98 protein-coding genes and 1 tRNA gene (2 of these 99 running past the window's edge) are annotated in these 115,343 nt (G+C 63.6%); 43 read left to right on the forward strand and 56 right to left on the reverse strand.

All coding sequences use genetic code 11. The features are described from left to right. Nucleotides 1-336, forward strand: partial view of a nucleobase:cation symporter-2 family protein gene (locus O0879_RS01020; RefSeq protein WP_289914263.1) — the 3' portion only. Its footprint begins 1,164 nt before the window's first position; the window shows 336 of its 1,500 coding nt (coding positions 1,165-1,500); the start codon falls outside the window, past its left edge; it ends in the stop codon at nt 334-336. 44 nt (nt 337-380) lie between these two features. On the opposite strand, the gene O0879_RS01025 is transcribed toward O0879_RS01020, so the two are convergent. The 6 genes from O0879_RS01025 to O0879_RS01050 form a co-directional block, all read right to left on the reverse strand. Then, nucleotides 381-5,423: a diguanylate cyclase gene (locus O0879_RS01025; protein WP_289914264.1), complete on the reverse strand. Its 5,043-nt coding sequence runs from the start codon at nt 5,421-5,423 to the stop codon at nt 381-383. Nucleotides 5,424-5,749: 326 nt separating this feature from the next. Beyond that, nucleotides 5,750-6,361, reverse strand: a complete 612-nt coding sequence (locus tag O0879_RS01030) for a hypothetical protein (protein ID WP_289914265.1) — start codon at nt 6,359-6,361, stop codon at nt 5,750-5,752. A 396-nt stretch (nt 6,362-6,757) separates the two neighbouring features. Further along, complete coding sequence (locus O0879_RS01035) at nt 6,758-6,964, reverse strand: ogr/Delta-like zinc finger family protein (protein WP_289914266.1); 207 nt, start codon at nt 6,962-6,964, stop codon at nt 6,758-6,760. Next, nucleotides 6,961-7,149, reverse strand: coding sequence for a hypothetical protein (locus O0879_RS01040; RefSeq protein WP_035820911.1), 189 nt, complete (start codon nt 7,147-7,149; stop codon nt 6,961-6,963). Before O0879_RS01040 ends, O0879_RS01035 begins: the two co-directional genes overlap by 4 nt. Nucleotides 7,150-7,186: 37 nt before the next feature. Further along, complete coding sequence (locus O0879_RS01045) at nt 7,187-7,390, reverse strand: hypothetical protein (protein ID WP_289914267.1); 204 nt, start codon at nt 7,388-7,390, stop codon at nt 7,187-7,189. A gap of 10 nt (nt 7,391-7,400) precedes the next feature. Then, the gene (locus O0879_RS01050) at nt 7,401-7,604 is read right to left on the reverse strand and encodes a ribbon-helix-helix protein, CopG family (RefSeq protein ID WP_289914269.1); all 204 of its coding nucleotides are present in this window, start codon (nt 7,602-7,604) and stop codon (nt 7,401-7,403) included. Nucleotides 7,605-7,684: 80 nt separating this feature from the next. Here O0879_RS01050 and O0879_RS01055 point away from each other — a divergent pair, with 80 nt between their 5' ends. The 4 genes from O0879_RS01055 to O0879_RS01070 all read left to right on the forward strand — a co-directional run bounded on the left by O0879_RS01055 (nt 7,685) and on the right by O0879_RS01070 (nt 11,614). After that, nucleotides 7,685-8,122, forward strand: coding sequence for a helix-turn-helix transcriptional regulator (locus tag O0879_RS01055; RefSeq protein ID WP_289914270.1), 438 nt, complete (start codon nt 7,685-7,687; stop codon nt 8,120-8,122). 506 nt (nt 8,123-8,628) lie between these two features. Beyond that, nucleotides 8,629-9,249, forward strand: a complete 621-nt coding sequence (locus O0879_RS01060) for a hypothetical protein (RefSeq protein WP_289914271.1) — start codon at nt 8,629-8,631, stop codon at nt 9,247-9,249. Then, nucleotides 9,249-10,352, forward strand: coding sequence for a DUF262 domain-containing protein (locus tag O0879_RS01065; RefSeq protein ID WP_289914272.1), 1,104 nt, complete (start codon nt 9,249-9,251; stop codon nt 10,350-10,352). The genes O0879_RS01060 and O0879_RS01065 overlap by 1 nt, the downstream gene beginning before the upstream one ends. A gap of 452 nt (nt 10,353-10,804) precedes the next feature. Then, a complete protein-coding gene (locus O0879_RS01070) occupies nt 10,805-11,614 on the forward strand; it encodes a hypothetical protein (protein ID WP_289914273.1) in 810 nt (269 codons plus the stop codon). A 31-nt stretch (nt 11,615-11,645) separates the two neighbouring features. On the opposite strand, the gene O0879_RS01075 is transcribed toward O0879_RS01070, so the two are convergent. Continuing rightward, the gene (locus O0879_RS01075) at nt 11,646-12,860 is read right to left on the reverse strand and encodes a contractile injection system protein, VgrG/Pvc8 family (protein ID WP_289914274.1); all 1,215 of its coding nucleotides are present in this window, start codon (nt 12,858-12,860) and stop codon (nt 11,646-11,648) included. Between O0879_RS01075 and O0879_RS01080 the strand changes: the two genes are divergently transcribed. Then, nucleotides 12,850-13,485, forward strand: coding sequence for a hypothetical protein (locus O0879_RS01080; protein ID WP_289914275.1), 636 nt, complete (start codon nt 12,850-12,852; stop codon nt 13,483-13,485). The genes O0879_RS01075 and O0879_RS01080 overlap by 11 nt on opposite strands. Before the next feature lie 174 nt (nt 13,486-13,659). On the opposite strand, the gene O0879_RS01085 is transcribed toward O0879_RS01080, so the two are convergent. The 4 genes from O0879_RS01085 to O0879_RS01100 all read right to left on the reverse strand — a co-directional run bounded on the left by O0879_RS01085 (nt 13,660) and on the right by O0879_RS01100 (nt 17,166). After that, nucleotides 13,660-13,746, reverse strand: a tRNA-Leu gene (locus O0879_RS01085). Nucleotides 13,747-13,848: 102 nt separating this feature from the next. Continuing rightward, nucleotides 13,849-16,146: a TonB-dependent receptor gene (locus tag O0879_RS01090; protein ID WP_289916126.1), complete on the reverse strand. Its 2,298-nt coding sequence runs from the start codon at nt 16,144-16,146 to the stop codon at nt 13,849-13,851. A 400-nt stretch (nt 16,147-16,546) separates the two neighbouring features. Further along, complete coding sequence (locus O0879_RS01095; RefSeq protein WP_289910535.1) at nt 16,547-16,942, reverse strand: nuclear transport factor 2 family protein; 396 nt, start codon at nt 16,940-16,942, stop codon at nt 16,547-16,549. A gap of 11 nt (nt 16,943-16,953) precedes the next feature. Further along, nucleotides 16,954-17,166: a hypothetical protein gene (locus O0879_RS01100; RefSeq protein WP_010399127.1), complete on the reverse strand. Its 213-nt coding sequence runs from the start codon at nt 17,164-17,166 to the stop codon at nt 16,954-16,956. A 267-nt stretch (nt 17,167-17,433) separates the two neighbouring features. Here O0879_RS01100 and O0879_RS01105 point away from each other — a divergent pair, with 267 nt between their 5' ends. Further along, complete coding sequence (locus O0879_RS01105) at nt 17,434-18,771, forward strand: polysaccharide deacetylase family protein (RefSeq protein ID WP_289914276.1); 1,338 nt, start codon at nt 17,434-17,436, stop codon at nt 18,769-18,771. Nucleotides 18,772-18,801: 30 nt separating this feature from the next. Here the strand turns inward: O0879_RS01105 and O0879_RS01110 are convergent, their stop codons facing one another. The 3 genes from O0879_RS01110 to O0879_RS01120 all read right to left on the reverse strand — a co-directional run bounded on the left by O0879_RS01110 (nt 18,802) and on the right by O0879_RS01120 (nt 20,606). Continuing rightward, the gene (locus O0879_RS01110) at nt 18,802-19,305 is read right to left on the reverse strand and encodes a DUF2939 domain-containing protein (RefSeq protein WP_180278753.1); all 504 of its coding nucleotides are present in this window, start codon (nt 19,303-19,305) and stop codon (nt 18,802-18,804) included. Nucleotides 19,306-19,430: 125 nt separating this feature from the next. Beyond that, nucleotides 19,431-19,877 carry a DUF2939 domain-containing protein gene (locus O0879_RS01115; RefSeq protein WP_289914277.1) on the reverse strand — a complete coding sequence of 149 codons (447 nt, stop codon included), beginning with the start codon at nt 19,875-19,877 and terminating at the stop codon, nt 19,431-19,433. A 36-nt stretch (nt 19,878-19,913) separates the two neighbouring features. After that, nucleotides 19,914-20,606: a hypothetical protein gene (locus O0879_RS01120; RefSeq protein WP_251348258.1), complete on the reverse strand. Its 693-nt coding sequence runs from the start codon at nt 20,604-20,606 to the stop codon at nt 19,914-19,916. Between the two features lie 227 nt (nt 20,607-20,833). Between O0879_RS01120 and O0879_RS01125 the strand changes: the two genes are divergently transcribed. Next, nucleotides 20,834-21,670: a hypothetical protein gene (locus O0879_RS01125; protein WP_251348259.1), complete on the forward strand. Its 837-nt coding sequence runs from the start codon at nt 20,834-20,836 to the stop codon at nt 21,668-21,670. Between the two features lie 14 nt (nt 21,671-21,684). Next, nucleotides 21,685-23,883 (forward strand): acylase, encoded by a 2,199-nt coding sequence (locus O0879_RS01130; RefSeq protein ID WP_289914278.1) that lies wholly within the window; start codon nt 21,685-21,687, stop codon nt 23,881-23,883. A gap of 12 nt (nt 23,884-23,895) precedes the next feature. On the opposite strand, the gene O0879_RS01135 is transcribed toward O0879_RS01130, so the two are convergent. Together O0879_RS01135 and O0879_RS01140 are read right to left on the reverse strand one after the other, a co-directional pair. After that, nucleotides 23,896-25,077 carry a PLP-dependent aspartate aminotransferase family protein gene (locus O0879_RS01135; protein WP_289914279.1) on the reverse strand — a complete coding sequence of 394 codons (1,182 nt, stop codon included), beginning with the start codon at nt 25,075-25,077 and terminating at the stop codon, nt 23,896-23,898. Further along, a complete protein-coding gene (locus O0879_RS01140; protein ID WP_289916127.1) occupies nt 25,074-26,453 on the reverse strand; it encodes a cystathionine beta-synthase in 1,380 nt (459 codons plus the stop codon). The genes O0879_RS01135 and O0879_RS01140 overlap by 4 nt, the downstream gene beginning before the upstream one ends. A 305-nt stretch (nt 26,454-26,758) precedes the next feature. On the opposite strand from O0879_RS01140, the gene O0879_RS01145 reads away from it, so the two are divergent. Then, nucleotides 26,759-27,307: a thymidine kinase gene (locus tag O0879_RS01145; RefSeq protein WP_099667472.1), complete on the forward strand. Its 549-nt coding sequence runs from the start codon at nt 26,759-26,761 to the stop codon at nt 27,305-27,307. A gap of 126 nt (nt 27,308-27,433) precedes the next feature. Here the strand turns inward: O0879_RS01145 and O0879_RS01150 are convergent, their stop codons facing one another. Next, on the reverse strand, nt 27,434-27,706 hold the full coding sequence (locus O0879_RS01150; RefSeq protein WP_070256715.1) for a DUF2007 domain-containing protein: 273 nt from the start codon (nt 27,704-27,706) through the stop codon (nt 27,434-27,436). 51 nt (nt 27,707-27,757) lie between these two features. Next, a complete protein-coding gene (locus O0879_RS01155; RefSeq protein WP_289914280.1) occupies nt 27,758-29,728 on the reverse strand; it encodes a methyl-accepting chemotaxis protein in 1,971 nt (656 codons plus the stop codon). A gap of 521 nt (nt 29,729-30,249) precedes the next feature. Here O0879_RS01155 and O0879_RS01160 point away from each other — a divergent pair. From O0879_RS01160 to O0879_RS01170, 3 genes are all read left to right on the forward strand, one after another. After that, nucleotides 30,250-32,517 (forward strand): carboxy terminal-processing peptidase, encoded by a 2,268-nt coding sequence (locus tag O0879_RS01160; protein WP_289914281.1) that lies wholly within the window; start codon nt 30,250-30,252, stop codon nt 32,515-32,517. Nucleotides 32,518-33,043: 526 nt separating this feature from the next. Further along, nucleotides 33,044-34,711, forward strand: a complete 1,668-nt coding sequence (locus O0879_RS01165; protein ID WP_289914282.1) for a ShlB/FhaC/HecB family hemolysin secretion/activation protein — start codon at nt 33,044-33,046, stop codon at nt 34,709-34,711. A gap of 34 nt (nt 34,712-34,745) precedes the next feature. After that, nucleotides 34,746-40,832: a YDG domain-containing protein gene (locus O0879_RS01170; protein WP_289914283.1), complete on the forward strand. Its 6,087-nt coding sequence runs from the start codon at nt 34,746-34,748 to the stop codon at nt 40,830-40,832. A gap of 24 nt (nt 40,833-40,856) precedes the next feature. Here O0879_RS01170 and O0879_RS01175 read toward each other — a convergent pair whose 3' ends face one another. Then, nucleotides 40,857-41,798, reverse strand: coding sequence for a LysR family transcriptional regulator (locus O0879_RS01175; RefSeq protein WP_289914284.1), 942 nt, complete (start codon nt 41,796-41,798; stop codon nt 40,857-40,859). Between the two features lie 120 nt (nt 41,799-41,918). Between O0879_RS01175 and O0879_RS01180 the strand changes: the two genes are divergently transcribed. Beyond that, nucleotides 41,919-43,133, forward strand: a complete 1,215-nt coding sequence (locus O0879_RS01180) for an MFS transporter (RefSeq protein WP_251348267.1) — start codon at nt 41,919-41,921, stop codon at nt 43,131-43,133. A 164-nt stretch (nt 43,134-43,297) separates the two neighbouring features. On the opposite strand, the gene O0879_RS01185 is transcribed toward O0879_RS01180, so the two are convergent. Further along, a complete protein-coding gene (locus O0879_RS01185; RefSeq protein WP_289914285.1) occupies nt 43,298-43,981 on the reverse strand; it encodes a pentapeptide repeat-containing protein in 684 nt (227 codons plus the stop codon). Nucleotides 43,982-44,289: 308 nt separating this feature from the next. Here O0879_RS01185 and alaC point away from each other — a divergent pair, with 308 nt between their 5' ends. Then, nucleotides 44,290-45,507, forward strand: a complete 1,218-nt coding sequence (alaC, locus tag O0879_RS01190; protein ID WP_289914286.1) for an alanine transaminase — start codon at nt 44,290-44,292, stop codon at nt 45,505-45,507. A 185-nt stretch (nt 45,508-45,692) separates the two neighbouring features. On the opposite strand, the gene glpK is transcribed toward alaC, so the two are convergent. The 15 genes from glpK to araD all read right to left on the reverse strand — a co-directional run bounded on the left by glpK (nt 45,693) and on the right by araD (nt 64,114). Next, nucleotides 45,693-47,183, reverse strand: coding sequence for a glycerol kinase GlpK (gene glpK, locus O0879_RS01195; RefSeq protein ID WP_289914288.1), 1,491 nt, complete (start codon nt 47,181-47,183; stop codon nt 45,693-45,695). Continuing rightward, complete coding sequence (gene glpD / locus O0879_RS01200; RefSeq protein ID WP_289914289.1) at nt 47,180-48,739, reverse strand: glycerol-3-phosphate dehydrogenase; 1,560 nt, start codon at nt 48,737-48,739, stop codon at nt 47,180-47,182. The genes glpK and glpD overlap by 4 nt, the downstream gene beginning before the upstream one ends. A gap of 47 nt (nt 48,740-48,786) precedes the next feature. Continuing rightward, nucleotides 48,787-49,548, reverse strand: coding sequence for a TSUP family transporter (locus tag O0879_RS01205; protein ID WP_289914290.1), 762 nt, complete (start codon nt 49,546-49,548; stop codon nt 48,787-48,789). Between the two features lie 7 nt (nt 49,549-49,555). Beyond that, nucleotides 49,556-51,577 (reverse strand): alpha-glucosidase, encoded by a 2,022-nt coding sequence (locus O0879_RS01210; protein ID WP_289914291.1) that lies wholly within the window; start codon nt 51,575-51,577, stop codon nt 49,556-49,558. 82 nt (nt 51,578-51,659) lie between these two features. After that, nucleotides 51,660-53,060: a porin gene (locus O0879_RS01215; protein ID WP_289914292.1), complete on the reverse strand. Its 1,401-nt coding sequence runs from the start codon at nt 53,058-53,060 to the stop codon at nt 51,660-51,662. 65 nt (nt 53,061-53,125) lie between these two features. Continuing rightward, the gene (locus O0879_RS01220) at nt 53,126-54,580 is read right to left on the reverse strand and encodes an NAD-dependent succinate-semialdehyde dehydrogenase (protein WP_289910515.1); all 1,455 of its coding nucleotides are present in this window, start codon (nt 54,578-54,580) and stop codon (nt 53,126-53,128) included. 23 nt (nt 54,581-54,603) lie between these two features. Further along, on the reverse strand, nt 54,604-55,392 hold the full coding sequence (locus tag O0879_RS01225; RefSeq protein ID WP_289914293.1) for an SDR family oxidoreductase: 789 nt from the start codon (nt 55,390-55,392) through the stop codon (nt 54,604-54,606). 27 nt (nt 55,393-55,419) lie between these two features. Then, nucleotides 55,420-56,328, reverse strand: a complete 909-nt coding sequence (locus O0879_RS01230) for an SMP-30/gluconolactonase/LRE family protein (RefSeq protein WP_289914294.1) — start codon at nt 56,326-56,328, stop codon at nt 55,420-55,422. After that, a complete protein-coding gene (locus tag O0879_RS01235; RefSeq protein WP_289914295.1) occupies nt 56,321-57,217 on the reverse strand; it encodes an aldose 1-epimerase in 897 nt (298 codons plus the stop codon). Before O0879_RS01235 ends, O0879_RS01230 begins: the two co-directional genes overlap by 8 nt. A gap of 2 nt (nt 57,218-57,219) precedes the next feature. After that, nucleotides 57,220-58,050, reverse strand: a complete 831-nt coding sequence (locus tag O0879_RS01240) for a carbohydrate ABC transporter permease (protein WP_034755232.1) — start codon at nt 58,048-58,050, stop codon at nt 57,220-57,222. Next, a complete protein-coding gene (locus O0879_RS01245) occupies nt 58,047-58,961 on the reverse strand; it encodes a sugar ABC transporter permease (RefSeq protein ID WP_289914296.1) in 915 nt (304 codons plus the stop codon). The genes O0879_RS01240 and O0879_RS01245 overlap by 4 nt, the downstream gene beginning before the upstream one ends. A 76-nt stretch (nt 58,962-59,037) precedes the next feature. Continuing rightward, nucleotides 59,038-60,300, reverse strand: a complete 1,263-nt coding sequence (locus tag O0879_RS01250; RefSeq protein ID WP_289914297.1) for an ABC transporter substrate-binding protein — start codon at nt 60,298-60,300, stop codon at nt 59,038-59,040. A 48-nt stretch (nt 60,301-60,348) separates the two neighbouring features. Then, nucleotides 60,349-61,452 carry a sn-glycerol-3-phosphate ABC transporter ATP-binding protein UgpC gene (gene ugpC / locus O0879_RS01255; protein WP_289914298.1) on the reverse strand — a complete coding sequence of 368 codons (1,104 nt, stop codon included), beginning with the start codon at nt 61,450-61,452 and terminating at the stop codon, nt 60,349-60,351. Between the two features lie 75 nt (nt 61,453-61,527). Next, nucleotides 61,528-62,340, reverse strand: a complete 813-nt coding sequence (locus O0879_RS01260; RefSeq protein WP_289914299.1) for an aldolase/citrate lyase family protein — start codon at nt 62,338-62,340, stop codon at nt 61,528-61,530. A gap of 37 nt (nt 62,341-62,377) precedes the next feature. After that, nucleotides 62,378-64,114 carry an L-arabinonate dehydratase gene (gene araD / locus O0879_RS01265; protein WP_099667491.1) on the reverse strand — a complete coding sequence of 579 codons (1,737 nt, stop codon included), beginning with the start codon at nt 64,112-64,114 and terminating at the stop codon, nt 62,378-62,380. Nucleotides 64,115-64,463: 349 nt separating this feature from the next. On the opposite strand from araD, the gene O0879_RS01270 reads away from it, so the two are divergent. The 4 genes from O0879_RS01270 to O0879_RS01285 all read left to right on the forward strand — a co-directional run bounded on the left by O0879_RS01270 (nt 64,464) and on the right by O0879_RS01285 (nt 70,624). Beyond that, the gene (locus tag O0879_RS01270; protein WP_099667492.1) at nt 64,464-65,498 is read left to right on the forward strand and encodes a LacI family DNA-binding transcriptional regulator; all 1,035 of its coding nucleotides are present in this window, start codon (nt 64,464-64,466) and stop codon (nt 65,496-65,498) included. Nucleotides 65,499-65,777: 279 nt separating this feature from the next. Further along, nucleotides 65,778-68,063: a 5-methyltetrahydropteroyltriglutamate--homocysteine S-methyltransferase gene (metE, locus tag O0879_RS01275; RefSeq protein ID WP_289914300.1), complete on the forward strand. Its 2,286-nt coding sequence runs from the start codon at nt 65,778-65,780 to the stop codon at nt 68,061-68,063. A gap of 232 nt (nt 68,064-68,295) precedes the next feature. Then, nucleotides 68,296-68,790, forward strand: coding sequence for a hypothetical protein (locus O0879_RS01280; RefSeq protein ID WP_289914301.1), 495 nt, complete (start codon nt 68,296-68,298; stop codon nt 68,788-68,790). Nucleotides 68,791-69,034: 244 nt separating this feature from the next. Further along, nucleotides 69,035-70,624 carry a TrkA C-terminal domain-containing protein gene (locus O0879_RS01285; RefSeq protein WP_289904642.1) on the forward strand — a complete coding sequence of 530 codons (1,590 nt, stop codon included), beginning with the start codon at nt 69,035-69,037 and terminating at the stop codon, nt 70,622-70,624. Nucleotides 70,625-70,636: 12 nt separating this feature from the next. Here the strand turns inward: O0879_RS01285 and O0879_RS01290 are convergent, their stop codons facing one another. After that, entirely contained in the window at nt 70,637-71,845 is a 1,209-nt protein-coding gene (locus O0879_RS01290) for an MFS transporter (RefSeq protein ID WP_289914302.1), read from the reverse strand. A 156-nt stretch (nt 71,846-72,001) separates the two neighbouring features. On the opposite strand from O0879_RS01290, the gene O0879_RS01295 reads away from it, so the two are divergent. The 6 genes from O0879_RS01295 to O0879_RS01320 all read left to right on the forward strand — a co-directional run bounded on the left by O0879_RS01295 (nt 72,002) and on the right by O0879_RS01320 (nt 76,514). Further along, complete coding sequence (locus O0879_RS01295; RefSeq protein ID WP_289914303.1) at nt 72,002-72,589, forward strand: TetR/AcrR family transcriptional regulator; 588 nt, start codon at nt 72,002-72,004, stop codon at nt 72,587-72,589. A gap of 97 nt (nt 72,590-72,686) precedes the next feature. After that, nucleotides 72,687-73,037: a VOC family protein gene (locus O0879_RS01300; RefSeq protein WP_289914304.1), complete on the forward strand. Its 351-nt coding sequence runs from the start codon at nt 72,687-72,689 to the stop codon at nt 73,035-73,037. Nucleotides 73,038-73,219: 182 nt separating this feature from the next. After that, the gene (locus O0879_RS01305) at nt 73,220-74,410 is read left to right on the forward strand and encodes an acyl-CoA dehydrogenase family protein (protein ID WP_289914305.1); all 1,191 of its coding nucleotides are present in this window, start codon (nt 73,220-73,222) and stop codon (nt 74,408-74,410) included. Nucleotides 74,411-74,426: 16 nt separating this feature from the next. Beyond that, nucleotides 74,427-75,572, forward strand: a complete 1,146-nt coding sequence (locus tag O0879_RS01310; protein ID WP_289914306.1) for an acyl-CoA dehydrogenase family protein — start codon at nt 74,427-74,429, stop codon at nt 75,570-75,572. After that, nucleotides 75,569-76,066, forward strand: a complete 498-nt coding sequence (locus tag O0879_RS01315; RefSeq protein ID WP_099667501.1) for a MaoC family dehydratase — start codon at nt 75,569-75,571, stop codon at nt 76,064-76,066. The genes O0879_RS01310 and O0879_RS01315 overlap by 4 nt, the downstream gene beginning before the upstream one ends. After that, nucleotides 76,059-76,514, forward strand: coding sequence for a MaoC family dehydratase (locus O0879_RS01320; protein ID WP_251348291.1), 456 nt, complete (start codon nt 76,059-76,061; stop codon nt 76,512-76,514). The genes O0879_RS01315 and O0879_RS01320 overlap by 8 nt, the downstream gene beginning before the upstream one ends. On the opposite strand, the gene O0879_RS01325 is transcribed toward O0879_RS01320, so the two are convergent. The 18 genes from O0879_RS01325 to O0879_RS01410 all read right to left on the reverse strand — a co-directional run bounded on the left by O0879_RS01325 (nt 76,505) and on the right by O0879_RS01410 (nt 97,730). Further along, on the reverse strand, nt 76,505-76,789 hold the full coding sequence (locus tag O0879_RS01325; RefSeq protein ID WP_289914307.1) for a hypothetical protein: 285 nt from the start codon (nt 76,787-76,789) through the stop codon (nt 76,505-76,507). The genes O0879_RS01320 and O0879_RS01325 overlap by 10 nt on opposite strands. Nucleotides 76,790-76,833: 44 nt before the next feature. Further along, the gene (locus O0879_RS01330; protein WP_099667505.1) at nt 76,834-77,757 is read right to left on the reverse strand and encodes a diguanylate cyclase; all 924 of its coding nucleotides are present in this window, start codon (nt 77,755-77,757) and stop codon (nt 76,834-76,836) included. Next, complete coding sequence (locus tag O0879_RS01335) at nt 77,754-82,223, reverse strand: PAS domain-containing protein (RefSeq protein ID WP_289914308.1); 4,470 nt, start codon at nt 82,221-82,223, stop codon at nt 77,754-77,756. Before O0879_RS01335 ends, O0879_RS01330 begins: the two co-directional genes overlap by 4 nt. Before the next feature lie 234 nt (nt 82,224-82,457). Continuing rightward, the gene (locus O0879_RS01340) at nt 82,458-82,820 is read right to left on the reverse strand and encodes a NirD/YgiW/YdeI family stress tolerance protein (protein ID WP_099667507.1); all 363 of its coding nucleotides are present in this window, start codon (nt 82,818-82,820) and stop codon (nt 82,458-82,460) included. 27 nt (nt 82,821-82,847) lie between these two features. Then, nucleotides 82,848-83,420, reverse strand: a complete 573-nt coding sequence (locus O0879_RS01345) for a prepilin-type N-terminal cleavage/methylation domain-containing protein (protein ID WP_099667508.1) — start codon at nt 83,418-83,420, stop codon at nt 82,848-82,850. A 77-nt stretch (nt 83,421-83,497) separates the two neighbouring features. Continuing rightward, a complete protein-coding gene (locus tag O0879_RS01350) occupies nt 83,498-84,220 on the reverse strand; it encodes a hypothetical protein (RefSeq protein ID WP_289914309.1) in 723 nt (240 codons plus the stop codon). Further along, nucleotides 84,220-84,993 (reverse strand): ABC transporter permease subunit, encoded by a 774-nt coding sequence (locus O0879_RS01355; protein ID WP_180278756.1) that lies wholly within the window; start codon nt 84,991-84,993, stop codon nt 84,220-84,222. The genes O0879_RS01350 and O0879_RS01355 overlap by 1 nt, the downstream gene beginning before the upstream one ends. Further along, nucleotides 84,993-85,709, reverse strand: coding sequence for a type II secretion system protein (locus O0879_RS01360; protein ID WP_289910495.1), 717 nt, complete (start codon nt 85,707-85,709; stop codon nt 84,993-84,995). Before O0879_RS01360 ends, O0879_RS01355 begins: the two co-directional genes overlap by 1 nt. Then, entirely contained in the window at nt 85,706-86,452 is a 747-nt protein-coding gene (locus tag O0879_RS01365) for a hypothetical protein (RefSeq protein ID WP_289914310.1), read from the reverse strand. The genes O0879_RS01360 and O0879_RS01365 overlap by 4 nt, the downstream gene beginning before the upstream one ends. Next, the gene (locus O0879_RS01370) at nt 86,449-86,856 is read right to left on the reverse strand and encodes a hypothetical protein (protein WP_289914311.1); all 408 of its coding nucleotides are present in this window, start codon (nt 86,854-86,856) and stop codon (nt 86,449-86,451) included. Before O0879_RS01370 ends, O0879_RS01365 begins: the two co-directional genes overlap by 4 nt. Further along, nucleotides 86,853-87,524, reverse strand: coding sequence for a hypothetical protein (locus O0879_RS01375; protein ID WP_289914312.1), 672 nt, complete (start codon nt 87,522-87,524; stop codon nt 86,853-86,855). The genes O0879_RS01370 and O0879_RS01375 overlap by 4 nt, the downstream gene beginning before the upstream one ends. Then, nucleotides 87,521-89,077 (reverse strand): hypothetical protein, encoded by a 1,557-nt coding sequence (locus O0879_RS01380; protein ID WP_289914313.1) that lies wholly within the window; start codon nt 89,075-89,077, stop codon nt 87,521-87,523. The genes O0879_RS01375 and O0879_RS01380 overlap by 4 nt, the downstream gene beginning before the upstream one ends. A 7-nt stretch (nt 89,078-89,084) precedes the next feature. Further along, the gene (locus O0879_RS01385; RefSeq protein ID WP_251348303.1) at nt 89,085-90,290 is read right to left on the reverse strand and encodes a type II secretion system F family protein; all 1,206 of its coding nucleotides are present in this window, start codon (nt 90,288-90,290) and stop codon (nt 89,085-89,087) included. Further along, on the reverse strand, nt 90,290-91,993 hold the full coding sequence (locus O0879_RS01390; RefSeq protein ID WP_251348304.1) for an ATPase, T2SS/T4P/T4SS family: 1,704 nt from the start codon (nt 91,991-91,993) through the stop codon (nt 90,290-90,292). The genes O0879_RS01385 and O0879_RS01390 overlap by 1 nt, the downstream gene beginning before the upstream one ends. A gap of 7 nt (nt 91,994-92,000) precedes the next feature. Continuing rightward, on the reverse strand, nt 92,001-93,410 hold the full coding sequence (locus O0879_RS01395) for a tetratricopeptide repeat protein (RefSeq protein WP_289914314.1): 1,410 nt from the start codon (nt 93,408-93,410) through the stop codon (nt 92,001-92,003). Beyond that, nucleotides 93,407-95,365 (reverse strand): pilus (MSHA type) biogenesis protein MshL, encoded by a 1,959-nt coding sequence (gene mshL, locus O0879_RS01400; RefSeq protein ID WP_289914315.1) that lies wholly within the window; start codon nt 95,363-95,365, stop codon nt 93,407-93,409. Before mshL (O0879_RS01400) ends, O0879_RS01395 begins: the two co-directional genes overlap by 4 nt. A gap of 107 nt (nt 95,366-95,472) precedes the next feature. Then, nucleotides 95,473-97,005: an AAA family ATPase gene (locus O0879_RS01405; RefSeq protein WP_289914316.1), complete on the reverse strand. Its 1,533-nt coding sequence runs from the start codon at nt 97,003-97,005 to the stop codon at nt 95,473-95,475. After that, a complete protein-coding gene (locus O0879_RS01410) occupies nt 97,002-97,730 on the reverse strand; it encodes an ABC transporter ATP-binding protein (RefSeq protein ID WP_289914317.1) in 729 nt (242 codons plus the stop codon). Before O0879_RS01410 ends, O0879_RS01405 begins: the two co-directional genes overlap by 4 nt. A 208-nt stretch (nt 97,731-97,938) precedes the next feature. Here O0879_RS01410 and O0879_RS01415 point away from each other — a divergent pair, with 208 nt between their 5' ends. From O0879_RS01415 to O0879_RS01490, 16 genes are all read left to right on the forward strand, one after another. Next, a complete protein-coding gene (locus O0879_RS01415; RefSeq protein WP_034781098.1) occupies nt 97,939-99,642 on the forward strand; it encodes a GspE/PulE family protein in 1,704 nt (567 codons plus the stop codon). A 1-nt stretch (nt 99,643) separates the two neighbouring features. Next, complete coding sequence (locus O0879_RS01420) at nt 99,644-100,879, forward strand: type II secretion system F family protein (RefSeq protein ID WP_289904674.1); 1,236 nt, start codon at nt 99,644-99,646, stop codon at nt 100,877-100,879. Beyond that, on the forward strand, nt 100,879-101,385 hold the full coding sequence (locus O0879_RS01425; protein WP_289914318.1) for a type II secretion system protein: 507 nt from the start codon (nt 100,879-100,881) through the stop codon (nt 101,383-101,385). Before O0879_RS01420 ends, O0879_RS01425 begins: the two co-directional genes overlap by 1 nt. Nucleotides 101,386-101,417: 32 nt before the next feature. Then, entirely contained in the window at nt 101,418-101,972 is a 555-nt protein-coding gene (locus tag O0879_RS01430; RefSeq protein ID WP_289914319.1) for a type II secretion system protein, read from the forward strand. 110 nt (nt 101,973-102,082) lie between these two features. Beyond that, nucleotides 102,083-102,667, forward strand: a complete 585-nt coding sequence (locus tag O0879_RS01435) for a type II secretion system protein (protein ID WP_289904678.1) — start codon at nt 102,083-102,085, stop codon at nt 102,665-102,667. Beyond that, nucleotides 102,657-103,214 (forward strand): type II secretion system protein, encoded by a 558-nt coding sequence (locus O0879_RS01440; RefSeq protein WP_289914320.1) that lies wholly within the window; start codon nt 102,657-102,659, stop codon nt 103,212-103,214. Before O0879_RS01435 ends, O0879_RS01440 begins: the two co-directional genes overlap by 11 nt. A 7-nt stretch (nt 103,215-103,221) precedes the next feature. After that, complete coding sequence (locus O0879_RS01445; RefSeq protein WP_289914321.1) at nt 103,222-104,124, forward strand: prepilin-type N-terminal cleavage/methylation domain-containing protein; 903 nt, start codon at nt 103,222-103,224, stop codon at nt 104,122-104,124. Further along, a complete protein-coding gene (locus O0879_RS01450) occupies nt 104,121-104,579 on the forward strand; it encodes an agglutinin biogenesis protein MshP (RefSeq protein ID WP_099667525.1) in 459 nt (152 codons plus the stop codon). The genes O0879_RS01445 and O0879_RS01450 overlap by 4 nt, the downstream gene beginning before the upstream one ends. Before the next feature lie 131 nt (nt 104,580-104,710). After that, nucleotides 104,711-105,670 (forward strand): agglutinin biogenesis protein MshI, encoded by a 960-nt coding sequence (locus O0879_RS01455; RefSeq protein ID WP_289914322.1) that lies wholly within the window; start codon nt 104,711-104,713, stop codon nt 105,668-105,670. After that, entirely contained in the window at nt 105,667-106,347 is a 681-nt protein-coding gene (locus O0879_RS01460; protein ID WP_289914323.1) for an MSHA biogenesis protein MshA, read from the forward strand. Before O0879_RS01455 ends, O0879_RS01460 begins: the two co-directional genes overlap by 4 nt. After that, the gene (gene gspM / locus O0879_RS01465) at nt 106,347-107,030 is read left to right on the forward strand and encodes a type II secretion system protein GspM (RefSeq protein WP_289914324.1); all 684 of its coding nucleotides are present in this window, start codon (nt 106,347-106,349) and stop codon (nt 107,028-107,030) included. Before O0879_RS01460 ends, gspM begins: the two co-directional genes overlap by 1 nt. Beyond that, entirely contained in the window at nt 107,015-107,416 is a 402-nt protein-coding gene (locus O0879_RS01470; protein WP_257218982.1) for an MSHA biogenesis protein MshK, read from the forward strand. The genes gspM and O0879_RS01470 overlap by 16 nt, the downstream gene beginning before the upstream one ends. A gap of 38 nt (nt 107,417-107,454) precedes the next feature. Continuing rightward, nucleotides 107,455-109,242, forward strand: a complete 1,788-nt coding sequence (mshL, locus tag O0879_RS01475) for a pilus (MSHA type) biogenesis protein MshL (RefSeq protein WP_289897537.1) — start codon at nt 107,455-107,457, stop codon at nt 109,240-109,242. Beyond that, entirely contained in the window at nt 109,243-110,148 is a 906-nt protein-coding gene (locus O0879_RS01480; protein WP_289910476.1) for an AAA family ATPase, read from the forward strand. It abuts the gene before it with no gap. 17 nt (nt 110,149-110,165) lie between these two features. Beyond that, a complete protein-coding gene (locus O0879_RS01485; protein ID WP_289914326.1) occupies nt 110,166-111,227 on the forward strand; it encodes a tetratricopeptide repeat protein in 1,062 nt (353 codons plus the stop codon). A gap of 35 nt (nt 111,228-111,262) precedes the next feature. After that, entirely contained in the window at nt 111,263-112,156 is an 894-nt protein-coding gene (locus O0879_RS01490) for an alpha/beta hydrolase-fold protein (protein WP_289916128.1), read from the forward strand. A 7-nt stretch (nt 112,157-112,163) separates the two neighbouring features. Here the strand turns inward: O0879_RS01490 and O0879_RS01495 are convergent, their stop codons facing one another. Together O0879_RS01495 and O0879_RS01500 are read right to left on the reverse strand one after the other, a co-directional pair. Next, nucleotides 112,164-113,198, reverse strand: a complete 1,035-nt coding sequence (locus tag O0879_RS01495) for a serine hydrolase (RefSeq protein WP_289914327.1) — start codon at nt 113,196-113,198, stop codon at nt 112,164-112,166. Between the two features lie 29 nt (nt 113,199-113,227). Further along, nucleotides 113,228-114,079 carry a helix-turn-helix transcriptional regulator gene (locus tag O0879_RS01500; RefSeq protein WP_099667531.1) on the reverse strand — a complete coding sequence of 284 codons (852 nt, stop codon included), beginning with the start codon at nt 114,077-114,079 and terminating at the stop codon, nt 113,228-113,230. Nucleotides 114,080-114,398: 319 nt separating this feature from the next. Here O0879_RS01500 and O0879_RS01505 point away from each other — a divergent pair, with 319 nt between their 5' ends. Both O0879_RS01505 and O0879_RS01510 read left to right on the forward strand, forming a co-directional pair. Continuing rightward, on the forward strand, nt 114,399-115,070 hold the full coding sequence (locus O0879_RS01505) for a DUF2625 family protein (protein ID WP_289914328.1): 672 nt from the start codon (nt 114,399-114,401) through the stop codon (nt 115,068-115,070). Between the two features lie 229 nt (nt 115,071-115,299). After that, nucleotides 115,300-115,343, forward strand: the beginning of a protein-coding gene (locus tag O0879_RS01510) for a nuclear transport factor 2 family protein (RefSeq protein WP_289914329.1). The gene runs 415 nt beyond the window's last position; only the first 44 of its 459 coding nucleotides appear in the window; its start codon is at nt 115,300-115,302; its stop codon lies off the right edge, out of view.

A 115,343-nucleotide genomic window follows, 5' to 3' on the forward strand; every position in this document is an offset into this window, starting at 1 on the left:
ACGGCCGAAGCCGTGCCGGCGTTCGTGCTGGGCGGGGCAGGGCTGGTGATGTTCGGCATGGTCGCCGCCACCGGCATCCGCATCCTAGCCGGCGTCGATTACAAGAGCAACCGCAACAACCTGTTCATCGTGGCCCTGGCTATCGGCTTCGGCATGCTGCCGCTGGTGGCGGAACAGTACGCGCAGCACATGCCGAAGGCCCTGTCACCGCTGCTGCACAGCGGCATCCTGCTGGCCGCCATCGTCGCCGTGCTGCTCAATCTGTTCTTCAACGGCTTGGCATCGCAGGAAAAGGCGCGGGAGCAGGCGCGCGAGCACACCCATGGCAGCGAGTGAATCGCCGCCCCGCGCCATGAAAAAAGGCGGGTGCCGCATACGGCTCAGCCAGGCGGCAGAATCCTCAGCACCATGCAATTGCGCCCCGCATCCTTGGCCTGGTACAGCGCGGCATCGGCCAGCCGCAACAGGGCGTCCGGATCGGCGGCGCCCGGCGCGGACTGGACAGCGATGCCGACGCTGATCGTCACCTGCTGCGCTTCCGTACTCGCGTGGACGATGCCCAGGTCTTCGATGGCGCGCCGCAGCGCTTCGCCGATCTGGCGCGCTTCGTCCGCGCCCGTGTTCGGCAACACGATCGAAAACTCTTCGCCGCCGTAACGCGCCGTCAGGTCGCCTGCGCGCCGCATGCCGGCCGCCAGCGCCTGCGCGATCCGGATCAGGCATGCGTCACCGGCCTGGTGGCCGTGGCGGTCGTTAAAGAGCTTGAAGTAGTCGACATCGAGCATGACGACGGCAAGCGGCTGGCCGACGCGCGTGGCACGCGCACATTCGGTGCGCAGCACGTCGTCGAAATGGCGCCGGTTCGACAGGCCCGTCAGGCCGTCGGTGATGGACAGGGTCGCCAGCTTGCGGTTGGCGTCTTCCAGTTGCCCGGTGCGCTCGGCAACGCGCCGTTCCAGGCTGTCATGCAGCCGGGCGCTGGAGATCGAGATCATTGCCTGCGCGCCGAGCATGCGCAGGAATGCGACGCGTTCTTCCGTAAACGAGGCGTCGGCCAGCCGGTTCTCGAAGTATAGGATGCCGTCGATCCGGCCGCCGTGGCGGATCGGCAGGCACATGACGGCGCGCGGCAGGTGCAGCTGCACGTACGGGTCGGCGGCAAAGCGAGAACCGCCCGTGATGCAGTCTTCGATCACCTCCGCGCCAGTGCGGATGACGTAGCGCAGCAGCGACAGCGGGAATTGCGGGTCGCTGGCGGCGTTCAGGTCCAGCGGGCGCGCTTGCAGGACGGTGACGCCATCGCCGTCTATATTGGCCTCCAGCTGGTAGCTGCCTTCGGACAGCAGCAGCAGGCGCGCTACCTGCCCGCCGGCGTTTTCGCACACGATGGCAATGAGGCGTGTCAGCACGTTGCGCAGGCCGACTTCGTTCGACAGGATTTGTGCCGCCTTCAGCAGCGACACCAGGTCGAGCGCGGAACTGCCGTGCGTGTGGGAGACGGAATGCCGCTGCGTGCCGCGGCCATCCATCCTTGACAGCAGCGCGGCATGGCGCTCCCGCAGCTGCGCCACCTTGCCCTCCGCGCCCCACTGGCCGTAATGCGCGATGGCGTCCCCAATGAAGACGGCTGCCACGCGCGGCTGCCCCTGGTCGCACCAGCATTCGCCGCACAGTTCATTGCCCAGCGCTTGCATGTTGACGTAACCTGCCAGGCCAGCCGCGTCGATCGCCTGCTGGTAAAGGCGCGTGGCAAGCTGCAGATTGTCCCGGTAGCGTGCCATCTCGGCCATCACCAGCAGGTGCTTGGCAGCGCTATTGTCCGAGCCTTGCCTGGCCCACTCGGCGAGACTCGCTTGCAGCGTGCCGATCACGGCGCACAGATCGCCCGCATCGGTGCGCGCGGGAGCGCGCCGCAAGGCGCGGATCAGGATCAGCGCGGCGTAGAAGCTGCACTCGGCCACCTTGGCCTGGCCGCGCATGATCTGCGTGACGATGCCGAGCTGGCCGGCCAGCGGTTCGGCGTCGGCGTTGTCGAACAGGTAGGCGTTGCGGATCTTCCCTTGCAAGAAATAGGCGCGGTACAGGTGCGAGTCGCCATACCGTGCAAGGAAGCCTGCCTCGCTGAACGCCGCATCGTCGTAGCTGTCATGGCGCGGCAAGAGGCCCGTCAGGCACTTGATCGGCTGGACCGCGGCGGCGACGCAGCAATCGGCCATCGCCTGCTGGCCGTTGGCGCGCATCAGCGCCAGGTCGTGCTCGATGTCGTGTATCAGGTGCGGCAGGTAGTCGCCGAGGATGATCCGGTCGGTGGCGCGCACGGCGGCCACCACGCCGACCTGCACGAAATCGGCGATTTCCAGCGCCCAGCCAAACGCTTCCTCGTACAGGGCGTCGGAGCTGCGCAGCGGCTGCGTCCAGTGGTTGCTGAGCGCGCCGAACATTAGGCCCGTAAGCGTGCGCGTCTGCAGGTTGGTACGGCGCCTGGCCAGCTCCATCGCCATCGCGCCGAAGTGGTAGCCGCGCGCGATGTCGCCGCTGTACAGCGCCAGCATCATCGCGTAACCGACATACGCGACAGCGCTGAAATCGCTGGTCCCCCGCTGCATGGACAGGCGCGTCATCGACACCACCATCAGCGCGCTGAGATCCTGCTGGCCGGCGTAGTAGCTGGCCATCCACAGGCCCTGCATCATCTGCATCGCGGCCACCGCGTCCGACTCGCACATGTCGGCCGCCGCCAGCAAGGTCTCGGGCGCATGCGCGCCGGGCTGCCGCCCGATGTCGGCGAGAATGTCGGTGAAGCGCGCCTTCATGTGCGCCACATCGTGCGGAATGTCGATGTCCAGCTGCGCCAGGCCGTCGCGCTGCACGGCGATGGCGTCGAGCAGGCGGCCCTGCAACTGATACTGGTGCGCCTGGATGGCTATGCAGCGTACCTGCTGCAAGGGGCTCAAGGCACGGGCGCGCACCAGTGGATAGATCGCCTCGGCAGCTTCGAACTGGCCGCACAGGTAGGCCGCTTCGGCGGCGCCCAGCTGCAGCTCGAGCCAGAGGCCGGCGTGGGCGTTCCATGCGTCCGCCGGCAGCAGGCCGAGACCGATGCGCATGTGCTCCAGGGTGGACTGGAACGCGGCGGAGCGCCGCGCCTTGACGCCGGCCTGGAGATTGAGCGTCGCCAGATGCACGCGCTCACCCGTCTCGTCGATCAGCGCGCGGCCGGCGTTGAGCTGCTCGACGATGTCGAACAGCGTCTCGTCCTGGCGCTCCGGCGGCGTATGCCGCAGGAGCAGGCGGCCGATGAGAAGATGGTTGGCCGCGCGCGCGCCGGCATCGGCGACCAGGTAGGCTGCCTGCTGCACCCGGTCGTGCAGGAAGCGGTAACTGACGCCGCTGTTGCCCGCGGCGGTGTCGCCATTGACGTATTTGTAGCGTTCGTCGAGCGGCTGGATCAAGCCTGCCCTGAGCGCCGGCCACAGGTCCTGCTGCGTTTGCCGGGGAGCGCGGTCCACTGCCAGAGTGAGCGTGTCGAGCGTGAAGCGGTTGCCGCTGGAGGCGGCCAGTTGCAGCAGGTGCTGCGTCACGCCGGGCAGGCGGCGGATTTTCTCCAGCAGCACCTCGACCACGTTGTCGGCGTATCCGGCCTGTTCTATCGCGGGCAGGTTCCAGTCCCAGCAATCGTCGGCGGGCCGGTAGCGCAGGTGACCCGCCTCGTTGAGCGCGGCGAGGAACTGGTTGAGGAAGAAGGGATTGCCGGCCGTCTTGCGGTAGCAAATGCTGGTCAATGGCGCGCAGTAAGGCGCCGTCACGCGCACGGTGGCCGAGACCATTTGCGCCACCTGCGGCTCGGTCAGTGCGCTCAGTAACAGCGTCGACAGGCGCACGTCACGGGCGAGCAGCTTGTCGCGCAGCGCGCTGAGCGGATGCGCGGGGCCCACTTCATTATCGCGGTACGCGCCGATGAACAGCATGCAGCTCTTGTCGCAGGAGACCATCAGCAGCTCGATCATCCGCAGCGTGGCCGCATCGGCCCATTGCAGGTCGTCGAGGAACAGCACCAGCGGATGCCCGGCGCAGGCGAAGACTTCGACGAAGCGGGGGAAGAGGCGGTCCAGGCGCAGCTGGGCCTGTGCCGGCGGCGCCGCGGGCAGCGGGTCGGTGGGGCCGACGATCAAGGCCAGTTGGGGAATCAGCTCGACGATCACGCCCACGCCGCTGCCCAGGGCTTCGTGCAGTTTTTCGGACCATTGCCGCAGGGTTTCTTCTGGCTGGTCCAGCAACTGGCGCACCAGCCCCTGGAAGGCCTGGATCAGCGAGGCATACGGCACGTCGCGCTGGAGCTGGTCAAATTTGCCGGACAGGAAGCGGCCGCGCCGGGCGATGATGGGCTTTTGCACTTCGTTGACGACCGCCGACTTGCCGATTCCCGAATGGCCGGCCACCAGCAGCATCTCGCAGGTGCCGGCGGCACTGCGCTCAAACGCCGCCAGCAGCGTGGCGATGGCATTCTCGCGCCCGTGCAGCGTTTGTGGCACGAGGAAGCGGCCGTCGTGGTCGGACAGCTTGAGCGCCTGCGCTGGCTTGTTCGCGCGGCAGGCTGCGAGGTCGCTGCGCAAGCCTTGCAGGCTCTGGTAGCGCTGATCGGCATTTTTTTCCAGCAGCCGCTGGATGATCGGCAGCAGCTGGCCGGGCAAGCTGGCCAGCGCCGGGTGCGACCAGTCCGGGCTGCGCGCAATGTGGCAATGCACGAGTTCCATCTCGTCGCCCGTCTCGAACGGCGCCTGGCCGGTCAGCATTTCGTACAAGGTGGCGCCGAGCGCATAGAAATCGGCGCGCCAATCGACCCGCCGGTTCATGCGCCCCGTCTGCTCCGGCGCCATGTAGCGCAGCGTGCCTTCCAGGGTCTGGAGATTGACGATGCCATGGCTTTCGTAGGGCAGTTCACAGGCGATGCCGAAATCGATCAGCTGCAGCAGGCGCCGTTCGGCATTCCACACCAGATTGGAGGGATTGATGTCCTTGTGGATCACGCCTTGACGATGGACCTCGTCCAGCGCCGCGCACAATTGCAGGGCGATGTCGAAAAAATCGTCCAGCGTCAATGCGGGCTGCGACGGAGTACTGCGCCCCGCCACCTGCGCGCGCAACACTTGGTCGAGCGCCAGGCCGCCGGTATCTTCCAGGATCATCGTCCAGCGCCCGCCGTGCAGCTGCAGCGCCAGCGGATGCGCCACGCCCGGATGGCGGCAGCGGCGCGCAATCGCAAATTCCCGCTTGAATTGTCCCAGCTGCTGAAAGGAGGGGAACGGCTGATTCGGCATCTTGACGATCAGCGCAGTGCCATCGGCGGCCCGGGCGCGGTAAACCCGCGAGCGCGTACCGCTGTGCAGCTGTTTGATGATCTCGTGGTCGAAAAGGGAGCGCATGGGCTGGGCTTAGCGGTACACAGACGGTTGCGGGAGCCTTGAGGCGCACATTTCGGAGTACTAGTTGATTGTTAGTATTATATCAGTAGGGAGTCGCGGGGGAGGGCGCGGGGCGATGGGGGCTGTTGTAAAAACGTCAGCGGCGGCAGGCACTGAGGGGGAGCGATGAGGGGATGCGGCACCAGCGCAACGTGGAAACTGGATAACGAGCATGATGGCGCACTTTGTACGCCATCGGAAAAAGAATGTGCAGGCTAATTCGTACAAGCAAATGGTTCGGTTTCCTTTTTTCATGCGTGTTCTGGCTCAGCGTGCTCGCGCCCCGCTTACCGGTAAATAGTCAGGTATTTCGCTGGAATGTCGAGCGGGTGGAGCATGCCAGCTAGCGCCAGGTTGATCAGCAGGGCGACCACCAGGCCGACTCCTGCCGGAACGCCAACGGCGAGCCTGCGCACCATCGGCGAGTGCGCTTCGACTTGCCAATATGCGGCACAGCCCAGGTGCGTGAATAGGGCATACACTGCGAAGAAATAATACGGTGCAAAGAACAATTCATATGGCATCAGCACAAAACCGGCTGCGGCATAGTAAAAATTGGTGTCGAGCTTGAGCGCGGCGCGGCCAAACAGGACCGCACCGACATGAAAAAGCAGGAACAGGGCCAGATAGATCCCTGAGCCGGCCTGCAGCCACGCTACGAACCCGCAGCGTTTTTTCCATCCCCGCAGCACCATCCATATTCCGCTGCCACATTGAAACAGTACGCACGCCAACAGCACCGGCTCGACGACGGCATTTCGATAGAGTGGCCGTGTCGCCTCCATGAAGGCGATGTGCGCATGGGCGCCGGCAATGGCCATCAGGTGATTGACAATATGCAGCAATATATAGGCCGCCAGGACGCATGCCGACAGGCGGTGAAATTTACGAATTGACATATGAATCCATGAGTGAGTGTGATTTTCCCTGTGTTGCGCTGGAGCTCCATACCTCATCGAGGGCTACAGATACTGCACCGAAAATTTCATTTATTAATAAATCGTCAATTTCGCACAAGGCGGACATGGCAGCGGTATTCATCAGACTCCCTCGGTTGGCATGAGATGGAGGTAGTATCGTTTGGTTGCCTAAGCAGGTCTTGAACGTTTGCGACACGCAACAATATTTTTATGACGCTATCGGATGCTGTCCGCCTTGTTGCCTGCGCGTGGCGCTAGCCTCTTGTGTTCGAGCCTCGTTGGTGCGCAGCACCGTTTACTTTCCACCGTTGCCGCCAGCCACCGGTGAAAAAGCGGGGCCTTTGACGCGCACTATTTGACAAAAGGACTTGCCGTTCAAGACGGTATCTGACGGATATCCGGCTTGGGCATGGCGGACAGCGAGAGGGTGCGCAGCACTTCCAGGCCTGCCACGAAGGAGTGCCCGCATTCGGGGTTCTGGCACATGTAGGTGATTTCCTTGAACATGGCGGACATCATGCGGCTTTTGACGGCGCGGACGGTGTTTTCGCAATGCGGGCAGGGCATGCCGATGACTCTCATTTCAGCTTTCTTTCCACTTGGTACAGGGCGCGACCGCGACCCGTCATGTTTTTTGACTGCTTGCGTAAGCGCGACTTGACGAGCCATTCGGCCGCCTGATCGATACTTGCCAGCCCCTGGCGCTGGCGCACGAGTTCCAGTACCGCGCGCTCTTCGTCATTGAGGTTAATTTGATGGTCTGGCATTTTCTGTAACTTTAGAGTTGCTCAAAAGTGACTCGGTTTAGATGCTGCGACGTTGTACGCTGTCGATGGTGGCGTCATCCAAGGCGATCACGGCCAAGGCTTCACGCATCACGATCTGGCGCACCAGCACCGCAAGCTCTTCGCCCTGGTAGTTGGCGATCGAGGAAACAAGCTGGTGCTCATAGTCATCGAGGCGCAGCATGACGCGGTGGCTGCGGATACGTTTTGCATCGGGGTACATGACGTTGTCCTTAGTGGGTGAGGTTAGAAGCGAGTTCGCGCTTGAAGTCGGCGAGGCCGCGCAGGATCAGGAAACGTAGAAACCAGGCGCGGGACCGGTCAAGTTTCTCTGCGTAGGCCTCGACTTCGGCTACCTCATCAGGCGTCAGGCGGACGCCGAGTGGCCGAGAAGTGACGCCCTTCGCCAGACGTCCGACTTTTGACAAATTATTCATAATGTTATGATCTGTAATCGCTACGGAATGGCGTAAATATATCACTCATTTGAGTGATTTTGAAAGGTATTTGTACTCAAATGAAGTATTTTTTTAATCGTCTCAAGGAAGAACGGAAGCGCCTCGGCCTTAATCAGGACGAGTTTGCTGCCCTAGGCGGAGTAAAAAAGGGTGCCCAGTTCAACTATGAAAATGGCTCCCGCACGCCTGATTCTGACTATTTGGCGGCCGTTGCTGCAGCTGGGGTAGACGTGTTGTATTTGCTGACTGGAGAACATGCGCTCTCTGCGTTACCTGCGGACGAGCATGAACTGTTGACTGGCTATCGCAAACTGGATATTCGTGCGAAAGCAAGGGTTCTCGGGGTTGTGGAGGGAATAGTCGAGACACCATATGACTCAGCCACCGCTGGTGGAAAACCTCATGTTAAGACAATCATTCATGGTGAAGTAGGTCAGCAAGTGCATGGGGATATAGTGGCTCCCCAAACAATTAACGTTGGAAGTAAAAAAAAATAACCAGCGGAAATTGTGGCGGAAGAGGTGCTTTCTACCTCTGAGGTGGGGTACTCAATTGATAATTGCAGCATTTTTAATGTTTGCTTTTGCTTGCAGTTGGTCGCTGTGCAAACGCGAAGTCATGGCCACGGCGGTAACAGGATTCAGCCGAAATTCCTGCTATTACGATGGGAAAGCTTTTACAGTTGGCATCGTTATCGAAACGGCAGAAGGTATCAGATGTGAATGTATTTCTAATGCTTCTAATGTTTTTTCCACTTGGATTGTAGGGAGTGGAAATAAGTTGCAACCATCTTAGCGGCTTCTTGATAGATTTCATTGATGACTTAAGTGGTATTTTGGCTCGTTAGATATTTATAATTTTGTTTATAAGTCACTCACTTTTTGTATTGTTATTTTATTAATATATTTCTGGTGATTTTTTGAGTTTTTCTGTAATGGGTAAGGTATTCAGGTAGGGATTAATTGATTTCTTTTTGGGTAAAGCCGGGAAAAGGGAGAGTTTGGTGAAGGGACTTGAAGGTATTGCGCTGACGATTAAAAAAAGTTCTCTTGATAAGGCAATTAGTCATGCGCAGGGACTCGGTGAGTCTGATGAGCAAATTGTAAGGAGAATATTTTTCTATCGTCCGTCACCGATTTCTGAAGTGGCGAATGATCCGATTTTCTCAATTTTTGATGCTGTTTCTGCTAAATTTGGAGTTCCATTTAAATCACTTTGCATTTCTGGATCGGCTCAAACAGGACATAGCCTATACAAGCATACTGACTTTGACCCTAGTTCGTCTGATTTGGATTTGGCAATAGTTGATGCTGGAGTTTTCCAGGAATACTCTGAAGCATCACTCATTGCAACTAATGGATATCTGAATAATACAAATTTCCCTGATAGGAGATATTGCGATAACGTTCAGGAATTATTTTTTCAAGGATTGGCTAAAGGGTATTTTCGTCCAGATTTGATGCCTATTTGCAAGAAGCAAATTGAATGGGAAGAATTTTTTCGACGGCTTACAAATAAGTATCGAGGAAATTTTAAATCTATTAACTGCGCAATTTACTTTTCACAAATATTTTTTGAGAAAAAATTGATGCCAGTTTATTCTAAATATATCGAAAGGAAATAATGAGTAAGTATAAAGTAAGATCGAGAGATTTGGTAGACATGGCATCGGATATCAAAGCCGGGACTATTATTTTATCGCCGCACTTTCAGAGGAAATTGGTTTGGAGGTTGGCCCATAAAGTTGATTTCATTAAAACTATTTTATTGGGTTTCCCATTTCCTGAGATTTTCCTATCTCGTGGAACTCTGGATGTTGTTACGATGAAATCCACTAGTTGTATTGTGGATGGTCAACAACGTATGAATACAATCGTAGAATATCTGGCGGATAAGTTTGAGGTTGATGAAAGGAAATATTCTGATCTTACTCAGACGGAAAAAGAAGATTTTCTGAAATTTGAAATTGCAATTATTGACCTGGATCTGCCACAAAATGATCCGAAAATTAAAGAAATTTTTCAACGCCTAAATCGGACTTTTTATGCTCTTTCTCAGATAGAAAAAATTTCTTCTGAATATGCATCTTCAGAGTATATGTTGGTAGCAAAAATGATGTGTGGAGAACTACGCGATTTAGAAGATGGCTCTAGTGATAAAAATATTGATCCGGATCTCTATAAGAGTGACCCGAACATTTCAAAGAATTTTATTAAGTGGGGGAACTTGGTAAAGGCCGATAAATTTATTAAGTTTATTGTCGAGGGGCCAATCTTTTCTGTTTACGAGATTCAACGTCAGGTGCATCTGGCCTATACTCTAAATTTAATTTCAACTATAGAAAGCGATTTCTATAATAGGAATGAACAGCTTCAACCAAATTTATTCAATTATGCTGATGAGTATCAAAATAAAGATGAGGTGGTGAATAAACTTAATTGGGCCGCAAAAATTATTTCTGATTTGAAATTGCCGGAGTCTTCGCCTTGGTATTCAAAGTCGAATGCTTTTACTCTATTGATTGCACTGGTAAGAAACTTCGAAAGCATCGATGGTATTAGTAAAGTTAAGCTGCGATCATTGTCAACGGCTCTAAAGACATTCCTGGAAACACCTCCAGACGATTACGCGCTAGCAGCACGAGAAGCTGTAAATAATAAGCGACAGCGTATGGACCGTAATGACGCAGTTGAAGATATAATTAATGAAGCGCTGGAATTGGTTTGATTGTATTTTAATTGATGTTTACTATGTATTTATATTGTAGAGATTTATTTACTATGGTTGCTGGGATTGGGATTTGATTAGGCATTGGTTTTTATTCTGGAAGCCGTGGCCATATTTTATTAAAACACTGATCCTTGGCAGCTGTGGGCATCAGATCGATTTATTAATACGGCTGCGGATCCGACTTTTTTCGACTCTACGGTTTCCCAGCTTCCATCAGCATGCGTTCGTTCATGTAAGTTCCAAATGTGCAGGCTTGGAGGGCGGTGTCAGGTCTGCCATTCGGACACGAACTCAACCTTGGCGTGTAGACTCACAGCAACCTCTGATGTACTTCTTAGTGTGAATACGACACGACTAGCTATGCTGCATATGCGTTTTGACGCTGAGTTTTAAATTTAATAATAGAAATTTTTATTTATATTATTTTTATTTTGGGGGGGTGGGAGTAGATGAAAAGAGATTATATTGGATATGTTATTGCATTATTAAGTATATTGATTGCTGCATATATATCTTGGTATTTTTACGATAAGAGTATTCAGTTTAAGCAGCCAACTTTTTCTGCGGACTTTGTTCCGCAAACTATTTACGACGTAAAGGAGGAAGTTCGTATTCCGCTTAAAGTTACTCGCGAAGATGGTACGCCATTGAATAAAAGTGTTCGGCTTGCATCACATACCTTTTGGAATGCTGGAAATTTACCAATTTCCGCACAAGACGTACTTACGCCGATTCGCGTTACAATAAAAGATGATTCTGCAAATATTTTATCTGTATCAACTGAAAGGGAAAGTCGAAAAGTGGTCGGCTGCTCGGTAAAACTTGATGGGAAAAATTCATTTATTATAAATTTTCGAATCCTGGAGCAAGACGATGGTTGCTTGGTTAGAATGTTTTACACGGGAAGTTCGTCAGTTAAGTATGCTATTTCTGGCGATATCGTTGGTGTGAAAAAAATTGCCCTTCAAGACGAAACAGCTTGGGATGTAATCGAGAGGGGTAACAGTAAAACAGAGATTTTTGAGAGGTTTGCCAGTAAGGCATCGGCGATAATTTCTGTTTTGGTAATTGGAGTTTTTGCCATGATTTTTGTTCATGATAATCATGGGAATAGTCGTCGAATGTGGAAAGCTAACTTGGGATTTGTCGTTGCTTTACTTTTGATTGTTGGGGCAGATAAATTGAGTTCGCGCATTAAAGAAATTAATTCGCCAGTAACTGTTAATAAGGCAAATTGGGTATCAATTGATGCACCATAGAGCAGAGCTCGGGACTTCTTTTTTGCATTGTTCAAACCTTGGGAATTGTTGATTTTGATTTCTGACGTTCGTCGCTGTTTTCCTGAATGATGTCCCGCACTTCTTCAATATGCCTCCACGCATGCAGCGCCGCCCGCTTGGCGGCCTGCTTGCTCTTGTAAAGATGCTCCAGCGTCTTGAGCTTGGCCTTGCTCCCGGCCATTTCTTGCCCCGCCTTTTTCTTCTTCGCAGCCACGTCCTTCCACTTGGCCACCACACCCGTTATGCCCTCGTCCGGGTCTTTCTCGTCCTCGCGTTCTGCCTCGACCGCTTCCGTTTTCGTCTCAAATTCCACCCGCGTGGTAAAGCCGCTGCCGCCCAGGCTGTGCGTGACCTTGACCGATAGCCATTCGGTGGCGTCGGTCTCGGGCTTGAAGCCTGTCACGGTCACTGGCGATTGCGGGAACACGGCCGGGTTGCCCAGGGCCAGGCTCATTTCAAAGGTGGCCAGGCCGCGCAGGATGCGCTGCCATTCGGCGACAGCCGCCGCGCGCGCGTCCGTCTCGTTGGCGAAGGTGGTACGCAGGCGCTTGCTGTTGCCCGGCACGCCGGCCACCACGCTGCGGCGGCGCGCGTAGAGCTCGTCGTGCCAGAAGGCGCGCACGCCCGTGTAGGCATCGCTTTCGGCGCTGTGATAGCGGTGGCCATCGCTCAGGGCGCGCGTGATGGGAATGACGGGCAACGCCTTGCCGCTGGCGGTGCGGCTCTGGTTGATGGGGATGAAGAGCAGGGTATCGTTTTTGACGGTGGCCACCGCGTGGTATTTCCTGCCCAGCCGGCGCAGGAAGGCCGCATCGCTTTCGTGGGTCTGGTCGATGTGCTCGATGGAGGTGTCGCGAAGGCGCGCCGATACGCCCGACGCCAGCTCGTTGCGGAAGGCAATCGCCTCAATGATGGCGCCCAGGGTAGTCTTGTGAAAGCTGTGTTCCTGCTGCTGTTTAAACGTGTCGATCAGGTTGGCCGACCTTGCGCGCAGGGTGATGGTATCGGGCGCACCGCTGTGCTCCACCTCGTCTACGGTGAACTTGCCCATATCCACCAGGCCGGTGGCTTGCCAGCCCAGCGCCAGGGCGATCTGCGCGCCGCGCGGCGGCAGGGCCAGCTTGCCGTCGCTGTCATCAAGCGAGATATCGAGCTGGTCGCTCTCGTCGCCACGGCACAGGGTCAACGTCAAATTGATCAGCCGCGGCGAGACGATGGCCGTCAAATCCTTGTCCTCGATGCTGACCTTGAAGGCGGGGATAGGCGGCCGCCACGGCCTGGCTCTTGGTCGTCACAGGCTCGTCGGCAAAGCCAAGTGCGTTGCACAGGCGCTCGATTTCATCCTCGGTAGGAATGCGTCCGCGCGAGGAGGCAGGCTTGGGACGGCGCACGTCGCTGGTCGGACTGGCCGCAAACCATTTCCATTCCCTGCGCACAGTCGTAAAAACGTGGGAAAGCAAGTTCAGCTCGCGATTCACGGTGGCGCCACTGACCTTGCTTTCCCCGGTCATGCGCTGATCGTGCCGGGCGCCGAGCAGTTCATGTGTCACGTTGGCCAGTTTGATGTCTTTGATTTTCTGGCCGCCAATGAGCACTTCGCCGATGGCGTTGAGGCGCAGCCTTTCCCAGCGCTCGCCGCGCTTGTGGATGGAGACTTCTTCCAGGTATCGGTCGAATGCGTCGCCGCAGCTTTTCCCGGCGACAATGCCACTGTCGGCGCCGCGCCGGATTTCGGTTTTGCGTTCCGACGCCCAGGCCGCAGCTTCGGCCTAGGTGCTGAATGTTTTAGATTCCCATGTGCCGAGGATGGCGATCTCCGCCCGCCAGCCGCCAACCCGTTTCCTGAGTGAAGCCATGCATCCCTCTCGTTGAGGCGCGATCAAGGCGTAAATCTGGCGTAATCGCTACTGGTTTTTGTCGGGTTTAATCTGTATCAAGGGAAATGTCGGGACGTAAAAAAAGCCACTAACCCGTTGATTGTATTGGGTTTAATGGCTTTTTTGATGTTTCTGAATTCTGTGCGCTGGTGCCCGGAGCCGGAATCGAACCGGCACGCCCTTACAGGCGGGAGATTTTAAGTCTCCAGTGTCTACCAGTTTCACCATCCGGGCAGCGCGGCGAGATTCTAGCACAGGTGATGCCCATAATGCCATCTTGTGCCTGAGCCAGGCTGTCCGGTTTGCGCCGGACAGCATGGTTTTATCTGCCTGCCGTCAGAACGTCGCCTTGAACTGCACCCCATACGTGCGCGGTTCGTTGATGATGCCCGTCAGGTTGTCAAAATCGATGGCGCCCAGCGACTGGATCTGGTTGGTGATGTTGCGGCCGTACGCGGAGATTTCGTATTTGTCCCATTTGTAGCCGACGCGCAAGCCGCCTTCCAGCAGTTCCTTGGCCTTGTATTCCTTCGCTTCATACAGGAAGAAGTTGTAGCTGGTGCGGTAAGCCCAATCCGTGTAGGCGTAGAACTCGCCATTGGCGAGGGGTATGCTGTATTTCAGGGTGAAGTTGGTCTGCCACTCCGGCGCGCGGGGCAGCGGGTTGCCGTCGATGTAGGCCGTGCCCTTGAACGGACCGACGGGATCGGTGACGGTGCAGCCGCTGGCCGGGTTGTTTTGCGCATTGCCGCAACTGAGGACGAACAGTTTCTTGTCCTGGATTTCCGTGTGGTTGTAGCTGCCGCCCAGGGTCATGCTGAGCGAATCGCTGAGATTCGCCTGGAAATCCAGTTCCACGCCGCGGCCGGTGGCCTTGTCGGCGTTGATCAGCTGGTTCATGTTGACGGCGCCGCTGCCGGCCGTCAGTTGCTTGTCCTTGACGCGGTACTGGAACACGGCCACGCTCAGGCGTGCGCGCTTGTCGAACAGGTCCTGCTTGATGCCCGCCTCGACGGACAGCGCTTTCTCGGCGCCCGCAAACGAAGGGCGGTCGGCCAGGCCGTTCAGGCGGCCCTGCATCGACGGCGCGCGGTAGCCGGTGGCGATACGCGCGTAGGCATTGGTTTCCGGCGTGAGCACATAGGTGCCGCTCAAGTCCCAGCTGACGTTGTGCGAGGTGTCGTGCAAGTTGAAGGGGCCGGCCGTGGTCGCTTCCACGCGCTTGGCCGAGAAATCCTTCTTGTCGCTCGTGTAGCGCAGGCCGGCGCGCAGCTTCAGGGCGTCCGAGACCGTGTAGTTGAGCGAGCCGAAGGCCGCGTACGACTTCGAACTCTGGTTTTGCGTGGCGTAGGCGCTGTTTTGCGGATTGCCGGGTGCCAGGCTGTCAAAGCTGATGCTGTCGATCTGGATATCTTCCTTGAAGTAGAACAAGCCGCCTATCCATTGCAGCGGGCCGCGGGCAGACGATTCGGCGCGGAATTCCTGCGAAATCTGCTTGTGGTTGGGGATCACGTCGGCCGTTTCCACGACGAAGGGGATGAAGCCGGGGCCCATCGGCGGGGCGTACACGGCGCCATAGCCGCCGTCGACGTCGGCGCGGCTGAAGAAATCGAGTTTTTCGTAGCCGGTGATCGAATGCAGGGTGACGCCGGGCAAGTCCCATTTCAGGCGCATGCTGCCGCCCTTGGTTTTCAGGTGCTGGCGGTTGATGCCGTCGGTCGGGTAGGAGTTGTAATCGAAGTTGTCGACCAGGTCGTTGGTGCCCTGTTTCAGGATGTTGGCGCGGAACAAAGTGGCTGTGCCGTCGAGGTTACGCGCATGCACGTTGAACAGGGCGGTGAAGTCGCGCGTGGGCTTGACCAGTACCTGCAGGCGGGCGGCGCTGTCTTCATAGCCTTCGAAGTCGCGCGTGCCGGTGGGGCGCGGGTTGTGCACGCGGTCGTCGCGGCGCTGCGTCTGGCCGGAAAAGCGCAGGGCCACCGTGTCGCTGACGGGCACGTTGAAGGCGCCTTCCAGGTTCTTCATGCCATCCTTGCCGAAACCGCCGCTCAGGTAGCCTTCCGTCTTGAAGACGGGCTTGGCGGAATCGAACTTGATCACGCCGGCCGGCGAGTTGCGGCCGAACAAGGTGCCTTGCGGGCCGCGCAGTACCTCGACCTGATCCACGTCAAACACGGGAAAACCTTTCAACATGGCGTTTTCCTGCACCACGTCGTCCATCACCAGGCCCACCGGTTGCGAGGCATTCAGGTCGAAGTCGGTATTGCCCAGGCCGCGAATGTAGAAACGGGGAAAGGTGCGGCCGTAATCCGATTCGACGGAGACGCTGGGCGAACGGCTGTTGAGGAAGCGGATGTCGGCGCCGCCGGCCGTCAGGGTGTCGAGCTTGTCGCCCTTCAGGGTAGCGATGGACATGGGTACGTCCTTGATGTTTTCCGCGCGCCGCTGCGCCGTCACGATCACCGTTTCCAGCTGGCCAGGACCGGCTTGCGCCACCGGAGCGGCAGGCGCGTCGGTGGCTGGCGGCGGGACGCTGTCCTGCGCCATCGCCTGCAGGGGGAAGGCGGCAGTGATTGCCAGGGCAATCAGGGTGTGGCGTATTGTGCTGGCGCGTGTGCTGGCATGCGGTGTCATCATGAAACGGCTCCTGTCGGTGAAGGTTGTTGGGGCGCTGCAAGCTGGCGCTGGCCAGTTGGACGAAAAATCATGCTAGCACGGAAAGTTTTGGTATTCATGCCATTTTTCAGGCCTGCTCATTCATATGTTTTTCGACTGAATACGCGAATAAAATCGTATTTGTCGTCAATATTGGGCGGGTGCATAGTGGAGTGCCGGCAGGCTTGCGCGAGCGCAAAGTGGCCTGGCGTGGCGATGGTGGTTTCCTGCGGAAACGCAAACAGAGGGAGGGCTGTGGCCGCGCGGCCCGCGCCCGGACACTGGAAATACAACAGCTGCCGCGGATTTTTTTCGGCAGGGGCGTGTTGTTGCTGCGCGACAGGGGATAGTGGCGGTGGGGGCCATCCCCGTGTGCGGATCAGCCGGGAATGGGCGTGCCCTGGTGAAAAATCATTTGCCAGCGGCCATCGCGCCACTTCCACAGCGAACTGCGCAAGCTGGCGCTGGCGGGCAGGGCGCCGCTGGCGTGGCGTTGCGAGCGGTAGGTCACCAAGGCCACATCGTCGGCCAGCAGGCGGGCTTGAAAATCGCTGATGCTGCGCGGACAAAAATCTTCTGCCGGCAAGTCCGCCAGGGTCGCGGCGCGTGTCCAGAGCTTGCCCGAGCTGCCGAATTCGACGAACTCGTCGGCTAGCAGCGCTGCCAGCCTGGCGCTGTCGGCGCGCACGGCCCGGCTTTGCAGCGCCGCTTCCAGCGCCTGCAGCTGCGCCGCCAGGCGTGCGCCGTCCTGCGTCTGATCCTGCGCGTGGTCCATTGCCAAGGTCTTCAGATGGGAAACGCGCCCGCGCCCGACACATTCAGGCAGGCGACCTTATCGCTGGAAAAATACTTGATTTGCCCCAGACCGATGGCGTAGCAGCCGTCGCTGAGCGGGGAAATGGGGCCGGTGAGTTTTTCACCGCTGATCAGGGTCACCACCCAGGGCGTGGTGGCCGGTTTGCCCGCGTGGGCCAGTGCGTGTTGTACCAGGTCTGACATGGAGCCTCCGATGGAAATCAAAGCTCGATGATAGCAGTGCCGCGCAGGCTTGGGCGATGCCGTGCCGGCCTGGCGCGCGGGCTGCGCCATGGCCGCCGCGGAAGGCATGACCGGGCGTCATTATTTATTTGCATAATGGCAATCAAGTGATATAGTTGACAAGCACTCCTGGCGAAAAAGCTTGGCAAGGCAATGTTGATTGATCCTTTTCTGCCGTGCTGCGTTTGTTCCGCCGGCGCCGCGCGCACTACTTTTGAAAGCCGCACCATGTCCAGCCAGTACCCTGACGCCCCGCCCCGCTTTTCCATGCCCCCGCCGCCAGTCACCAATACGCCGCTGGAATTCATGCCCACGCACGATCTGTCCTTTTGGGACAGCGATGTGACGTCGGGTTGCATGGTGTCGCTCGATGCCGCCGTGTCGTTCAAGGATGGCTACCCCTCCTTGCGCATCGACCTGCCAGCCGGCTTGCCTGCAGGTACCGTCGTGAAAGTGGGCACGACAGGCGCTGCCGGCAAGGGCCAGCCGCGCATCCCGTTCAACTGGGACTTGCAACGCTTTTCCTTCGCGCTGCGCTCGACGAATGCCGCCATCATGCAGACGGGGGGCATGATTTACCTGGGCAACAGCGATTACAGCAGTTTCTGGTCCGGCTTCCTGAATGCCTTGCATTACGGCGGTTCCGCCGCCGCCGACACCTTGATGTTCGTCAACAATGAGTGGTGGGTGCCCAAGCTGGCCACGCCGCTCGATAGCGAGGGCACGCCCACGGCACAAAACCTGTCGCGCGGGAAATTTACCGTGCAGCTGACCGCCGCCACGACGCAGCCGGAAACCATCTGGCTGGGCATGCTTGCGGCGTTGCCGAAGCGTAAATTGCCCACCGTCATCTTGTCCTTTGACGATGGTTATGCCTCCTGGGATACGTATCTGATGGAGCGGCTGAAATACTATGATTTGCCGGCCTCGTTTGCCATCGTCACCTCCCTGCTGGGGCAGCCCGATTACATGTCGGCTGAGCGCATGAAGGCGCGCTTCGACGATCCGTCGCGCCTGTTCGACTTTACCTTGCACCAGAGCGTGCACGACAATGTGGCGGTACAGGGTTCGGCCCAGTACGTCACTGCGCTGCAGGTGGGGCGGGACAAGATGCGCGCCGCCGGTATCGGCGGCGATGGGCCATCGCACCATGCGTGGGTCGAATCGCTGTGGACGAATACGGCCATCAACGCCATGCGCGCCGCCGGTTTCCTGTCGGCGCGCGGCGCCGGCTATACGGCCGAGCGCGGCTTTGACCAGATGTTTTTCACTGGCAACGACAAGGATGCCTACATCCTCAACACTTCCACGGTCAACCTGACAAACGACGCCAGCTTTGCGCAAGTCCAGGCGGCGATCCAGACGGCGGTGGGCGACGACAGCTTTGTGTTTGTCAACGGCCACGATATCGTCAGGACGCCAACGTCCGACTACCAGACCTCGTATGCGGTCATCGATGAATTGCTGGCATGGCTGGCGGGGCAAGTGGCTGCCGGCGCGCTGCAAGTGGTGTCGCATAGCCGCTGGTTTGCCGATACGACGGGCAGGGTGACGGACCGGCGCTGATCGCCTCGGGAGCAGAATTGCGCCGGCGCCTCAGGCGTCGGCCAGCAAGTTCTTCGGCAGGGCCACCGACACCAGCTTCCAGTGCCACAGGCCGTCGCGCGCCAGGGTCAGTTCGCCGATATGGCTTTTGCTGTGGGCGCGCTGCACCACGACGCTGTCCCAGGAGGTGTAGCGCAGTTTGTAGTCGGGCTTGGTATTGCGCTTGCGGCCGCTGATGTCGCTGACCTTGGCGAGCGGTTTTTCGTAGCGGTCATTGAGCTTCATCAAGGCGACGATGCCTTCGGGCATCAGCATGGTATCGAGCAAGGGGTCGATGACGTCGGGACTGATGTCGTCGGCCACTTCGGGCGCCGAAAACAGGGTGTGCAGTTGTTGCCCGAGGCTGCCGCGCAGCTGGGGCAGGTCGATATGCGCAGCGAGGGCCTGGGTATCCTCGTCCATCGTTGCCGTGCGAATCTTATTCATGGTGAAATACGGGCTGCCATAGAAGACGCCGGCCAGCGCGACCAGTGCCACTACAGCGAGAAGCATCATTCTTTTCATCGTGCGATCTCTCGGATGCCTGGCGACCCGGTGCGCCTGAAGTGTTGGCATTCTACATAATATTTCCCAAAATCAATATAGAGGTTTAAGTAAGTGTTGTTTTAGATCAAGTTTCTTTAAAGTAATTCCGGCGGCAAGGTGATGTCCGTCAGTTTCCAGTCCCAGATGCCATGGCGGCGCAGCAAAAACTGGCTGGCGGCGGGCCCGGCGCCGCTGCGCCGCAGCACCACTTCGTTCCACGAACGGTACGCCATGCCGAAGTCGTGGCGCTTGCCGTCCGCTCCGTGCTTGCCATGCAGGATCAATACCGTGATGCCGGGCGGCGAGACGATGGCGTCGAGCATTTCCTTGAAATCGTCCTCATTGGCTGTTTCGCCGGCTGCCCGCAGCTGGCGCGCCACGCTGGCGCGCACGGCGGGCAGGTCGGCCTGCTGCGCCAGGTTTTCCAGGCGCACGGATTTCGCCGCGATGCTGATGCGGTACATGGCGATATAGGGGCTGACCCAGGTGAAGCCGATGGCGGCGACGGCAAAAATGAGTGCGGTGGCGTACTTTCTTTTCATGCTATGGCTCGTTGGGTCGCAGCTTGCACGCGGGGGTCAATAGCCGCCAAGGATCTGGTATTCCAAACCTTGATTTCCTGCGCTGCGTATCTGGATCCGGATTTTCCGGAAGGTGACTTCCGCGGGAAAACTGGTGATCTCAAACGACAAGTCTTGCGAAAACGACGGCCGTGCCAGGTCGCCTGCATATTCTCTGTAGGCAATGCGCAAGGTGTGATTGCTGTAGCCCTGATATAGCAACTGCGAATTGATGGACCTGTCGATAGGCGCGGTTTCCACTCCCGGGCCGAATTTGATGCCGGGGTTGACATCTTCGTGCCACCACATCAGATCGCTGGCGACCATCACCTGGTCCAGCAGGCCATCATTGTTGCGGTCGGCAAAACAGGCATTCCTGGTCATCCCGGGCAGCAGCATGTTGAAGACCTGGCGTTCGGTGCAGTAAGCGGGCTTGCCTTCAATATCGGCGCGGTACAGGAAGTCGCCCTCGATGACGGCAACGCGGCCGCCGCCGATGGACACGGCGCGTCCATCGTAGATCTGATAGCCCGTTTTGCTTGTGTATTGGAATGTGGACAATAGCGCTTCACCAGCAGTGACCTTTGAAACGATGTTCAGTTGCGGATCATGGCCGATGCGCTCCATCGTGCGGGTCGTCTCGCGGACTTCCATGGTGGCACATCCGCTGAGTAGCAGCGCAGCGATGGCGACGCGGTATAACTTTTTCATTGATTTCCTTGTTTGTCTTGGGCACGCTCATGCACAAGCCGGCGCGATTAAGGGGAAGGGTAGCTAAATATTGCCAAATGATAAGTTCAGTTGCCTATGAAAGAAAGGGAAAATGCGCTTTTTTCCATTGTGACGGACGATGGCGGACCTCGATCAGCTGCATGGGCGGCGGATGGTGTAGCATTCGTGCCGGCGCGGACCATCGCGCCGCAATATTGAGGACAACCATGAATATCACTATCAATCAGGTGCTGCAGTCGTATATCGACCCGCTCACCGCCAGCGAGTACGCGGCACTCGAGCGCAGCCTGCTGGCCGAAGGCTGCCGCGATGCGCTGGTGCTGTGGAACGACGTGCTGATCGACGGGCATAACCGCTACGCCATCTGCCGCCAGCACGGCATCGAATTCAAGACCATCCAGAACACCAGCTTTACTTCGCTCGACGACGTCATGCTGTGGATGATCGACAATCACCTGGCGCGCCGCAGTGTATCGGACTTCCAGCGCGGCGTGCTGGCCCTGCGCAAGAAGGAAATCGTCGCCGCGCGCAGCCCGGCACCCGTCAGCGCCCAGGATGCGCCGGAAGGCGAAAACGCGCCGAAGGCACCCATGAGCACGCGCGAAGAGGTGGCCAAGGCGGCGAGATTGAGCAGCAACCAGATCAGCCAGATCGAGAAGATCCAGAAGGCGGCGTCGCCGGAACTGGTGGAAGCCGTCCGTTCGGGCACGATCTCGATCAATGCGGCGGCCACCGTGGCATCCCTGCCGCCGGAAGAACAGGTGGCGGCCGTCGCCGGCGGTAAAAAACTGCTGCGCCAGGCGGCCAAGGAAATCCGCGAACAGCGCGCCGCCACGCGCACGCCGCGCGAGCCGAAGGTGCATGTATCGCAGGACACGCCGGAAACGGGCAACGAGCCGTGGGCGGAGAACGCGGCCCAGGCGCCGTCCGAAACGGAACGCCTGCGCGGCGAGATCGCCAGCCTGAAACAGAAGGTGGCGCAGCTGCAGGCGGAAAATGTGGAGTTGAACCAGCGCATCGCGGCCCTGATTGACGCATCCTGATCTGGAGTTTTGGCATGTTACATAGCAGTGCCCTGTTTGCCTCAGTTGCTGTCGCCAGTATTCCCGTGCTGGCCGCACCCGCTGTTTCTGTCAAGGACATGGCCCGCTGGCAGGCGCAGGCGGCCAATGTCAGCATCGCGCGCGACACCTGGGGCGTGCCCCATGTGACGGGCAAGACGGATGCGGATGCCGTGTTTGGCCTGATGTATGCGCAGGCCGAGGACGATTTCCCCCGCGTGGAACTCAATTACATCAACGCCATGGGGCGCCTGGCGGAAGTGGAGGGCGAACGGGAGCTGTACCGCGACCTGCGCATGAAGCTCTTCATCGACCCGCTTGAGCTGCAGGCGCAGTACCGCGCCAGCCCGGCGTGGCTGCGCAAGTTGATGGACGCCTTTGCCGATGGCCTGAATTTTTACCTGGCCACGCATCCGCAGGTCAAACCGCGGCTGATCGCGCATTTCGAGCCATGGATGGCCTTGAGCTTCAGCGAGGGCAGCATCGGCGGCGATATCGAATCGATCAACCTGGCGCAGCTCGAAGCGTTTTACGGCCAGCAGGCCAGTCCTGCCGCCGTGGCGCTGGCCAGCATCGAGACCGGGTTGGACCCCGAGCCCAGCGGCTCGAACGGTTTCGCCATCGCGCCGGCCATCACCAAAAATGGCCATGCGCTCTTGATGATCAACCCGCACACCTCGTTCTACTTCCGTCCCGAGGTGCAGGTCACCAGCGGCGAAGGTTTGAACGCGTATGGCGCCGTCACCTGGGGCCAGTTCTTCGTCTACCAGGGTTTTAACGAGCGCCTGGGCTGGATGCATACCTCGGGCGGCGGCGACGTCATCGACGAATACCTGGAAAGCATCGTCGACAAGGACGGCGCCTGGTGCTACCGCTATGACGGCGGCTTGCGCCCCTTGAAAACCGTGCCCATCACCTTGCCCTACAAACTGGCCGACGGCGGCATGGCATCGAAAACCATCACCGTCCACTACAGCCACCACGGCCCCATCGTGCGCGCGCAGGATGGTAAATGGGTGGCCGTGCGCCTGATGCATGAACCGTTGAAGGCTTTGATGCAGTCGTACACGCGCACCAAGGCGCGCGATTATGCTGCGTTTTATCAAACGATGGAATTGCGCACGAATTCGTCGAACAATACGGTGTATGCGGATGCGGATGGCAATATCGCCTACTTTCACGGCAATTTCATCCCCGTGCGCGACCCGCGCTTCAACTGGAAGCAGCCCGTTGACGGCAGCGACCCGGCCACGGAATGGAAAGGGCTGCACACGGTGGCGCAAACCATCACCCTGTTCAATCCGAAGAATGGCTGGATCCAGAATACGAACAACTGGCCGTATTCGGCGGCTGGCGCCCACAGCCCGCGCCAGAGCGACTATCCCGCCTACATGTCCGTGTACGGCGAAAACGCGCGCGGCCTGCATGCCGTCAAGGTTTTCCAGAACCGGAAGGATTTCACGCTCGACAAGCTGATCGCCGCCTCCTACGACAGCGAACTGACGGCCTTCGAAGCGCTGTTGCCGCCCCTGTTCGCGGCATACGATGCGCTGCCGGCGGGCGACGCGCACAAGCTGGCGCTGGCCGACAAGGTGGCCTTGCTGCGGGCCTGGGACTGGCGCTATGCGCTGGACTCCACTGCCACCTCGCTGGCCGTGTTCTGGGGCCAGGAGCTGGCCGAGCTGGCAGGAAAACAGGCGCGCGAGCAGGGCGTGCCCGTTGTCGATTTTCTGGCGACGGACAAGGTCACGGCGGCGCAGCGCCTGGCTGCACTGGCGACGGCGGCCGATAAACTGCAGCGCGATTTCGGCAACTGGCAAACGCCGTGGGGCGAGATCAACCGCTTCCAGCGCCTGACGGGCGATATCGTGCAGCCGTTTGACGATGCGCAAGCCAGCCTGCCCGTGCCTTACGCGTCGGGCAACTGGGGTGCGCTGGCCGCGTATGGACAGAGCAGCAAGAGCACCACGCGCAGGATCTACGGCGAGCGTGGCAACAGCTTTGTGGCGGCCGTGGAATTCGGTCCCCGCATCAAGGCGAAAAGCATCCTCGCCGGTGGCCAGAGCGGCGACCCGAAGTCGCCGCACTTCCGGGACCAGGCGGCCATGTATGCGCGCGGCGAATTCAAGGATGTGCTGTTTTATCCCGAGGACGTGGCGAAGCACCTGGAGCGCAGGTACCACCCCGGAAAATAGCCGCCGGGCGTATCAAATCGCGTCGAGCGCCGTGCGCAGGTCATGGCGCAAATCCTCGATATCCTCGATCCCCACCGACAGGCGGATCAAGCCATCGCCGATGCCCAGCCTGGCCCGCTGCCCGGCCGGGATGCTGGCATGCGTCATCAGGGCAGGGTGCTCGATCAGGCTTTCCACACCGCCCAGGCTTTCGGCCAGGGCGAATACCTCGCAGCGTTCGAGGAAGCGCCGCGCGCCCGCCAGATCCGTATCGAGGTCGATCGAGATGATGCCGCCGAAGCCATCCATCTGGCGCTGCGCCAGCGCATGCTGCGGGTGCGAGGCCAGGCCCGGATAAAACACCTTGCGCACTTCCTTTTGCTGTTCCAGCCACTGCGCCAGGGCCAGGGCGCTTTCGCAATGGCGCTGCATGCGGATGGCCAGGGTTTTCACGCCGCGCAGGGCCAAAAAGCTGTCGAACGGCCCGGCAATCGCCCCCACGGAGTTTTGCAAAAAGCCCAGCTGCTCGCGCCATTCCGCCTGGCGTTCTTCCGCGCCGACGATGGCGATGCCGCCGATGATGTCCGAGTGGCCGTTCAAATACTTGGTGGTCGAGTGCACGACGATGTCGAAGCCGTGTTCCAGGGGGCGTTGCACCAGCGGGCTGGCAAACGTGTTGTCGGCCACGGCGATGATGCCCCGTTCGCGGCAGATATCGGCAATGGCGCGCAAATCCGCCAGTTTCAGCATCGGGTTGGTGGGCGTTTCCACCCATACCATCTTCGTTTCCGGGCGCAGCGCGGCCAGCAGGTTCTCGGGATTCGTCAGGTCGACATACGTGAATTCATGACCGGCCGAGCGGCGGCGCACGCGCTCGAATAAACGGTAGGTGCCGCCGTACATGTCGTCGCCGGCGACGATGTGGCTGCCCGCGTCCAGCAATTCCAGCACGGACGAGATGGCGGCCAGGCCCGAGGCGAAGGCGAAAGCTGCGCTGCCGCCTTCCAGGTCGGCCACGCAGCGCTCCAGCGCCCAGCGCGTGGGGTTGTGCGAGCGGCCGTAGTCCAGGCCCTTGTGCACGCCGGGGCTGTCCTGCACGAAGGTGGAGGTGGCGTAAATGGGTGGCATGATGGCGCCCGTCGACGGGTCGGGCGACTGGCCGGCGTGGATGACGCGGGTGGCGAGGCGGCTCTTGCGGGGCGTTTGTTGGCTCAAGATAGTGTCCTGCGTAAGTGGTTGAGAAGGTCGAAGCGGGTGATCAGGCCATAGAAGGCGCTGTCGTCGGCGACGACGGCCGTCAAGCCCCGGTCCAGGGTGGCGCGCAGGGCGGGCAAGCCGCTTGACGGCGCCAGGGTTTCGATCTGCGTCGTCATGGTGGCGCCCACCAGACCCGCAAAATGCGCGGCGTCACTGGAAACGTGCAGCAGCAAGTCCGATTCGTCGATAATGCCGACCAGCTGGCCGCCGTCGATGACGGGCAGCTGCGCCAGGTCGCTGGCGCGCATGCGGTTGAAGGCCGTGAGCAGGGTGTCGCCCGGCGCCACGCTGACCACGTCGCCCTCGTCGTAGCGGCGTCCGATCAGGTCGCGCAAGTCGCCGGACAAGGCGCGCTGCAACAGGCCCTGGTCGCGCATCCAGCCGTCGTTGTAGACCTTCGACAGGTAGCGCGTCCCCGTGTCGCACACGAAGGTGACGACGCGTTTGGGCGTGGTCTGTTCGCGGCAGTACTTGAGCGCGGCGGCCAGCAGGGTGCCCGTCGACGAGCCCCCTAAAATGCCTTCGGCCAGCAGCAGGGCGCGCGCGGAATCAAAGCTTTCCTGGTCGCTGATGGTGTAGGCCTTGGTGACGCTGTCCATGTCGGCAATCGAGGGAATGAAATCTTCGCCGATGCCTTCGACGGCCCACGAGCCGCTCGTGTCCGATACCTTGCCCGTGTCGATGTATTCGGTGAGGATGGAGCCTTGCGGGTCGGCCAGCACGAATTCCAGCTTCGGCTGCGCCTTGCGGAAGTAGCGCGTCAGGCCCGTCAGGGTGCCGGAGGAGCCGACGCCGACGACGATGGCGTCCACGTCATGGCCGCTTTGCTCCCAGATTTCGGGCGCCGTCGTCGTTTCGTGGGCCAGCGGATTGGCGGGATTGTTGAACTGGTCGGCAAAGAAGGCGCCCGGCAGTTCGCGCGCCAGGCGCGCCGCGTAATCCTGGTAGTACTCGGGATGGCCCTTGCCCACGTCCGAGCGCGTGGTGTGCACTTCGGCGCCCAAGGCTTTCAGGTGCAGTACTTTTTCCGTCGACATCTTGTCGGGCACGACGAGAATCACGCGGTAGCCCTTGATGCGGCCCACCAGCGCCAGGCCGATGCCGGTATTGCCGGCCGTCGCCTCGACGATGGTGCCGCCCGGCTGCAGGAGGCCGTCGGCTTCGGCCGCTTCGATGATGGACAGGCCGATGCGGTCCTTGATGGAACCGCCGGGATTTTGCGATTCCAGTTTCAGGAACAGCTGGCACAGGCCCGTGTCGAGCCTGGTCACTTCGACCAGTGGGGTGTTGCCGATCAGCTTGTATAGCGCTGGCGGCTGGGATGGGGATGGCATTCGATCATTCATGGTGGCTCCTGTCAGAGAAACAGCCGCTCCGGATTGTGTCCCGAGCCGCCTTCCGTGCCGCGCAGTGTAGGCGGGTGCACGGGTGCGGCGAACGAATGTTTGCATGCTTGCATATGCGGCTTTCGCATATCGCTTGTGGCGTGCGCGCTTCGAGTATGCGCCGTTTTTAGCCCGCTTGCCGCGCCAACGGCACGACTATTAAGCTGCCGCAAGCCCGCCATTGCGATTTATAATCACGCCTCGAAAAGGAACTAAACAGTATCCTGAAAACCAGACGAACAGGGCAGGCGGCAGTGGCAAAACTTTATTTCCGGTATTCCGCGATGAACGCGGGCAAGTCGACGGCCTTGTTGCAGGTCGCGCACAACTATGAAGAGCAGGGCCAGCAGGTGCGCCTGTACACGGCCGCCATCGACAGCCGCTACGGCGTGGGAAGGGTCACTTCGCGCCTGGGCCCGCAGCGCCAGGTCGATATCTTCCATGCCGACACGAATTTCCTCGACGCAATTCCCCAGGTCGCTTGTCTGCTGGTTGACGAAGCGCAATTTCTCAGCACGGCACAAGTGCAACAATTGCACCAGTTGGCGCAAGTGAAGGGCGTGCCCGTCATCTGCTATGGCTTGCGCACGGATTTCAAGGGCGAACCGTTCCCCGGCTCGGCCTATCTGCTGGCGCTGGCCGACGATATCGAGGAATTGAAGAATATCTGCACTTGCGGCAAGAAAGCCACGATGAACATCCGCGTGGATGAGCAGGGCCGTCGCATCAAGGAAGGCGAGCAGATCAGTATTGGCGGCAACGAGAGTTACCGCCAGGCGTGCGGGCGCTGTTTCTATGCCTGATTTACAACGCCTAGCAAAACCGTAGCGAGCGGAAGGAAGTTGTGGTTGAGAAGCGCAACTGTACGAAGGTACAGTGAGCATCGCAGACCGCAAATTACGACGCGCAGTAGGTTTTGACAGGTGTTCTTATTCGGCGACAGGCGCGCCTACATCGGCATCGTCCGCCAGCGCCAGGTCGCCCCGCTCGAAGGCGGCAAGGATGTCATTCGCGCGCGCCACGTCGTGTTCGCGCACCAGCACGCGGGCGCCGCCGATGGCGGCCGCCAGCAGCATGTCGGCCTGCATGTGCTGGTCATCCGTCAGCAGCACGTCGATGCCGGCGGCGGCCAGGCAGCCGCGGATGACGTGCGCATCCGTGGGGATCATCAGCCGGGCAATTAAAACGTAGTCGTCATGCATTGTGCCTCCTGGCAAGGTAGATTCATCCCCATCTTAGCACCGGGCTAGTCCTTACAGCTTGAACACGCCCACCACCTGGTTCAGTTCCTGCGCCTGCTCCTGCAAGGCGTCGGCCGCCGCGGCCGCTTCTTCCACCAGGGCCGCGTTCTGCTGGGTCACCTGGTCCATCTGGGCGATGGCCTGGTTGACTTGCTCGATGCCGCTGCGCTGCTCTTCGCTCGCCTGGGCGATTTCGGCCATGATGGTGCTCACTTGCTGCACGCTGGCCACCACCGTGTCCATGGTGGCGCTGGCCTGGCTCACTTGCGCATGGCCCAGGTCCACCGTGCTGGCGGACGCCTGGATCAAATCCTTGATGTCTTTCGCCGCTGCCGTCGAGCGCTGCGCCAGGGTGCGCACTTCCGTGGCGACGACGGCAAAGCCCCGTCCCTGTTCACCGGCGCGCGCCGCTTCCACGGCCGCGTTCAAGGCCAGGATATTCGTCTGGAAGGCGATGCCGTCGATGACGCCGATGATGTCGGCGATCTTGCCCGACGAGCTGCGGATGGCGTCCATGGTGCTGGCCACCTGCGCCACGGCCGCGCCGCCTTCCGCTGCCAGGCTGGACGAGTCATGCGCCAGTCGGCTTGCCTGTTGTGCGTGATCAACGTTCTGGCGCACGGTGGAGCTCAGTTCTTCCATCGAGGCGGCCGTTTCTTCCAGCGAGCTGGCTTGCTGTTCCGTGCGGCTCGACAAATCCAGGTTGCCGCTGGCGATTTCACCGGACGCCGTGGCGATTTGCCCGGCGCTGCCGCGTACATTGCTGACCACTTGCGACAGGTTGTCGCTGATGCGGTTCATGGCGAGCAGCAGGCGGCCGATTTCGTCCAGGCTGCTGGTATCGAGGTGCACCGTCAGGTCGCCGGCGGCGATTTGCGCGGCGGCCGTTTCGGCGGCGGCCAGCGGGCGCGACACGAGGGTGCGCACCAGCCAGTACAGCAGCAGGGCGAAGACGAGCAGGGCGACGAAGCCGGAAATGGCCAGCTGGTTGCGCATCTGGCGTGCTTCCAGGGTGATTTCGTCCGTGAACGTGCCGCCCGCGATGATCCATTGCCAATCCTTGAATTGACGGTAAAACAGCTGCTTTTCGCGCGCGCTGGCACTCGTTTCGCCCGGCGCCGTCCACGTGTAGCGCATGGCGCCATCCTTTTGCGCCAGCATTTCCTGGATGAACAATCGGCCGTCGCTGGCCTTGAACTCGAGCGCGCTCTTGCCTTCACTGTTCGGGTGCAGCACCAGGTGGCCGTAATTGGCGCCTGGCGCCGTGTCGACGATATAGATATAGCCCGTCTGGCCGATCTTGACCTGGCGAATCTTTTCTTTCAGCATGGCCAGATTCTTGCTGATATCGAGGCCGATGAACAGCACGCCCACCACCTTGCCGCCCGCATCGCGCACGGGGTCATATTGGGTGATGTATTGCTTGCCAAACAGGGTTGCCATGCCAACGAAGCGCTGGCCGGCGCGCAGCGGCGCATAGCTGGGATGGTTGTGGTCGAGCTGGGTGCCGACGGCCCGTTCGCCATCCTGTTTTTTCAGCGAAGTGCTGATGCGCACGAATTCATCGCCGTTGGCGGCGAAGATGGTGGCGATCACGCCCGTCTGGGCCGTGTAGCGGTCGACCAGGGACGTGTCGAGGTTGAGCACCCTGTTGCCGTTGGCCAGGGCCGGCGTGGCCTTGCCGGCCACGGCCACCATGGCGCCCGTATCGACCGAGAACGGGCCGGGAAATTCGGCCGCGAACAGGCGGGCAAAGCTGGCCGCCTCGTTGACCATGGCGGTATGAAATACTTCCGTGGTCGTCATGACGCTATTGAGTTCGCTGGTGACGGCCGCTTCGGCGCGCTGTTCCAGGGCATTGGAGGTGCGGATGCTGATCAGGGTCGTCAGGCTGGCGAGGATCAGGCTGACCAGCGCAAACGTGAAGACGGTAATCTTGCCGCCGACACTCCAGTGGCGGGGGGAGAAGGAAATTGTAGGCATAGTGTGAGTCTGGCAAAGGGTAATCAGCTCGGCCATTCCTGGTCATGACATGACACGCGGGGAGGGGATCTGGTGGGGAATGCGCTTGAAACGGAGGCGCGCCGGCTGTCGGGCCGCGCACAGGCAAGCTGAATTTCAGGGCGCGATGATAGCATGTTGCTTGTGTTTTGTTACTAAGTGTTTCCCGCAGGAATCATTCCTTTTGCGTAAAAACATCATCTGCATCAAGGATTGCAAAGACTGGCTATTGACTTTTTTGGTTTCAGTAATGAATGTTTCTGTTAGTCACTGGCGGATGATGCGATTTTTGTCACGAATGTTTCACTTTGTAATGAATGACACGCTGCCTTTAATCCGCGTTTAAGCTTCCAGGAAGAAACTGATATTCCATGGGAGACTGCCAGGCCGTATCCTGTAGAATAATATGCAGACCAGTCGTGTATTCCCCTTACTGTCTTGCTGGCTGGCGCATGCCTATCTGCGCCGCCTGGAATTGATTCAACTAATTTTCGGAGAAGCCGATGAAGAAGCAAATGATGCTGGTCACCCTGGTGCTTGCCCTGTCAGCCCACGCTGGCGCAGCCCAGACGGACAAGAGCGCCGCTCCTCCGCCACCCATGAAGCCGCTGGCCCAGCAAACGCAGGCCGCCTTGTGGGCATCGCGCGTATTGACACGCGTCCATTACAAGGCCATGCCGCTCGACGACGCCATGTCGGAGAAAATCTTCGATCGCTACTTCAAGTCCCTGGACGCGGAAAAACTGTTTTTCGTGCAAGCCGACGTCGACCGTTTCGCACCGCTACGCACCAAGCTCGATGACGCCATCATCAATGAAGACTTGACGGCGCCGTTTGCCATCTACAACCTGTACCAGCAGCGTTTCGACGAGCGCATGGCGTATGCGCGTGAATTGCTGAAAACCAAGTTCGACTTCACGGCCGACGAGAGCTACCAGCTCGATCGCGAAAAGGCTGCCTGGCCGAAGAATGACGAGGAAGTGCGCGACCTGTGGCGCAAGCGCGTCAAGAACGACTGGCTGCGCCTGAAACTGGCGGGCAAGGAAGACAAGGCCATCCGCGAGACCCTGGACAAGCGCTATGAAAGCTACACGACCCGTTCGCGCAAGCTCAACAGCGAAGACGTGTTCCAGATTTTCATGAATTCGTACGCCATGTCGATCGAGCCGCATACCAATTACCTGGGCCCGCGCGCGTCGGACAACTTCGACATCGCCATGCGGCTGTCGCTCGAAGGCATCGGCGCCGTGCTGCAGACGCGCGACGAATACACGGTGGTGCGCGAAGTCGTGCCGGGCAGCCCGGCCGGCCTATCGGGCAAGCTGAAAGTGGGCGACCGCATCGTCGGCGTGGGGCAGGGCGAAAGCGGCCCCATCACCGAAGTGCTGGGCATGCGCATCGACGACGTGGTGCAGCTGATCCGCGGCGCCAAGGATTCCGTGGTGCGCCTCGACATCCTGCCGGCCGACGCCGGCCCGGACGCCAAGCACGTGGTCTTGCCGCTGGTGCGCAAGAAAATCAGCATGGAAGAGCAGGCGGCGAAGAAATCGATCATCGAAGTGCGCGACAACGGCGTCAAGCGCCGCATCGGCGTCATTTCCCTGCCGACGTTCTACCAGGACTTCGAAGCGCGCCGCCGCGGCGACAAGGACTTCAAAAGCGCCACACGCGACGTCAGCCGCTTGCTGGCCGAGTTGAAGAAAGACAAGGTCGACAACGTCCTGATCGACTTGCGCAACAACGGCGGCGGTTCGCTGAACGAAGCCGTCGAACTGACGGGCCTGTTCATCGACAAGGGCCCTGTCGTGATGCAGCGCAATGCCGAAGGCAAGGTCGAAGTGGAAAGCGATACGAATGCGGGCCTGGCCTGGGACGGCCCGATGGGCGTGCTCATCAACCGCGGCTCGGCTTCCGCTTCCGAGATTTTCGCCGCCGCCGTGCAGGACTATGGCCGTGGCGTCATCATCGGCGAAGGCAGCTTCGGCAAGGGCACGGTGCAGACCTTGTTCAACCTCGACCGTTTCGGCGGCAGCGAGAAAGCCCGTTTCGGCGAACTGAAAATGACCATCGCCCAGTTCTTCCGCATCAATGGCGGCACCACGCAGTTGCGCGGCGTCACGCCAGACATCAAGCTGCCAGCCATGTCGGACGCGGAAAACTTTGGCGAGTCGAGCTATGACAATGCCCTGCCATGGGTCGCGATCAAGCCGGCGCCCTACATACCGACGGGCGACCTGAAGGAGATCGTGCCGCTGCTGGACAAGAAGCATGATGCGCGCGTGGCCAAGGACAAGGATTTCCAGTACTTGCTCGATGACATAGCTCTCGTCGTCAAGCAGCGCAAGGAAAATCAGATTTCGCTCAATGAAACCGTGCGCCGCAAGGAGCGCGATGCCCAGGAAGCGCGCGCCAAGGCCCGTGAAAAACGCCTGATCGCGCAGATTTCGAACCCTGCCGACGACCTGGTGGTGATTCCGGATCCGAAAGACGTGCTGAAGGGCGCGAAAGCGGCCAACAAGACGGCCAAGCAGATCGCCGCCGTGAAGGGCGCCTTGCGCACGGACGACGGCTTGCAGGGTGACGAACGGGCGCTGAGTGCCGAACTGGACGCTGAAACGGCCGCGAAGAGCGCCAAGGACGTGCTGCTGAACGAAGCAGCGCGCATCCTGGCCGACGAAGTGGCGCTGATCAAGGCCGATAGCCGCATGGCGTCGAAGGTCTTGCCATATGGCGCGGACGGCAAGGCGACGCCGGTGACGGCAGCGAAATAAGGCTTGTGGTCGCGGAAGAGGCCGGTTCCTTGCGGAGCCGGCTTTTTTTGTGCCATCAGTTATCTGTCTGGCGTATTTCTATCATTCCAACAATCAATTGGATTGATATGCCGCGACGCAGCATAATGCACTCGTCTCCTCTATTCTCCTCCAAGAAAATAGATTCAGCCCGCTCCCGCAGCGGGCTTTTTTTTGCCTTGCTTTTTGCGTGGCGCCCGCCGCGTTCCCTCAAGTCCGCCCTTCGCATGCCGCTGCAAGCGTTTAATCCCGACTGAATTTGTCGGGAATCGCTCAGATTTGCTCCGTTATACATTTTCCATTCTTGTTATATTCCCACAAAGAAATTTTCTTTGGCTTTCTGTAATGGCAGCGCGGTCTAGCGCGGCAGCAAAGCGCGTTATCCGCCACGCAGTGCGCCGTCCCATGGCTGCCTGCGCCTGATGCATAGCGCCCGATGCCGGCACCGCATGCTTTTTCCTTCTTTATTCATTCCGTCATGCCGCCAGCGGCGACCGAGAGGCTTATCTTGCGTTGTAAACTTCTTCCCCTGACCCTGCTGCCCTTGCTGGCGCTGATACAGACCGCCTGGGCCGTTGATCCCCCCGGTGCGGGCAGCCAGCTGCAGCAGATTCCCGTGGCGCCCTCGCTGCCGAAAGCGCCGCCCGCCATCCGCGTGCAGCAGGGCAATGTACCCGCCACTACGGTGGGCGACACGACGCGCATCGCCGTGCAGCGCCTGCAGATCGCGGCGCCGCCAGTCTTCACCGAGAGCGAACTGGTGGCCGCCTCGGGATTTACTCCGGGCAGCGAGCTGACCCTGGGCGAGCTGCGCGCCATGGCGTCCAACATTGCCAGCTATTACCAGAACCGCGGCTATTTCCTCGCGCAAGCCTATCTGCCCGCGCAAGATATCAAGGATGGCGTCGTCACGATCAGCGTGTTGCCAGGCCAGTATGGCCAGGTGCAACTGCGCAACCAGAGCAATCTGTCCGACGGCCTGGCCGGCACCGTGCTGGCGGGCCTGGACGGGCAGGCGATCGCCACGGCGCCGCTGGAGCGCCGCTTGCTGTTGCTGTCGGATTTGCCGGGCGTGCAGGTCAGCTCGACGCTGGCGCCGGGCGCCTCGCTGGGGGCGTCCGACCTGATCGTCGACGTGCAGCCGGGCTCGCGCTTCAACGGCAGCATCGACCTGGACAACCAGGGCAACCGCTACACGGGCCGCAACCGCATCGGCGCCACCCTGAACATCAATGAACTGGCCGGCATCGGCGACGTGGCCACCGTGCGCGCGTTCACCTCGGCCGACGGCCTGAACTATGGCCGCCTGGCCTACCAGGGGCAGGCGGGCTTGCTGCGCCTGGGCGGCGCCTACACCTATATGGACTACAAGCTGGGCAAGGAATTTGCCGTGCTCGACGCCAAGGGCACGGCGAAGATCGCCAGCGCCTACGGCAGTTATCCGTTGATCCGTTCGCGCAGCAACAACCTGTATGCACAGGTCAGCTATGACGACAAGACCTTCCAGGACCGCACGGAGTCGACGGGCAGCGTCAACGACAAGAAGGCCAAGGTGTGGATGCTGAATCTGAATGGCGACAGCAAGGATGGCTGGGGCGGTGGCGGCGCCAGTACGTATTCGCTGACCTTTACCACGGGCAAGATCGATATCGGGACGCCGGCAACCTTGGCGCTCGACCGCGCGACGGTGAACAGCAACGGCCACTTCAACAAGCTGGCCTTTAATGGCGCGCGCGTGCAAAGCCTGGGCGGCGAGACGAGCCTGTTCGGCACCGTCAGCGGCCAGGCGGCGTCGAAAAACCTCGATGTGTCGGAAAAGATGGGCATCGGCGGCGTGGGCGGCGTGCGCGCCTATCCGGGCGGCGAGGCGTATGGCGACCAGGGCTATGTGCTGAATGTGGAACTGCGTCAGAACGTGACGGCGTTCACGGCCTTTCCCGGCCAGCTGCAAGTGCTGGCGTTTGCCGACACGGGTACCGTCAAGCTGAACCGCGATGCCTGGAGCGCCGGCGAGAACCGCCGCACCCTGAGCGGCGCGGGCGTGGGCGTGACGTGGACGGGCGCCAACGCGCTCGTGCTGAAGGCGTATTACGCGCACAAGCTGGGCAATGCCAAGGCGACCTCGGCACCGGATGCGGCAGGCCGCTTCTGGTTGCAAGCCGTCAAGTACTTTTAAATATTAATACAAGCTAAAACATCAGGACACTGCCATGAACCGCATCTACCGCTCCATCTGGAACCAGGCCACCGGCGCCTACGCCGCCGTTTCCGAAAACGTCAAATCCGCCGGCAAGCGCTCGATGCCGGGCAGCAGCGGGGGCGGCGCGCATTTCGCCCTGACCGGCATGGCGGCGGCGCTGATGCTCGGTTATGGCTCCCTGGCCCTGGCGGGGCCGGCGGGCGGCACGGTGGCGGCGGGCCAGGCGACGATCAACGGCGCGCCGGGCAATACCGTGATCCAACAGGGCAGCCAGAACGCCGTCATCAACTGGGCCAGTTTCAATATCGGCAAGGGCGAATCGGTGCAGTTCCAGCAGCCCAACAGCAATGCGGTGGCCCTGAACCGCGTGCTGGGCAGCGACGGCACGACCATCCTGGGCAAGCTGTCGGCCAACGGCAAGGTGTTTATCGTCAATCCGAACGGCGTGCTGTTCGGCCACGGCGCGTCCGTGAACACGGCCGGCCTGGTGGCTTCCACGCTGGATATCAGCAATGCCGACTTCATGGCGGGCAAGTACCAGTTTTCCGGCAATGGCAGCGGTAAAGTCTTAAACCAGGGCAACATCAGCGCGCCGGGCGGCTATGTGGCCTTGCTGGGCGCGAACGTATCGAACGAAGGCACGATCCAGGCGCGCCTGGGCTCGGTGGCCCTGGCGGCGGGCCGCGCCATCACGCTGGACGTGGCGGGCGACGGCTTGCTGAACGTGGCGGTGGACCGGGGCGCCGTGGGCGCTCTCGTGAATAACGGCGGCTTGATCCAGGCCGATGGCGGCAGCGTCATCCTGACGGCGCAAGCGGCGGGCGACTTGCTGAAAACCGTCGTCAACAACACGGGCGTGATCGAGGCGCACAGCATCGACACGCGCGGCGGCACGATCAAATTGCTGGGCGACATGCAAAGCGGCACGGTGAACGCGGCCGGCACGCTGGACGCCAGCGCGCCTGCGGGCGGCAATGGCGGCTTCATCGACACCTCGGCCGCGCACGTGAAGATCGACGATGCGCTGAAGGTGAACACGGCCGCGACGAAGGGCGCGACGGGCATGTGGCTGATCGATCCGACCGATTTCACGATCGCGGCATCGGGCGGCAACCAGACCGGCGCGTTTTACAGCAATGCGCTCAAGTCCAGTAATGTCACCATTGCAACGGTCGCCAGCGGCGGAGCCGCAGGCGATATCCATGTCAACGACACGATCAGCTGGTCGGCCAACAAGCTGACTTTGACGGCGCACAATAATATCAATATCAATGCGCCGCTGCGCGGTGCCGGCACGGCCAGCCTGGCGCTCGAGTATGGCCAGCGCGGCGTCGCCGCCGGCAACCTGTCCACCTACAACGTGAAGGCGGAAGTGGACTTGCCATCGGGTAATAACTTCAGCACCAGGCAGGGCACGGATGGCGCAGTGATCAGCTATACGGTGATCAACAGCGCAGGTGCGGCTGGCAGCCTGAGCGCAGCCGATTTGCAGGGCATGAATGCCAACCTGGGAGGCAACTATGCGCTGGGCCGCCATATCGACGCCAGTGCCACGCTCGACTGGGACGGCGGCAAGGGCTTCGTGCCCATCGGCAACACAGGGACGCCATTCCTGGGCAGGGTTGACGGCCTGGGCCATGACGTCACGGGATTGTCCCTCACCCGGCTGACGGACTATGCCGATGTCGGCATGTTTGGCGCCATCGGCGCGTCGGGCGTGGTGCGCAACCTCAATCTGGTCAACACCCGGATACAGGCGCCGGAAGGCAAGTACGGGCAGATCCGGATGGGTATGCTGGCGGCAAGAAACGCGGGCTTGATCGATAACGTCAGTGCGTACGGCGAACTGAAGCTGACGGGGTATATTTACGCGGGCGGCCTGGTGGGCGTGAATGGCGGCGTGATCAACAACAGCCGCAGCAGCGGCAGTATCGAACACACTCCCAATTACGGTGGCGGAGCTGCCGGGCTGGTTGCTGAAAATGAACGTGGCGGCAGCGTCAGCAACAGTAGCAGCAGCATGAAGGTGACCGTAGTCAAGGGCACGGCCGGGGGTCTGGTGCTTGAAAACGCTGGCGCCATCGCGAAGAGCTTTGCCACGGGCGACGTCGCGGGCGATATCTTTGCGGGCGGCCTGGCAGCATTCACGTCAGGCAATATCAGCGACAGCCATGCGACGGGCAGCGTGACGGGCAGTTCCATCGCCGGCGGATTGGCTGGCCGGCTGGGCGGGACGATCAGCAACAGCTATGCGACCGGCAATGTCTACTCTTCCGGCGATGTGCAGTCCGAGCAGGGTTTTGGCGGCCTCGTCGGTGATGTTTATGCGGGCAGGATCAGCAACAGCTATGCCACTGGCAGCGTCAATGCGGGCAACTATGCGGGCGGCATCGTCGGCCGGAACCGGGGGACTGTGGACAATGTCTATTCCTTCGGCGCGGTCAATGCGCAGCACGATAACCGGGGCGGCATCGTTGGCTACAATGATTTCGGTGGCAACGTGAGCAATGCATATTACAACAGCAGCGCCAACCACGGCCTGACGGGCCTGGGCCAAGGCAATGGCAGAACGAACAATATCGTCGGCTTGACGGACCTTGCAATGGGTGATCCTGCAAGTTATCCAACATTCAATTTCACGACGGCGGCTGGCGCCACGGGCAACAATTGGGTGACGGTGGGATCGAACGGCGGCATGAACGGCAAGGGCGGCACCTTGCCGATGTTCAGCGGCGAGTACTCGACCACCATCAATTCCGCGCACCAGCTGCAACTGATGGCGATGGACAAGACGGCAGCCTATACCCTGGGCAGCAGCTTCAGCGCGGGGGCGACGGCCGGCGGCGATATCTGGCTCGGCAAAGGCTTCGTGCCTGTCGGTGACGCCGCGTCGCCGTTCACGGGCAGCCTCAATGGCGCCGGCCACATCATTTCCGACTTGCGCATTTTCCGGCAGGGGAGCGCTGCAATCGGCCTGATCGGCAGTCTCGGCAAAAATGGCAGTATCTCGGACCTGGGCTTGAGCGACGCCCGGATCACCGGCGGCAGCGATGTGGGCGCGCTCGCCGGCGCGAACGCGGGCAAAATCAGCGGCAGTTTCGTTACCGGCAATGTCACGGGCGATGCGCAGGTCGGCGCCCTCGTGGGCAGCAATACGGGTGAAATTGTCGACAGTTACGCGCTGGGCAGCGCGACGGGCGGCGTGAATGTGGGCGGCCTGGCTGGCGACAGCCGCGGCGGCAGCATCCGTAACAGCTATGCGGCCGTTGCCGTCAGCGGCGCAGCGGGGCTGGGCGGGCTGGCAGGCGGCGCCTCCGCCGCCGATGCCACGGGCAGTTACTGGGATACGCAGATCAGCGGGCAGGCGGGCAGCCAGGGCGGCACGGGCTTGAGTTCGGCCGATTTGAAAAAACTGGCCAACTACAACGGCAGCAACGGCGCGGGCAGCCCGGCGTGGGACTTGAGCAATACCTGGGTGATTTACGAAGGACAGAGCACGCCATTGCTGCGTTCCTTCCTGACGCCCCTGGTGGTGACGGTGTCACATAGCAGCAAGGTCTATGATGGCCTCGCCAGCGATCCGGTCACCGTAAGCTATTCCAGGGTGGTCGATCCTTCCCTGCTGCAAGGCTCGTTGACATATGACAATGCGTCCGGCAGCCCGGTCAATGCCGGCAACTATGTGGTGCGGGCCAGCGGCGTGTATTCCACGGCCCAGAATGGCTACCTGATTAGCTATGTCGATGGCGGCGTGACCATTACGCCGCGCCAGATCAGTCTGAATGGCGTTTCGGCGGGCAACAAGGTGTATGACGGCAACACCTCTGCCGTGCTGGCTGGCGGCAGCCTCAGTGGCGTGCTGGGCGATGACGTGGCCAAGCTGAGCTTTTTGCTGTCCGGCGCTTATGCCAGCAAGAATGTCGGCAACAATCTCGCCATTACGGCCAGCGCCACGCTGGGCGGCAGTGCGGCCGGCAACTACACGCTGGCGCCAATCGGCAACTTCAGCGGCGCGATCACCAAGGCCACCATCAGCAGCGTGACGGGCATCAAGGCCGATGACAAGGTGTATGACGGCGGCATGCATGCCAGCCTGAGCGGCGCTTCGGCGGTCTTGCACGGCATGGTGAGCGGCGACAGTCTTGCCGTGGTCACTGCCAGAGGCAATTTCGCGGACAAGAATGCGGGCAGCGGCAAAACGGTCTATGTCAGCGATATCATGCTGGCCGGCGCCGACAGCGGCAACTATATCCTGGCCGCCACGGACGCCGTCATCACGGGCACCATCCGGCCCAAGGCGCTGACGCTCGGCGGCGTCGCGGCGCAAGATAAAGTCTACGATGGCAATGCCGACGCGCGCGTGACGGGCGGCACATTGAGCGGTTTCGTCGGCTCGGAAAACGTGATCTTGTCTGGCCTGAGCGGCTATTTTTCGGACAAGAACGCCGGCAACGGCAAGGCCGTGACGGTGGGCGCCGTGCTGGCCAGCGATACGGGGCTGGCCAGCAACTACACGGTGGCCAACCCGGACGGCTTGACGGCCAGCATCACGCCCAAGGCCCTGACGGTGACGGGCGCGGTGGCGCTCGACAAGGTGTATGACGGCACGCGCCAGGCCAGCGTCAGCGGCGGCGTGCTGTCCGGCCTGGTCGAAGGCGAACGCCTGGATATCGCCGGCATGGCGGCCAGCTTCGGCGACAAGAACGCGGGCAAGGCCAAGGCGGTGACGGTGACGGGCACGACCCTGGCCGACACGGCCAGCGGCTTGGCCAGCAACTACACGGTGGCCAACCCGGACGGCTTGACGGCCAGCATCACGCCGAAGGCCCTGACGGTGACGGGCGCGGTGGCGCTCGACAAGGTCTACGATGGCACGCGCCTGGCCAGCGTCAGCGGCGGCGTGCTGTCCGGCCTGGTGGACGGCGAACGCCTGGATATCGCCGGCATGACGGCCAGTTTCGGCGACCAGAACGCGGGCAAGGCCAAGGCGGTGACGGTGACGGGCACGGCCCTGGCTGACACGGCCAGCGGTTTGGCCGGCAATTACACGGTGGCCGACCCGAATGGCTTGACGGCCAGCATCACGCCCAAGGCCTTGACGGTGACGGGGGTGGTGGCGGGCGACAAGGTCTACGACGGCACGCGCCAAGCCAGCGTCAGCGGCGGTGTGCTGTCGGGCCTGATCGAAGGCGAACGCCTGGACATCGCCGGGATGATGGCCAGCTTCGGCGACAAGAACGCGGGCAAGGGCAAGGTAGTGACGGTGACGGGCACGACCCTGGCCGACACGGCCAGCGGCTTGGCCAGCAATTATACGGTGGCCGACCCGAACGGCTTGACGGCCAGCATCACGCCGGCGGCGCTGACGGTGGGTATCACGGGTGTCAACAAGGTCTACGATGCGAGCGTCGCTGCCAGCGTGAACTGGCGCGACGACCGTCTTGCCGGCGACCAGCTGAGCATCAGCAGCAATGCTGCCCAGTTTGCCGACAAGAATGCGGGACAGGGCAAGACGGTGCGCGTGGATGGCATACGCTTGAGCGGGCTGGACGCCGGCAATTATGTGGTCAACACGGCGGCGTCGGCGCGGGCCGATATTACGCAGGCGAAATTGACCGTGACGGTGAACAATGCCGAGAAGGACCAGGGGCGCCCTAATCCCGTCTTTGACGTCGGCTATGCGGGCTTGCTGGGGGGCGACAGCGTGGCATCGGAACTGCGCGGCGAATTGCTGTTCAGTACGGAGGCTGGCGCGGGTTCGCCGGCCGGCAACTACAAGGTTGCCGCCGCAGGGCAGACGTCGAACAACTATGCGATCGGCTATGTGGCCGGCAGCTTGAAGGTGAAGCCGGCCGAAGCCTTGCGCAATGCGCTGACGGCAGCGGCCGCTTCCGTCGCCGCCGTGCCGTTGGCGGGCAATATGGTGGTTGCTGAACATGCCCATGGTGGCAAAGCGGCGGCCGCGCCAGCCGCGCCTGTCGTGGCCGGCGTGGCCGGCCCGGCATCCCGCCAGGTGCTGCCGGGCTTGCAATTGAGCGTGCTCGACGGCGGCATCCTGTTGCCGGCCGGCATGACCAGCGGCCCGGCCATGCCGTAACAGTCAGGGTCGTGCTTGCCCGGGCTAGCCGGCCCGTGCGGCAGCCTCCCTGGCAGGCGGCTGCAGATCCATATTGGCTTCGAACAGGGCCGTGATCCAGCCCGCAAACGCCTGCAGCTTGGGCGTGGCCAGCCGGCCTTGCGGCGTCAGCAGGGACATGGGCATGGGCGTCGGCGGGTGATCCGCCAGCACGGCCACCAGGGCGCCGCTGTCGAGGTGCGCGCGCACCTGGTACACGGCCGCCTGCGCCAGTCCCAGTCCCTGCAGCGCGCAAGCGACGCTGGCGTCGGCATCGTTGACGGCGATGGGGCCGGCCATCTGTACGCGCACCACTTCCTTGCCTTGCAGGAAATCCCAGTCGAAGGCGCGTCCCGTGCGGCCCGAGTAATGCATGATGCCCCGGTGCGCGGCCAGGTCCGCCAGGGTGTGCGGCGTGCCGTGCCGCGCCAGGTAGGCGGGCGAGGCGCACGTGACGAAGCGCATCAGGCCGACCTGTTTGCCGATGAAGGCGGAATCCTGCAAGGTGCCCACGCGCAAGGCGCAATCGATGCCTTCCTGCGTCAGGTCGACCAGGCGGTCAGTCAGGCTCAGCTGCAGTTGCACGTCCGGCCAGGCGGCGTGGAATTGCGCGATATGGGGCATGACGAGGCGCCTGCCCACCGTGTTGGGCAGGTTGATGCGCAGCAAGCCGCGGGGTTTTTTCGCGTCCGGGCCGCGGAACGCCAGTTCCGCCGTGTCGACGGCTTTCAAAATATCGAGGCAATGGCGGAAATACTCGGTCCCTTCCGGCGTCAGGGACAAACGGCGCGTGGTGCGCTGCAGCAGTTGCGTGCCCAGGTAGGCTTCCAGCTTTTGCAGGGTGGCCGTCAGCGCGGCGCGCGGCAAATTCAAGGTTTCGGCCGCCTTGGAAAAACTGTTGGCCTCGACGATGCGCACGAAGGTCTGCATGGCCTTGATCTTGTCCATGGGATAGCTTGTCCTTGTATTGTTCATCTTATGTGAAAAGTGTAGGGAGATTATGCCCTAATTATCTTTGCCCCGGTTTTGCCTAGAATGGCCACATCCCTACCGAACCGAGGAAACAACATGAACAAGGCCTCACCTTCTGCTCCCCACGACATTGCGCCCGCCATGGTGCTGCTGCTGGCCATCGCTTCCGGCCTGATCGTCGCCAATCTGTATTACGCGCAAACCCTCGTCGGGCCCATCAGCGCCTCCACGGGCCTGTCGGCCAAGGCGGCCGGGCTGATCGTCACCCTGACGCAAGTCGGCTATACCCTAGGCCTGCTGTTTGTCGTGCCGCTGGGCGACTTGCTGGAAAACCGCCGCCTGATCGTCACTGCCTTGCTGGTGACGGCCACGGCCCTGGTGGCGGCGGCCCTCTCCACGGGTGCCATCGTGTTCCTGGCCGCCGCGCTGGCCATCGGCCTCGGGTCCGTGGCGGCGCAAGTGATCGTGCCGTTTGCCGCCCACCTGTCGCAGGAAGCGACGCGGGGCCAGACGGTGGGCAAGGTGGTCAGCGGCTTGTTGCTGGGCATCATGCTGGCCCGTCCCGTCGCTTCGCTGGTGGCGGCCCATGCGAGCTGGCACGTGGTGTTTGGCGGCGCCGCCGTGCTGATGGTCTTGCTGGCGTTGGTGCTGCGCCGCGCCTTGCCCGTGCGTCAGCCCGTGTCGAGCATGCGCTATCCGGCCTTGATGGCCTCGCTGTGGCATTTGCTGCTGGGCACGCCCGTGCTGCGCCGCCGCGCCGCCTATCATGCGGGCCTGTTCGGCGCCTTCAGCCTGTTCTGGACCGTCACCCCGCTGGTGCTGTCCAGCCCCGCGTTCGGCCTGTCGCAAACGGGCATCGCCATCTTCGCCCTGGTGGGCATGGCGGGCGCCGTCGCTTCGCCCATCGCCGGCCGCCTGGCCGATGCGGGCCACACCTTGCCCGCCACGGCCGCCGCGCTGGCGCTGGGCGTCGTCGCCTTTGCCTTGCCGATGCTGGCGCCCGAGTCGAAACACGTGGCGCTGGGCTTGCTGGTGGTCGCTTCCATCGTGCTCGACATGGGCGTGGCGGCGAATCTGGTGCTGGGCCAGCGTGCCATCTTCAGCCTGGGCGCGGAAGTGCGGGGCCGCCTGAACGGCCTGTATTTCGCCTTGTTCTTCGCCGGCGGCGCAGCCGGCTCGGCCATCGGCGCCTGGGTGTATGCCAGCTATGGCTGGCAAGCAACTTTGCTGACCGGCATGGCGTTTCCGGGCCTGGCCCTGCTGGTATGGCTGGGAGAATTTCTGCCGCTGGCCGCGCGCCGCACGGCTTGAAACCCTGATGGCGGCTCGTTATCACTAGCGGCTATTTCTATCATCATGAAGATAAAGTGGCGTGATATGCCGCGATGCCGCAAGATGCACTTGTCTCCTCTATCTCCTCCAAGGAAATAGATTCAGCCCGCTTCCGTAGCGGGCTTTTTTTTTGTCTTTGCAGATTAAATCACCACCAGATCGAGCGCGCGCATGAAGTTCGCCGCCTGCGCATGCGTGATGACGGCGCCTTTCAGCAAGGACGCTTCGCTCAATTTGAACCCGTCGATATCGGCGCCGCGCAAGTCCGCGCCCTGGAACTTCGCCAGTTTGATGGTGGCGTTGCGCAGGCTGCCCCCTTCGAAGATGGCGTCGCGGAAGTCGCAGCCGGCCAGGTAGGCGTCGGAAAAGTCCAGCTGTTTTAATATTGCCTTGCGGAACGAGAAGCCGCGCAGGTCGGCGCCCACCAGCAGGCTGTCTTCGAAGGTGAGGCCCAGGTGGGCCACTTCCTCGAACGAGGCGCCCGTCAGCTTGCAGCCGCGGTAGGTGGCCGAGGCCAGCTTGGCGCGCCGCCATTTTGTGTTGTTCAGGTCGCAGCCTTCAAACGTGGCGTCGACGGCGTCGACGGATTCGAAATCGGCGCTGCCCGCGCGGCAGCGGCGCCAGGTGCTGCGCGCCAGTTTGCTGGCGAACAAATTGGTTTCGGCAAAGGTGCAGCGCTCGAAGGTACAGCCCTGCAAATCGAGGCGCGACAAGTCTTCGCCGTCGAATGCACAATCGATGAAGTGGCGCACGGGCAGGGCCAGCTGCTGCTCGATGCCGGCGCGGTCCAGGGTCATGTTGCTTACTGCGGTGTCGTGTGTTGCCATCCGTTTTTATTCCTAATCAGAGCAGGGGAGGGATGGCGCGGCGGGAAAATGCACGAACCAGAACACCTCCCCGGCTGGTGTAACAGCCAAGGGTCAGCGCCGTGGGTCCGCGTGAGCGGGAGCATGCCGGACGGTGCCGGGCACTTACCGGGTTACCAACCGGTGCGCTCATTTTCGATCAGCGCGTATTGTAGCTTGTCCGAATCGGCCTTGCCAGTTCTTGCGAAGCCGGGTTAGTATCGTCGCAGGCGCAGCCACTGCGCCAACGTCGCTCGGACGGATCCGGGCGCTTACGTACAGAGATAACCATGACCGATAGCCAAGCTCCGCGCAGCTTTTCGCGCATCAATCGCCTTCCCCCCTACGTTTTCAATATCACCGCCGAACTCAAGATGGCCGCGCGCCGCCGTGGCGAGGACATCATCGACATGTCGATGGGCAATCCCGATGGCGCCACGCCGGCCCACATCGTGGACAAGCTGGTCGAGACGGTGAAACGCCCCGACACGCACGGCTACTCCGCCTCCAAGGGCATTCCGCGGCTGCGCCGCGCGATTGCCCACTGGTACAAGAAGCGCTACGAGGTCGACATCGACCCGGACAGCGAAGCCATCGTCACCATCGGCTCGAAAGAGGGCCTGGCGCACCTGATGCTGGCGACCTTGGACCGTGGCGACACGGTGCTGGTGCCCAATCCCAGCTACCCGATCCACATCTGGGGCGCCGTCATCGCGGGCGCCGATATCCGCTCCGTGCGCATGGGGCCGGGCGTGGATTTCTTTGCCGAACTGGAACGGGCCATCCGCGAAAGCTACCCGAAACCGAAGATGATGGTGCTGGGCTTTCCGTCCAATCCCACGGCGCAATGCGTGGAGCTGGAATTCTTCGAAAGAGTCGTGGCGCTGGCGAAACAGCACAATATCCTGGTGGTGCATGACCTGGCGTATGCCGACATCACCTTCGACGGCTGGAAGGCGCCGTCCATCATGCAGGTGCCGGGCGCGCGCGACGTGGCCGTGGAATTCTTTACCATGTCGAAAAGCTACAACATGGCGGGCTGGCGCATCGGCTTCATGGTGGGCAATGCGGAACTGGTGGCGGCCTTGGCGCGCATCAAGAGCTACCACGACTACGGCAGTTTTACTCCAGTGCAAGTGGCGGCCATCGCCGCGCTGGAAGGTGACCAAAGTTGCGTGACGGAAATCTGCGCCCAGTACCAGCGCCGCCGCGACGTGCTGGTGAAAGGCTTGCATGAGGCGGGCTGGATGGTGGAAAAACCGAAGGCCTCGATGTATATCTGGGCGCATATCCCGCAAGCGTACCGCCACCTCGGTTCGCTGGAATTTGCCAAGCTGCTGCTGCAAAAAGCCAAGGTGAGCGTGTCGCCCGGCATCGGCTTCGGCGAATACGGCGATGAATACGTGCGCTTCGCCCTGATCGAAAACGAGGCGCGCGTCCGGCAAGCGTTGCGCGGCATCAAGAATATGTTGCGTTCCGGCGACGTAAAAACGGAAACGGCCACGTAAAAGTTGCCGCATGGAATTGTCTGTTGCCCCTAATATCACTGCCGCGTATTTCTGACATCACGAATATAAAGTGGTTTTATATGCTGCAACGCGGCATCATTCATTTGTCTCCTCTATCTCCTCCAAGGAAATAGATTCAGCCCGCTCCCGCAGCGGGCTTTTTTTTTGCCTGTCATTCCGCATGGCTATGCGTCGCCGGCACCCGTAAACCGCCGCACCGCCACCTCCCACTGCTGCATCAGGCTGGCCGCCTGGTCGCGGCCGATGGTGGGCAGGAACGTCCTGTCGGCGCGCCAGTGCGTTGCCAGCTCGTCGACGCCACGGTACTGGCCGATGGCCAGGCCCGCCAGGCAGGCCGCGCCCAGGGCCGTCGTTTCGATCACTTGCGGGCGCACGACGGGGATGCCCAGCAAGTCGGCCTGGAATTGCAGCAGCAGGTTGTTGGCGCAGGCGCCGCCGTCCACGCGCAGCTCCGTGATGGGCGCTTGCGCGTCGCGCGTCATGGCGCCCAGCAGGGCGGCGCTCTGGAAGGCGATCGCTTCGAGCGCGGCGCGGGCGATGTGGCCCACCGTGCTGCCCCGGCTCAGGCCCAGGATGGCGCCTTTCGCCGAGGGCACCCAGTACGGTGCGCCCAGGCCTGTAAACGAGGGCACGAAGACCACGCCGCCGGAATCGGGCACGGAGGCGGCCAGGCCTTCCGCTTCGCCCGCGTGGCCGATGGCACCGAGGCCGTCGCGCAGCCACTGCACCACGGCGCCGCCGATGAAGACGCTGCCTTCGAGCGCATACGCGGGCTGCGCGCCCACTTGGCAGGCGGCCGTGCTGATCAGGCCATGCTGCGATTGCGCACACTGCTCGCCCGTGTTGAGCAGCAAGAAGCAGCCGGTGCCATAGGTATTCTTGGCCATGCCCGGCGTAAAACAGGTCTGGCCGAACAGCGCCGCCTGCTGGTCGCCGGCGATGCCGCCGATGATGACGGGGCTGCCCAGCACCGCCGCATCCGTTTCGCCATACACGTGGCTCGAAGGGTGGACGGTCGGCAGCAGGCTGGCGGGGATGCCTAGCCAGTCGAGCAATTGCGCATCCCAGCAGCCTTCATGCAGGTTCCACAGCATGGTGCGCGAAGCGTTGGTGACGTCGCTCACGTGCAGGCGCCCGCCCGTCATCTGCCACGCCAGCCACGTATCGATGGTGCCGAAGGCCAGTTCGCCGCGCATGGCCCGGGCGCGGGCGCCGGGCACGGCGTCGAGTATCCAGCGCAGCTTGGTGCCGGAAAAATACGGGTCGAGCACCAGGCCCGTCTTTGCGTGGATGGCGCCGGCCAGGCCCCGCGCGCGCAAGTCCTCGCACAGCGCCTCCGTGCGGCGGTCTTGCCAGACGATGGCGTTGTAGACGGGCTCGCCCGTGGCGCGGTCCCACACCACCGTCGTTTCGCGCTGGTTGGTGATGCCCAGCGCACCGAGGGCATCGGCCTGCAAGCCCGTCTTGGCCAGCACTTCGCGGCAGGTAGCCAGCTGGCTGTGCCAGATTTCCATGGGATCGTGTTCGATCCAGCCCGGCTGCGGGAAGATCTGGCGAAATTCGCGCTGCGCCACGGCCACGATGGCGCCCGTTTCATCGAAGACCATGCTGCGCGAGCTGGAGGTGCCCTGGTCGAGGGCCAGCAAATACGTCATGCTGCCACCTCTTGCGCCAGATGGGCGGCCAGCCACTGCTGCAGGCGCGCCACGTCGGCCGGCGCGCAGCGCAAACCCAGTTTGCTGCGGCGCCACAGGATGTCGTCGCTGCTCGTGGCCCATTCCACTTCGACCAGATAGCACGCTTCGGCCTCGTACAGGCCGGGCGCCAGTTGCGCGCCCAGGTCGGCCATCGACGTGGCGCCCGTCAGCAGGCGCGCGGCGCGGCTGCCGTACGCGCGCGCATAGCGGCGCGCCAGCGCGGGCGGCAGCCAGGCGTGGTCGCGCTGGAAGCGGGCGAGGAAACCGTCGAAATCATGGCTGTCCACGAGTTGATTCATCTGCTGCAGGTCGCCGCCGGGCAGGGGCGCATGGGCCGTCCAGGCCGGGGAAGCATTGTCCAGCAGGGGCGCCAGCAGGCCCAGCGCCTCTTCGGCCAGCTTGCGGTAGGTGGTGATCTTGCCGCCCCAGATATTGAGCAGGGGCGCGCCCGTCGCCGCTGCGCCGCGCGCCACTTCCAGCAGGTAGTCGCGCGTGACGGCCGACGCGTTTTGCGCGCTGTCGTCGAGCAGGGGGCGCACGCCGGAATACGTCCACACGACGTCGGCGGGGCCGATTTCGCGCTTGAAATAGCGGTTCGCCGCCTGGCACAGGTAATCGATCTCCGCCTGGCTGATCTTCACCTGGCTCACGTCCCCCTTGTATTCCTCGTCGGTGGTGCCGATCAGGGTAAAGTCATCCTGGTAGGGGATGGCGAAGATGATGCGCTGGTCCGGGTTCTGGAAGATGTAGGCGTTCGGATGGTCGAACAGGCGCGGCACGATGATGTGGCTGCCCTTGATCAGGCGCAACCCCTGCGTCTTGCCGCCGCCGGCCGCGCCTGCAAATTGCGCCGTCCACGGTCCCGCCGCGTTGACGATGGCGCGCGCGCGCAAGGTCTTGCGCTGGCCACCCTCTGCTTGCAGGGTGGCGTGCCAGGCGTCGCCGTCGCGGCGCGCGTCGACGCAGGCCGTGCGCGTGAGGATATGCGCGCCGTGTTCCTGCGCGTCGAGCGCGTTGAGCACCACCAGGCGCGCATCGTCGACCCAGCCGTCGGAATACACGAAGCCCTTGCGGTAGCCGGCCTTCAGCGGCGCGCCCGCCGCATGGCGGTCCAGCGCGATGCCTTGCGAGGCGGGCAGGAAGGCCCGTTTGGCCAGGTGGTCGTACAGGAACAGGCCCGCGCGTATCATCCAGGCGGGGCGCTGGGCGGCGTCGTGCGGCATGACGAAGCGCATCGGCCACATGATGTGCGGCGCGGCGCGCAGCAGCACTTCGCGTTCCTGCAGCGCCTTGCGCACCAGCTTGAATTCATAGTATTCGAGGTAGCGCAGGCCGCCGTGTATCAGCTTGGTGGATGCGGACGAGGTGTGCTGCGCCAGGTCGTGTTGTTCGCACAGCACCACGCGCAAGCCGCGGCCGGCCGCGTCGCGCGCGATGCCGGCGCCATTGATTCCGCCGCCGACGACCAGCAGGTCGAAGTCGGCGGGCAGGGAGGAAAAGCGGGAAGCGGACATGGAAGGTTCGTCTCGTAAAAAAGGGTAAACAGTGAAAAGGCGCCGCCTCAGGCGGCCAGGGCCAGCACGGGCGGCAGCACCAGGGCCAGGCCGGCGACCAGCAGCAGCACGAAGACGGCGCGGCGCACGTGTTCGATGGGCAGGCGCGAAGGGTGGCGGCGCGCCAGCCACGTCAGCCCCGTCACCAGCGGCAAGGCTTCCAGGGTCAGCCACAGTGCCGTCAGGCTGAATTGGCCGTGCGCCAGCACGAGGGCCAGGCGCAGCACGGCATTCGCGGCAAACAGCACGATCAGCGAATGGCGGATCATGTCGGCCGGCCATGGCTGCCGGTACAGGTGGTACACCATGGGCGGGCCGGCGCTGGCGAACAGGCCGCCCATCACGCCGGACACGCCGCTGAAGAACAGGAAGGCGGGCAGGCCGGATTGCCGCGCACGTGCGCTGGCGCGCAGCACCAGCATGCACGCGCAGACGACGATGGCGCAACCGAGCAGGAAGCGCAGCAGGGTCACCTGTTGCGCGCTGAACCAGCCCAGCAGGGCCACGCCCGCGCCCACGCCCAGCTGGCTGACGGCCAGTGCAGGGCCGAATACGGGCCAGGCCAGTTGCGGGCGCGTGCGGCCAAAGGTGATGGCGGCATTCACCAGCACCAGCACGCTGACCACGTTGGCCACGTCGCCCAGGCTGGCCAGGTGCAGCACGGCCGTCAGGCCCAGCAGGATCAGGCCGAAAGCAAAGCCCGTCAAGTTCTGCGCGACGCTGGCCAGCGCCACGCAGGCCAGGAACAGCAAGTGCGAGGCCACGCTCATGCCATGCTCATTTCGCCAGCGACAGGAAGAAATCCTGCTGTGCGCAACCGCGCCGCACGAAGACGGGCGGCTGGCCCAGGGGGGAGTCGACTTCCACGCGCTGGCCGCCTTCGAAGACGGCGCCGCTCCACAGGTGGATCCAGGCGTCGCCCTGCGGCAGGTAGGCGCTCCAGCGCGCAGCACCCGCCGCATGCACGGGCGCCACCAGCAGGTCGGGGCCGAACAGGTACTGGTCCTGGATGGCGTAGGTGGCGCGGTCGTGTTCATAGTGCAGGAACAGGGGGCGCTGCAGCGGCAGGCCGCGCGCCACGGCATCTTCGGCCAGGGCGCGGATGGTGGGCGCCAGCGCCACGTGCAGCCGCGTCATGCGGGCGAAGTGCTGGAACACCTGTTCATCCTGGTAGAACTGGAAGTTTTCGTCCGGGCGGTTGCCTTCGTGCGTGCGCATCATCGACGTGAAGACGGCCATCTCCGTCCAGCGCTGGAACAGTTCGGCCGTGCGCAGGTTGCCGAACAGGCTGGTATAGCCGCCGATGTCGCTGTGGTGGTAGGCGTTGCCCAACAAGCCGGACGACAGGGCGCCGCAAATCACCGTCTGCAAGCCGTCGTGGCGGCTGAAGTCGACCGACTGGTCGCCGGCCCACAGCAGCGGGCAGTGCGCCTGCACGCCCGTGTAGCCGGCGCGCATGAAGAAGGTGGCGTCGCCCGTCTTGCCGGCTGCTTCGATGGCGCGCGCATTGACTTCGGCCCACAGGGTCGGCCAGGCGTTGTGCATCAGGCGCGCATCGACGCCATTGTGCAGGCGCAGGTCGATCGGCAGGTATTCGCCGAAATCGGCCATCCAGCCGGACAGGCCGAAATCGAGCATTTCCTGGCGCAGGATGCGTTCCTCGAACCACAGCGCGGCTGCCGGGTTGGTGAAGTCGACGACGCCGCAATCGAATTCGCCGAAGTCCACCAGGTAGGCGCCGCCATCGGTGGCCGTGGCCAAAAAGCCCTGCTGCAGCGCTTCCTGGTACAGGGTGCCGTCGTTGCATAAATACGGATTGACGTAGCCGAGGAAGCGGATGTCTTGCCTGGCCAGGTCCGCGATCCAGTTTTTCAGGTCCGGATAGCGCTGCGGCTGCCAGCGCCAGTCCCAGAACAGGCGCTTGCCGAACGACGTCTGGCGCAAGCCCACCCAGTCTTCGCACCACAGGGCGCTGACGGGCAAGCCGTGTTCCTGCGCCTGCGCGAGGATGGTGCGCGCATGCTCTTCGCCGCCTTTCAGGCCCAGCATGGCGCCATTTTGCAGCCAGGCGGGCAATTGCGGCTGGCGGCCGAAGCGTTGCGAGACGACGCCGACCAGGTCGACGAAGGAGTCGGCCAGCATGAATTCCAGGCGCTCGGGCATGGCCCAGAATTGCAGCTCGTGGAAGTCCGGCTGGCGGAAATCGAAGTCCGCATACGCCGTCGTCTCGGCATGCAGGCAGTAGCGCTGCGACGAGATGAAGCTCGGTTGCGGATAATTCGTGTGATAGTAGTCGCCGCCCGATTTGGACGTCACGTCCGCCTGCCACGTCAAATGGGTCGACTTGTCGCGGCCCACGCCCGGCTCCGACGTCCACAGGGGGAAGTGGCGGCCGCGCAGGTCGAAGTACGACATTTGCTCGCCGCAGCCCCATACATGCTCGTCCTGTTCCGCGGGCAGGCGCAGCCACAGCCGGTTCCAGCCCTGCGCCGCGTAGCGCACCACCAGGTGCACGCCATGCGGCGTCGCTTGCACGGCCAGCACCAGCTGCGGCGTGTCTCCCGCATGGCGCGCAAAGCTCAGGGTGGCGCCGTCGCCGTCCTGCGTGACGGCCAGCGCGCGCAGGGCGCTGCGCTCCTCGACGTAATCTTCGATGGCGAAGTTACCTCGGTACATTTCCATGCTTTCGCGGCCCTGGCCGACGAACACGCATGGCGCATCGGCGCCGTGGCGCAGCAGCAAGCGGCCGGCGCAGCGCAGGGCGACGCTGTCATTTTCCTGGTGTAGTGTGTACTGCATGACGATCAACTCCTGTGAAAACCGGCCGCCCGCATGGTGGGCGTGGGGCGGGCCGGCGGTGCATCAACAAATAAGCACTAAATTAAAAGACGAGGAACATGCCGGCGGTCAGCTCGACGGGGCTGTAGCCGAAGTAGTTATTGTCCCCCCGGAACTGCAATACGCCCAGCTTGGCATGGCTGTTGTTGGCGATGCGCGTGGCGTACGCGTAGAACGACAAGGTCGGCTGGAAGTTGTACAGGTAGCCCAGCGAGTAGGCCGTCGACGTGGGCTTGCCCACGCCATCGCCCGTGTTCGTGCCGAAAGCGCCTTTGGCGTTGGCGCCGTCATAGCTGATGTGCGCCAGGCTGCCCTCGATGCGGTGTTTGCCGAGGTCGTAGGCGCCCGAGACGCCGAAGGCGTCGGCCGCATAGCCGCCCGCGTTTGACACGCGATAGGAGGTGTAGGAGCCGCCCAAGGTAAAATCGTTCCACTTGTAGCGCGCGCCGACGATGTCCGTGACCTGGTTGCGCTTGAGGAAGTTCGGCGTGCCGCCCGTGCTGATGTCGTTGCTCTGCTGGTAATCCATGTGCGCGTAGCCGAGGAACAGGTCGCCCTTCTTGTACAGCACGTTGGCGGCCCAGCTGCGGCCATCGTTTTCCAGGTCGGTGGCGGAAGACGCCTGCTGGCCGGCCGAATACGAGACTTCCGCAGAAATGTTGTTCCAGGTGGGGCTGCGGTAGCGCAGCGCATTGCCGTAGAACAAGGCCGTGCCCGAGTTGTTGCCGGCCAAACTCGTCGTCTTGCTGGCGTTGTTTGTCACGGGGTCTTTCAGGTAGCGGCCCAGCGACTCCGGGCGGGTGAGCGAGAACAGGGCGCTGAAGTCGTTGGCGCCGTAATTGTGCGCCGAGGCCAGGTCGGCGCCCAGCGAGACCCAGAACGGCGCCATGTACATGGTGCCGCCTTCGATCGAGCCCCAGGTGGTCGAGGCAAAGCCGACGGTGGAGCCCCGGTTGAACAGCACGGATGAGGTGGTGTTGTTTTGCGTGCCGCCGCCAGCATTGCCGTTGAACAAGTTCAAGCCCGTCTCGACGCCGAAGATGGCCTTGTACTCGTCGCTGAAGACCCAGGCGCCCGTGAGGCCCAGGCGGCTGGCCATCTCGCCCTGGTTCAGGCGGTGGTTGGTCAGCTGGCGCCCGCTGGCATCCTTGCCGCGCGACACCGTATAGCCGATGTCGCCACGGCCGTACAGTTTCCAGTTGAAGCCGGTGGCGGGCTGCATGGGGGCCGCCGCCGACGTTGTCGGTGCGGCCGCCATCGCCGCCGCCGGTGCGGGCTGGGCCGCTTTCGCTTCCATCTGCGCCACCCGGTCCTGCAACTGCGCCAGCATGGCCTTCATGTCGCTGAGCTCGTCAGCGTGTGCGTTAGCGCTAACAAATGGTGCCGAGAGAAGCACGCCGGTGATGGCCGCAGCCAGGGTGGTTTTGCGTAAAGTCGTTTGCATGATCTTGTCTCCTGTGTTTTTTATGAGTATGGTTGCTGATCCCTGCCTTGCTTACATTGAAATAATCAAATTCCTCCCATGCACAAGTATTTGATATCGAGGAAGTCGTCCATGCCGTAATGCGAGCCTTCGCGGCCCATGCCCGAATGCTTGACGCCGCCAAATGGCGCCATTTCATTGGCGATCATGCCCGTGTTGATGCCGACCATGCCCACTTCCAGTTCTTCCGCCACGCGCCAGACTCTGCCCAGGTCGCGGCTGTAGAAATAGCCGGCCAGGCCGAACTGCGTGGCGTTGGCCATGGCGACGACTTCCTCTTCGCTGCCGAAACGGAACAGCGGCGCCAGCGGGGCGAAGGTTTCCTCGGTGGCCACCAGCATGTCGCTGTTCGCTTCGAGTACCACGCTGGGCTCGAAAAAGCTGCCGCCCAGCGCATGGCGCTTGCCGCCGATGGCCAGCTTGCCGCCCTTGGCCAGCGCGTCGGCGATGTGCTGCTCGATCTTGCGCACGGCGTTTTCATCGATCAGCGGGCCTTGCGTGACGCCCGCGTCCAGGCCATTGCCGAGTTTCAGCTCGGCTACCTTGGCCACCAGGCGGGCGGCGAAGTCGTCGTAGATGCTGTCCTGTACGTAGATGCGGTTGGCGCAGACGCAGGTCTGGCCGCTGTTGCGGTATTTCGACATCAGCACGCCTTCGACGGCCGCGTCGATGTCGGCATCCTCGAAGACGATGAAGGGCGCGTTGCCGCCCAGTTCCAGCGATAGCTTCTTGATCGTGCCGGCCGCCTCGCGCGACAGCCAGGCGCCCACTTCGGTCGACCCCGTAAACGTGATCTTGCGCACCAGGTCGTTGTGGCACAGTTCCGTGCCGATCGCCTGTGCCGCGCCCGTCACCACATTGAAGACGCCAGGCGGCACGCCGGCCCGCAGCGCCAGTTCGCCCAGGGCCAGGGCCGACAGCGGCGTTTGCGACGCCGGCTTCAAGACCATGCTGCAGCCGGCCGCTAGGGCCGGGCCGGCCTTGCGCGTGATCATGCCGTTCGGGAAATTCCACGGCGTGATGGCCGCGCACACGCCAATCGGCTGCTTGATGACGACGATGCGCTTGTCGTTCGACGGCGGCGCGATGACGTCGCCATACGCGCGCTTGCCTTCCTCGGCGAACCATTCCAGGTAGGCCGCGTTCGAAACGATCTCGCCCTTGGCTTCGGCCAGCGACTTGCCCTGTTCCGTGGTGAGTATCAGCGCCAGGTCGTCCGCGTGCTGCAAAATCAAGGCATGCCAGGCGCGCAGCACCGTGGCGCGCGCCTTGACGGTCTGCTTGCGCCACAGCCGGAAGGCCGCATGCGAGGCGGCGATGGCGCGCCGCGTCTCGGCCGCGCCCATGCGCGGCACGGTGGCGATCACTTCGCCGGTGGCGGGATTGGTGACGGCGATGGTGGCGCCGTCATCGGCGTCGCACCAGGCGCCGTCGATCAGGCATTGCTGTTTCAACAGGCTTGCGTCTTGCAGGTTCAACATGAGGGTTCTCCTTGAATGGGGGCTTAGCCAGCTACAGATACTTGCGCGAGGCCGGCATCGACGATGATGTTCTGTCCCGTGATGCCGTCCGAATCGTCGGCCGCCAGGAACAGGGCCGTGCGCGCCACGTGGCCCGCGTCGAGCCGGTATTTCAGGCATTGCAGTTCGATGAAGCGGCGGTCTTCTTCCGGGTCGCGCCACAGCGCGGCCTGGCGGTCCGTGGCGATGGCGCCCGGCGCGATGGCGTTGACGCGGATATTCTGTTCGCCCAGCTCGCGCGCCAGGGTGCGCGACAGGCCCGCGATGCCCGCCTTGGACGTGGTGTAGCCGACCAGGTTGGGGCGTCCGCGCATCCATGAAATGGAGCCGAGGTTGATGATGGAACCGCCGCCGGCGGCGGCCATGCCGGGCGCCACCTGCTGGATGGCGAACACGTGGTGCTTGAGGTTCAGTGCCAGGCAGTTGTCCCAGTACTCGGGCGTCAGTTCGGCCAGCGAATGGCGGTCGTCGCGGCCCGCGTTATTGAGCAGCACGCGGATGGCGCCGAAGCGCGCCTCGACGTCGGCCAGGCTGGCCTGGTAGGCGGCGATGTCGCGGATGTCGCTGTAGACGAAACAGGGCGCATGGCGGCACAGGGGCGCCAGGCGCGCGGCCAGGGCGGCGCTGGCGTCGCGGTCGATGTCGCAAAAAGCCACTTGCGCGCCTTGCAGGGCGAAGTGTTCGACCAGGGCGGCGCCGATGCCGGAGCCGCCGCCGGAAACGAAGACCACGCGGTCCTGCAGGCTGGGGTAGAGAGTGATGTTGGCGTTCATGCTGTCCTCAGGGTGAAGATCCGGGTATCAATCCCGGTACAGGGGTTCGGGGCGGCCGGCCACGTCCAGGCGCACGGCAAAGAGGCCGCCCGCCTGCGGCTGGCGCGCCAGTTCGTCGTCGCTGGCGCCTTCGCGCGCGCTGGTGATGTACAGGGTGCGCAGGTCGGCGCCGCCAAAGGCGATCATGGTGGGGCGTGTGACGGGAACGCGCACGATGCCGATGATCTCGCCCTGCGGCGAAAAGCGCAGCACCCGGCCGCCTTCGTATTGCGCGCTCCAGTAGCAGCCTTCCGCATCGAGCGCCGCGCCATCGGGGCGGCCGCCGTACACGGCGTCTTCGCCCTTGGCGGGCAGGCGGGCAAACACCTTGCGCTCGCCCGGCTGGCCGCTGGCCGCGTCAAACGCGAAACGGTAGATCACGTGGTTCGGCGTGTCGGACTGGAACAGGGCTTGGCCATCCGCGGCGAACGCCAGGCCGTTGCTGACTTTCACGCCAAGGCCCTGCTGCGGCCCCCAGCCCAGGCGCGTGGCGCCCCGTTCCAGGCAAAACATGGCAGCCAGTTCCGCCGTGCGCGGCTCGTACATGGCGCCGGCCCAGAAGCGCCCGGCGCTGTCGCAGCGGCCATCGTTGAAACGCATGTCGGCGCTGTCGTAGGGCGCATCGGCCAGCTTGTCGAGCAAGCCTTCCTGCGGGTAGAAACGGTAGAAACCGTCGCGCAGGGCCGCCACCAGGCCGCCTTTTTCCGCCAGGGCGATGCAGCCCGGTTCGCACGGCACCCACCAGACGCGATCAAGACCGGTCGCCGGATCGTAGCGGTGCAGGCGGCGTCCGGCGATGTCGATCCAGTACAAACACTGTTCGGCCACGCTCCACAGCGGGCATTCGCCCAGCTGGGCGCGCGCGTCGAGGGCCAGTTCGGCTTGCCATTCACGCATGGGCCTCCTCCGCATTTTCCTGCATGGCCAGGCGCATGGCCATGTGCAGCGTCTCGCCGGGCGCCAGCAGGCGCATGCCCGTGTCGTGCGCACCGCGCGCTGCCAGCGCAAACGCGTTATTGGCGTGCGTGACGGGTTCGATGGCGATGAAGCTGCGTTCGTCGTTGGGCGCGAAGCACACGAGGTGGCGGCAATTGTCGCTGGCCGACAGCTGCACGCTGTAGTCGCCGTAATCGAGGCTGGCGCGGCCCGTCCAGCCGCTGTAGCAATGGTCGCTGTGCCAGCCGGCCACGGGCTGCGGCGTGGCGAATGGCGACGCTTGCGCCACGGGCGCCAGACCGGCCGGCAGGTGGTCGGCGCCCATGCTCCACACGCCATCCCATTGCGTTTGCAGGCGCAGGCCGGGCGCCAGCGGAAAGTAGGGGTGAAAACCCAGGCCGGCGGGCATGGCGCGCGTATCGTCATTGCGCACCGATAAGGTCAGGCGCAGGCCGGCAGCGTCGAGCAGCACGGTTTGCCGCGCTTCGCAGGCGAACGGCCAGTCGGCGTCGCCGGCATGGATCAGCAGCAGTTCGGCGCTGTCGGCCGTGCGCGCAGCCACGTGCCAGGCGCGCTGCCAGCCGAAGCCGTGGATGCTGTGCGGCTCGGGCGTGAAGTTGGCGCGCAGGGCATGCGTCTGTTCCTGCGCCTGCAGCAGGGCGCCGCCGATGCGGTTCGAATACGGCACCAAAGGATAGCAGGCCATTTGCCGCACGTCGGCAGCGGCTGGCGCGGCGCGCAGGATGTCGCGCCCGCGCCAGCGGAAAGCCGCCAGCGCGCCACCCGTGGCCGGGTGGACGTCGGCGCGGCAGTCGCCGTGCGCCAGGGTGAAGGGAGACTGGTGGTTCATTTTCAGCCCTTCAAGCCGCCCGAGGTCAGGCCGCTGACGACCTTTTCCTGGAAGATCACGATCAGCACGACGATGGGGACGATGGCCACCACCAGCGCCGCCGAAATGATCGGCCACGGGAAGGCGAACTCGCCCTGGTACAGCTGGATGCCAACGGGCAGGGTACGGTAAGCCACGGCCGAATTCATCGACAGCGCCAGCAGGAACTCGTCCCAGGAATTCACAAACGCGAGGATGGCGGCTGTCGCCACGCCCGGCGCGGCCAGCGGCAGCACGATGCGCCACAGGGCGCTCAGGCGGGTGCAGCCGTCGAGCATGGCCGCGTTTTCGATGTCGCGCGGGATATCCTGGAAAAAGCTCACCATCATCAGGGTGCAGATGGGCAGGTTCAGCACCGTGTAGGGCAGCACCAGCGCCCAGTAGGAGTTCAGCAAGCCCAGGCTGCGCATGATTTCGAACAGCGGTACCATCAGGGTCACCAGCGGGAACATCGACACGCCGATGATGGCCGTCAGGATCAGGCCGCGGAAGCGCAGGCGCAAGCGGGCAATCGCATACGCGGCCAGTGCGCTGATGAACAGGCTGAGCAGGGTCGACAGGCCGGCCACGATCAGGCTATTCGTCAGGAACGTCAGCAGCGGCTGATCCTGGAAGGCGGAGATGAAATTGCCGATGGTCGGTTCGTGCGGCCAGTAGGTGATCGGCTTTTGCGTCAGCTCGCTCTCGGTCTTGAGCGAGGTAAACAGGATCCACAGGGCGGGGAAGACGCCGTTGAGGATGACGATCGCGGCGGCGAACCAGCGCAGGCGCTTCGATGAAAACAGGCCGCTCATTCTTTGTCTCCTCTTACATATTTCAGATACACAAACGTGGTGGCCATCGACAGCAGGAACATGAACACCGCCAGGGTCGAGCCGTAGCCCACGTCGAGGTAATCGACGGTATTGGACTGGATGTACATGGCCAGGGTCTTGGTTTCGTCGCCAGGGCCGGGCATGTTGTACGGAATATCGAAGGACTGGATGGCTGTCAGGGTGCGGAAGATCAGCGCCACCAGCATCGATGGCACCAGCAGCGGCAGGGTCACTTCCGTAAATTGCTTCCATTTGCTGGCGCCGTCCACTTCGGCCGCTTCATACAGCGAGGCGGGGATGGTTTGCAGGCCGGCCAATAAAATCAGGGCCATGAACGACGAGGTTTTCCAGATGGTCGTGATGCAGATGGCGGCCATGGTCAGCGCGGGCGAATTGAACCAGATCTGCGGCTCCCAGCCCAGGCCGGGGATCAAGAGGTCGATGCAGCGGATGATGTCGTTGACCAGGCCGTATTCGCTGTGGAAGAACCAGGCGAAGATCAGGCCGACGAAGGCCAGCGGCAGTGCCCACGGCAGCAGCAGTGCCAGGCGCACGGGCCAGCGATACTTGAACGGCATGTTGGCCAGCATGGCCAGGCCCAGGCCCGCCACCAGCGCGCCTGGTACGGTGACGACGGTGATGATGACGGTGTTTTTCAGCGACTTCCAGAACAGCGCGTCTTCCAGCGCCATCTTGTAGTTGTCCAGGCCCACGAAACTGGGCAGGCTGCCGCCGGACAGGCGGATGTCGAAAAAGCTGTTGTAGATCAATTTGCTGACCGGGTAGGCCACGATCAGCAGTAAAAAGAGAATCGCCGGCGTCAGCAGGACCCAGGCCAGCGTTGTTTCGCTGGGGTCCGTGATGCGGCTTTTCAGGGTGCGTTGCCTCATGATTTCCTCGTCTGTTGCGGTGTGCGTATGCGTGTGCCGCCCGCGCCGCCGTCGTGGCGGCACGGGCGTGATCCCCTTAGCGCAGGATGCGCTTGACGCGGTTTTCGATCTCGCCCACGGCCGCCACCGGCGTCTTCACGCCCGCCATCACGGCATTCGTGTTGACGCGCACGGCTTCGGACACTTCGCTGTAGCGCGGCGTGACGGGGCGCGAGCGGGCGCTTTGCACCACCGGCAGGGCGTCGGCGAACCAGCCATTGGCGGCCAGCACTTCCTTGTCCTGGTAGACGGATGGGTAGACGGGCAGGTTGGACGCCTTGAGGGCCAGCTGCTTCGACACTTCCGGGCTCGACAGCCAGCGCACCAGCTTGGCGGACGCCTCCTTGTTCTTCGAGAACGAGGACACGGCCCACTGCCAGCCGCCGATGCACGAGGCCGGCTTGCCGCCCGCCATGGCAGGCAGGCTGACGACGCCGACTTTATCTTTCACGCTGCTGTCGGCGCCATCCTGGAAGTGGTTCCAGGCATAGCCCCAGTTGACGGCGAACAAGACATTGCCTGCCTGGAACTCCTTGCGCGTATCGTCGGTGGCTACTTCGGCAATGTTTTTCTTTGCCACGCCCTGGTCGACCAGCTTGCGCCACATGGCCAGGCCCGCTTCCGCCTTGGGCTTGTCCAGGGTCAGCTTGCCGTTTGTGACCAGTTCGCCGCCCTGGCTCCAGTACGGCAGCAAAAAGGTGCAGACGGCGCCTTCGATGGCCTTGCCCTGGAAGCTGATGCCTTGCAATTCCGGATTCTTTTCGCCGGCCTGGATGGTGCGCGCCACGGTGGCCAGCTCATCCCAGGTTTTCGGCGCCGCCAGCTTGTACTTGGCCAGCAAGTCCTTGCGGTAATAGAGGAACATGGCGTCGGCAAAGGCGGGCAGGGCCACGACCTTGTTGTCGACCATATTCGCTTGCTTGTAGGCGGGCAGGTACTGGCCCATGATCTTGTCGCGGTCGGCGCCCAGGTATTTGTCCAGGCTTTCGATCCAGCCGGCCGACGCGTACTGGGCCGGGCGGATGATGTCGATCAGGAACACGTCCAGGGTGGTGTCGCCGGCCGACAGCACCGTGTTCAGGTATTTCTGCTGCAATTCGGACGTGGCGCCGCCCGTTTCCAGGTCGATCTTGACGCCGGGATTGGCTGCCATGAATTTGGCGAACAGTTCGCGCATGACTTCGGGGCGCTCCTGACCGCCGACGAACACCTTGACCGTTTGCGCGTGCGCGCTGGTGGCCAAGCCGGTGGCAAGGACGAAAGTGGCGCCGAGCGCCAGGACGAGGGATTTGATACGCATGATGTTGTCTCCTGTTTTTTTGGAATGGGTATGCCGGTCGTTCGCGGCTTATCGGGAGGGCAGTACCGCGCCCCCTTGCGGATCGAACAGATGGAATTTCTCCATGTCCAGCTGTACCGTTACTTGCTGTCCCGGCGCCAGGGCAAACGTAGGCGGCAGGCGCGCCGTCAATTCGCCCCCTTCGCACTGGAAGATGACCAGGGTTTCCGCGCCCAGCGGTTCGACCACCACCACTGTCGCGGCCAGGGCGGCGCTGGCGGGACTGGCCGCTTCCAGCGTGATGTCTTCCGGACGGATGCCGAATTCCACCGCGCGGCCGTCGAGCTTGCCGCATGCGGCCTGGCGCTCCGGCGGCAGGGCCAGGCGCGCCGCGCCCAGCACGATCTCGGCCTGGCCGGCGCCGTTGCGCGCCACCTTGGCACCGAGGAAGTTCATCGGCGGCGAGCCCGTGAAACCGGCGACGAATTTCGACACGGGTTCGTTGTAGATCTGGTCCGGCGTGCCGACCTGCATGATGTTGCCGCCGGACAGCACGACGATGCGCTCGGCCAGGGTCATCGCCTCGACCTGGTCATGCGTGACGTAAATGGTGGTGGCGCCTATGCGCTGGTGCAATTTCTTCATTTCCGTGCGCATTTCCGAGCGCAGCAGGGCGTCCAGGTTCGACAGCGGCTCATCGAACAGGAACAGCTTGGCCTGGCGCACGATGGCGCGGCCCATGGCCACGCGCTGGCGCTGGCCGCCGGACAGGGCGCGCGGCTTGCGGTCGAGTAAATGGTCGATTTTCAGGATGGTGGCGGCGGCGCGCACGCGCTGTTCGATTTCCGCCTTCGGGAACTTGCGCAGTTTCAAGCCAAAGCCCAGGTTGTCGAACACGGACTTGTGCGGATACAGCGCATAGTCCTGGAACACCATGGCGATATCGCGCTCGCGCGGCGGCAAGTCGTTGACGACCTGTCCCTCGATGGAGATGGTGCCGCCCGTGATCGATTCCAGGCCCGCGACCATGCGCATCAATGTTGATTTTCCGCAACCCGAAGGGCCCACGAAGACGACGAACTCGCCTTGCTTGATTTCCAGGTCGATGCCATGAATGACTTCGACGCCGTTGTCGTACTTCTTGACGACCTTTTCCAGTTTTACACCTGACATGCTTGTCTCCAAAAGATGCGAATGACGCGTCTGAGCGCGTTACGTGCGTTGCAACAATGTGTTGCAACAGAACAATTAGTAGGCGCCCGTGTCGAGGGCTTTCGCCAGCGACGGTTTCAGGGCCGTGATAAAGGCGTTGGCCTGGCGCATCATCATGCCCATGTCCGAAGCGATGGCCACGTAGTCATAGCCGTAATGGATGAAAGTGTGCACCATTTCCGGCGAGGGGCCGACAATGCCGATGGGTTTGCCGATGGCGCGGGCGCGGCGGGCCGCGTCGGCGATCGCCGCCTGCACGTCCGGGTGGCCGATATTGCCGATATGGCCCATGGCGGCCGACAGGTCGCCCGGCCCCACGAACAGGGCGTCGACGCCATCGACGGCGGCGATTTCTTCCAGCTGCCCCAGCGCGGCCGGGGTTTCCAGCTGGATAATCGAGAAGACGGCGCCGTTGGCGCGCGTGGCGTAGTCAGGCACGGTGCCATAGCGGCTGGCGCGGTGCATGGCGGCAAAACCGCGCGTGCCGGGAATGGCCTGGCCCGGCTGCGGATAGCGGGTGGCGGCCACGGCACTGCGCGCTTCGGCGGCGTTTTCCACGAACGGGAACATCAGGGTTTGCGCGCCGATGTCGAGCGCGCGCTTGATCTGCACCAGGTCGTTCCAGGCCAGGCGCACGACGGGGCAGGCTGGCGTGCCGCCCACGGCTTGCAGGATCTGGTAGGCGTCCTGGTAGTCGATGGGCACGTGTTCCATGTCCAGCACCAGCCAGTCGAAGCCGGCGCAGCCCATGGCTTCGGCCGTGACGGGCGTGCCGGCCATCAGCCAGCTGCCCAGCGGTACTGCGTTGTCCGCCAGCAAGGCGCGGAAAGGGTTGTCCAGGATATCCATAGTTGTGCTCTCTATATAGGTAGGGAAGGCGGCGGCGTCAGAAAATCGGCGGCTCCGGCGTGGCGGCGTTGCCCAGCAAGAAGTCCAGGTCGCAGCCCTGGTCCGCCTGCGTCACGTGCTCCATGTACAGCTTGGTGTAGCCGCGTGCATATTTCTGCGCCGGCGCCTGCCATTCGGCGCGGCGGCGCGCCAGTTCCTCGTCCGTCACATCCATGTTCAGGCTGCGCGCGGCGATGTCCAGTTCGATCATGTCGCCGTTGCGCACGAGGGCCAGCGGGCCGCCGACGGCCGCTTCCGGCGTGACGTGCAGCACGCAAGTGCCGTAATGGGTGCCGCTCATGCGCGCGTCGGAGATGCGCACCATGTCGCGTATGCCTTGCTGCAGCAGCTTTTTCGGCACGGGCAGATTGCCCCATTCCGGCATGCCGGGCGCGCCGATGGGGCCGCCATTGCGCAGGATCAAGACCGTGTTTTCATCGATATCCAGGTCGGGCGCGTGGATCTGCGCCAGCATTTCCGCGTTCGAGTCGAACACGAGGGCGCGCCCCCGGTGTTTGGCGAACTTCGGGTTGGCGGCCGACGGCTTGATGACGGCGCCGCCGGGACACAGGTTGCCGCGCAGCACGGCCAGCGCCGCGCCGTCGGCCACCGGCTGCGACACCTTGCGGATGACGCTGTCGTCCAGGCAGACGGCGTCGGCGATGTTCTCGCCCAAGGTACGGCCCGTCACGGTCAAGGCCGTCAAGTCCAGCTGCGGCATGATTTCCTTGAGCAGGGCCGGCATGCCGCCCGCATAGAAGAAATCTTCCATCAGCTTGTCGCCGGACGGGAAGAGGTTGGCGATGACGGGCACTTTTTGCGCCATCGCATCCATTTCATCGAGCGACAGGGCCAGGCCGGCGCGCCCGGCGATGGCGACCAGGTGGATGGCCGCGTTGGTCGAGCCGCCGAGCGCCATATAGGCGGCCACGCCATTCGACAGCGCGGCGCGGGTGAAGAAGCGCGACGGCTTCAAGTCTTCCCACACCATGCCGACGATGCGCTCGCCGCATTGCGAAGCCATGCGCACGTGGTTGGCGTCCATGGCGGGAATGCTGGTGGCGCCCGGCAAGGTAAAGCCCATGGCTTCGACGATGGACGTCATGGTGGACGCCGTGCCCATGGTGTTGCAGGTGCCGGGCGAGCGCGTCATCTTCGCTTCCAGCTTGATCCACTCGGGCTTGGCGATGTCGCCGGCCACGTAGTCGTCCCAGAATTTCTTGGTATGCGTGCCCGCGCCCACGCTCTGGCCACGGTAGCGGTCGTTGAGCATGGGGCCGGCGGGGCAGAAGATGGCGGGGATGTCCATGCTGATGGCGCCCATCAGCATGCCGGGCGTCGTCTTGTCGCAGCCGCCGAGCAGCACGGCGCCGTCGATGGGTAGCGAGCGCAGCAGTTCTTCCGTTTCCATGGCGAGGAAGTTGCGGTAGATCATGGTGGTGGGCTTGACCATCACTTCGCCCAGCGACAGGGCCGGCAGTTCGACGGGGAAGCCGCCGGCCAGCAGGATGCCCCGTTTGACGGCTTCGGCCCGTTCGCGCAGGTGCGAGTGGCACGGCGACAGGTCGCTCCAGGTATTGATGATGGCGATGACGGGGCGGTCGAGGAATTCCTCGCGGCGCAGGCCCATCTGCTGCAGGCGCTGGCGGTGGGCGAACGAGCGCATGTCGTCTGGGGCCAGCCAGCGCTGGCTGCGCAGGGATTCCAGCGTGCGGCGGGAGGTAGCGGAGCTCAATGTGTGTCCTTTTTGGTTGCCTGGTGCGCTGCGTATGGCGTTCCAGTGCGGCTGTCTCGGGTCTTGCCTGCGGCCTTTGTTAGCGCTAACATTGCAAGTACAGCGAAATATAATTTGAATCGCAGGGGGCTGTCAACAGATTTAATGCAGGGAGAATGCGCGCCGGCTGGCATCTTGCCGCGCGCAGCCATTACACTATCGGCATGATTTCATTGGCACCAATTTCCACAGTGGAATTTCTGCGGCCCGGCCGGTACGCCGCGGCGCAGCGGCGCCACGCTGGCATCCCCTGTGCCGCCGGCCATGGCATGATGCATGGTGATCACCGATTTTTGAGAAGGCAGTACCCATGAACGACCCAGTACGCAAGCGGCGTGGCCTCGGCCGCAGCACCGTGTTCGATGTGGCCAAATTGGCACAGACCTCGGCCATTTCCGTGTCGCGCTATTTCAAGGAGCCGGACCGCGTGTCGCAGGAAACGCGCGAGCGCATCAAGAGCGCCATCGACCAGCTCGGCTACATCCGCAACGAGGCGGCCGGCGGCCTGGCGTCGACCCAGGGCCGCATCGTGGGCGCCATCGTGCCCAGCGTGTCGAACTCCATCTTTGCGGAAACCATCCAGGGCTTGTCGACCACCTTGTCGCAGCACAATTACCAGTTGCTGCTGGCCACCCACGATTACTCGATCGAGACGGAAGAGAAGGTGGTGCGCGCCTTTCTCGGCTGGTCGCCGCGCGCGCTGGTGCTGACGGGCGCCGACCACAGCGCCGCCACGGAAACCTTGCTGGCCGGCTTGCAGATTCCCGTCATCGAAACGTGGGATATCCGCCCCGAGCGGCCGTATCCGCAAATCGGTTTTTCGCATATCGCCACGGGGCGCGACATGACCTTGTATTTGCACGCGCAAGGCTACCGGCGCATCGTCTACGTCGACAGCGGCATCGGCAGCGATTTCCGCGCGCGCAAGCGGGCCCAGGGCTATGAGGAAACCATGCAGCAGCTGGGTTTGCGTCCGGAAATCGTGCAAGCGTCGGTGACGGCGCCGCTCGACGCGGGCGGGCAGGTATTCAGCGAGCAAATGGCGCGCGCCGAGCGTCCCGACGCCCTGTTTTTTGCCAACGACAACATGGCTGCCGGGGCCATCTATGAAGCGGCGCGCCTGGGCATCCGCATTCCCGAGCAATGCGCGGTGGCGGGCTTTGGCGACTTCCCGTTCTCGGAAAAACTCATGCCGGCGCTGACGACGATCCGCGTGCCCCGCTATGACATCGGCCGGCTGGCCGCGCAAGCCATCCTGCAGCGCCTGGGCGAAGTGGACGAGGGCGCGGCGCCGCCGGCCCTGGCGCCGCTGGCCTACCAGCTGATTGCGCGGGCCAGCGCTTGAGATGCCCCGGCTGCGACAGATATTGATGAATCATATTTCCATCATCACAACATGCAATTGGCTTGATATGCTGCGATGCGGCATCATTCATCTGTCTCCTCTACTTCCTCACAGGAATTAGATTCAGCCCGCTCCCGCAGCGGGCTTTTTTTTGCCCCGCCGGTGTTCGAGCATGTATTCACATGAGTGGCAATAATGGATGTATGAAGTTTTACCATTATTTTTCATGGATGAAAGCCACTATGATGTATTCATACTTCACTAGGAGGCACTACCGCCATGACCGTCACGACACATAATCTGGGCTACCCGCGCATCGGCGCCAAACGCGAACTGAAATTTGCCCTGGAAGATTACTGGAAGGGCGGCAGCACCTTGGCCGCGCTGGAAGGGCAGGGCGCCGAATTGCGCCAGCGCCACTGGCAAGACCAGAATGCGCTGGACCTGGCGCCCGTCGGCGACTTTTCCTTCTACGACCAGGTGCTGGACTTGAGCTTTACGCTCGGCAACCTGCCGCAGCGCGTGCGCGGCCTGACTGGCGCGGCGCTCGATAACTATTTCCGCGTGGCCCGCGGCCGCTCGGCCAGCGACAGCGATTGCAGCTGCGTCCACGCCGGTGAAATGACGAAATGGTTCGACACCAATTATCACTACATCGTGCCGGAATTTTCGGCCGGCACGCAATTCAAGCTCGACAGCAGCCGCCTGTTGCAGCAACTGGCGCAGGCGCGCCAGCTGAATGTAAAGGCCAAGCCCGTGCTGATCGGGCCCGTCACCTATTTGTGGCTGGGCAAGGCCAAGGACGATTCCGACAAGCTGGCGCTGCTGCAAGGCTTGCTGCCCGTCTACGTGCAGTTGCTGCAGGAACTGGCCGCGCAGGGTGTGGAGTGGGTGCAGATCGACGAGCCGATACTCGTCACGGAACTGGGCGGCGCCTGGCAGCAGGCGCTCGTCACGGCCTACGCTGCCTTGAGCAAGGTCAACAGCGTCAAACTGCTGCTGGCCACGTACTTCGGCAAGCTGCAAGACAACCTGGCGCTGGCGTGCACGCTGCCCGTGCAGGGCTTGCACCTGGACGCCGTCAACGCCCGCGAGGAAGTCGAGCAAGTGATCGCCCAATTGCCAAGTTCGAGCGTCTTGTCGCTGGGCGTGGTGAACGGCCGCAATATCTGGAAGACGGATTTGACCGAGGTGCTGGCGTGGCTGGAACCCGTGCACGCCAGGCTGCAGTCGCGCCTGTGGATCGCGCCGTCGTGTTCCCTGCTGCACGTGCCCGTCGACCTGGACAGCGAACAAAAGCTCGATGCCGATATCCAATCCTGGCTGGCCTTTGCCCGTCAAAAGCTCGATGAAGTGCACACCATCGCCAGCGCCCTGAACCAGGGCCGCGCCTGCGTGCAAGCGGCGCTGGATGCTAATCATGCGGCCGTGCAAGCGCGCCGCCAGTCGCCGCGCGTGCATAATCCCCAAGTCAAGGCGGCCGTGGCCCGCATCGACGCCAGCCTGGGCCAGCGCGCCAGCGGCTATGCCGCGCGCGCCGCCAAGCAAGCCGCGCTGCTGCAACTGCCGCTGTACCCGACGACGACCATCGGCTCGTTTCCGCAGACGGCGCCAATCCGCCAGGCCCGCAGCCAGTTCCGCAGCGGCCAGCTGGACGAAGCCGGCTATAAACAGCTGATGCAGGCGGAAATCGCCCATTGCGTGCAGGAACAGGAAAGCCTGGGCCTGGACGTCTTCGTGCACGGTGAAGCGGAACGCAACGACATGGTGGAATACTTCGGCGAACAGCTTGACGGCTATGCCTTCAGCCAGTTCGGCTGGGTGCAATCATACGGTTCGCGCTGCGTGAAACCGCCCATTTTGTTCGGCGACATCAGCCGCCCGCGCGCCATGACGGTCGAGTGGAGCACCTATGCCCAGTCGCTGACGGACAAGCCGATGAAAGGCATGCTGACGGGGCCCGTCACCATCCTGAACTGGTCCTTCGTGCGCGACGACCAGCCCCGTTCCGTGTCGTGCCACCAGCTGGCGCTGGCCATACGCGCCGAGGTGCAGGACCTGGAACAGGCCGGCATCTGCGTGATACAGATCGACGAAGCGGCATTGCGCGAAGGCTTGCCGCTGCGCAAGTTGCAATGGGCCGAGTACCTGCGCTGGGCCGTCGAATCGTTCCGCATCACGGCCAATGGCGTGGCCGACGAAACGCAGATCCACACGCACATGTGCTATTCGGAATTCAACGACATCATCGCGCAGATCGCCGACATGGACGCGGACGTCATCACGATCGAAACGTCGCGCTCCGATATGGAATTGCTGGACGCCTTCGATGATTTTAATTACCCGAACGAAATCGGCCCCGGCGTCTACGATATCCACTCGCCCAACATTCCGAGCCAGGAACAGATGGTCAAGCTGATGCGCAAGGCGGCCGAACGCATCCCCGCGCACCGCCTGTGGGTCAACCCCGATTGCGGCCTCAAGACGCGCGGCTGGAAAGAAGTCATTCCCGCGCTGGCCAATATGGTGGCGGCGGCGAAAACCTTGCGCGGCGACAAGGTCTGAGGATGGCGGGGCAGGGGAGGCCTGTAGAGATATAGCGGGATCGTATTTCTATCATCACAACATGCAATTGGATAATGATGCTGCGATGCGGCATCATTCACCTGTCTCCTCTATCTCCTCCAAGGAAATAGATTCAGCCCGCTTCCGTAGCGGGCTTTTTTTTGCCCGTTTCCATCGGCTGATCGCTTACCATACCTTCACGTAATCCTGCCTTCCAGAAGGAAACCAACGGATGATGCCTCTGTTACGCGCCGCCGGCATGCTCGCGCTGATGGCGCTTGGCGCCTGCTCGGCGGAAAAGCACCCGCTCGACCGCCATCTGGCCCAGTTGCGTCCGGTCACGGTCGCAGCGTTGCCCGACATGGGGTGGCCGGCCGGCACGGCGCTGTGCCCGCTGGGTCTTTATCAGAGCGAGCTGAGCGAATCGGCGCCTCATGCAGACCGCGTCAACGCCTTCCTGAAGCAAAAGCAGTTTCTGGGGGATGAAGGCCATTGGTCGCTCATCGTCGTCAAGCCGTTGCCGGCGAGGGGCGCTGGTATCGAGCAACTGTTTTTCAAGCGTGCAGACTATGACGTGCTCAATGATCCGCAAGTCATCGCGCGCGATGCGCAGACCGTGCCGGGAGGGTTTGCGCCGCAGACTTGCGTAAGCGTGGAGCAAGCCCGCGTGCTGGTGACGCGCGAACAACGATCGCATCGAAAACTCATCATTTTCGGAACGTCCTAGGTCAGATATTGATGAAACATATTTCCATCATCACAACATGCAATTGGATTTATATGTTGCGATGCGGCATCATTGCACCTGTCTCCTCTACTTCCTCACAGGAATTAGATTCAGCCCGCTCCCGCAGCGGGCTTTTTTTTGCCCGTTTTACATGCACAAAGCTGCGCACGCTTGCTTGCCATCATCGCCATCGTGTTGCTTTTGTGCATGCTAAACTGGGCCTTCCCCAGACCAAGGTTGCCTGATGCTTCAATTATTTCGCCACACGCTGGAGTCCACGCCCATCCTCGCCCTGTTTCTCGTCATCGGCGCCGGTTATGCGCTGGGGCGCATCAGCGTGTTCGGCTTTTCGCTGGGCGTGGGCGGCGTGCTGTTCGCGGGGCTGGCGCTGGGCGCGTTTGCTCCCGGTGCCGTGCCGCCGCCGATGGTCGGCTCCATCGGATTGCTGCTGTTTCTGTATGGCATAGGCGTGCAGTATGGCGTGCAGTTTTTCGCCGGCTTGCGCGGCGCGGGGCAGAAACATAACCTGATCGCCTTTGCCGCCGTCATGGGCGGCCTGGCCGTGTCCGTCTGGGGCGGGCAGTGGATCGATATCTCGCTGCGCATGGCCAGCGGCGTGTTTGCCGGCGCCATGACCAGCACGGCCGCCCTGCAGGCGGCGCTGGAAGCGTCGCACGGCAATGGCGACGCGGCCGTCGGCTATGCCGTCGCGTACCCGTTCGGCGTGGTCGGCCCCATGCTGGGCCTGTACCTGGCGGGGCGCATATTAAAACCCGTGCTGACGCCGCCGCCGGCGCCCATCGTCGTGTCCGAAATTACCATCGATGAAGCGAAATTGGCGGGTGCGGCCCTGTCCGAACTGGCCGATGGCCCCCTGGCGGGCGTGCAGGTGATCGGCGTGCGCCAGGGTCACCAGAACCGCTTGCCCGATCCGGGCCTCGTGCTCGGCGTTGGCGATGCGCTGATGGTGTCGGGCACGGTGGCGGGCGTCGAAGCGGCGCGCACGGCGCTGGGCCACCTGGACCCGGGCCGGCTGATGAAGGACCGCAGCGCGTTCGATGGCACGGAAGTGTTCGTGTCGGATGCGGAAATCGTCGGCGTGCCCCTGGGCGAGCTGAATCTTGGGAAAGATTTTCCCCTGCAGATCGCCTTCATACGCCGCGGCGACGCCATGATCCTGCCGCACCCGTTCCTGACCCTGGAATTCGGCGACAGGGTGATGGCCATTGCACCGGCGAAACATGCGGCCGACGTGCGCAAGCTGTTCGGCAATTCCATCACGGCCACGGCCGAGTTCAGCTATGTGTCGCTGGGCATGGGCATGGTATTGGGTGTATTGCTGGGCCTGGTGCCTATCCCCTTGCCGTGGATAGGCTCGTTCAGCCTGGGCCTGGCGGGCGGTCCGCTGGTGATGGCGCTGATCCTGGGGCGCCTGGGCAGGGTCGGCAAGATCAGCTGGCGCTTGCCGCTGTCGGCCAACTTGGTCATGCGCAACTATGGCTTGACGATTTTCCTCGCCTCCGTCGGCATGGCGTCCGGCTTGCCCTTCGTGCAGCAAGTGGGCGCCGATGGCTTGCCCATGCTGGCGCTGGGGGCCGTGACGGTGCTGGTGGTGGTGGCGCTCGTCGTGATCCTGGGCAAGGTCTTCCTGCGCCTGCCGTTTCCCGAGCTGCTGGGCATCGCGGCCGGCGCCACGGGCAACCCGGCCGTGCTGGTGTTCGCCAACCGCCTGGCCAAGTCGGACCGCCCGAACCTGGGCTATGCCATGATCTTCCCCAGCATGACCATCGTCAAGATCGTGGCCGTGCAGGTGTTGCTGCATTTGTATGGGTGATGGTGGCCAGCGTCAATCGCTTGCAGGGCGAAGTTGCTTGTTGGCCTCAATAAAACGGATGCCAAAAGACAGCAGCAAGGCGGCTGCGGCGCATCCTGCGGCAAGCCACAGGTTGGCTGAGAGGCCCAGCCTGTCCACTGCCTGGCCACCGGTCCACGCCCCGAGCGCAATGCCGATATTGAAGACACCCACATACAGCGCGGCGACGATCTCCACGGCCCGGGGCGCTGCCTTCAGCATCAAGGTCATCAGGCCGACCGATACGCCGCCATAGGCCAGTCCCCAGGCCAGCAACACCATGCCGCCGCCGATGCCGGAATCGCCGATCGCCAGGAACAGCAGCGGCGTGAGCAGCAGGCCGCCCGAGATGGCGATGATGGTAGTCGCCGTGCGCCGCACGGCAACCACGCCCACCAGGAAGTTTCCAATGATGCCCGCGCAGCCATAGGCAAACAGCAGCGCGCCCAGCCATTGCGCATCAAACCCCGACACGGACAGCATTAGCGGGCGCACGAAGGTAAAGGCCATGAAATGGCTGCTTACCAGCAACAGAGTCAGAAGCAGCCCCGCTTGCAACTGCCTGTTGCGCAGCTGTTTGCCGAATTGGCGCCAGGTCGTCGAACCGGTAGCGGGCAGTGCGGGAATGACGGCCAGATGCAGCGCCAGTACCAGGCTGCTGAACAGCGCCATGACGCCGAAGGCCCAGCGCCATCCCGCAACGTCGCCGATTTGTGCGCCTAGCGGCACGCCCAGCACGGAGGCTGCCGCCACGCCACCGAAGATGATCGACGTTGCCAGGCCGGTCGAGCGGGCAGGAACCAGGCGGGAAGCGAGGCCGCCGGCGATGGCCCAGATGCCACCCATGCAAAAACCGACGAGCACACGGGCAGCCAGCATCCACGCCATATTTTGCGCCAGGGCCGAGGCAATGTTCGCGATCACCAATAGTGTCAGCAAACCACAGAGAATCTTGCGCCGGTCCAGGCTGCCTGATGCGACCACGACCAGCGGCGCGAACAAGGCCGCCAGCAATGCTGGCAGCGAGATCATCAGGCCGGCGGTTCCCGTGGAGGTGTCCAGCGTGTCTGCAATCGGCGTCAACAGGCCGACCGGGAGCATTTCCGTCGTCACGACCGAAAAGGTGGCCATGCCGACAGCCCCGACCGCCAGCCACGGGTGGCGGACACGGGGTTGTGCGGCAGCGCAGGCAGACGTACTCATGGTTCATATCCTTCATGTGATCATTCGATAAACGGCGCATGCCCTGCTTGCAACGGAGGTGCATCAAAGTGATAATACATACAGCGCGTATGAATAGTATATATACATACGTAATGAATGTAAATAATCATACGCTGCGTATGTAAGGAGCAAGCAATGGTTCGCCGCACCCGTGTGGAAATGGAAGAAACCCGTGCATCGTTGCTGGCCACGGCCCGCAAAGTGTTTAGCGAGCGCGGCTATGCCGACACATCGATGGACGACCTCACCGCGCAGGCAGGGCTGACGCGTGGCGCCCTGTATCATCACTTCGGCGACAAGAAGGGCTTGCTGCTGGCCGTGGTGGAGCAGCTCGATGCGGAAATGGATGGCCGCCTGCAAGCCATCTCCGACAGCGCCGCAGACTCGTGGGAAGGCTTTCGCCAGCGCTGCCGTGCCTATCTGGAGATGGCCCTGGAGCCGGAAATTCAGCGCATCGTCTTACGTGATGCCAGGGCAGTCCTCGGTGGCGCTTCACCGGATTCGCAGCGCCATTGCCTCGACTCGATGCAAAAGCTGATCCAGCAGCTGATTCAGCAAGGCATCGTGGTCGACGCTTGCCCACAGGCATTGGCTTCGTTGATCTACGGCAGCCTGGCAGAAGCGGCGTTCTGGATCGCAGACGGTGACGAAGGCAATGCGCGCCTGATAAAAGGAGTGGCGGCGTTGGAATTGCTGCTGCGGGGGATGTTGCTTCAAAGGTAATTGTGTACAGTGGCAATCTCGCCAGAAGCGGACACGTCTGGAGACGTGGATGAGGATATTGAGCAGGGTTGGACTTATATAGACATGGAGGAAAAATATGCAAGTCAAGCGTATCGTTGCAAATTTCCCGGCGTCGGATCCGGGCCTGGCGCGGACTTTTTACCAGGACGTGCTGGGTCTGAGCCTGTTGATGGACCATGGCTGGATCATGACGTATGGTTCGCAAAGCGAGATGAGCGTGCAAGTGAGCTTCGCGACGCAAGGCGGCTCGAACACCGCTGTGCCCGACCTTTCCATAGAAGTCGATGACGTGGATGCCGCATTGTCACGCATGCGTGGAGCAGGGTTTCCCATTGAATATGGTCCTGCCGATGAACCTTGGGGTGTCAGGCGGTTTTTCGTGCGCGACCCTTTCGGCAAGCTCATTAATATCCTGTCGCACATATAGGTGAAGTGCCTGCGGCAGCAGGCAGTCAATTCCGCCCGCTTCCCTCGCGCGCCAGCCTTTGTAAAACCCCTGGCGCCGCTCCCAATCTGTTGTACAATCATTGAGAACGGTCGTGCTTTTTTGTGCGCTGAGCTTCCTTGCGTGCAGTCATCACGGCAACCGATAAGAACAAGGAGACAGACATGGACCTGCATTACACGGCCGGGGAGACGGCGTTCCGCGACACGGTGCGCGCCTTCCTCGACACCCATTTGCCGGCGGACTTGCAGCGCAAGGTGCGCCAGCATCTGCGCCTGAACCGCGATGATTACGTGCGCTGGCACAAGATTGTCGCAAAGCAAGGCTGGGCCGCGCCGGCCTGGCCCGTCGAACATGGCGGCACGGGCTGGACGGCCGTGCAGCGCCACATCTGGGAAGACGAGTGCGCGCGCGCCGCCACGCCGCCCATCCTGCCCTTCGGCGTCAACATGGTGGCGCCCGTCATCATGGCCTTCGCCAACGCCGAACAAAAAGCATATTATCTGCCGCGCATCCTCAACTGCGACGACTGGTGGTGCCAGGGCTACTCCGAGCCGGGCGCCGGTTCCGACCTCGCTTCCCTGAAAACCACGGCCCAGCGCGATGGCGACCATTACATCGTCAATGGCCAGAAAACCTGGACGACCCTGGGCCAGCACGCGGACATGATCTTTTGCCTGGTGCGCACGGATAGCACGGTGCGCAAGCAGGAAGGCATCAGTTTCCTGTTGATCGACATGAAAACGCCGGGCATCACCGTGCGTCCCATCATCATGCTCGATGAAGAGCATGAAGTGAACGAAGTCTTCTTCGACAACGTGCGCGTGCCCGTCGGCAACCTGGTGGGCCAGGAAAACAGGGGCTGGACCTACGCCAAGTATCTGCTGGGACACGAGCGCACGGGCATCGCCGCCGTCGGCCGCTCCAAGCGCGAATTGACTTTCCTCAAGCAACTGGCCATGCAGCAGACCAAGCGCGGCGCGCCGCTGCTGCACGATGCCGCCTTCGCCGCCAAGGTCGCTACCCTGGAAATCGAATTGATGGCGCTGGAAATGACGGTCTTGCGCGTCATCAGCGATGAAGGCAAGGGGCCGGGACCGCAGGCGTCGATGCTGAAGGTGCGCGGTTCGGAACTGCAGCAGCAGCTGACGGAACTGATGGTGGAAGCCATCGGCCCGCAAGCCTTGCCCTTCGATCCCGCTTTCCTCGATGGCGGCGCGCCGCACAGTGCCGCCGGCGACGACCTGGCAGCGCCGCTGGCCGCGTATTACTTCAATTACCGCAAGACATCGATCTATGGCGGCTCGAATGAAATCCAGAAAAATATCATCACGCAGATGATCCTGGGCCTGTAAGCCAGAAGGAGACGACATGGACTTCCATTTTAATCAGGAACAGCAGCAATTCGCCGATGCGCTCCGGCGCTGGGTCGACAAGGATTACTCGTTTGAAACGCGCAAGCAGATCGTCCACTCGGCCACGGGCGTCTCAAGCGCTGCCTGGGCCACCCTGGCCGAGCTGGGCATGACGGCCTTGCCGCTGCCGGCCGCGGCGGGCGGCTTCGACGGCACGGCCGTGGACATGCTGCTGGTGATGCAGGAACTGGGGCGCGGCCTCGTGGTCGAACCGTATTTCGCCACGGTGCTGGGCGCGCGTTTCCTCACGTTGGCGGGCGGTCATGACGCCGTGCTGGAGCAGGTGGCCAGCGGCAGCCTGAAGCTCGCGTGCGCGCTGGGCGAACGCCAGTCGCGTCACGATCTGCACGACATCGCCACCACGGCAACCGCCAGCGGCGACGGTTTCGTGCTGGACGGCGAGAAAACCGTCGTCATCCACGGTGCGCAGGCGGATTCCCTGATCGTTTCCGCGCGCAGCGGCGGCGGCCAGGACGGCACGGACGGCATTTCGCTGTTCCTCGTGCCTGTGGATGCGCCGGGTGTGACCGTGCGCGACTGCCGCACCATCGACGGCCAGCGCGCCGCCACCGTCACCCTCGTGCAAGTGGTGCTGGGGCATGACGCGCTGATCGGCCAGGCGGGGCAGGGCTGGGCCGTGCTGGACGCGGCCGTCGATTACGGCGCCGCCCTGCTGTGCGCGGAAGCCGTGGGCGCCATGGACGCCATCTTCGCCGCCACGCTCGAGTATCTGAAGACGCGCCAGCAGTTCGGCGCGCCGATCGGCAAGTTCCAGGCCCTGCAGCACCGCATGGCCGACATGTTCATCCACCTGGAGCAGGCGCGCTCGATGGCCATGCTGGCAGCCGCCAAGGTCGACAGCGCCGACGCGGCCGAGCGGCGACGCACGGTGTCCGCCGCCAAGGCGAGGGTGGGCCTTGCCGCCACCTTTGTCGGCCAGCAAGCCGTGCAATTGCATGGCGGCATGGGAGTGACGGACGAATTGCCTGCCGCCCACCATTTCAAGCGCCTCTCCATGATCGCCCTGACCCTGGGCGACGTGGAGCACCATATCGAGCGCTTTATCGCCCAGCCGGGCTTTTTGCCGACGGAGACCGCATGACCGCATTGACCGGAATCAAACCCAAGCACTGGTATTTCGAAGATTTTACGCAAGGCCTGGAAATCGACCTGGGCCAGCGCCACGTGACGGAGCGGGAAATCATCGCCTTCGCCACGGATTTCGATCCGCAGCCGTTCCACGTCGACCATGCGGCCGCTGAAAAAACCATCTTCAAGGGCGTTATCGCCAGCGGCTGGCACACGTGCGGCATGATGATGCGCCTGGTGGTGGATAACCTGCTCAAGCACTCGTCCAGTATGGGCTCGCCCGGCCTGGACAGCATCCGCTGGCTCAAGCCCGTGCGCGCGGGCGACACCTTGCAGCTGACCTACCAGGTCAAGGAAGTGCGCCCATCCACGTCGAAACCGGACCGCGGCATCGTCATTTCCGTGTGGAGCGTGCGCAACCAGCATGGCGAAGTGGTGACGACGGTGGAGGGCATGGGCATGTTCGGCCGCCGCCCGGCGGAGCCAGCGGAGCAACACCATGCGTGATATCGCCGGCATCGCAGGTTTCCAGGCCCTGGCGGGACAGCACGTGGCCGTTTCCGACTGGCTGACCATTACCCAGCAGCGCATCGACACCTTTGCCGACGCGACGGACGACCATCAGTGGATCCACGTCGACGCGGAGCGCTGCGCGCGCGAGTCGCCGTACGGCTGCACCGTGGCGCACGGTTTCTTGACCTTGTCCCTGTTGCCCGCCATGCTGCAGGGGGCCTTGCACATGGCCGGCATCCGCATGGCCATCAATTATGGGCTCAACAAGGTGCGCTTCCCCGCGCCCGTGCCCGTGAACAGCCGCCTGCGCGCGCGCCTCGACATCCTCTCCGTCGACGACTTGCCGGAAGGAGCGCAAGTCAACTGGGCCGTCACCATGGAGCGGGAAGGCGACACGAAACCCGTGTGCGTGGCGGAGTTTTTGATGCGCTGTTATCCCTGAGCAGCAAGTTGAACCGGCTTCGCTGGCCGGCAGGCAGTCGTGCGCTTCTGCGCGTGCACCAGGTGTACGCTGGTGGCGCGCCGGCGGTTTCCGGCGAAGGAGGCGATGATGTCCAACAAGGCAAACAGTGGAAATAGCGGCGCCGGCAAGGGCGCCACGGGCAGCGGCAAGGCGGCCGCCGGGGGCGGCGGCGCTACGGGCAGAGGTCCTGGCCCGGGAAATGCAGGCGGCTGGCCCAGCACGACGGGACGGCCATCGGGGACCAATCGTTCCAATGCCGCGCCGGCAAGGAGCCGCTAGCCTGCTCACTCATCTTCCCTCACTCCTCTTCCGACGCGCAATACCTGTCCCGCCCCGTATGCTTGGCGCGGTACAGCAGGGCGTCGGCGGCGCGGATCAGGGTGCTGGGGTCCATGCCTTCCGTGGGCATGACGCTGGCCATGCCCAGGCTGACGGTGACGTGCGGGCCGACGCTCGATTTGGCGTGCGGAATGTCCAGCGCGCGCACTTCGTCGAGGATGCGCTGGGCCACCACTTCGGCGCCGTCGCGCGTTTCCTGCGGCAGCAGGATGATGAATTCCTCGCCGCCATAGCGCGCCAGCAGGTCGGGCGGGCGCACGGCGCAGCGGCGCAGGGCGGCGCTCACCTGCTGCAGGCACAGGTCGCCCGCCTGATGGCCATACGTATCGTTGTAATCCTTGAAATGGTCGATATCGGCCATGATGATGGCCATCGGCACGCCGTCGCGCGCGCAGCGCCGCCATTCGCTGTCCATCGTGTCGTTGAAGCTGCGCCGGTTGGCCACGCCCGTGAGCGAATCCGTCAGCGACAGTTCGCGCATGGCGTCGGCCTGCCGCTTGATGGTCAGCTGGCTGCGCACGCGGGCGCGCACGACGGCCGCGTTGAACGGTTTCGTGATGAAATCGACGGCGCCCGCTTCCAGCGCCCGCGTCTCGTCCTCGGGCTGGTTCAGGGCCGTGACGAAGATGACGGGGATGGCGCTCAGCAGGGCCGATTCGCGCAGCGCGCTGCACACGGCGTAGCCATCCATGCCGGGCATGACGGCGTCGAGCAGGATCAGGTCCGGCAGTTGATTATGCGCAATTTCCAGCGCCTTCACACCGCTCAGGGCGAACAGCACGTCGTGCTCCTCGCGCAGCAGCTGGTGCAGGATCTGGATGTTTTCCATGGCGTCATCGACGATGAGGATGCGCCCGTTCATGGCAAGGTTGGTCCAGCTCACTTGTTTTCCTCTCGTTTCAGCTGATCGAGCACGAGTTCTTCCGCCTCGGCAAAATTCAGCGTTTCAATCGCATGTGCCATCGCCAGCGCCGCTTCCCGGTCTGACTGTTGCAGGGCGGGGTGCAGCGCGTGAAATTGCGCCAGCGCTTTCAGGTTGTTGTTGCGGATCAAAACCAGCAATTCGGCCAGGCCGGCGTGCAGATCGACGGGCCCGCTGCCGGGCGCGGCCGCCGCCGGCTGGCCGCGCCGCAGGGGCGAAGGCAGGGTGCGCGCCGCTTCGATGACTTCGGCCATCGCCTGTTCCAGGCGGCCCAGCATGGCGGACGTGGCGTGCGATTGCCCCGTTTTCAGCGTTTTCTCCGTCTCGGCGGCCAGGCTGGCGATGTGCGTGGCGCCCAGGTTGGCCGCCACGCCGCACACGCGGTGCAGCAGCTGCGCCGCCTGCTGCGCCTGGCCGGCGGCCAGCAGGCGGCGCGTTTCCTCGACGGCGTCGCCTTGCGAATTCTCAAAGCGCTTGAGCAGGGCCAGGAAGGCGCCGTAGTCGCCGCCGAAGCGGTGCAGGGCCGCCGCCAGGTCGATGCCGGGCACCGTGGCGGGCAAGTCCAGCGTCCGCGCGACGGCGTCGGCTGCCGGCACGGCGCTGTCGCCCCCCAAGGGCGCCGGCACCAGCCGGGTCAGTGTCTGTATCATCTCGTCAACGTCGATGGGCTTGGCCACATGCGCATTCATGCCGCTGGCGATGGCGCGCAGGCGGTCTTCGTCCATGGCATTGGCCGTCATGGCGATGATGGGCAAGTCCGGCAAGCCCAGGGCGCGGATGGCCAGGGTGGCGTCGTAGCCGTTCATGACGGGCATCTGCAAATCCATCAGCAGCACGTCCCAGGCGTCCGGCGTGCTGGTGAGCAAGTCGACGGCCAGTCGGCCGTTGGCGGCCACGGTCACGCGCGCGCCCGAGTGCAGCAGGATGTACTGCGCCACTTCCTGGTTGATTTCATTGTCTTCCACCAGCAGCACGCGCATGCCGGTGAGCAAACCCGACAAGGGCGTGGACACGGGCAGCGCCGAAGGGGTGCTGCGGCCTTCGCGCACGGCCGTCACGGCCGCCAGCAGGCGCGCCGGGGTGGCCGGCTTTGAAACGATGCCGGCCAGCATCAGGCTGTCGGCCAGGCGTTCGAGGTTTTCGCTATCCTGGTCGGCCACCAGCATGATCACGGGCGGCAGCACCAGGCGTTCGTCGGCGCGCGCCTCGGTGAGCATGGAAATGCCATCGATGCCGGGCATGGCCGCGTCGAGCAGCACCAGGTCCGCCGCCGGCCCGCCGCTGGCGTGGGCGCGCAGCAGGGCCAGGCCGGCCGCGCCGCTGTCGGCGCTGCGGCTGTGCCAGCCCTGCGCCGCGCACCACTCTTCCAGCATGGCGCGCACGCTGGCGTTGTCGTCGATGATCAGCAGCGACTGGACCCTGGGCGCGCTCTTGCCGGGCGGTTCGGGCGGCGGCGCCACCTTGTCGAAGCGGCAGCGGAAGCGGAAGTCGGAGCCCTTGCCCAGCGTGCTTTTCACGCTGAGGGTGCCGCCCATCAATTCCACCATGCGCCGGCAGATGGCCAGCCCCAGTCCCGTGCCCCCATATTTGCGGCTGGTGCCGCTGTCGCCCTGGGAAAACGCGTCGAAGATGCGTTCCTGCTCGGCCGCGCCGATGCCGATGCCCGTGTCGCGCACGGAAAATTCGAGGGTGGCGCTGGCCGCATCCTCGGCCACCTTGTCGATCGACAACACCACTTCGCCATGCGAGGTGAACTTGACGGCGTTGCCCATCAGGTTGATGAGGATTTGCTCCACGCGCAGGGCGTCGCCGATCAGTTCGTCCGGCACGCCGGGGGCGAGCACGAACACGGGTTCCACGCCGCGCGCCCAGGCGCTGCTGGCCAGCAACACGCCCACGCTGCCCAACATGCGTTCGAGCTGGAAGCGGCGCTGTTCCAGCACCATCTGTCCCGCCTCGATCTTGGAAAAATCGAGCACGTCATTGACGATATTGAGCAGCGACTGCGTCGCCATCTGGATCTTGCCCACATAGCTGCGTTCGCGCCGTTCCAGCGGCGACTCTTCCAGCAGGCGCGCCAGGCCGATGATGGCGTTCATCGGCGTGCGGATTTCATGGCTCATGTTGGCGACGAATTCGCTTTTCGCGACGCTGGCGGCCTCGGCCTTGTCGCGCGCGCGCACCATTTGCTCGTTGAGTTCATGCAGGCGCAATTCCGTGCGCTTGAGTTCGGAAACGTCCGAGGCCAGCACGAAGAAGCCGCGCACGCCGCCGCCGTCGTCGAAATCGGGGATGTAATTGGTCCACGTGTGGCACACCTGGCCGCCGGGATCGAGCAGGTCGCGCTCGAAGCTTTGCGGCCGGCCCGCCAGCACGCCCTCGACGTGGGGCGCATACACGTCGAACAGTTCCTGCCCCAGCAATTCGCTCATGTGGATGCCGGCCAGTTCGGCGCTGCTGCGGCCAAACCATTCGTTATAGAATTTATTTGCAAATCGGCAACGCAAATCGGCGCCCCAGTACGACACCATGCCGGGCAGGTTGTCGGTGACGGTGCGGATGAAGCGTTCGTTCTGTTCCAGGCGCCAGGTGGTGGCGTGCAGCACCTCGGTGGCGCGCTTGCGTTCCGTGATGTCGATCGATACCCCCAGCACATGGCTGGCGCGCCCCGCATCGTCGCGCAAGACCACCTTGCGCGTGGTGAAGTGGCGCGTGGTGCCGTCGGCCGTATTGATCGCTTCCTGTTCGATTTCCACCATCTGCCCCGTGGCCAGCAGCTTGCGGTCGGCGCTGACGAAGGCGGACGCCTGCTGCGGCGGGAAGAAATCGTGGTCCGTCTTGCCCAGCAATTGCTCGCGCGAGCGTCCCAGGGTCAGTTCCGCGTGGCGGTTGACCATTTCAAAGCTCAGCTTGTCGGCGCGCTTGACGAAGACCATGGCCGGGATGTTTTCGATAATGGTGCCAAACAGGTGTTTCGAGCGGCGAAATTCCGCTTCGCTGCGCTTGCGCTCGCTAATGTCCAGCCACAGGCCCGATACGCCCAGCAATTGCTGTTCCGGGCCGAAGATCGGGTGGTACGAGACGATCCAGTGGCTCAGCTGCTCGCGCTGCTGGCCGCTATGGCCCTTCAATTCGATGTCGACGATGGGCTGTCCCGTCCCGAGCACCTGGCGCACGCAGCGTTCCACCTCCGCCCGCACGGCGTCGTCGAACAGCATGGCGCCTACGGGACGGCCCAGGTGCTGCGCCACGCTGGCCCCGTTGATGGCGGCCAGGTAGTGGTTGATCATGACAATGCGCAAGTCCAGGTCCACGAACAGCATGCCGATTGGCGCCGTCGCGTACACGGTTTCCAGCAGGCGCGTGGATTTCCCCAGGGCCAGCGTGCGCTCGGCCACCAGGCTTTCGAGCTGCGTGCGGTGACGTCGCAGGTCGCGCTCCAGCGCGCCCAGGGCGCTGGCCATGTCGGCCGATTCGCGATCCGCGTGCCGGTTCGAGAGCAGGGGTTTGCCTTGCGCCAGCGCGTGGATCTGCTGCGTCAGCTCCTGCAGGGTGCTGGCCAAGCGGCCGCCCACGCGCCAGGCCAGGGCGAAGCCGGCGCCCAGCAGCAGCGCCAGGATGAGGGAACCCGTGACTACCGAGCGCAGCAGGGCTTGCGCCACCGTGCTGGTGCGCATGGTGACGGCCACCGTCCAGGCGGCGTCCGGGGCGCGGCGAAAGCCCGTATAGACGTCGATGCCTTCCAGCGTGGCATGGCGCAGCACGCCTTCGCGCGCCTGGCGTATCTGTTCCAGCAGGGGCGCCGCGCTGCGCTGGCCCACGTAGTGCTGCGGCGCCAGCGTGCGCGCCACGTTGATGCCGTCGGCATTGATGATGGCCGCGCCCAAGTAGGCTGGCAGGTGCAGCTCGCGTAACAGAACTGACAGGTAGTCGGGCGGGTACAGGGCCGTCAGCACGTAGGCGCTACCCTGGCTGCGCGGCAAGGGCAGGTTCAGGGCCAGCTGCGGCAGGCTGTCGGGCGCCTTGGTCAGGCTGGTCAGCCGCGGCTTGCCGGAGTCGCGCGTGCGCTCCATGCTGGCGGCCCATTTTTGCGGCAGGGGAGGCGGCGCCTGGCTGGCGGGCAGGGTCGTATTGATCAGCTGGCGGCCCTTGGCGTCGGAGACGATGAAGGCGCTGACGGCCAGGCCAGGCTGCAGCAGGCTGGCGGTCAGGGCCCGCAGGGCGCCGATGTCGTCCGCTTGCAGGGCGGGCGAGCCGGCCAGGATGCGCGCGGCCATCTGGGCGCCGTTCAAGTCGCGTTCGACGGCGGCGGCCACCGCGCGCGCCGCCTGCGCCGTTTCGCTGACGACATGGTCGCGTTCGCGCGTGTAACTTTGCGCCACGAGCAGGAGAAACACGAGCGCCGTCGGAATGACCCAGGCGAGCACCAGCCATGAAATTCTTGAGCGTATCGAAGGCAAATCTTGCACCCGGAAAGCTCCCAGAATGGATGAGTCGACAGGCAGGCTCACGCTGGCGCTGGCTGACCTTGAATGAAAAGATGCTAGACGAAATTGATTCTTCTGACAAGCCTAGTTTCTGGAATGGAAAAAAGGTTGCGCAAGGCATACAGAGGAGGGGGAACGCCCATCCCGCCGTGGCGGCGGGATGGCAAGGCGGCTTTACGGTACTACGGTCAGCACGTCGACATCGATTTCCGGGCTCTCCATGAAATCCTTCTCCACTTCGCCGCGGATTTCCACTTGGGTCTTGGCGTCGATCTTGCGGTTCATGAAGACCTTGTCGTCGATGTCCACGCGGATTTCCGCCGTGCCGTCGGAGAACGTGTATTTCTCCTTGCCCACTTTGCGCAGCAAATGGCCGCGCAGCACGACGGCCTGGTCGTCGACGGGGTTTTTCAGGATGGCGGCCACGCTGCTGGGCGCGGCCGGGCCGGCCGTCGGGCCCACGTATTGGGCGTGCGCGCTGCCGGCCAGCAAGGCGCAGGCGGCCAGGGAGACGATGAGTTTGCGGTGCAGTGGCATGGTATTCCTTTGATAGTGACTGACGGCTCAGAAGAAGACGGCGGTGCGGGGGATGATAGCACCGGCATTGCCGTAAGGCATGTTCGCCCGGACGCTGCCCGTGCTGGCCACGCCATCGTCGAGTTTGCTGTCGATCTGTTCCGCGTAGCTTTCGGGCAAGTTGTCGAAACGGATGCCGTTGCCGGCGCGGCCGCCCACTTCGTCGTTGTACAGGTAGACGGCGCCGCCCTGGGCGCTGGTCATGAATTGCGAGGTGCCGTTGAACGAGCCGGTGATGAAGCCGCCCAGGGCCAGGTGCTGCGGCGCCAGGGTGAATTCGCGCGGCTGGCCGTCGCCGATCTGGCCGTCGCCATTGCCGTTGCCGGCCGAATTGGGCACGTGCAGGGTGCCCTGGAGGTCGTCGCCGGGCAGGGCGCGGAACTTGTCCTGGTAGGCGTTGACGGCGGCCGTCAGCGCATTCGATTGCTGGATGATGTTTTTCACCTTGGCGCTGTCGATCAAGCCTTGTCCCTTGAGCACGCCGCCGAGCAGCAAGCCGATGATGACCAGGACGATGGCGATTTCTACGAGCGTGAAGCCGTGCTGGCGGCGTGGGGGCATGGGATTTCCTTGGAAAAAAAGTGCGACAGCTTGGGTTGGCAGTTTACTGCATTTGGTGCCGGGCGCGCAGGGCAGTGTCATGGCGTGGCCTTTGCTTTCTTCTTGGCAAGTTCGTCGAGCCGGCGCGCGAGGAAGGCCAGTTCGTGCGGATCGCTGATCTGGCCGCTGGCGAGCAGGCCGCCGATCACCAGGCGGGCGCTGTCGAGCTGGTCCATGTCTTCCAGGATGAACGCTTCCATCTCGCGCACCCAGGATGGCACTTGCGGCCCCGTCGTCAGCCGCCGCAGTTCACGCGCATACGACAGGGCCAGCGGCAGGTCGCGCAGCTGGTGCTTCGCCACCAGCGCCGCCTGCGCCATGGCGGGCCAGCGGCGCTGCGGGTCGGCCGCGAAGCTGGCGGCGACAAAGGCCAGCATGCGCCGCACGCGCTGCGGGTCTGCCACGCCCGCGTACACTTCGCTGGCGGCCACCAGCGCATACTGGCTGCGCGGATCGAGCGTTTGCGCCGTTTCCAGCCAGCCGGCCAGGCGGTCATAGTCGAGTTCGCGCCACGGCAGGCTGACGCCGGCCTGGTCTTCGAACGACTGCAGGTACAGCAGCATGGCTTTCGACATGGCCAGCGGCTCGCCCAGGCTGGCCAGGCGCGCCACGCCCGCCGGCGGCGCGGCGGGCAGGGGCCGCGCCTGCGCCGGCGCTTGCTGCTGCGCCAGGCGCCAGCCCAGCTGCAGCAGCAGGCATGCCGCCAGCAGCCAGCACAGGGGGCGCGGCACGCTGCTCCAGGGGCGCTGGGCGGCGGCCATCAGATGTTCCTGCGGTAAAAGTCGCACAGCGCGCAGCTGGCCAGCAAGGCCACGTAGATGCCGGTTTGCGCCGCCACATTGGCCAGGGCTGGCCAGTCGCCGGTGGCGTACAGCAGCCATTCCGTGCGCGCAAAGGCGTCCAGGCGGGGCAGCAACAGGGCCAGCACGTCGATGGCGCCGGCCGTGGCCCGCTGCGCCAGCGAGTCGCCCGCCTGCGGGCCGTGCGCCAGCAGTTGCAGGCTGCCCAGCATGCGCGCCAGCACATAGAAACCGCTGGTCGCGGCAAGCGCCGGCAGGGCTTGCTGCAGGCTGGCCGCGCACAGCAGGCTGAAGGCGGCGACGATCCACAATTCCCCCAGCAGCGACAGCGCCCACAGCGCGCTTTGCGCGGGCGCGGCGAACAGCGCCATCAGTAGGCCGAACAGCACGGCGGGCACGGCCGCCAGCGCCCCGTAGCCCAGCAGCTTGCCCAGCAGGTAGGCGGCGCGCGGCATGGGCAGCGCCAGCAGCAGTTCCAGGCCCCGGTCGGCCGCTTCGCGCGCCATGCTGGTGATGATGAAGGTGGCCAGCAGGAAGACGCCGGCCAGGCGCAAGGCGGCCGCCAGCAACGCCGCCTGCACGGCGCCGCTTTCCGTCAGCGCCAGTTGCTGCAGGAAGCCGGCCAGGGCGGCGGCGCCGCAGGCGGCCAGCAGGAACAGCCACGGCAGGCGGCTGCGCAGCGCTTCGAGCAAGGTGTAGCGGGCGATGGTGGCGGCGGGCGAGAGCATGGGCATCAGCGGGGCAGCCTTTGCGCGGCCACCATGCGGTTGAACAGGATGTTCGGCGATAGCCAGGCGACGATATCGTCGAACTCGCCGCCGGGCTGCTGCGGGCCGCTGGCGGCGCGGCTGATGACGGTGGTAGCGTTCGTAGCATTGTTGCGCTCGTCGACATTGTTGCCGAAAGGCACAGCCTGGCGCTGGCCCTGCACGCCCGTGGCGCCGAAACCGTTCTTGCCGTGCGACATGATCATGGCTGGGATGTCGTTCAAGGCCGTCGCCTGCAGCAGCGCGCCGCCATTGCGCGTGACGATGCTGATGTCGCGCGGCGTCGACAGGCTGAAAAGCTGGCCGCTGTCGCTGAAGGCCGGCGTCACGCTGTAGCGGAACAGATTGTTCCAGCTGTCGCCCTGGCGCAGCCCCAGGGTGGCCCAGGGCAGGAAACCGGCGCGCTTTTCGCCCGTGCAGCGGGTGCCGCGCCGGTCTTCCAGGCCGCTCATGGCGGAGATGGCGGGACAGGGCAGGTAGCCGTAGCGCAGCGCGTAGCCCGTCAGCGCTTCCTTCGCTTCATTCAGCGCCTGTTGCGTCTCGGCCACCTTGCGCTGTTCCAGCTGCACCGTCAAGGGCGTGACCAGGCCGCCTATCATCAAGCCCACGATGACGAGCACGATGGCGATCTCGATCAGGGAAAAGCCGCCCTGGCGGCGCGATGGATGCGGGCGGGGGCTCATGGCAGGTTGCGCGCGGCGCGCATGCGTTGGTACAGGGTGGGCAAGGTAATCCAGGTGAGCATGTCGTCGAAGGCGCCGCCGGGCAGCGCGGCATTGTCGGTGGCGGGGCGGGCGATGAAACTGCGGCTGGCGCGGTCGTTGGCGGCTTCGTCGAGGTTGCCGCGTGCCGTATTGATCTGCGTCACGCCGCTGGCGGCCGTGCCGTAGTGCTCCTTACCTTGCGAGAACAGCACGACGGGCAGGCATTCGACGCTGACGTCGCACAGTGCCTGCCCCGCGACGAAGGCGAATTCGCCGCGCGCGTCGCGCTCGAGCACGACCCGGTTGGCGACGGCGGAAAACGAGACGATGGGCGCGCGCGCCATTTCCGGCGTGACGCTGTAGCGCAGCAGCTTGCCCCAGGCGTCGCTGCCCGCCACGCCCAGCGCCACCCACGGCAGGAAGCCGCTGCAGGCGGCATCGTCGGCGCAGTCGGCGGCCCGTTCGCGCCCGTCGAGGGCGGAGGCGGCCGGACGGGGTAGGCGGCCATTGACCGCCGCAAAGCCCAGCAAGGCTTCGCGCGCCTGCGCCAGGGTGTCCAGCGTGCGCTGCTGGCGTTCGGCCTCGCCCGTCTTGCGGCCAAAGGCGCTGATCAGCAGGCTGGCCGCGCCCAGGCCCAGCACGGCCACCAGCAGCAACAGGGCGGCGCCGCGCTGGCGACGAGGTTGCCAACGAGCTTGACAATGAGCTTGCCGTGGCGTCATGGCGGCGTCTCCTGCGCCTCGGTGACCGTGCCGCTGGCCGGGTCGTAGCGCTGGCCAGGTTTCAGCAGCACCGCCTGGCCATTCGACAGGCGCAGGGTCAGGGTGCCGGGTTTGTCGCGGGCAAGGCGGTTGTGCGGCTCGTTTTGCGCTTCCTGGTTCAGCCAGACGGTGGAGCGGCCGCTGCTGCGCTGCACCACGCCATTCAATTCCACGGGCGGCGCGGGCGGCGGCGGTGGCGGGGGCGCGGGGGCAGCCAGGGCGGGATCGGGTGGCGGCGGCCCGTAGCGCTGCGCATCGAGCTGGGCGCGCTGCTGGGGCGACAGGAACAAACGTCCCAGCGGCTGTGCCTGCGCCGTGAGCGCGGCGCCGGCCAGCAGCGCACACAGGATGCGGGCGGACTTCATGGCCGCCCCGGCACGGGCACGCTGTTGACGGTCAGCCACAGCAGTTCGCATTCGGCGCCCAGGGTCGGCACCGCCTCGCCGCCGGCCGCGCCATGGCGCTTGAGCGTGCAATCCTGCACGGCGAAATAGCCGGCCTGGCGCAAATCGTCAAACAGGTTCAGCAAGTCCATCTCGTGCAGCAAATCCATCTGCAGGCGCATGCGGCTGCCGCGCAGGTGATATTGCCCCATCACCATGGGCAACGGCACGGGCAGCGCTTGCTGCGGGCTGATGTCATAGCTGATCGGCAGCAATTTGCGCTGTTCCTGGCTGCTGCGGATGGCGTCGATCCAGGCCAGGCGGTTTTCTTCGCCGATCAGGCCGCGCTGGCGCAGGGCCAAAAATTGCGGTTCGTAGGCGCGGATTTCCTGCTTTTCCGCTTCCGCGTGGTTGAACAGGGTGGCCGCCGCCGCGCGCGTGTGCTGGGCCAGGTACAACTGTTGCGCTTCGCGCATGCGATAGGCGGCGGTTAGGCTCAGCAGCAGCAGGCTGGCCAGCAAGGTCAGCGCAAAGCACAGCAGGGCGGCGCGCACCAGGTGCAGTTCGCCCAGCCAGGCGGGCAGGGTGCGCATGGGCGTGCCTGCCCGCTGCATGCCGGGCAGGGGCGGCTGCTTCACGGGGCCGCTCATGGCTGCCACTCCAGCAAGAGGGTAAAGCGGGCCTGGCTGTCCTGCGCCGGCGCGGCGCTCTTGCCGGACAGGGCCGCGCTGGGACGCAGGTCGAGCGGCGTTTCCTCGATCGTCACCTGCATGCCCGGCTGGCGCGCCAGGGTTTGCGCGAAGGCCGTGATGGCGGCCAGCGCGGCGCGGTAGTCATTATTTGGCATGGCCACGTCCGCTTCCAGGCGCAGCGCCTGCGGCGGCGCGACAGGGATGCCGGCCAGGGCGCTGTGGGGCGGCGCAGTCTGCTGCGGCGGCGGCTGGCCAGCGGCCGTGCGCGCGGGCGCCTGGCCCGCATGCCAGTGCAGCTGGCCCAGCGCGACCTGCGGCGCCTGGTCCAGCGCGGCGCTCAGCATGCCCAGCAGGCGGCCCGGCTCCGGCGCCTGGCTGGCGATCATCTGGCCCAGGGTGACGGCCACTTTCATGTTCTGCGTCTTGGCCGGCGCCGGCGGCTGGGTCGACATGACGCTGCGGTAGCGTTCCTGGTAGGATGCCGTTTCCTGCGCCAGCCGCTGCGTGGCGGCCCCGTCGGCGATGCCGCCAAGCAAATTGATCACGCACCACAGGGCGGCCGACGCGCCGATCAGGGCGCTGGCGCCGTACAGCGTCTTGCGCGCGCGCTGGAAGTGGTAATAGCGGGCCAGCGCGCCGGGCGGATAGTGGCTGGACGGCGGATGCTTGCCCAGCAAGGTCAGCAGCAATTCGTCGGCCAGCGCCGGCGTCTGGCGCAAGCCCACCCGTTCGCCGGCCAACTGCAGGTCGATGAAGTGGTAAGCCACTTCGACGCCGTTGTCGCACAGCAGTTCGAGCTTGGCGATCTGCGCGGCCGGCGCCAGGATGACGGTGTTCAAGACGTCGCCGCGCGCCAGCATGCGCGTGCTGGTGAGAAATTGCCGTGTCTTTTCCGTTTCCAGCGCGATATTCACGGCCACGCCGTCGAGCGCGATGGTCGCCGTCTGGCGCGAAAAGCGCAGCTGCCCCTTTTCATAGTAACTTTGCCGCAAGCCGCCTGATTGCTGCGTCACCAGCAGCAAGTGTTCGTGCGAGATCGACAACTTTTTGACCAGCGCGATACTGAGCAGGCTGGTCGAATAGATGCCGGCCACGGGCACGCGCAAGTGTTCGAGCGCCTCCGTCCACGGTTGCAGCAAGGTGGGATTGGTGAGGGCGAAAAACAGTACCTGGTCGTCGTGGCGGCCCGTGCTTTCGCGCCCCAGCAGGGTGCTGCCCCGGTAGGGCGTGTCGCGGTGTAACTGCTGCTTGCGCCGCTCCAGCAGGGCGCGGCCCGCCTTGCCGCGCACGTGGGGCACGAGCTGATGCTGGAAATCTTCCTCGATCAAGTCCGTCAGCAGGTAGGCGGGCACGTCGAGCCTGCGCTCCTGCGGGTCTTCCAGCCACGCGGCGAAGCCGTCCAGCCCGGCCGCGCTGGCGGGGAAGGCCTGGCCGGGGCCCAGCACGCCGTGGTTCCAGTCGTAGGCGCACAGGGCGTCGCTGGTGAGGTAGAGTAATTGTTTGCGGAACACGGCGGCCTCAGGTTTTGATCGTGCTGATGGTGTCGTAGATCGGCCCCAGCACCGACAGCATGATCCAGCCCAGCAGCAAGCCCAGGATGACCGTCATGGCCGGCTCGATCATGGCTTGCACTTTTTCAATCAATTCCTTCACTTCGCGGTTGTAAAAGTAACTGACATTGCGCAAGGCCGTGTCCAGCGAACCCGTGGACTCGCCCACCTTCAGCATGCGGATCACCAGCGGCGGGAAGATGCCCGTGTGCTGGAAGGCGGCGGTGACGCCGTAACCTTCGCTGATCAGCTGGGCGGCGCGGCGCAGGCCGGCCGCCACCACCTGGTTGCCGGCGATGCCCTCGGACAGGCGGATGCATTCGAGGATGGTGATGCCGGAAGCATACATCAGGGCAAAAAACGTGGCGAAGCGGGCCAGGATGATCTTGTGCAGCACGGGACCGACCAGCCACAGCCGCAGTTTCAAGCCATCCCAGGCGTAGCGGGCCGCCCCGCTGCGGCGGATGAGCGCGCGCAAGCCGAAAAACAGCAGCACGGGCAAGGCCAGCAGCAGATACCAGTAATCGATGAAGACATTCGATACGGCAATGAGCACGCGCGTGTGCAGCGGCAGCTCGCCGCCCATGTTGCGGATGAACGCCGTCAGCTGGGGCACCAGGTAAATCATCAGAAAAAACGTCACGGCCGCCACGACGATGGCGACGACGACGGGGTACATGACGATCTTGCGCGTCTGCGAGGCCAGCTCGTCCTGCCATTTCAGGCTTTCCGACAGGTTCTTGAAGACGTCGGCGATCCGGCCGCTCTGTTCTCCCGCCAGTATCAGGCTGGTGAACGTGGCGTCGAAGATGTCGCCATGCTGGGCCAGCGCGCCCGAGAGGGGCAGGCCGCCCTCGATGCTTTCGATCAGATCCGTGACGACTTCGCGCAGGCGCGGGTGGTCCGTGCTTTCGCGCAAGTCGTTCAAGCCTTCCAGGATGGGCACGCCCGCGCCCGTCAATTGCTCCATGTGGAAACAGAAATTGATCAGGTCGCGGCGGTGGATGATGCGCTTGCCCAGCAGCACCAGGTACTGGCCCGTGATCTTGCAGTCGATCAAGTCGAGCTGCATGCGGTGCAGGCGCGCTTCCAGGTCCGGCACGTTGGCCGCCTCCATGCTGCCGGGAATCAGGGCGCCGGCCGCATCCATTGCGCGGTAGACATATTGCGCCATCAGGCCAGCCTTTCCGTCAGGTCGACCACGCGGCCCACTTCTTCCAAGGTGGTGACGCCTTCCAGCACGCGGCGCATGCCGTCGTCGACGATGCCCTTGAAGCCGGCCGCGCGCGCCGCGGCCTTGAGCTCGCGCAAACTGGCGCGGCGCGCCGTCAATTCATCGAGTTCGGCCGTCATCTTGAGGATTTCCATGATGGCCAGGCGGCCCTTGTAGCCCTGGTGCGCGCAGCGTTCGCAACCGGCGGCGCGGCAGATGCTGACGGCGGGCGCCTCGGACGCAAGGCCCAGCAGGCGGCGCTCGATGGCATCGGCGATGACGGTTTCCTTGCAGTGCGGACACAAACGGCGCACCAGGCGCTGCGCCACGATGCCGATGATGTTGCCGGCCATGATGTCGGGCAAGATGCCGATGTCGAGCAGGCGCGCCACGGAACCGATGGCCGAGCTCGTATGCAGGGTGGAATACACCTGGTGGCCCGTCATGGCGGCGGCAAATGCCATTTCCGCCGTTTCGCGGTCGCGGATCTCGCCCACGAGGATGATGTCGGGGTCTTGCCGCATCATCGAGCGGATGCCGTCGGCAAAGCCCAGCTTGACGGATTCGTTGACGGAGGTCTGGCGTATCATGTTCATCGGATACTCGACCGGGTCCTCCAGGGTCATGATGTTGACGCTTTCCGTATTGATATGGTTGAGTATCGAATACAGCGTGGTGGTCTTGCCGCTGCCCGTCGGGCCCGTCACGAGGATCACGCCGTCGGGGCGCGCGATCATGAGTTTCAACAAGTTCAATTCCGCCTCGGCCAGGCCCAGGGCGTCCAGCGGCACGATGCCCTTTTGCCGGTCCAGCACGCGCAGCACGACGTTTTCGCCATGCGTGGTGGGCTGCGCCGACGCGCGGAAGTCGATTTGCCGCCCGGAAAACTTGATGCTGATGCGCCCATCCTGCGGCGCGCGCGCCTCGGCGATATTCATGTTCGACATCACCTTCAGGCGCACGGCCATGGCCGGCCAGTACGATTTGTGCAGGCTGCGGATTTGCCGCAGGATGCCGTCGATGCGGTAGCGGATGCGCAGGAACGACTGTTCCGGCTCGAAATGGATGTCCGAGGCGCCGTTCTGCACGGCATCGGCCAGCAGCGCATCGATCAGGCGCACCATGGGCTGGCTGTATTCGTCCGACGGCGAGGCCATGCTCTGATAGCTGACTTCGCCCGTTTCGATTTCGTGCAGGATGCCGTCGATCGACAGCTCGAAGCCATAGTACTGGTCGATGGCGCGCGAAATGTCCGATTCGTTGACGAGCACGGTGGAAATCGTGATGCCCTTGACCAGCATGGCGCTGATTTGATCGAGCGCAACGATGTTGCTCGTGTCGGCCATGGCCAGGATCAGGTTATCCGCCTGCCGCTCGTAGACGATGGGAAAGACGCGGTAGCGCTTGGCCACGTCCTTCGGTATCAGCTTTAATGCGATGGCGTCGACCACCAGGCTGGACAGGTCCGCGCTGACCTGTTTCAGGTTTTCGCTGAGCGCCTCGCGCACGGTGGCTTCCGTGACAAAACCCAGGGTGATCAGCAGCTTGCCCAGCGGTTCGCTGCTGCGCCGCTGCTCGATCAGGGCGATGCGCAGCTGGTCTTCGCTGATCACGCCTTTCTGGATCAGCAGCTTGCCGAGGGGGAGTTTTGCCTGTTCTGCCATGTGATGCTTATTCCTGACGGGGGGTGATGACGGTCGGCTCGGCCGGGGCCGCAGGGGCAGCCAGTTCGCGCAAGCGCGTTTGCACGACGGCCTGGTCGAAGGCGGCGGGCGTCGTCTGCGCCAGGGTCAAGGCGCGCTGGTAATACGTGGCGGCCAGCCGGGGCTGGTTCAGCCGGTCCAGGCCCACGGCCAGGTTGAAGGCATAGTCGGGGTTGCCTGGCGCGGCGCCGTAGGCGCGGAAAAATTGCTGCTGCGCTTCGTTCCAGCGGCGCTGCTTGGCGTACACATTGCCCAGTGCAAACAGCACGGGGGCGCTGTCGGGGTTGCGCGCCAGGATGGCTTTCAATTTTGCCTCGCTCTGCGCCACGTCGCCCTGGCGCAGCCCGATCAGGCCGGCCAGCGCCTCGCCATCGTCGGGATTGATTTCCAGCAAACGCACGTACAGGGCCGCCGCCTGCGCGCCCTGGTTTTCGCGCAGGGCCACGGCCGCCAGGCCCAGCAGCGCGTCGCGGTTGGTCGCATCCTGCCGCAGCACCGTTTCATATTGCTGACGAGCAAGATCCAACTGGCCCCCGTTGAAGGCTTGATAGGCTTGCTGCACATCGGGGTTGATTTGCGGCGCGGCCACGCTGCGCTGCACCTGGATCTGGCTGTTGTCGGGCGCGGCCACCGGTGGCAGGCTGGGCGCTGCGGGCGGCGCCATGTGCGCCAGCTGCGCCGCTACGGCGGCCTGGGCCGCCGCCTGTATCATCGCCTGCTGGTCCTGTGCTGACTCTGGCTGGCGCGCGTCGCGCGGGGTGTCGGGCGGCAGCGCCGCGGGCGTCATGGCGTCCGGCGGCGCGGCACCCGTCGCCGGCACCACCACGACGGGGCCGGCAACGCCGGCCGTGCCCGGGGCATCCGTCAGCGGCATGGGCACGCCGGGCAAGTTGGCGCCCGCGCCGGGGCTGGTGCTGGCGCGCCAGTACCAGTACGCCATGGAGCCGACCACCAGCAGCAGGATCGCCAGCAGCACGGCCAGGCGCACGGTGACCGGGTCGACGCTGATGGGGCCCGTGGGGCCTTTCGGCGGCGGATTGCTGCGGCTGGCGCGTGGCCGGGCGGGCGGCGCTTCCGGACGGGCGCGCGGCGGCTCGGGCGGCGGGCCTGACTGCGCGCCTTGCTGTGACCCTGGCTGTGGCTCAGGCTGGGAGGCACTCTGTGCCGGCTGCGGCGCGGGCGCGTCCGTCAGCGGTTCCAGGCGCAAGGTGCTTGCCGGCTGCACGGGCGCTGGTGCGGGACGGGGCGGCAGGGCGTCGGCCGGCGCCAGTTCCAGCACCTGGTCGTAGGCTTCGGACGGCTTTTCCAGTTCTTCGTCGGAAAGGCTGTTCTGCTTGGCGCGCTCGGCTTTCTTGAGCGCCTGCATCAGCAAGCTCATGGGAAGTCTCCCTGCAAGCGCGCCTGCGGCCGGACGGGCGCCGCTGGCGGGCCATCCGTGTAGGGCTGGGTGTTGAGCGGCGCCTGGCCGGGCAGCAGGTAGCGGTAATCGCGGTAATCGCCCTCGACGCTGGCATCCTTGACGACGACGGGGCGCATGAAGATCACCAGCTCCGTCTTGCTGCTTGCCTCATTGCGGTAGGTAAACAGATTGCCCACCAAGGGCAGGCTGGACAGGCCCGGCACGCCATCCTTGGCATTGTCGATGGAGTCTTGCATCAGGCCGCCCATCACGGCGATCTGGCCATTGCCCACTTTCATGATCGATTCCAGCTCGCGCGCCTGGATCACGGGCACGCGGCTTTGCACGTTGGCCGTGGCCAGGGCCGGATTCGGGTCTTGCACGTAGCCGACGATGCGCGTGATGGTGGGGCGCACGTTGAGGGTCACTTCATCGCTGTCGGAAATCTGCGGCGTGACGCTCATGACGAAGCCGACGGGCACCGTTTCCAGCTTCGATTCATAGGTAGCCGGCGTGGTGATGGTGCCCGTCGAGCTGATCACGGCGGGCGTCACCTTGATGGTAAAGAAGACATTGTTGTCGACCACCTTCAGCATGGCCGTCTGGTTGTTCAGCACGCTGATCTTCGGACTGGACAGCACTTTCACCTTGCCGAACGATTCGAGCAGCTGGATGGTGGTGGAAAAGCTGTCTTTCAGATAATTGAGCAGGAAGATGCCGGGCGTGGCGTTCGGCGTGACGCCGCTGGACAGGCCCGCCGTGCCCACTTGCCCCTGGCGCAATTGCAGGCTGCCCGTCAGGCGCGACCAGTTGATGCCTTGCTGGTATTCATTGCTCAGGCGCACTTCGATGATGGTCGCCTCGATCAGCACTTGCCGCTTGGCGCTGTGCAATACCGCGTCGAGGAATTCGGCGATCTTTTCATGCTGGCGGCCCGTGGCGCGCACGGCGATCAGGCCGCCCTCGACGTTGACGACGACGGACGAGGGGCTGCCCTTGTTGGCCAGTTTGAGCAGCGGCATGCCGTTCGCGTCCAGCGGCTGGCCGGGAGCCGCGTTCTGGCTGGGCGCCTGCTGGCCCGGCACATTCTGGCTCCCGTTCGGGTTGCCATACGGCATCGGCGCCTGGGCGCCGTACTGGCCGGCCGCACCGGCGGCAGGGTAGGCGCCGGCCTGGTTCTGCTGCTGGCCTTGCTGTCCCTGCTGGCCTGGCATGCTCGTCAATTGCTGGTTCAGCTGCGCCAGCGGGTCCACCTGCACGTCGTTGAGCGTGGTCTCGCGCAGCAGGTCGCGGATATTCTTTTCCAGGCTGTACCAGAAATTATTTTCCGAACGATTCACGACGAGGGTGGTCGAATTGTTATTGCCGTTGCCGCCGCTGCCTTGCGTGCTGCCCACGGGGTTGCTGGCGTTGTTCGACCCGCCGCCCGCCGTGGAGATTTGCGTGGCGATATTCACGCTGCTGTTGGTGCTGCGCGCCATGTTGACGTAATCGACCTTGTAAGTGCGCCAGACGGGCGCGTCGGGCAGCACCGTCAGGTTCTTGCCATCGATTTCGTAGCGCATATCGACTTGCTTGCCGATACGCGCCAGCAGTTGCGGCAGGGTCTGGTTCAGCGCATTCAGGGTGACGCTGCCTTCGATCTGCGGGTGGATGTCGATATTCATGCCCGCGTCGCGCGCCAGCGCAAACAGCAGCGATTGCACGGGCACCTTGTGCACGGTGACGCTGTAGGTTTCCACTTTTGGCGCGGGCAGGGGAGCGGCCAGCGCGCTGCTTTGCTGCACCGGTTCGGGAATGACGCCGGCGGCGACGGGCGCGGCATTGAGGTGGGCCGGCGACAGCGGCGTTTGATGCGTGGCGCAGCCGGCCAGCATGGTGCTGCAGGCGAGGGCGACCCAAGAGGTCAGCACAGGAATAGGGTGTTGAGTCATGAAAAGTTCGCCCTTGAAGTCGTGTTGTGCTTTTGTAATTTTACCCAGCATGATCGCTTAAAAGCAATCGGCTGTGCAGGCTTGGGAGGCAATATGCTGAAATAAAGTCAGGGGGCGCCACGCCCCGGTTTTTCCAGTGTCAGGGCTTTTATTTCTGTGCGGATACTGTCTATGTCGCTCAGCAATATTTTCTGCGACGACGCCGGGGCCAGCCTGGCCCACACGGCTTCGGCGCTGGCCTGGTCGGCAAAGCTGCCATAGACGATGAGCAGGCGCGCGGCGGAGGTCGCGGGCGGCGTATTTGCGGACGCGGACGCGGTTGCGGACGCGGCGCCAGGCAGGCGAAACACGTGGAGGTCGTGCAGGCCGGTGGCTTGCTGCGCCTGCCGCAGGAAGGTTTCCGCCGCAACTGTCTCGGTGGCGGGCAAGCTGGCGATGTGCAGCACCAGTTGCCGCGGCCCTTGCCGCGCCAGCCAGTCGCGCGATTCGGCCAGCTTGCTGTCGAGCAGCGTCGACGGGGCGGGCTGCGGTGCGCGCATAAGCGCTGCCTTGAGCGTGCCTGGGGCCACGTCGGCGGGCGCGGCGGAGCGTGCCTGGGATGCGTGGTGTGCCTGGGAGGCCTGGCTTGCCGGTGTCGCCATGCTGGCTGTCGCCGCAGTCCGATCCTCGCTGCCTGCCCGCCATTGCCACAGCAGAGCAAAGGCCAGCAACAGCATCAGCGAGCTCAAGGCGCCTGCCAGCAACTTGCCCGCATGCCAGGGCGGGCGGTAAAAGGGGCTGTCGGCGATGGCCAGGCGCACGTGGCGCGCGCTGATTTCCTGCGCATCGTCCGCAAACGCGGCCAGCAAGGCCTTGTCGGCCAGGATATTGATCCTGCGCACGATGCCCTGCGCCGCGCGCGCCAGCCGGCGCAGCGCGGCCGGCGTAAAAACGAGCGGCGCCGCACGGCCGGCGGCGGCCAGGCGGCATGCCAGATAGTCGTCCAGCAAGGCTGGCGGCAGGCGCGGCACGCTGAAACTGTGGGTGATGCGTTCCTTCAACTGGCGGAACTGGGGCAAGTCCAGGGTGTGTTGCAATTCCGGCTGGCCGAACAGAACGATCTGCAGCAGCTTGTGGCTGGCCGTTTCCAGGTTCGTCAGCAGGCGCAGCGCTTCCAGGGTGGCGCCCGGCATCGCTTGCGCTTCTTCGGCCAGCAACACCACCTGGCGTCCCGCCGCATGCCTGGCGATCAGCTCGCCGTGCAGGGCGCGCAGGACGGCATCGGCGCGGTAGCCATCCAGTTCCAGGCCCAGTTCGGCGGCGATGGCGTGCAGGACTTCGTCCGGTTCCAGGCGGGGATTGAGCAGGTACAGCACGTCTACCCGGGGCGGCAGGCGCTCGGCCAGCATGCGGCACAGCATGGTCTTGCCGCTGCCCACTTCGCCCGTCAGCTTGATGATACCTTCGCCTTGCGTGACGGCATACAGCAGCGCAGCGAGCAGCTCGCCCCGCGTATTGCCCGTATAAAAGAAGGCCGGGTCCGGCGTGATGCCGAACGGCGCCGTGCGCAAGCCGAAATGGCGCAGATACATGCCGTGCGGCAAGGGCGCATACGGCCGTCCGGGCGGCGTGGAGGGCGCGACGTGCGTGTCGGCGTTCATGCCGCGATGCAATTGAGGAAAGCCTGTTCCAGGCTGGCGTCGGCCGCGCCGCCGTGACGCGCGCGGCATTCGGCGGGCGTGCCCGTAAACACGATGCGGCCCCCATGCAGGATGGCCATGCGGTCGCACAATTCTTCCACGTCGGCCAGCGCATGCGAGGTGAGCAGGGCGCCGCGGCCTTGCGCGCGCGCTTGCCGCAAGACTTGCTTGAATTGCGCGCGCGCCTTCGGATCGAGTCCGCTCATCGGTTCGTCGAGTACCAGGTGCGGCTTGCCCGATAGCAAGCATGCGGCCAGCCCCAGTTTCTGCATCATGCCTTTCGAATACTCGCGCGCGGGGCGCAGCAGGGCGTCCGGCGCCAGGTCCAGCGCGTCCAGGGTTTGCTGCAGCGCTTGCGCATCGGGGCGCACCTTGTGCAGGCGCGCCAGGTAGCGCAGGAAGTCGCCGCCCGTCAGGTAATACGGCGCCTGGAAGCGCTCCGGCAGAAACGACAGGGGCTGGCGCGCCGCGCCATGCCGGTGCGGCTGGCCGAAGATGGCGATCTCGCCCCGCTCGGGCGTACAGAAGTCCAGCAGGCATTTCAGCAGGGAAGTCTTGCCCGCGCCATTCACGCCAACCAGGCCGAACAGTTCTCCCGCGCGCACCTGCAGGTCGACGCCGCGCAGCACGGCGTTGCCCGCCAGCTGCAGATGCACGTTGTGGAACTCGATGGCGCAGGCGTTCATAGTGGCAATGGTCGGCAGGCAAGACGGGGTACGACCGCCATTATTGCCATGGGTGCCGGCGGGCGGCAAGTGTTTACTTGCTGAGTGTTGAAATGCGCAAAAATCAAATGATGGAATGTATTTTCTTTAAGAAACAACAGGTTCTGGAATAAAATACCCCCGCGCGCCGCTGGCGTGCATCGTCTGATGAATCTGTCGAGGAGCAAGCATGGCAAGGCCAGAGAAAGTCCGGCTCGGTGAAATTTTGGTGCAGCAGAAATTGCTGACGGAAGAACAGTTGGGCCAGGCCTTGACGGAACAGAAGCGTTCGGGACGCAAGCTGGGCCGCGTTTTTGTCGAGCACGGCTTCGTCACGGAAGAGCAGATTTCGGGCGCCCTGGCGCGCCAGCTCGACATTCCCTATATCAACCTGAAGTTTTTCAACATCAACCCCGAACTGGTGCGGCTGCTGCCGGAAACCCAGGCGCGGCGCTTCCGCGCGCTGGTGCTGGAAGACCGCCGCGAGGGTTTGCTGGTCGGCATGTCCGATCCCACGGACCTGTTCGCGTACGATGAAATCTCGCGCCTGGTCAAGCGCCATATCGAGCTGGCCGTCGTCAATGAGACGGAAGTGCTGGCCGCCATCGACCGCATCTACCGCCGCACGGAAGACATTTCCACCCTGACGCGCGAGCTGGAGCAGGACCTGGGCGACGTTTCCGTCGACTTCGGCGCGCTGGCCGCCAATCCGGGCCTGGAAGAGGCGCCCATCGTCAAGCTGCTGCAATCCGTGTTCGAGGATGCTACCCAGGTGCGCGCCTCGGACATCCACATCGAGCCGCAGGAAGGCCGGCTGCAGATCCGCTTCCGCATCGACGGCGTGCTGCACCTGCAGACGGAAGCGGACAGCAAGATCGCCAGTTCGCTGGCGCTGCGCCTGAAATTGATGTCGGACCTCGATATTTCCGAGAAACGCCTGCCGCAGGATGGACGCTTCGCCATCCGCGTGAAAAACCAGCGCATCGACGTGCGTATTTCCACCATGCCGACGCAATACGGCGAATCGGTGGTGATGCGGCTCCTGAACCAGGGCGGCACGACCTTGCGCCTGGACGCCATCGGCATGCCGCCTGCGCTGGTGGCGCAATTCCGCGCCATCGTCAGCCGCCCGAACGGCCTCGTGCTGGTGACGGGGCCGACCGGCAGCGGCAAGACGACGACCTTGTACTGCGCCTTGTCCGAACTCAACTCCGTGGAAAAAAAGCTCATCACGGTGGAAGACCCCGTCGAGTACCGCTTGCCGGGCATTAACCAGGTGCAAGTCAACGACAAGATCGAGCTGAATTTCGCCAGGGTGCTGCGCTCGGCCCTGCGGCAAGATCCCGACATCGTGCTGGTGGGCGAGATGCGCGACCAGGAAACGGCGCAAATCGGCTTGCGCGCCGCCATGACGGGTCACTTGGTGCTGTCGACCCTGCATACGAACGACGCCATCAGCACGCCGCTGCGCCTGATGGACATGGGCGTGCCCCGCTACATGGTGGGCAGCTCGCTGCAAGCCGTGCTGGCGCAGCGCCTGGTGCGCGTGATCTGCGAAAGCTGCAGCACGCCATACGCGCCCACACCGAACGAATACGAATGGCTGCGCCTGGAACTGGGCGAACTGGTCGAGCGCAACCAGTATTTCCACGGCAAGGGCTGTTCGCATTGCAACGGCATGGGTTACCGGGGCCGCACGGGCGTGTACGAATTGCTGGAAATCACGCGCGCCGTGGCCGATGCCGCCAACCATGCCGATCCGTCCCACTTCATGAAGGTGGCGACGGCGCAGATGGCGGGCGAAACCCTGCGCCGCCACGCCGTGCAGCTGGTGGTCCAGGGCCGCACGACGGTGATGGAAGCGATGCGCATCAGCAACCAGAGCGAGGACTGAGGTGCCGTTTTTCTCCTACAAGGCGCGCAGCGCCAGCGGCGAACTGTTGACCGGCGTCATGGAAGGCGCCGACAGCGGCGCCGTGGCCGATCAATTGATGGCAGGCGGCAGCACGCCCGTCGATATCAGCGCCACGAAACAGACGGTGACGAAGGCGGGCGCCAACCAACTGGGCTGGTGGGACAAGCTGACCGAGAAAAAGGTCACGCCCATGGACGTGCAATTGTTCAGCCGCCAGCTGTACACCCTGCTCAAGGCGGGCGTGCCCATCATGCGCGGCCTGGCCGGCTTGCAGGAGTCGGCCATCAGTCCCGCATTCGGGCGCATCATCAAGGATGTGCGCGAATCGCTCGACGCGGGCCGCGAACTGTCGGCCGCCATGGCGCGCCATCCCGCCATCTTCACGCCGTTCTACCTGTCGATGGTGCGCGTGGGCGAAATGACGGGGCGCCTCGATGAAGTGTTTTTGCGCCTGTTCGACCACCTGGAATTCGACCGCGACATGCGCGCGCGCGTGAAAACGGCGACGCGCTACCCGACCTTCGTCGTCTTCGCCATGCTGGCCGCCATGATCGTGGTGAATATCTTCGTCATTCCCCAGTTCGAGAAGGTGTTTGCCAGTTTCCATGCGGAACTGCCCCTGATGACGCGCATCCTGATCGGTATCTCGCGCTTTACGGTGACGTACTGGCCTATCCTGTTGATGCTGGGCGTGGGCGGCTTTTTCGGCTGGCGCGCCTGGCTGCGCACGAAAGAGGGTTTATATAAGTGGGATCGCGCCAAGCTGCGCCTGCCGATCGCCGGCAAGATCATCCTGAAAGGCACGATGGCCCGCTTCGCGCGCAGTTTTGCCCTGTCGAGCACGAGCGGCGTGCCCATCGTGCAGGCGCTGACGGTGGTGTCGCAAACGGTCGACAACACGTATCTGAGCGCGCGCGTGGAGCAGATGCGCGACGGCGTCGAGCGGGGAGAAAGCATCTTGCGCACCTCGGTCGCGGCCGGCGTGTTTACGCCCGTGGTGCTGCAGATGATCGCCGTGGGCGAGGAATCCGGTTCGCTCGACGACCTGATGGACGAGATCGCGGACATGTACGAGCGCGAAGTCGATTACGAGCTGAAAACCCTGTCGGCGCAGATCGAGCCGATTTTGATCGTCTTCCTCGGCGCCATGGTGCTGGTGCTGGCGCTGGGCATCTTCCTGCCGATCTGGGACCTGGGCCGGGCGGCCCTGCACTGATGGCAAAACCATTCCGCCAGCGCGGTTTCACCCTGTTCGAGCTGGCGGTGGTGGCGGGCGTGTTCGCCATCCTGACGGCCGTGTTCCTGAACCGGGTCAGCTATTACCAGCGGCAGGCGCAGCAGGTGGCCGTGGCGCAGATGCTGGGCGTGCTGCGCACCAGCTTGCGGGTGCAGGTGCTGCACCTGTACCTGGCGGATCGGCGCGACCGGTTGCCGGCGCTGGCGCGGCAAAACCCGTTCGACTGGCTGATGGATAAGCCGGCCAACTACCTGGGCGAGTTCGCGCAGCCGGAGCTTGCAAAATTACCTGCGGGGAATTGGCTGTACGATAAAAAAGAACAAAAAATCATCTATTTGTTTAGTAATGGCAATATTTTTCCCAGTAAAAGGGTTGATTTAGTGAAATTTAAGGTAACCTTGCCACGTGCGGATGCCGATCTTGACAAGCTCGCCCAGGAACCCGATATCGTGGTGTGGCAATCGCCGGACCCGGCGGCAAACTGACGCGCTTCCTGGTCCGGTGCAGCGACGGTGTCATGGCGTTGGTTTTGAAGTTTTTTTATTTGATTTTGGAGAAAGCAAGAATGAACAAGTCTTTACGTAGTATGAAAAGCGGCGCCCAGGCAGGTTTTACCCTGATCGAATTGATCGTCGTCATCGTGATCCTCGGCATCCTGGCCGCCACGGCGATTCCTAAATTCATCGACATGTCGACCGAGGCGCGAGTGGCCAAGATGCAGGCGGCGGCGGGTGCCTTGAAGTCTGGTTCGGCCCTGTTCCACGCACAATGGTTGGTCAAGGGTTCGCCTGCGGACAGCGTTGCCATCACCATGGAAGGCACGGACGTCAAGGGCGTCAGCGGCTATCCGTCTATCGCTTCGCCTGGCATCGCCGCGGCGGCAGGTGGTCTGCTTGACTACGATACCACCACCACTGCTGCAACGGCGACCGTGTTGACTGTATTGCCTGACAGTAAACATCCAAATTGCAAGGTGACCTATACGGCTGCCGTGGCTGCCGCAGGCACCACACCGATCCAGCCGCCGGTGGTTGACGCGACGGCCCTGGGCACGCCGGCCAACTGCAGTTAATACAGGCGTGCAGATGCCGTGCCGGCAAACCGGCACGGCCGCGCCATGTTTCCGCCCGCCCAACGCCAGGCTATGCCGGTTGGGCTTTTTTACGGGTATCTCCATTGTCCTTGCCATCGATCATCTTGCCGCAACGTCTGGCGCTACCGCGGGCTAGGCTGCAGTGCCGCCCACGCGGCTTCACCTTGATCGAGCTGGTGGCCGTGCTGGTGCTGGCGGGTTTGCTGGCGACCTTTGCCGTCAACCGGTTTTTCCAGCGCGACACTTTTGACGCGCGCGGTTTTGCCGACCAGGTGACGAATATCGTGCGCTACGGGCAAAAACTTGCGGTGGCGCAAAACCGTGCCGTGTTTGTGCGCATCGATGCCAACAGCGTGGCCCTGTGCTTCGATGCCGTTTGCAGCGCTGACCAGAAAGTGGTGCCGCCCGCGGGCAAGAACAGCGGCAGCAAGGAGACGCAGCAGTATTGCCTGGGGAGCAATTGGCTGTGCGAAGGCCGTCCGTCCGGCGTCAAGCTGTCCACCGATGTGACAGGCGAGCCCAGTTTTTATTTCGACGCGCTGGGCAAACCATATGCGCAGAACGATGTGTTCCCGGCGCCATCGGCTTTCCCGGCGCGGCTGAACATCAGCATCCTGGGTGACGGCACGGAGCGCGTCGTCACGGTCGAGGGGGAGACCGGCTATGTCCATTAGCCAGCGGCGCCAGCGTGAACGCGGCGTGACCCTGATCGAGCTGGTGCTGTTCATCGTCATCGTCGGCCTGGCCTCGGCCGCCATCCTGGGCGTGATGAGCCTGACGACGCAACACAGCGCCGATCCGCAGTTGCGCAAGCAGGCGCTGGCGATTGCCGAAGGCATGCTGGAAGAAATCCAGCTGGCGCGGTTTACCTATTGCGATCCGCAAGACCCGGCCGCGGAAACGGCGACCAGCCCGGCCGGCTGCGCCATCCCGGAAGGGCCGGGGGAAGAGGCGAACGGCGCGGGGAGGCCGTTCGACAACGTCAACGATTACGTGAGTGCGTATGGCACAGCCACGGAGTACAAGACGGATGCCCAGGGTAATGCCTGGGCTGCCAGCCCCACCCAGAATTACACTGCCTTGGTGACGATCACCGAGCAAGCCCTGAACGGCTTGCCTGCGACGGAAAGCCTGCATATCCAGGTGGTCGTGCCGTATGCCGACCAGCAGATCGTGCTCGACGGCTATCGCGTGCGCTATGCGCCGAATAGTATCCCATGAGTACTCCATGAGAAATTTCTATAACGCCAGGCGCCGCCCGCGCGGTTTTACCCTCGTCGAGATGGTCATCGTGATCGTCATCACGGGCATCATCGGCGCCATGGTCGCCGTCTTCATCCGCGTGCCCGTGCAAGGCTATATCGACACCACCGCGCGCGCCGCGCTGGCCGACACGGCCGACACGGCAGCGCGCCGCCTGACGCGCGACGTGCGCCTGGCCCTGCCCAACAGCGTGCGCGTGTCGAACGACGGCCTGTTCCTGGAATTGCTGCTGACCAAGACGGGCGGACGCTACCTGAGCGACAGCGATCCGTCGGGACTGGGCAGTGTGCTGAGCTTCGAGACCCCTCCCAACCCCAGCCTGCCCCTGAACTTTACCGTCGTCGGCGCCATGCCCGTCAATGCGCTGGGCGCGCGCCAGGCGATCAGCGTGGGCGATCAGATCGTCGTCTACAACCTGGGCGGGGACGACGCGCCGAACAATGCGTATGCCTGCAGCGCTGCCACCGGCTGCAATCGCGCGCCAGTCACGGGCGTAGCCGGCACTGTCGTCACCTTGGGCAGCTATCCCTTCACGACGGCGCCCGCGCCGCTGCCGTCGCCGTCGAACCGTTTCCAGGTGGTATCGACGCCCGTCACCTATGCGTGCGATCTGAAGAGCGGCACCTTGACCCGTTACGCGGGCTATGTCATCCAGGTTACCCAGCCGGTTGTGGAAAACACGGTCCCGCTGGAGGCGAAGAAGGGAGCACTGCTGGCGCGCCAGGTGACGGCTTGCCGTTTCAGCTATGGCATTTTGGCCAACGTGCAGCGTGGTCTGGTGAATATCGACCTGAGTCTGGGGGCAGCGAACAGCAATACGGGCGTGCTGCGTCTGGTGCAACAGGTACAGGCGAGGAATACGCCATGAGGCGCTTGCTGCGCCATCGCGCGGGCCGCATGCGCGGTTTCAGCCTCGTCACGGCCATTTTCCTGCTGGTGGTGCTGGCCGCGCTGGCGGCCGTGATGGTGAATATCTCCACTTTCCAGCAGACGGAATCGGCCATGGACGTGCAGGGCGTGCGCGCCGAACAGGCCGCGCGCGCCGGTCTCGAATGGGGGCTGCAGCGGCAGATCAGCGCCGGCCTGACCGCTGGTGCGGCGTGCATCGGTCCGGCCAGTTTCAGCTTGCCAGCGGGCACGACGCTGTCGTCGTTCAGCGTTAGCGTGCAATGCAGCACGGCCACGGGGCCCGGCACCTTGACCAGCTGGACCATCACGGCCACGGCGTGCAACCAGCCGGGCACTGTCGAGCCGTTCTGTCCGAACGCGGGCAACAACGCGGACTATGTTCAGCGCCGCCTGCAAGCCGTGCTGTCGCAGTAAGATCAACTGCGTGCAAAAAAGATCGCTAATTTATTGTTTTTACACAATAAAGTTGGCTTCATGAATTAAAATTGGCTGGATGCATTAACTGCGCGACAAGATCGGGCAGGCACTTACACTGGATAGGTCGCATGGGTTTATTCGCAAGAGCAAGGAAGTATGAGGGTTGGCTGGCCACGGCGTTTGGCCGGGAAGGCGTCAGCGCTGTCGTTGTCGAACGTCCCGCCGACGGCATGCCGCGCGTGCTGGGCGCCAGTTACCAGGCGGCCGCGCGGCCGGCGCCGGCCGAGGTGCTGGAAAAACTGGGCAAGGACGTGCAGGCGGCAGCGCGCCACTGCACCACCGTGCTGGCCGGCGGCGAGTACCAGTTGCTGTCGCTGGAAGCGCCTGCCGTGCCGCGCGAGGAGCTGAAGACGGCCGTGGGCTGGCGCCTGAAGGACATGCTGGACTTTCCCCTGGCCGAAGCCACCATCGACGTGTTCGACATCCCCGGCGACCCGAACGGCACCCAGCGCGGCAGCAGCGTGTTTGCCGTCGCCGCGCGCAACAGCGCCGTGTCGCGGCGCCAGGCGCTGTACGCCGAATGCAAGATCGGCCTGTCCGTGATCGATATCCCCGAGATGGCGCAGCGCAATATCGCCACCTTGCTGGAAACGCCGGGACGCGGCATCGCCGTGCTGTATTTCGATGGCGACGGCGGCTTGCTGACCATGAGTTTCAATGGCGAGCTGTACCAGGCGCGCCGCATCGACGTGACCCTGACGCAATTGCAGTCGCCCGACGCCAGCCAGTATTACGACCGCGTCACCCTGGAACTGCAGCGCTCGTTCGACCACTTCGACCGCCAGTTTCATTTCATTTCGCTGGCCCGCTTGATGCTGATGACGGGCGCGGCCGACGGCTTGCACGCCTATCTGGCCGACAACCTCTACATGCCCGTCGAGCAGCTGGACCTGGCCACGGTGCTGGACTTGTCGCAGGCCGCCGAATTGCGCGACCCCGCCATGCAGGCGCGCTACTTCCTGGCCATCGGCGCCGGCTTGCGCGAGGTTGGCTTGCATTCGGGCAAGCACGAAGGGAAGGGCGCATGAGCCAGCAGATCAATCTGTTCAATCCCCAGTTTGAACTGCAAAAACACCATATGTCGGCGCGCACGGCCGGCTTCGGCCTGGGCGGCCTGGCGCTGGCCCTGCTGGCCGTGGGCGTGCTGGCCCAGCAAGCCTTGACCGGCCTGGAACGGCGCGAAGCGGGCGTCAAGGCGGCGCTGGCGCAGGGCGAGGCGAAGCGCGACCAGACTTTGCGCGATTTTCCTCCACGCAAGAAAGATCCGGCCCTGGCGCAGGAACTGGCGGCCGTCGAGGCGCAGCGCCAGTTGCTGCAGGATGCGTCGAACGTGCTGGAAAGCGGCAAGCTGGGCAATACCCTCGGCTATGCCGGCTATTTCCGCGCGCTGGCGCAGGCCAGGGTCGAGGGCGTATGGCTGACGGGCGTGGATATCGCCGGCGCCGGCAATGACTTCGGTTTGCAGGGCCGCGCCTTGCACGCGTCGCTGCTGCCCGCGTACATCACGCGCCTGGGCCAGCAGGAGGTACTGCGAGGCAAGACCTTCGCCAGCCTCGACATTAACCAGTCCGGGCAGCCGGCCGTGGCCGAGGGCAAGGCGCCTGGCCTGCCGTATGTCGCGTTCAGCCTGCAGTCGGCCGACCGCGCCGCCGGCCCGGCCGGGCCTGCCACGCCGCCGAAACCTGTTACGGAAGGAACACGCTGATGCTGCCCTTGCTGAAGAAATGGGCCGCCGCCTTCGACGCCCTCAGCCTGCGCGAGCGGCTGATGGTGTTCGGCGCCGGTGCGGCCGCCGTCCTGTTCGTGTTCTATTTCATGAGCTTCAATCCCCTGCTGGCGAAACGCGCGGCGCTGGAGGCGAGCATTGCGCAAAAACAAAGCCTCCTGAGCGCCACCGACAAGGAAGTCGAGCTGACCATGCTGGCCCATGCCACCGATCCCGACCAGGAAGCGCGCACGCGCCTGGCGGCCTTGCAGGCGGAAACGGCGTCCCTGGCGCAGGCGCTGCGCGAGAAGCAGCATGGCCTGGTGGCGCCGGAGCGCATGGTCACCTTGCTCGAACACTTGCTGCGCCGGCACGCGGGACTGCGCGTGGTGTCGCTGAAAACCTTGCCGGCCAGCGCCGTGGGCGCGCGCCAGGCCGACAGCGCGAACGGCGATGCGGCGGCCAGGGCCCCGGTCCCGGCTCCCCTGCTGCACCAGCATGGCGTGGAAGTGGTGCTGCAAGGCAGTTATGCGGACATGGTGCAATACATGCAGGCGCTGCAAGCGATGCCGACGCGCGTCTTCTGGGGCGCCGCCCACCTCGACGCCGCCAGTTACCCGGGCGCCACCCTGACCCTGACCTTACATACCCTCAGCATGGACGATACATGGATCGCACTCTGACCCTGGGTTCCGCGCTGCTGGCGCCCTTCCTGATCCTGAGCCTGGCATCGCCGGGCGCGCAGGCGCAGGCGCTCGACGATCCGACGCGCCCGCCCGCGGCCCTGTGGGCGCCCGCCGACGCCGCGCCCGTCGTCGCGGCCCGGCCGCAGCTGCAATCGGTGCTCGTTTCCACCCAGCCGGGCGGACGCCGCCTGGCCGTCATCGATGGCCAGACGGTCAAGGTGGGCGGCAAGGTGGGCGACGCCGTGGTGGTGGAAATCCGCGACACGGCCGTATTGTTGCGGCGTGGCAAATCACTGGAAACCTTCAAGCTGTATCCCAGCAGCAAGACCAATAACAAGGCCGATCGTAAGACCGATAGCAAGACCGACCGCAAGCAGGAGTAGAAGAAGTGGCCAAGCAACTCAATCAACACAAGGCGAGCATGTTCAAGATCAGTACGATGGCGGCTGTCATCAGCGTCAGCCTGGGCCTGGGCGGCTGCAATGTCGCGCCCGTCAAGCGCGACACCTATAATGCGATCACCGATGCCGTCAAGGGCGCGGCAGCCACCACGGCGCCGGCGGCCCAGCCGGATGCCGTGGAAGCGGCGCTGCTGCCGCCCGTGGCGGCCCTGGCCCAGCAATTGCCGAAGGCCCGCGCCGCGCTCGACGAGCGCTTCAACGTGGCGTTCAACAATGTGCCGGCGCGCCAGTTCTTCACTTCCATCGTGGCCGGCACGCGCTACAACATGCTGGTCCATCCCGACATCGGCGGCACGATTTCCGCCAATCTGAAGGACGTGACCCTGTTCCAGGCGCTCGACGCCGTGCGCGAACTGTATGGCTACGATTACAAGGTCGAGGGCACGCAGATCTACATCAAGCCCCTGACCATGCAGACGCGCTTGTTCCACGTCAATTACCTGACGGGCGCGCGCCGCGGCAGTTCCAACTTGCGCGTGTCGTCGACGTCGGTCGGTTCCGTGGGCTCGACCAACTCGGGCGGCTCCGGCAACAGCGGAAATGGCGGCAATAACAATCAGGGCAACAACAACGAGCAGAACCAGCAAACGAATGGCGGCCAGGGCGGCCGTACCCTGGACAGCAGCAACCTGACCACCTCGTCGACGGCCGATTTCTGGCCGGAACTGAAGGCGGCGCTGGAAGCCATCGTCGGCAGCAGCGACGGCGGCCGGCAAGTGGTGCTGAGCCCGCAATCGGGCGTGATCGTCATCCGCGCCATGCCGGAAGAGTTGCGCAATGTCGACATGTACCTGAAGGCCACGCAATTGTCCGTCGACCGCCAGGTGATCCTGGAAGCGAAAATCCTCGAAGTCGAACTCAACGACAACACGCAGACGGGCATCAACTGGGCCTCGTTTGCCTCGATCAAGAGCGGCCACACGAACCGCATCTCGACGGGCTTCATCCAGCCGGGCGGCACCCTGGCGCCGCTGCCCTTCAACGGCGGCCAGCCGCCCAACATGACGAATGGCAGCGGCTTGACGGCCAGCAGCGGCTTTGGCCTCAGCTCGGCGGCGACCTCGGCCGGTTCCATGTTCGGCCTGGCCTTCCAGACGGCCAATTTCGCGGCGATGATTTCCTTTCTGGAATCGCAAGGCTCCGTGCACGTGCTGTCGAGCCCGCGCATCGCCACCATGAACAACCAGAAGGCCGTGCTGAAGATTGGCACGGACGAGTTTTACGTGACGGGCGTGTCGACCACGACGAATACGACGGCCAGCGGCGCGACGACCAGCCCCAACGTGACCTTGCAGCCCTTCTTTTCCGGCGTGGTGCTGGACGTGACGCCGCAGATCGATGCGGATGGCAACATCATCCTGCACGTGCACCCATCCGTCAGCCAGGTGTCGACCATCAGCAAGGAAATCGACCTGGGCAGCGCCGGTTCCCTGAAACTGCCGCTGGCGGCATCGAGCACGTCGGAGATGGACAGCATGGTGCGCAGCCAGGACGGCCGCATCGTCGCCATCGGCGGCCTGATGCGCCAGGCCACGACGTCGGACCGCTCGCAAGTGCCGGGCGCGGGCGATATCCCCGTGCTGGGCGCGCTGTTCCGCAACACGGGGCAGGTGATCCAGAAGCGCGAGCTGGTGGTGTTGATCAAGCCGACCATCGTCGATGGCGCCAATAGCTGGAACGAGGACTTGCTCGATTCGGGCAAGCGCATCGAGGCGCTCGACCCGCGCCGTCCGTCGGAGCGGCGCTAAATGTACCAGGCCCATTTCGGCTTGCGCGAGGCGCCGTTCGGTCTCACGCCCGATACCAGTTTCTTCTTTAACGGCCCGCAGTCGCAAAAGGCGCTCAACACCTTGCTGGTGGCGGCGCGCAATGGCGAGGGCTTTATCAAGATCACTGGCGAAGTGGGCACCGGCAAGACTTTTCTTTGCCGCAAGTTCATGCAATCCTTGGGGCCGGACTTCGTCACGGCCTACATCCCGAATCCGAACTTGTCGCCCCGTTCGCTGATCCTGGCGCTGGCCGAGGACCTCGATGTCTTGCTGGAAAAGGATATTGAGCAGCATCAGTTGCTGCGCGCACTCAACTTGCGCCTGCTCAACCTGGCGGCGCAAGGCAAGCGCGTGCTGCTTTGCCTGGACGAAGCGCAGGCGATTCCCGTCGACAGCCTGGAAGCGCTGCGCCTGCTGACGAATCTGGAAACGGAAAAGCGCAAGCTGCTGCAGATCGTGCTGTTCGGTCAGCCGGAACTGGACGTCAAGCTGGCCCTGCCGGAAATCCGCCAGCTGGCGCAGCGCATCACCTTTCACTATCACCTGGGGCCCTTGTCGCGCGACGACGTGGATTTCTATGTGGCGCACCGCCTGCGCGTGGCCGGTTTCGATGGCGCGCGCCTGTTCAGCCGTGGCGGCGTGGGCAAGCTGTACAAGGCGTCCGGCGGCATCCCGCGCCTGATCAATATCATGGCGCACAAGGCGCTGATGGTGGCGTACGGCGAAGGGCGGCAGCAGGTCGGCGGCCGCCACGTGGCGCTGGCCGCCAGCGACACCCTGGCCAGCAAGCCGCACCGCTTTTGGCGCAGGCCGTGGCCATGGCTGGCCGGCGCCGGCGTGCTGGCCGCCGCCTGCGGCGCGAGCTGGACTTTATTGAACCGATGACGAAGATGAGCCTGTAGATGAGCCTGATTAACAAGATGTTGCAAGACCTCGATGCCCGCGGTACCCCCGATGGACGCGGCGACGCGGCCGGTATCCGCTCCGTGCCCGAACGCGAGCGGGGCGTCTCGCGCGCGCTGGTCTTCGGCGGCGCAGCGGGCCTGACGGCCGCCGCCATCGCCCTGGGCTGGGTCTACCTGAAGCGCCCGGCCGTGCCGCCCGTGCTGGTCAGCGTGGCCAGCACGCCGGTCCTGGTTCCAGTGCCGGCACCGGCGCCTGTCGTCGTTGCACCCGCGCCCGCGCCCGTACCCGTTGTGGCGGCGGAACCCGAGCCCGTATTTCAGGCCGAGGAAGCCACGCCCGCGCCCGCCAAGCTGCGTGCCGCCGACATGCGCCGCATCACGGAACAAGCCGTCAAGCCTGTCGCTGCGCCCGTGGTAAAGACGGCTGCGTCCGCTGCGAGTGAACGCATCATTGACGGAAAACAAGTCACGCCGCAGCAGCGCGTGGAGAATGAATACCGGCGCGCGCTGGCCCAGTTGCAGGATGGCCGCGTCTCCGACGCCATGCTGGCCTTGCAGCAGACCCTGCAGCTGGATCCGCGCCACCAGGGCGCGCGCGAAACCCTGGTGCGCCTGCTGCTGGAAGCGCAGCGTCCCGACGAGGCGGCCCGCCAGTTGCAGCTGAGTCTGGCGCTGGACCCGAAACAGCCGGCGCAGGCGATGATGCTGGCCCGTTTGCAGCTGGACAAGGCCAATGGCGGTGCGGCGGCCCTTGACACCCTCATGCGCAGCTTGCCGTACGCCAGCGACAGCGGCGAATACCAGGCCTTCCTGGCCGGCGTGCTGCAGCGCGAGCAGCGCTACCGCGAAGCGGCCGAACACTACCAGCTGGCCCTGCAGGCGGCGCCCGACAACAGCGTCTGGTGGATGGGCCTCGGCATCGCCTTGCAAGCCGACAACCACCCGGCCCAGGCGCGCCAGGCGTTCGAGCGGGCCAAGGGCTTGCAAACCCTGTCGCCCCAGCTGCAGGCGTTTGTCGAGCGCAAGCTGGTGCAGCTGACGGCGTCTGCGGCGAAATAACTTTTACCTCACTGAAAGAAACCAGCTTGAAGCCTGTGAATCTGCTCATCGTTCTTTGCTGCCTGGCCAACAGCGCCCTGGCCGCCCCCGCCAGCGCCCCCGCCAGCTACGTTCTTGAGAATACGGAAGTGCGCGACCTCCGCGCGCAAGCCTTGAAGCGCGATTACCAGCTGTATGTCGCCTTGCCCGATTCCTATCGACAGGGCAACAGGCGCTATCCGGTGCTGTTCGTCGTCGATGCCAATTATGCATTTCCCGTCGTGCGCAATATCGCGCAGCGCCTGAACAAGCATGCGGGGATGGAAGAAGTCATCGTGGTCGGCTTGTCGTACGCCAACGGCGATGGCGGCGTGTACAGCCGGCGCCGCGACTACACGCCCACCACGCCGCGCAAGCACGATTACCGCTCGGACATGCCGGGACGGCAGCCCGCGTTCGGCGAAGCGAAGGCGTATGGCCAGTTCATCTCGGGCGAGGTGTTTCCCTTTATTGCGCAGCACTATCGCGCGAACATGCAGCGCAAGGTGTTCATCGGCCATTCCTACGGCAGCCTGCTGGGCCTGCAATTCCTGCTGACGGAACCGCGCACCTTCGAGCACTACGTCCTCGGCAGCCCGTCGCTGTGGTACGACGCCGGCGTCATGTTCGACCGCGAACAGGCGTATGCCGCCAGCCACAAGGACTTGCCGGCGTCCGTGTTCTTTGGCATCGGCGGCCTGGAAAAGCTGGCGGCGGGCAAGAAGCGTTCACGTTCGGAAGAGGACGCCGACATGGTGGCCGACTTGCGCGAATTCGATGGAAAGTTGACATCGCGCAAGTTCCCCGGCCTGAAGACGCGCTTGCGCGTCTTCGCGGATGAAGATCACGCGAGCGTGTTTCCTTTCGTGCTCACGCATGGCTTGCGGGCGTACTTGACGTCCGCAAAATGAAGGGCGCTTACGGGCGCATCAATGTCGGCAGGATCAGCTTGGTCAGCAATTTTTCGCTGATGCCATGGGCGTCGCGCACCTGGAAGTTGGTCGTGGTGATGACGACCACGGCATCGAGTTCCGGCAGGACGAGCACTTTATTGCCGCCGGAACCCGCCATGCCATAGCTTTGCACCGTGCGGCCATTGGCCGTGAACGGTTGCAGCCACCACAGATAACCGTAGTCCATGCCTTCGCGCGCGTTGGCGTGGGGCGCGATCGAGCGCTTGACCCATTCGGCCGGCATCACCTGCTTGCCATGCCAGCGCCCGCCGTCGAGGTAGAGCTGGCCTAGCTTCATCAGATCCACGCTGCGCAGCTGCAAGCCTCCGCCCGTCATGGCGCTGCCCTTGGGCTGGAATTGCCATTTTACCTTGTCGATGCCAAGCGGCTTGAACAGGTTGGCGGCGGCGAAGTCCGGCACGCCCTGGCCGCTCACCTTTTCAAGCAGCGGTCCCAGCAGGGTTACGCCGGCCGTGCAATAGCTCCAGGCGCGGCCATACGGCGATTGCTCGGGGCGGGGCTGCCATTCGGGAAAGCCGCGGATCGGCAGGTCCGCCACGAAGCGGCTCCAGTCTTCCACCAGATACATGCGCTCTTCATTGCCGCGCGAATGCTGGTTGTCGTCGTCGCACTCGAGCAGCGAGCTCATGGTCAGGAAATCCTCGACCGTGATCTTGTCCTTGCGCGGGTCGGCATGGGCCAGCGGGCGCAGTTCCGGAAAGTAGGGCAGGACGGGGGAGTCGGTGCGCAAGAGCTTGCGCTCGATGGCCAGGCCGACCAGCATGCCGGCCACCGTCTTGCCCACCGAGCGCGTGTTGCGCAGGCTTTCGGCGCCATCCTTGTCGAAGTAGTGTTCGTAAAGCAGCTTGCCATGCTGCGCCACCACGACGCTGGTGACCTGCTTGAAGTCGCCCGCTTCGATGGCGGTGGTGACGCCGTCCAGCTCGCCTGCGTGGACGCTGCTGCCGAAGGCGAGAAGAAGGGGGAGGTATCGCAACATGGTGTACTCCTGAGTTGGAAAAGTGCAGTCTAGTCTTGCAAATTGGGCATTGTCTTGGACGTTTGAAACATTTGGCGGCGATAGTTGCTGGGCGTCATGCCGTAACGGGCCTGGAAGGCGCGCGTCATATGGCTCTGGTCGGCAAAGCCCACGCTCAGCGCCACGTCGGCCATGCTCAGTTCCGGGCGGCGCAGCAAGCCGCTGGCCTGGTCGACGCGGCGCCAGCGCAGCAGGTCGCCCGGCGAACAGCCCCAGGCCTGGCGGAACACGCGGGCCAGGTGCACGGGATGCACATCCAGGGCGGCGGCCACGTCGGCGATGCGCAGATGCGTGTCATTGGCCAGGTCCATCACGGCTTCATACGCCTGGTGGGCCCAGCCGGGCAGGGCGGGGCGCGCCTGCCGGGGCGCCTTGTGCAGGCTGGCCAGCATCTCCCACGCGCCCGCTTCGAGCAGGGCGCCGTCGCCGCCGCGGCCCACTTCGCGCGCGAGCCGGAACGCGGCCGCCGCGCTGGCCGTATCGCGCAACACGGTGGCGCACTCCTGGGCCGCATGCAATTCCTCGGCGCCCGACAGCAGGGCAGGGTCGAGCGATACCGTCATGAAGCTGCCCTTGCCATCGACGAAGCGGTCGCGGTGCGTCGTGCCGGCAGGATTGAAGACGAGGGTGGGCGAAGGCGCGCGCGGCGGGGCGTGCAGGGCACTGGAAATATACGTGCCGGACAGAACGAAGACGAAGTGGGCATCGTCATGCCGGTGCGTTTCGACTTCATCCTCGCCACGCGTGGCCTTCAGGCGGCGGATGTCGAAGATGCTGCCGCGCGCGCCGTGATGCACGTCGCCATAGAATTGGCCGGACTTGAACTGGAGTGGAGTGGTCATATCGGCATGGTATGTGCGGCCGTCCTGACGGGCCAGCGCGGGACGACGAATGGCGCCAGGCGCAGGATGAACGGTCGATTCGGGGGAATGCACGGGATGTGGGACGGCGGCTCCGGCCGGTTTTGCGTGGCCGCTGGCAGGCGTGCAGGGGTGCCGGGGCGGCTATGTGTAAAATTTGCGCAGCGTCCAGATGTCGCCATCGATACTGGATCGCGCCAGGGGCGAGCCGCTGGAATGCCGGGCGCCGCCCGCCAGGCAGTGCCAGCGTCGTCATGAACTCTCCGACCGCCGGAAGCGGTCATCGATAAGGTCAGGTGCAATGCGTACATTGAATGAATTACTGGATAGTGAAGACCCGGCGTTTCCGCTGATCCGGCAATGGGCCAGCGAGGCCGACATCCCGGTGGAATTGCTGCCGCCCTCGGCCGGCAGGGAAGATGTGCTGCTGAGCCTGCAGGTCACCACGCGTTCCCCCCTTGGCGCCATCGCCTATGAAACGGGCGGCATCCTGGTGGATGACGGCTGGCTGCGGATATTGGGCTCGGGACATGGCAAGCTGGAGCGGAACATTGCTACGTGGAACGAAAGAAAGGCCGAGGGCTTTCTGTTGGTGGCCGACGACGTGCTCGGCGGCTTTTTTGCCATCAACGGGGGCGCACTCGGGGCCGACCAGGGCAAGATGTATTACCTGGCGCCCGAGACGCTGGCGTGGGAAGCGCTGGAGATCGGCTACACGGCGTTCGTCGAATGGGCCTTTACTCGCCAGTTGCGGCAGTTTTACGGCCGGCAGCCCGGCGATGCGCAGGAGTTTGACGAATTGCCCGAATTGCCCTTGTCCGGCGACCTCTGCCTGAATTTTTATCCGTTTCTGTGGACGCAAGAAGGTTCCCTCAAGACCAGCTCGCGGCGCGCCATTCCCGTGGAAGAGCAGTGGGCGCTCAACCTTGATCTGCAACAGAAGTTGCTGGACGCTCCTGCGGGCGAGAACTGAGGCATGGCTTGCGGGCGTCTTTGACGGCATCGCCCTGCGCATCCCGGGCCGGTGAAATGGCATTTCAACCCCCGATTCAAGCGCTTTGTCGCAATGGCAGGCGCGAGAAAAGGGCAAGGGGATAGCATACGATGGGCTTTCTCGCGATGCGCCGCCCGCCAGCGAGTGTCCGATACTGCCGCGGCAGGCAACGGATGCTTCTCAATGACCTCGATCAGGATGAATACGCATGAAATTGACCCTTCCACATGTCCTCTCCACTTGTCTGTTGGG

It is taken from the genome of Janthinobacterium sp. SUN120, assembly GCF_030397735.1.
Classification (GTDB): Bacteria; Pseudomonadota; Gammaproteobacteria; order Burkholderiales; family Burkholderiaceae_D; genus Janthinobacterium; species Janthinobacterium kumbetense.

Excerpts from the sequence above, each read along its gene's own strand:
- O0879_RS01385 (WP_251348303.1), bottom strand. The coding sequence starts at position 90,290 with ATGGCGCAATATGTCTACCGCGCAATGGATGCGGCCGGCGCCCTGATT.
- mshL (WP_289914315.1), bottom strand. The coding sequence starts at position 95,365 with ATGACTCAACACCCTATTCCTGTGCTGACCTCTTGGGTCGCCCTCGCC.
- O0879_RS01270 (WP_099667492.1), top strand. The coding sequence starts at position 64,464 with ATGAACGACCCAGTACGCAAGCGGCGTGGCCTCGGCCGCAGCACCGTG.
- O0879_RS01280 (WP_289914301.1), top strand. The coding sequence starts at position 68,296 with ATGATGCCTCTGTTACGCGCCGCCGGCATGCTCGCGCTGATGGCGCTT.
- O0879_RS01295 (WP_289914303.1), top strand. The coding sequence starts at position 72,002 with ATGGTTCGCCGCACCCGTGTGGAAATGGAAGAAACCCGTGCATCGTTG.
- metE (WP_289914300.1), top strand. The coding sequence starts at position 65,778 with ATGACCGTCACGACACATAATCTGGGCTACCCGCGCATCGGCGCCAAA.
- O0879_RS01390 (WP_251348304.1), bottom strand. The coding sequence starts at position 91,993 with ATGGCAGAACAGGCAAAACTCCCCCTCGGCAAGCTGCTGATCCAGAAA.
- O0879_RS01495 (WP_289914327.1), bottom strand. The coding sequence starts at position 113,198 with ATGTTGCGATACCTCCCCCTTCTTCTCGCCTTCGGCAGCAGCGTCCAC.
- O0879_RS01220 (WP_289910515.1), bottom strand. The coding sequence starts at position 54,580 with ATGTTGAACCTGCAAGACGCAAGCCTGTTGAAACAGCAATGCCTGATC.
- gspM (WP_289914324.1), top strand. The coding sequence starts at position 106,347 with ATGCTGCCCTTGCTGAAGAAATGGGCCGCCGCCTTCGACGCCCTCAGC.
- O0879_RS01130 (WP_289914278.1), top strand. The coding sequence starts at position 21,685 with ATGTTACATAGCAGTGCCCTGTTTGCCTCAGTTGCTGTCGCCAGTATT.
- O0879_RS01320 (WP_251348291.1), top strand. The coding sequence starts at position 76,059 with ATGCGTGATATCGCCGGCATCGCAGGTTTCCAGGCCCTGGCGGGACAG.
- O0879_RS01500 (WP_099667531.1), bottom strand. The coding sequence starts at position 114,079 with ATGACCACTCCACTCCAGTTCAAGTCCGGCCAATTCTATGGCGACGTG.
- O0879_RS01440 (WP_289914320.1), top strand. The coding sequence starts at position 102,657 with ATGTCCATTAGCCAGCGGCGCCAGCGTGAACGCGGCGTGACCCTGATC.
- O0879_RS01065 (WP_289914272.1), top strand. The coding sequence starts at position 9,249 with ATGAGTAAGTATAAAGTAAGATCGAGAGATTTGGTAGACATGGCATCG.
- O0879_RS01070 (WP_289914273.1), top strand. The coding sequence starts at position 10,805 with ATGAAAAGAGATTATATTGGATATGTTATTGCATTATTAAGTATATTG.
- O0879_RS01120 (WP_251348258.1), bottom strand. The coding sequence starts at position 20,606 with ATGAAAAAGTTATACCGCGTCGCCATCGCTGCGCTGCTACTCAGCGGA.
- O0879_RS01285 (WP_289904642.1), top strand. The coding sequence starts at position 69,035 with ATGCTTCAATTATTTCGCCACACGCTGGAGTCCACGCCCATCCTCGCC.
- glpD (WP_289914289.1), bottom strand. The coding sequence starts at position 48,739 with ATGTCCGCTTCCCGCTTTTCCTCCCTGCCCGCCGACTTCGACCTGCTG.
- O0879_RS01480 (WP_289910476.1), top strand. The coding sequence starts at position 109,243 with ATGTACCAGGCCCATTTCGGCTTGCGCGAGGCGCCGTTCGGTCTCACG.
- O0879_RS01210 (WP_289914291.1), bottom strand. The coding sequence starts at position 51,577 with ATGCAGTACACACTACACCAGGAAAATGACAGCGTCGCCCTGCGCTGC.
- O0879_RS01180 (WP_251348267.1), top strand. The coding sequence starts at position 41,919 with ATGAACAAGGCCTCACCTTCTGCTCCCCACGACATTGCGCCCGCCATG.
- O0879_RS01055 (WP_289914270.1), top strand. The coding sequence starts at position 7,685 with ATGAAGTATTTTTTTAATCGTCTCAAGGAAGAACGGAAGCGCCTCGGC.
- O0879_RS01260 (WP_289914299.1), bottom strand. The coding sequence starts at position 62,340 with ATGGATATCCTGGACAACCCTTTCCGCGCCTTGCTGGCGGACAACGCA.
- O0879_RS01340 (WP_099667507.1), bottom strand. The coding sequence starts at position 82,820 with ATGCCACTGCACCGCAAACTCATCGTCTCCCTGGCCGCCTGCGCCTTG.
- O0879_RS01350 (WP_289914309.1), bottom strand. The coding sequence starts at position 84,220 with ATGGCCGCCGCCCAGCGCCCCTGGAGCAGCGTGCCGCGCCCCCTGTGC.
- O0879_RS01225 (WP_289914293.1), bottom strand. The coding sequence starts at position 55,392 with ATGAACGCCAACATCACTCTCTACCCCAGCCTGCAGGACCGCGTGGTC.
- O0879_RS01125 (WP_251348259.1), top strand. The coding sequence starts at position 20,834 with ATGAATATCACTATCAATCAGGTGCTGCAGTCGTATATCGACCCGCTC.
- O0879_RS01245 (WP_289914296.1), bottom strand. The coding sequence starts at position 58,961 with ATGAGGCAACGCACCCTGAAAAGCCGCATCACGGACCCCAGCGAAACA.
- mshL (WP_289897537.1), top strand. The coding sequence starts at position 107,455 with ATGTTCAAGATCAGTACGATGGCGGCTGTCATCAGCGTCAGCCTGGGC.
- O0879_RS01405 (WP_289914316.1), bottom strand. The coding sequence starts at position 97,005 with ATGAACGCCGACACGCACGTCGCGCCCTCCACGCCGCCCGGACGGCCG.
- O0879_RS01115 (WP_289914277.1), bottom strand. The coding sequence starts at position 19,877 with ATGAAAAGAAAGTACGCCACCGCACTCATTTTTGCCGTCGCCGCCATC.
- O0879_RS01300 (WP_289914304.1), top strand. The coding sequence starts at position 72,687 with ATGCAAGTCAAGCGTATCGTTGCAAATTTCCCGGCGTCGGATCCGGGC.
- O0879_RS01080 (WP_289914275.1), top strand. The coding sequence starts at position 12,850 with ATGGCCGTCAAATCCTTGTCCTCGATGCTGACCTTGAAGGCGGGGATA.
- ugpC (WP_289914298.1), bottom strand. The coding sequence starts at position 61,452 with ATGTCAGGTGTAAAACTGGAAAAGGTCGTCAAGAAGTACGACAACGGC.
- O0879_RS01395 (WP_289914314.1), bottom strand. The coding sequence starts at position 93,410 with ATGAGCTTGCTGATGCAGGCGCTCAAGAAAGCCGAGCGCGCCAAGCAG.
- glpK (WP_289914288.1), bottom strand. The coding sequence starts at position 47,183 with ATGACGTATTTGCTGGCCCTCGACCAGGGCACCTCCAGCTCGCGCAGC.
- O0879_RS01030 (WP_289914265.1), bottom strand. The coding sequence starts at position 6,361 with ATGTCAATTCGTAAATTTCACCGCCTGTCGGCATGCGTCCTGGCGGCC.
- O0879_RS01040 (WP_035820911.1), bottom strand. The coding sequence starts at position 7,149 with ATGCCAGACCATCAAATTAACCTCAATGACGAAGAGCGCGCGGTACTG.
- O0879_RS01305 (WP_289914305.1), top strand. The coding sequence starts at position 73,220 with ATGGACCTGCATTACACGGCCGGGGAGACGGCGTTCCGCGACACGGTG.
- O0879_RS01230 (WP_289914294.1), bottom strand. The coding sequence starts at position 56,328 with ATGCGTGAATGGCAAGCCGAACTGGCCCTCGACGCGCGCGCCCAGCTG.
- O0879_RS01355 (WP_180278756.1), bottom strand. The coding sequence starts at position 84,993 with ATGCCCATGCTCTCGCCCGCCGCCACCATCGCCCGCTACACCTTGCTC.
- O0879_RS01455 (WP_289914322.1), top strand. The coding sequence starts at position 104,711 with ATGGGTTTATTCGCAAGAGCAAGGAAGTATGAGGGTTGGCTGGCCACG.
- O0879_RS01365 (WP_289914310.1), bottom strand. The coding sequence starts at position 86,452 with ATGACGCCACGGCAAGCTCATTGTCAAGCTCGTTGGCAACCTCGTCGC.
- O0879_RS01045 (WP_289914267.1), bottom strand. The coding sequence starts at position 7,390 with ATGTACCCCGATGCAAAACGTATCCGCAGCCACCGCGTCATGCTGCGC.
- O0879_RS01315 (WP_099667501.1), top strand. The coding sequence starts at position 75,569 with ATGACCGCATTGACCGGAATCAAACCCAAGCACTGGTATTTCGAAGAT.
- O0879_RS01425 (WP_289914318.1), top strand. The coding sequence starts at position 100,879 with ATGGCAAAACCATTCCGCCAGCGCGGTTTCACCCTGTTCGAGCTGGCG.
- O0879_RS01175 (WP_289914284.1), bottom strand. The coding sequence starts at position 41,798 with ATGGACAAGATCAAGGCCATGCAGACCTTCGTGCGCATCGTCGAGGCC.
- O0879_RS01215 (WP_289914292.1), bottom strand. The coding sequence starts at position 53,060 with ATGCAAACGACTTTACGCAAAACCACCCTGGCTGCGGCCATCACCGGC.
- O0879_RS01345 (WP_099667508.1), bottom strand. The coding sequence starts at position 83,420 with ATGCCCCCACGCCGCCAGCACGGCTTCACGCTCGTAGAAATCGCCATC.
- O0879_RS01185 (WP_289914285.1), bottom strand. The coding sequence starts at position 43,981 with ATGGCAACACACGACACCGCAGTAAGCAACATGACCCTGGACCGCGCC.
- O0879_RS01310 (WP_289914306.1), top strand. The coding sequence starts at position 74,427 with ATGGACTTCCATTTTAATCAGGAACAGCAGCAATTCGCCGATGCGCTC.
- O0879_RS01160 (WP_289914281.1), top strand. The coding sequence starts at position 30,250 with ATGAAGAAGCAAATGATGCTGGTCACCCTGGTGCTTGCCCTGTCAGCC.
- O0879_RS01360 (WP_289910495.1), bottom strand. The coding sequence starts at position 85,709 with ATGAGCCCCCGCCCGCATCCATCGCGCCGCCAGGGCGGCTTTTCCCTG.
- alaC (WP_289914286.1), top strand. The coding sequence starts at position 44,290 with ATGACCGATAGCCAAGCTCCGCGCAGCTTTTCGCGCATCAATCGCCTT.
- O0879_RS01470 (WP_257218982.1), top strand. The coding sequence starts at position 107,015 with ATGGATCGCACTCTGACCCTGGGTTCCGCGCTGCTGGCGCCCTTCCTG.
- O0879_RS01375 (WP_289914312.1), bottom strand. The coding sequence starts at position 87,524 with ATGAGCGGCCCCGTGAAGCAGCCGCCCCTGCCCGGCATGCAGCGGGCA.
- O0879_RS01050 (WP_289914269.1), bottom strand. The coding sequence starts at position 7,604 with ATGAATAATTTGTCAAAAGTCGGACGTCTGGCGAAGGGCGTCACTTCT.
- O0879_RS01460 (WP_289914323.1), top strand. The coding sequence starts at position 105,667 with ATGAGCCAGCAGATCAATCTGTTCAATCCCCAGTTTGAACTGCAAAAA.
- O0879_RS01095 (WP_289910535.1), bottom strand. The coding sequence starts at position 16,942 with ATGGACCACGCGCAGGATCAGACGCAGGACGGCGCACGCCTGGCGGCG.
- O0879_RS01250 (WP_289914297.1), bottom strand. The coding sequence starts at position 60,300 with ATGCGTATCAAATCCCTCGTCCTGGCGCTCGGCGCCACTTTCGTCCTT.
- O0879_RS01110 (WP_180278753.1), bottom strand. The coding sequence starts at position 19,305 with ATGATGCTTCTCGCTGTAGTGGCACTGGTCGCGCTGGCCGGCGTCTTC.
- O0879_RS01025 (WP_289914264.1), bottom strand. The coding sequence starts at position 5,423 with ATGCGCTCCCTTTTCGACCACGAGATCATCAAACAGCTGCACAGCGGT.
- O0879_RS01155 (WP_289914280.1), bottom strand. The coding sequence starts at position 29,728 with ATGCCTACAATTTCCTTCTCCCCCCGCCACTGGAGTGTCGGCGGCAAG.
- O0879_RS01505 (WP_289914328.1), top strand. The coding sequence starts at position 114,399 with ATGCGTACATTGAATGAATTACTGGATAGTGAAGACCCGGCGTTTCCG.
- O0879_RS01240 (WP_034755232.1), bottom strand. The coding sequence starts at position 58,050 with ATGAGCGGCCTGTTTTCATCGAAGCGCCTGCGCTGGTTCGCCGCCGCG.
- O0879_RS01170 (WP_289914283.1), top strand. The coding sequence starts at position 34,746 with ATGAACCGCATCTACCGCTCCATCTGGAACCAGGCCACCGGCGCCTAC.
- O0879_RS01140 (WP_289916127.1), bottom strand. The coding sequence starts at position 26,453 with ATGCCATCCCCATCCCAGCCGCCAGCGCTATACAAGCTGATCGGCAAC.
- O0879_RS01205 (WP_289914290.1), bottom strand. The coding sequence starts at position 49,548 with ATGAGCGTGGCCTCGCACTTGCTGTTCCTGGCCTGCGTGGCGCTGGCC.
- O0879_RS01090 (WP_289916126.1), bottom strand. The coding sequence starts at position 16,146 with ATGACACCGCATGCCAGCACACGCGCCAGCACAATACGCCACACCCTG.
- O0879_RS01100 (WP_010399127.1), bottom strand. The coding sequence starts at position 17,166 with ATGTCAGACCTGGTACAACACGCACTGGCCCACGCGGGCAAACCGGCC.
- O0879_RS01150 (WP_070256715.1), bottom strand. The coding sequence starts at position 27,706 with ATGCATGACGACTACGTTTTAATTGCCCGGCTGATGATCCCCACGGAT.
- O0879_RS01430 (WP_289914319.1), top strand. The coding sequence starts at position 101,418 with ATGGCGTTGGTTTTGAAGTTTTTTTATTTGATTTTGGAGAAAGCAAGA.
- O0879_RS01235 (WP_289914295.1), bottom strand. The coding sequence starts at position 57,217 with ATGAACCACCAGTCTCCCTTCACCCTGGCGCACGGCGACTGCCGCGCC.
- O0879_RS01450 (WP_099667525.1), top strand. The coding sequence starts at position 104,121 with ATGAGGCGCTTGCTGCGCCATCGCGCGGGCCGCATGCGCGGTTTCAGC.
- O0879_RS01415 (WP_034781098.1), top strand. The coding sequence starts at position 97,939 with ATGGCAAGGCCAGAGAAAGTCCGGCTCGGTGAAATTTTGGTGCAGCAG.
- O0879_RS01290 (WP_289914302.1), bottom strand. The coding sequence starts at position 71,845 with ATGAGTACGTCTGCCTGCGCTGCCGCACAACCCCGTGTCCGCCACCCG.
- O0879_RS01035 (WP_289914266.1), bottom strand. The coding sequence starts at position 6,964 with ATGAGAGTCATCGGCATGCCCTGCCCGCATTGCGAAAACACCGTCCGC.
- O0879_RS01445 (WP_289914321.1), top strand. The coding sequence starts at position 103,222 with ATGAGAAATTTCTATAACGCCAGGCGCCGCCCGCGCGGTTTTACCCTC.
- O0879_RS01410 (WP_289914317.1), bottom strand. The coding sequence starts at position 97,730 with ATGAACGCCTGCGCCATCGAGTTCCACAACGTGCATCTGCAGCTGGCG.
- O0879_RS01370 (WP_289914311.1), bottom strand. The coding sequence starts at position 86,856 with ATGAAGTCCGCCCGCATCCTGTGTGCGCTGCTGGCCGGCGCCGCGCTC.
- O0879_RS01485 (WP_289914326.1), top strand. The coding sequence starts at position 110,166 with ATGAGCCTGATTAACAAGATGTTGCAAGACCTCGATGCCCGCGGTACC.
- O0879_RS01105 (WP_289914276.1), top strand. The coding sequence starts at position 17,434 with ATGTCCAGCCAGTACCCTGACGCCCCGCCCCGCTTTTCCATGCCCCCG.